General features: G+C 73.1%; 119 protein-coding genes and 2 pseudogenes (1 of these 121 running past the window's edge). 67 read left to right on the top strand and 54 right to left on the bottom strand.

The features are described 5' to 3' along the window. The first annotated feature begins 76 nt into the window (after window positions 1-76). The 3 genes from ASG36_RS20190 (at window position 77) to ASG36_RS20180 (ending at window position 1,887) form a co-directional block, all read left to right on the top strand. The gene (locus tag ASG36_RS20190; protein ID WP_235495353.1) at window positions 77-1,216 is read left to right on the top strand and encodes an aminotransferase class V-fold PLP-dependent enzyme; all 1,140 of its coding nucleotides are present in this window, start codon (window positions 77-79) and stop codon (window positions 1,214-1,216) included. Between the two features lie 150 nt (window positions 1,217-1,366). Further along, entirely contained in the window at window positions 1,367-1,630 is a 264-nt protein-coding gene (locus ASG36_RS20185; RefSeq protein ID WP_055768754.1) for a type II toxin-antitoxin system Phd/YefM family antitoxin, read from the top strand. Then, a complete protein-coding gene (locus ASG36_RS20180) occupies window positions 1,627-1,887 on the top strand; it encodes a type II toxin-antitoxin system RelE/ParE family toxin (protein WP_055768474.1) in 261 nt (86 codons plus the stop codon). The genes ASG36_RS20185 and ASG36_RS20180 overlap by 4 nt, the downstream gene beginning before the upstream one ends. Window positions 1,888-2,823: 936 nt before the next feature. Here ASG36_RS20180 and ASG36_RS20175 read toward each other — a convergent pair. The 13 genes from ASG36_RS20175 to ASG36_RS20125 form a co-directional block, all read right to left on the bottom strand. Then, a complete protein-coding gene (locus tag ASG36_RS20175) occupies window positions 2,824-3,651 on the bottom strand; it encodes a mycofactocin-coupled SDR family oxidoreductase (protein WP_055768471.1) in 828 nt (275 codons plus the stop codon). 5 nt (window positions 3,652-3,656) lie between these two features. Next, window positions 3,657-4,835 carry an LLM class flavin-dependent oxidoreductase gene (locus tag ASG36_RS20170; protein WP_082523362.1) on the bottom strand — a complete coding sequence of 393 codons (1,179 nt, stop codon included), beginning with the start codon at window positions 4,833-4,835 and terminating at the stop codon, window positions 3,657-3,659. 134 nt (window positions 4,836-4,969) lie between these two features. After that, window positions 4,970-5,512, bottom strand: coding sequence for a GTP cyclohydrolase II RibA (ribA, locus tag ASG36_RS22805; RefSeq protein ID WP_304437809.1), 543 nt, complete (start codon window positions 5,510-5,512; stop codon window positions 4,970-4,972). A gap of 50 nt (window positions 5,513-5,562) precedes the next feature. Then, a partial coding sequence (gene ribB, locus ASG36_RS22800) for a 3,4-dihydroxy-2-butanone-4-phosphate synthase (protein WP_235495352.1) occupies window positions 5,563-6,275 on the bottom strand: 713 nt, incomplete at its 3' end. Between the two features lie 59 nt (window positions 6,276-6,334). Beyond that, window positions 6,335-6,472 carry a hypothetical protein gene (locus ASG36_RS22795; protein ID WP_255354662.1) on the bottom strand — a complete coding sequence of 46 codons (138 nt, stop codon included), beginning with the start codon at window positions 6,470-6,472 and terminating at the stop codon, window positions 6,335-6,337. Between the two features lie 46 nt (window positions 6,473-6,518). After that, a partial coding sequence (locus ASG36_RS22790; protein WP_255354661.1) for a flavin reductase family protein occupies window positions 6,519-6,773 on the bottom strand: 255 nt, incomplete at its 3' end. A gap of 5 nt (window positions 6,774-6,778) precedes the next feature. Beyond that, window positions 6,779-6,990: flavin reductase family protein (locus tag ASG36_RS22785; RefSeq protein WP_162245195.1), on the bottom strand; the 212-nt coding region annotated here is incomplete at its 3' end. Between the two features lie 105 nt (window positions 6,991-7,095). Next, the gene (locus ASG36_RS20150) at window positions 7,096-8,055 is read right to left on the bottom strand and encodes an alpha/beta hydrolase (protein ID WP_055768462.1); all 960 of its coding nucleotides are present in this window, start codon (window positions 8,053-8,055) and stop codon (window positions 7,096-7,098) included. A gap of 31 nt (window positions 8,056-8,086) precedes the next feature. Then, complete coding sequence (locus ASG36_RS20145; RefSeq protein ID WP_055768459.1) at window positions 8,087-9,580, bottom strand: aldehyde dehydrogenase; 1,494 nt, start codon at window positions 9,578-9,580, stop codon at window positions 8,087-8,089. Beyond that, window positions 9,577-10,761 carry a CaiB/BaiF CoA-transferase family protein gene (locus ASG36_RS20140; RefSeq protein WP_055768455.1) on the bottom strand — a complete coding sequence of 395 codons (1,185 nt, stop codon included), beginning with the start codon at window positions 10,759-10,761 and terminating at the stop codon, window positions 9,577-9,579. The genes ASG36_RS20145 and ASG36_RS20140 overlap by 4 nt, the downstream gene beginning before the upstream one ends. Window position 10,762: 1 nt before the next feature. Continuing rightward, window positions 10,763-11,713, bottom strand: coding sequence for an amidohydrolase family protein (locus tag ASG36_RS20135; RefSeq protein WP_055768453.1), 951 nt, complete (start codon window positions 11,711-11,713; stop codon window positions 10,763-10,765). Next, the gene (locus ASG36_RS20130; RefSeq protein WP_055768449.1) at window positions 11,710-12,837 is read right to left on the bottom strand and encodes an NDMA-dependent alcohol dehydrogenase; all 1,128 of its coding nucleotides are present in this window, start codon (window positions 12,835-12,837) and stop codon (window positions 11,710-11,712) included. The genes ASG36_RS20135 and ASG36_RS20130 overlap by 4 nt, the downstream gene beginning before the upstream one ends. Before the next feature lie 44 nt (window positions 12,838-12,881). After that, the gene (locus tag ASG36_RS20125) at window positions 12,882-14,534 is read right to left on the bottom strand and encodes an NAD(P)/FAD-dependent oxidoreductase (protein WP_235495335.1); all 1,653 of its coding nucleotides are present in this window, start codon (window positions 14,532-14,534) and stop codon (window positions 12,882-12,884) included. A gap of 235 nt (window positions 14,535-14,769) precedes the next feature. Between ASG36_RS20125 and ASG36_RS20120 the strand changes: the two genes are divergently transcribed. The 9 genes from ASG36_RS20120 (at window position 14,770) to ASG36_RS20080 (ending at window position 22,445) form a co-directional block, all read left to right on the top strand. Then, window positions 14,770-15,981 carry an ABC transporter substrate-binding protein gene (locus ASG36_RS20120; RefSeq protein WP_055768445.1) on the top strand — a complete coding sequence of 404 codons (1,212 nt, stop codon included), beginning with the start codon at window positions 14,770-14,772 and terminating at the stop codon, window positions 15,979-15,981. 50 nt (window positions 15,982-16,031) lie between these two features. Beyond that, window positions 16,032-16,922 (top strand): branched-chain amino acid ABC transporter permease, encoded by an 891-nt coding sequence (locus ASG36_RS20115; protein WP_055768442.1) that lies wholly within the window; start codon window positions 16,032-16,034, stop codon window positions 16,920-16,922. After that, window positions 16,919-17,824 carry a branched-chain amino acid ABC transporter permease gene (locus ASG36_RS20110; RefSeq protein WP_055768439.1) on the top strand — a complete coding sequence of 302 codons (906 nt, stop codon included), beginning with the start codon at window positions 16,919-16,921 and terminating at the stop codon, window positions 17,822-17,824. The genes ASG36_RS20115 and ASG36_RS20110 overlap by 4 nt, the downstream gene beginning before the upstream one ends. After that, entirely contained in the window at window positions 17,821-18,564 is a 744-nt protein-coding gene (locus ASG36_RS20105) for an ABC transporter ATP-binding protein (protein WP_055768436.1), read from the top strand. Before ASG36_RS20110 ends, ASG36_RS20105 begins: the two co-directional genes overlap by 4 nt. Further along, entirely contained in the window at window positions 18,561-19,277 is a 717-nt protein-coding gene (locus ASG36_RS20100) for an ABC transporter ATP-binding protein (RefSeq protein ID WP_055768433.1), read from the top strand. The genes ASG36_RS20105 and ASG36_RS20100 overlap by 4 nt, the downstream gene beginning before the upstream one ends. A gap of 65 nt (window positions 19,278-19,342) precedes the next feature. Next, entirely contained in the window at window positions 19,343-20,050 is a 708-nt protein-coding gene (locus ASG36_RS20095; RefSeq protein WP_055768432.1) for a GntR family transcriptional regulator, read from the top strand. A gap of 80 nt (window positions 20,051-20,130) precedes the next feature. Continuing rightward, window positions 20,131-21,156, top strand: coding sequence for an LLM class flavin-dependent oxidoreductase (locus ASG36_RS20090; RefSeq protein ID WP_055768429.1), 1,026 nt, complete (start codon window positions 20,131-20,133; stop codon window positions 21,154-21,156). Window positions 21,157-21,163: 7 nt separating this feature from the next. Next, window positions 21,164-21,802, top strand: a complete 639-nt coding sequence (locus tag ASG36_RS20085) for an enoyl-CoA hydratase/isomerase family protein (RefSeq protein ID WP_055768426.1) — start codon at window positions 21,164-21,166, stop codon at window positions 21,800-21,802. A 52-nt stretch (window positions 21,803-21,854) separates the two neighbouring features. Continuing rightward, window positions 21,855-22,445 (top strand): TetR/AcrR family transcriptional regulator, encoded by a 591-nt coding sequence (locus ASG36_RS20080; protein ID WP_055768423.1) that lies wholly within the window; start codon window positions 21,855-21,857, stop codon window positions 22,443-22,445. Here ASG36_RS20080 and ASG36_RS20075 read toward each other — a convergent pair. Together ASG36_RS20075 and ASG36_RS20070 are read right to left on the bottom strand one after the other, a co-directional pair. After that, window positions 22,439-23,065, bottom strand: a complete 627-nt coding sequence (locus ASG36_RS20075) for a TetR/AcrR family transcriptional regulator (protein ID WP_055768421.1) — start codon at window positions 23,063-23,065, stop codon at window positions 22,439-22,441. The two genes, ASG36_RS20080 and ASG36_RS20075, sit on opposite strands and share 7 nt — an antisense overlap. A gap of 2 nt (window positions 23,066-23,067) precedes the next feature. Continuing rightward, window positions 23,068-23,832, bottom strand: a complete 765-nt coding sequence (locus ASG36_RS20070; RefSeq protein ID WP_162245217.1) for a citryl-CoA lyase — start codon at window positions 23,830-23,832, stop codon at window positions 23,068-23,070. 94 nt (window positions 23,833-23,926) lie between these two features. Between ASG36_RS20070 and ASG36_RS20065 the strand changes: the two genes are divergently transcribed. Together ASG36_RS20065 and ASG36_RS20060 are read left to right on the top strand one after the other, a co-directional pair. Next, complete coding sequence (locus tag ASG36_RS20065) at window positions 23,927-24,961, top strand: CoA ester lyase (RefSeq protein ID WP_055768415.1); 1,035 nt, start codon at window positions 23,927-23,929, stop codon at window positions 24,959-24,961. A 71-nt stretch (window positions 24,962-25,032) separates the two neighbouring features. Beyond that, the gene (locus tag ASG36_RS20060; RefSeq protein WP_200944594.1) at window positions 25,033-25,818 is read left to right on the top strand and encodes an enoyl-CoA hydratase/isomerase family protein; all 786 of its coding nucleotides are present in this window, start codon (window positions 25,033-25,035) and stop codon (window positions 25,816-25,818) included. Window positions 25,819-25,848: 30 nt separating this feature from the next. On the opposite strand, the gene ASG36_RS20055 is transcribed toward ASG36_RS20060, so the two are convergent. Further along, window positions 25,849-26,565, bottom strand: coding sequence for a FadR/GntR family transcriptional regulator (locus ASG36_RS20055; RefSeq protein WP_200944593.1), 717 nt, complete (start codon window positions 26,563-26,565; stop codon window positions 25,849-25,851). Window positions 26,566-26,809: 244 nt separating this feature from the next. Here ASG36_RS20055 and ASG36_RS20050 point away from each other — a divergent pair, with 244 nt between their 5' ends. Further along, window positions 26,810-27,976: an acyl-CoA dehydrogenase family protein gene (locus ASG36_RS20050; protein ID WP_055768409.1), complete on the top strand. Its 1,167-nt coding sequence runs from the start codon at window positions 26,810-26,812 to the stop codon at window positions 27,974-27,976. Between the two features lie 43 nt (window positions 27,977-28,019). Continuing rightward, the gene (locus ASG36_RS20045) at window positions 28,020-29,261 is read left to right on the top strand and encodes an acetyl-CoA hydrolase/transferase family protein (RefSeq protein ID WP_055768408.1); all 1,242 of its coding nucleotides are present in this window, start codon (window positions 28,020-28,022) and stop codon (window positions 29,259-29,261) included. Between the two features lie 30 nt (window positions 29,262-29,291). Here ASG36_RS20045 and ASG36_RS20040 read toward each other — a convergent pair whose 3' ends face one another. Next, the gene (locus ASG36_RS20040; protein WP_055768405.1) at window positions 29,292-31,118 is read right to left on the bottom strand and encodes an acyclic terpene utilization AtuA family protein; all 1,827 of its coding nucleotides are present in this window, start codon (window positions 31,116-31,118) and stop codon (window positions 29,292-29,294) included. A gap of 202 nt (window positions 31,119-31,320) precedes the next feature. On the opposite strand from ASG36_RS20040, the gene ASG36_RS20035 reads away from it, so the two are divergent. From ASG36_RS20035 to ASG36_RS20020, 4 genes are all read left to right on the top strand, one after another. Continuing rightward, window positions 31,321-32,511 carry a CaiB/BaiF CoA-transferase family protein gene (locus ASG36_RS20035; RefSeq protein WP_055768402.1) on the top strand — a complete coding sequence of 397 codons (1,191 nt, stop codon included), beginning with the start codon at window positions 31,321-31,323 and terminating at the stop codon, window positions 32,509-32,511. Then, window positions 32,426-33,625: an acyl-CoA dehydrogenase family protein gene (locus tag ASG36_RS20030; RefSeq protein WP_082523358.1), complete on the top strand. Its 1,200-nt coding sequence runs from the start codon at window positions 32,426-32,428 to the stop codon at window positions 33,623-33,625. Before ASG36_RS20035 ends, ASG36_RS20030 begins: the two co-directional genes overlap by 86 nt. Window positions 33,626-34,044: 419 nt before the next feature. Continuing rightward, complete coding sequence (locus tag ASG36_RS20025) at window positions 34,045-34,977, top strand: hypothetical protein (RefSeq protein WP_055768397.1); 933 nt, start codon at window positions 34,045-34,047, stop codon at window positions 34,975-34,977. Beyond that, a complete protein-coding gene (locus ASG36_RS20020) occupies window positions 34,964-35,725 on the top strand; it encodes an HIRAN domain-containing protein (protein WP_055768394.1) in 762 nt (253 codons plus the stop codon). The genes ASG36_RS20025 and ASG36_RS20020 overlap by 14 nt, the downstream gene beginning before the upstream one ends. A gap of 514 nt (window positions 35,726-36,239) precedes the next feature. Here ASG36_RS20020 and ASG36_RS20015 read toward each other — a convergent pair. After that, a complete protein-coding gene (locus tag ASG36_RS20015; RefSeq protein WP_162245216.1) occupies window positions 36,240-36,836 on the bottom strand; it encodes a TetR/AcrR family transcriptional regulator in 597 nt (198 codons plus the stop codon). A gap of 64 nt (window positions 36,837-36,900) precedes the next feature. Between ASG36_RS20015 and ASG36_RS20010 the strand changes: the two genes are divergently transcribed. Beyond that, window positions 36,901-37,791, top strand: a complete 891-nt coding sequence (locus tag ASG36_RS20010) for an SDR family NAD(P)-dependent oxidoreductase (protein ID WP_055768388.1) — start codon at window positions 36,901-36,903, stop codon at window positions 37,789-37,791. Window positions 37,792-37,918: 127 nt separating this feature from the next. After that, window positions 37,919-38,314 carry a VanZ family protein gene (locus ASG36_RS20005; RefSeq protein WP_055768385.1) on the top strand — a complete coding sequence of 132 codons (396 nt, stop codon included), beginning with the start codon at window positions 37,919-37,921 and terminating at the stop codon, window positions 38,312-38,314. A 244-nt stretch (window positions 38,315-38,558) separates the two neighbouring features. Here ASG36_RS20005 and ASG36_RS20000 read toward each other — a convergent pair whose 3' ends face one another. The 5 genes from ASG36_RS20000 to ASG36_RS19980 all read right to left on the bottom strand — a co-directional run bounded on the left by ASG36_RS20000 (window position 38,559) and on the right by ASG36_RS19980 (window position 43,121). Further along, on the bottom strand, window positions 38,559-40,031 hold the full coding sequence (locus ASG36_RS20000) for a response regulator (RefSeq protein WP_055768384.1): 1,473 nt from the start codon (window positions 40,029-40,031) through the stop codon (window positions 38,559-38,561). Window positions 40,032-40,182: 151 nt separating this feature from the next. Continuing rightward, window positions 40,183-40,608, bottom strand: coding sequence for a response regulator transcription factor (locus tag ASG36_RS19995; protein ID WP_055768381.1), 426 nt, complete (start codon window positions 40,606-40,608; stop codon window positions 40,183-40,185). A 229-nt stretch (window positions 40,609-40,837) separates the two neighbouring features. Continuing rightward, a complete protein-coding gene (locus ASG36_RS19990) occupies window positions 40,838-41,248 on the bottom strand; it encodes a cupin domain-containing protein (protein ID WP_055768378.1) in 411 nt (136 codons plus the stop codon). Window positions 41,249-41,296: 48 nt separating this feature from the next. Further along, window positions 41,297-42,067, bottom strand: coding sequence for a glucose 1-dehydrogenase (locus tag ASG36_RS19985; protein WP_055768375.1), 771 nt, complete (start codon window positions 42,065-42,067; stop codon window positions 41,297-41,299). 31 nt (window positions 42,068-42,098) lie between these two features. After that, window positions 42,099-43,121 carry a zinc-dependent alcohol dehydrogenase family protein gene (locus ASG36_RS19980; protein ID WP_055768373.1) on the bottom strand — a complete coding sequence of 341 codons (1,023 nt, stop codon included), beginning with the start codon at window positions 43,119-43,121 and terminating at the stop codon, window positions 42,099-42,101. A gap of 161 nt (window positions 43,122-43,282) precedes the next feature. Between ASG36_RS19980 and ASG36_RS19975 the strand changes: the two genes are divergently transcribed. Continuing rightward, window positions 43,283-44,170: a helix-turn-helix transcriptional regulator gene (locus ASG36_RS19975; protein ID WP_055768371.1), complete on the top strand. Its 888-nt coding sequence runs from the start codon at window positions 43,283-43,285 to the stop codon at window positions 44,168-44,170. Window positions 44,171-44,219: 49 nt separating this feature from the next. On the opposite strand, the pseudogene ASG36_RS19970 reads toward ASG36_RS19975, so the two are convergent. Continuing rightward, window positions 44,220-45,281 (bottom strand): annotated as a pseudogene (locus ASG36_RS19970) (RNA polymerase sigma factor); the annotation flags it as partial. A 13-nt stretch (window positions 45,282-45,294) separates the two neighbouring features. On the opposite strand from ASG36_RS19970, the gene ASG36_RS19965 reads away from it, so the two are divergent. Then, window positions 45,295-46,986: an acyl-CoA carboxylase subunit beta gene (locus ASG36_RS19965; RefSeq protein ID WP_235495332.1), complete on the top strand. Its 1,692-nt coding sequence runs from the start codon at window positions 45,295-45,297 to the stop codon at window positions 46,984-46,986. Window positions 46,987-47,028: 42 nt separating this feature from the next. Here the strand turns inward: ASG36_RS19965 and ASG36_RS19960 are convergent, their stop codons facing one another. The 7 genes from ASG36_RS19960 to ASG36_RS19930 all read right to left on the bottom strand — a co-directional run bounded on the left by ASG36_RS19960 (window position 47,029) and on the right by ASG36_RS19930 (window position 53,530). Next, complete coding sequence (locus ASG36_RS19960) at window positions 47,029-47,676, bottom strand: nuclear transport factor 2 family protein (protein WP_055768369.1); 648 nt, start codon at window positions 47,674-47,676, stop codon at window positions 47,029-47,031. Between the two features lie 33 nt (window positions 47,677-47,709). Continuing rightward, a complete protein-coding gene (locus ASG36_RS19955) occupies window positions 47,710-48,450 on the bottom strand; it encodes an IclR family transcriptional regulator (protein WP_055768364.1) in 741 nt (246 codons plus the stop codon). Window positions 48,451-48,510: 60 nt separating this feature from the next. Beyond that, window positions 48,511-49,542: an extracellular solute-binding protein gene (locus tag ASG36_RS19950; RefSeq protein WP_055768361.1), complete on the bottom strand. Its 1,032-nt coding sequence runs from the start codon at window positions 49,540-49,542 to the stop codon at window positions 48,511-48,513. A gap of 235 nt (window positions 49,543-49,777) precedes the next feature. After that, window positions 49,778-50,911, bottom strand: a complete 1,134-nt coding sequence (locus tag ASG36_RS19945) for an ABC transporter ATP-binding protein (RefSeq protein ID WP_055768358.1) — start codon at window positions 50,909-50,911, stop codon at window positions 49,778-49,780. After that, the gene (locus ASG36_RS19940; RefSeq protein WP_082523350.1) at window positions 50,908-51,801 is read right to left on the bottom strand and encodes an ABC transporter permease; all 894 of its coding nucleotides are present in this window, start codon (window positions 51,799-51,801) and stop codon (window positions 50,908-50,910) included. Before ASG36_RS19940 ends, ASG36_RS19945 begins: the two co-directional genes overlap by 4 nt. Continuing rightward, complete coding sequence (locus ASG36_RS19935; protein WP_055768355.1) at window positions 51,798-52,625, bottom strand: ABC transporter permease; 828 nt, start codon at window positions 52,623-52,625, stop codon at window positions 51,798-51,800. The genes ASG36_RS19940 and ASG36_RS19935 overlap by 4 nt, the downstream gene beginning before the upstream one ends. 110 nt (window positions 52,626-52,735) lie before the next feature. Continuing rightward, complete coding sequence (locus tag ASG36_RS19930) at window positions 52,736-53,530, bottom strand: helix-turn-helix domain-containing protein (RefSeq protein WP_055768352.1); 795 nt, start codon at window positions 53,528-53,530, stop codon at window positions 52,736-52,738. A gap of 179 nt (window positions 53,531-53,709) precedes the next feature. Here ASG36_RS19930 and ASG36_RS19925 point away from each other — a divergent pair, with 179 nt between their 5' ends. From ASG36_RS19925 to ASG36_RS22945, 10 genes are all read left to right on the top strand, one after another. Next, window positions 53,710-54,633: a DUF6282 family protein gene (locus ASG36_RS19925; protein ID WP_055768349.1), complete on the top strand. Its 924-nt coding sequence runs from the start codon at window positions 53,710-53,712 to the stop codon at window positions 54,631-54,633. Next, window positions 54,630-55,577: a 3-keto-5-aminohexanoate cleavage protein gene (locus tag ASG36_RS19920; RefSeq protein ID WP_055768346.1), complete on the top strand. Its 948-nt coding sequence runs from the start codon at window positions 54,630-54,632 to the stop codon at window positions 55,575-55,577. Before ASG36_RS19925 ends, ASG36_RS19920 begins: the two co-directional genes overlap by 4 nt. Further along, window positions 55,574-56,491: a hypothetical protein gene (locus tag ASG36_RS22440; RefSeq protein ID WP_055768344.1), complete on the top strand. Its 918-nt coding sequence runs from the start codon at window positions 55,574-55,576 to the stop codon at window positions 56,489-56,491. The genes ASG36_RS19920 and ASG36_RS22440 overlap by 4 nt, the downstream gene beginning before the upstream one ends. Beyond that, window positions 56,488-57,306: an HpcH/HpaI aldolase/citrate lyase family protein gene (locus ASG36_RS22435; protein ID WP_200944592.1), complete on the top strand. Its 819-nt coding sequence runs from the start codon at window positions 56,488-56,490 to the stop codon at window positions 57,304-57,306. Before ASG36_RS22440 ends, ASG36_RS22435 begins: the two co-directional genes overlap by 4 nt. Further along, a complete protein-coding gene (locus ASG36_RS19905) occupies window positions 57,303-58,073 on the top strand; it encodes an SDR family NAD(P)-dependent oxidoreductase (protein ID WP_055768342.1) in 771 nt (256 codons plus the stop codon). The genes ASG36_RS22435 and ASG36_RS19905 overlap by 4 nt, the downstream gene beginning before the upstream one ends. Beyond that, window positions 58,066-59,280, top strand: coding sequence for an iron-containing alcohol dehydrogenase (locus ASG36_RS19900; RefSeq protein ID WP_200944591.1), 1,215 nt, complete (start codon window positions 58,066-58,068; stop codon window positions 59,278-59,280). The genes ASG36_RS19905 and ASG36_RS19900 overlap by 8 nt, the downstream gene beginning before the upstream one ends. After that, complete coding sequence (locus ASG36_RS19895) at window positions 59,277-60,713, top strand: NAD-dependent succinate-semialdehyde dehydrogenase (protein WP_235495329.1); 1,437 nt, start codon at window positions 59,277-59,279, stop codon at window positions 60,711-60,713. The genes ASG36_RS19900 and ASG36_RS19895 overlap by 4 nt, the downstream gene beginning before the upstream one ends. 35 nt (window positions 60,714-60,748) lie before the next feature. Continuing rightward, entirely contained in the window at window positions 60,749-61,522 is a 774-nt protein-coding gene (locus ASG36_RS19890) for a CoA transferase subunit A (RefSeq protein WP_055768335.1), read from the top strand. A gap of 3 nt (window positions 61,523-61,525) precedes the next feature. Next, window positions 61,526-62,194, top strand: a complete 669-nt coding sequence (locus ASG36_RS19885) for a CoA transferase subunit B (protein ID WP_055768333.1) — start codon at window positions 61,526-61,528, stop codon at window positions 62,192-62,194. A gap of 155 nt (window positions 62,195-62,349) precedes the next feature. Then, a complete protein-coding gene (locus tag ASG36_RS22945; protein ID WP_255354657.1) occupies window positions 62,350-62,484 on the top strand; it encodes a hypothetical protein in 135 nt (44 codons plus the stop codon). 40 nt (window positions 62,485-62,524) lie between these two features. Here ASG36_RS22945 and ASG36_RS19880 read toward each other — a convergent pair whose 3' ends face one another. Both ASG36_RS19880 and ASG36_RS19875 read right to left on the bottom strand, forming a co-directional pair. Next, window positions 62,525-63,295 carry a methyltransferase domain-containing protein gene (locus ASG36_RS19880; RefSeq protein ID WP_235495327.1) on the bottom strand — a complete coding sequence of 257 codons (771 nt, stop codon included), beginning with the start codon at window positions 63,293-63,295 and terminating at the stop codon, window positions 62,525-62,527. Then, window positions 63,292-64,320, bottom strand: a complete 1,029-nt coding sequence (locus ASG36_RS19875; RefSeq protein WP_235495326.1) for a methylenetetrahydrofolate reductase C-terminal domain-containing protein — start codon at window positions 64,318-64,320, stop codon at window positions 63,292-63,294. The genes ASG36_RS19880 and ASG36_RS19875 overlap by 4 nt, the downstream gene beginning before the upstream one ends. Window positions 64,321-64,548: 228 nt before the next feature. Here ASG36_RS19875 and ASG36_RS22430 point away from each other — a divergent pair, with 228 nt between their 5' ends. The 3 genes from ASG36_RS22430 to ASG36_RS22935 all read left to right on the top strand — a co-directional run bounded on the left by ASG36_RS22430 (window position 64,549) and on the right by ASG36_RS22935 (window position 65,632). Further along, window positions 64,549-64,767, top strand: a complete 219-nt coding sequence (locus ASG36_RS22430; RefSeq protein ID WP_235495324.1) for an SDR family oxidoreductase — start codon at window positions 64,549-64,551, stop codon at window positions 64,765-64,767. 27 nt (window positions 64,768-64,794) lie between these two features. Continuing rightward, entirely contained in the window at window positions 64,795-65,139 is a 345-nt protein-coding gene (locus tag ASG36_RS22940) for an SDR family NAD(P)-dependent oxidoreductase (protein ID WP_255354656.1), read from the top strand. A 79-nt stretch (window positions 65,140-65,218) separates the two neighbouring features. Further along, the gene (locus ASG36_RS22935; RefSeq protein ID WP_157498993.1) at window positions 65,219-65,632 is read left to right on the top strand and encodes an SDR family NAD(P)-dependent oxidoreductase; all 414 of its coding nucleotides are present in this window, start codon (window positions 65,219-65,221) and stop codon (window positions 65,630-65,632) included. 113 nt (window positions 65,633-65,745) lie between these two features. Here ASG36_RS22935 and ASG36_RS19860 read toward each other — a convergent pair whose 3' ends face one another. From ASG36_RS19860 to ASG36_RS19850, 3 genes are all read right to left on the bottom strand, one after another. Then, a complete protein-coding gene (locus tag ASG36_RS19860; protein WP_055768324.1) occupies window positions 65,746-67,701 on the bottom strand; it encodes a hypothetical protein in 1,956 nt (651 codons plus the stop codon). Window positions 67,702-67,822: 121 nt separating this feature from the next. After that, a complete protein-coding gene (locus ASG36_RS19855; RefSeq protein ID WP_055768320.1) occupies window positions 67,823-68,497 on the bottom strand; it encodes a response regulator in 675 nt (224 codons plus the stop codon). Continuing rightward, window positions 68,494-71,010 carry a DUF4118 domain-containing protein gene (locus ASG36_RS19850; protein ID WP_055768317.1) on the bottom strand — a complete coding sequence of 839 codons (2,517 nt, stop codon included), beginning with the start codon at window positions 71,008-71,010 and terminating at the stop codon, window positions 68,494-68,496. The genes ASG36_RS19855 and ASG36_RS19850 overlap by 4 nt, the downstream gene beginning before the upstream one ends. Window positions 71,011-71,193: 183 nt before the next feature. Here ASG36_RS19850 and kdpF point away from each other — a divergent pair, with 183 nt between their 5' ends. The 5 genes from kdpF to ASG36_RS19830 all read left to right on the top strand — a co-directional run bounded on the left by kdpF (window position 71,194) and on the right by ASG36_RS19830 (window position 76,348). After that, the gene (kdpF, locus tag ASG36_RS23120) at window positions 71,194-71,409 is read left to right on the top strand and encodes a K(+)-transporting ATPase subunit F (protein WP_200944590.1); all 216 of its coding nucleotides are present in this window, start codon (window positions 71,194-71,196) and stop codon (window positions 71,407-71,409) included. Then, the gene (gene kdpA, locus ASG36_RS19845) at window positions 71,409-73,070 is read left to right on the top strand and encodes a potassium-transporting ATPase subunit KdpA (RefSeq protein ID WP_055768314.1); all 1,662 of its coding nucleotides are present in this window, start codon (window positions 71,409-71,411) and stop codon (window positions 73,068-73,070) included. The genes kdpF and kdpA overlap by 1 nt, the downstream gene beginning before the upstream one ends. After that, a complete protein-coding gene (gene kdpB, locus ASG36_RS19840) occupies window positions 73,067-75,124 on the top strand; it encodes a potassium-transporting ATPase subunit KdpB (RefSeq protein ID WP_055768311.1) in 2,058 nt (685 codons plus the stop codon). The genes kdpA and kdpB overlap by 4 nt, the downstream gene beginning before the upstream one ends. Then, complete coding sequence (gene kdpC, locus ASG36_RS19835; protein WP_055768307.1) at window positions 75,124-75,726, top strand: potassium-transporting ATPase subunit KdpC; 603 nt, start codon at window positions 75,124-75,126, stop codon at window positions 75,724-75,726. The genes kdpB and kdpC overlap by 1 nt, the downstream gene beginning before the upstream one ends. A 412-nt stretch (window positions 75,727-76,138) precedes the next feature. After that, window positions 76,139-76,348: a molybdopterin-binding protein gene (locus ASG36_RS19830; protein WP_055768303.1), complete on the top strand. Its 210-nt coding sequence runs from the start codon at window positions 76,139-76,141 to the stop codon at window positions 76,346-76,348. 61 nt (window positions 76,349-76,409) lie between these two features. Here ASG36_RS19830 and ASG36_RS19825 read toward each other — a convergent pair whose 3' ends face one another. The 5 genes from ASG36_RS19825 to arsB all read right to left on the bottom strand — a co-directional run bounded on the left by ASG36_RS19825 (window position 76,410) and on the right by arsB (window position 79,965). Then, a complete protein-coding gene (locus ASG36_RS19825; protein WP_055768301.1) occupies window positions 76,410-76,868 on the bottom strand; it encodes a DUF6855 family protein in 459 nt (152 codons plus the stop codon). Between the two features lie 88 nt (window positions 76,869-76,956). Beyond that, on the bottom strand, window positions 76,957-78,000 hold the full coding sequence (locus tag ASG36_RS19820; RefSeq protein WP_055768298.1) for a cation diffusion facilitator family transporter: 1,044 nt from the start codon (window positions 77,998-78,000) through the stop codon (window positions 76,957-76,959). Further along, entirely contained in the window at window positions 77,997-78,344 is a 348-nt protein-coding gene (locus tag ASG36_RS19815) for a metalloregulator ArsR/SmtB family transcription factor (RefSeq protein WP_304437808.1), read from the bottom strand. Before ASG36_RS19815 ends, ASG36_RS19820 begins: the two co-directional genes overlap by 4 nt. A gap of 62 nt (window positions 78,345-78,406) precedes the next feature. Next, window positions 78,407-78,835 carry a low molecular weight phosphatase family protein gene (locus ASG36_RS19810; protein WP_235495321.1) on the bottom strand — a complete coding sequence of 143 codons (429 nt, stop codon included), beginning with the start codon at window positions 78,833-78,835 and terminating at the stop codon, window positions 78,407-78,409. Further along, window positions 78,832-79,965, bottom strand: a complete 1,134-nt coding sequence (gene arsB, locus ASG36_RS19805; RefSeq protein WP_055768292.1) for an ACR3 family arsenite efflux transporter — start codon at window positions 79,963-79,965, stop codon at window positions 78,832-78,834. Before arsB ends, ASG36_RS19810 begins: the two co-directional genes overlap by 4 nt. 98 nt (window positions 79,966-80,063) lie before the next feature. Here arsB and ASG36_RS19800 point away from each other — a divergent pair, with 98 nt between their 5' ends. After that, on the top strand, window positions 80,064-80,441 hold the full coding sequence (locus tag ASG36_RS19800; protein WP_235495319.1) for a helix-turn-helix transcriptional regulator: 378 nt from the start codon (window positions 80,064-80,066) through the stop codon (window positions 80,439-80,441). Window positions 80,442-80,451: 10 nt separating this feature from the next. On the opposite strand, the gene ASG36_RS19795 is transcribed toward ASG36_RS19800, so the two are convergent. From ASG36_RS19795 to ASG36_RS19790, 3 genes and pseudogenes are all read right to left on the bottom strand, one after another. Then, window positions 80,452-81,066 carry an ANTAR domain-containing protein gene (locus tag ASG36_RS19795; protein WP_055768290.1) on the bottom strand — a complete coding sequence of 205 codons (615 nt, stop codon included), beginning with the start codon at window positions 81,064-81,066 and terminating at the stop codon, window positions 80,452-80,454. A 48-nt stretch (window positions 81,067-81,114) separates the two neighbouring features. After that, window positions 81,115-81,315, bottom strand: a pseudogene (locus ASG36_RS23115) (hypothetical protein); the annotation flags it as partial. Window position 81,316: 1 nt separating this feature from the next. Then, on the bottom strand, window positions 81,317-82,347 hold a 1,031-nt coding region (locus tag ASG36_RS19790), incomplete at its 3' end, for an HNH endonuclease signature motif containing protein (protein WP_235495348.1). A gap of 334 nt (window positions 82,348-82,681) precedes the next feature. Between ASG36_RS19790 and ASG36_RS19785 the strand changes: the two genes are divergently transcribed. Continuing rightward, window positions 82,682-83,083 carry a VOC family protein gene (locus ASG36_RS19785; protein ID WP_055768285.1) on the top strand — a complete coding sequence of 134 codons (402 nt, stop codon included), beginning with the start codon at window positions 82,682-82,684 and terminating at the stop codon, window positions 83,081-83,083. Between the two features lie 13 nt (window positions 83,084-83,096). On the opposite strand, the gene ASG36_RS19780 is transcribed toward ASG36_RS19785, so the two are convergent. Then, complete coding sequence (locus ASG36_RS19780) at window positions 83,097-83,477, bottom strand: VOC family protein (protein ID WP_055768282.1); 381 nt, start codon at window positions 83,475-83,477, stop codon at window positions 83,097-83,099. Between the two features lie 61 nt (window positions 83,478-83,538). Here ASG36_RS19780 and ASG36_RS19775 point away from each other — a divergent pair, with 61 nt between their 5' ends. Further along, on the top strand, window positions 83,539-83,988 hold the full coding sequence (locus ASG36_RS19775) for a MarR family winged helix-turn-helix transcriptional regulator (RefSeq protein ID WP_055768279.1): 450 nt from the start codon (window positions 83,539-83,541) through the stop codon (window positions 83,986-83,988). A 47-nt stretch (window positions 83,989-84,035) separates the two neighbouring features. Here the strand turns inward: ASG36_RS19775 and ASG36_RS19770 are convergent, their stop codons facing one another. Beyond that, a complete protein-coding gene (locus tag ASG36_RS19770; RefSeq protein WP_055768276.1) occupies window positions 84,036-84,734 on the bottom strand; it encodes an alpha/beta fold hydrolase in 699 nt (232 codons plus the stop codon). 74 nt (window positions 84,735-84,808) lie between these two features. Between ASG36_RS19770 and ASG36_RS19765 the strand changes: the two genes are divergently transcribed. After that, window positions 84,809-85,369: a TetR/AcrR family transcriptional regulator gene (locus ASG36_RS19765; protein WP_055768273.1), complete on the top strand. Its 561-nt coding sequence runs from the start codon at window positions 84,809-84,811 to the stop codon at window positions 85,367-85,369. A gap of 141 nt (window positions 85,370-85,510) precedes the next feature. Further along, window positions 85,511-85,861, top strand: a complete 351-nt coding sequence (locus ASG36_RS21650; RefSeq protein ID WP_162245215.1) for a SpoIIE family protein phosphatase — start codon at window positions 85,511-85,513, stop codon at window positions 85,859-85,861. 91 nt (window positions 85,862-85,952) lie between these two features. Here ASG36_RS21650 and ASG36_RS19755 read toward each other — a convergent pair whose 3' ends face one another. Beyond that, window positions 85,953-86,150 (bottom strand): hypothetical protein, encoded by a 198-nt coding sequence (locus ASG36_RS19755; RefSeq protein ID WP_055768267.1) that lies wholly within the window; start codon window positions 86,148-86,150, stop codon window positions 85,953-85,955. Window positions 86,151-86,186: 36 nt separating this feature from the next. Between ASG36_RS19755 and ASG36_RS19750 the strand changes: the two genes are divergently transcribed. Beyond that, a complete protein-coding gene (locus ASG36_RS19750) occupies window positions 86,187-86,663 on the top strand; it encodes a universal stress protein (RefSeq protein WP_055768264.1) in 477 nt (158 codons plus the stop codon). 72 nt (window positions 86,664-86,735) lie between these two features. Beyond that, window positions 86,736-88,427 carry a GAF domain-containing sensor histidine kinase gene (locus ASG36_RS19745; protein ID WP_055768262.1) on the top strand — a complete coding sequence of 564 codons (1,692 nt, stop codon included), beginning with the start codon at window positions 86,736-86,738 and terminating at the stop codon, window positions 88,425-88,427. Here the strand turns inward: ASG36_RS19745 and ASG36_RS19740 are convergent. Then, window positions 88,413-89,087, bottom strand: a complete 675-nt coding sequence (locus ASG36_RS19740) for a response regulator transcription factor (RefSeq protein ID WP_055768258.1) — start codon at window positions 89,085-89,087, stop codon at window positions 88,413-88,415. The two genes, ASG36_RS19745 and ASG36_RS19740, sit on opposite strands and share 15 nt — an antisense overlap. A 222-nt stretch (window positions 89,088-89,309) precedes the next feature. Between ASG36_RS19740 and ASG36_RS19735 the strand changes: the two genes are divergently transcribed. Beyond that, window positions 89,310-89,981, top strand: coding sequence for a universal stress protein (locus tag ASG36_RS19735; RefSeq protein ID WP_055768255.1), 672 nt, complete (start codon window positions 89,310-89,312; stop codon window positions 89,979-89,981). A 32-nt stretch (window positions 89,982-90,013) separates the two neighbouring features. On the opposite strand, the gene ASG36_RS19730 is transcribed toward ASG36_RS19735, so the two are convergent. Next, window positions 90,014-91,171, bottom strand: a complete 1,158-nt coding sequence (locus tag ASG36_RS19730) for an acyl-CoA dehydrogenase family protein (RefSeq protein WP_235495318.1) — start codon at window positions 91,169-91,171, stop codon at window positions 90,014-90,016. Window positions 91,172-91,215: 44 nt separating this feature from the next. Further along, window positions 91,216-93,138 (bottom strand): heavy metal translocating P-type ATPase, encoded by a 1,923-nt coding sequence (locus tag ASG36_RS19725; protein WP_304437807.1) that lies wholly within the window; start codon window positions 93,136-93,138, stop codon window positions 91,216-91,218. 79 nt (window positions 93,139-93,217) lie between these two features. Between ASG36_RS19725 and ASG36_RS19720 the strand changes: the two genes are divergently transcribed. The 4 genes from ASG36_RS19720 (at window position 93,218) to ASG36_RS19705 (ending at window position 96,753) form a co-directional block, all read left to right on the top strand. Next, window positions 93,218-93,556: a metalloregulator ArsR/SmtB family transcription factor gene (locus tag ASG36_RS19720; protein ID WP_055768251.1), complete on the top strand. Its 339-nt coding sequence runs from the start codon at window positions 93,218-93,220 to the stop codon at window positions 93,554-93,556. 110 nt (window positions 93,557-93,666) lie between these two features. Beyond that, window positions 93,667-94,881, top strand: a complete 1,215-nt coding sequence (locus ASG36_RS19715; protein WP_082523342.1) for an iron-containing alcohol dehydrogenase — start codon at window positions 93,667-93,669, stop codon at window positions 94,879-94,881. After that, window positions 94,878-96,116, top strand: coding sequence for a GAF domain-containing sensor histidine kinase (locus ASG36_RS19710; protein WP_055768247.1), 1,239 nt, complete (start codon window positions 94,878-94,880; stop codon window positions 96,114-96,116). Before ASG36_RS19715 ends, ASG36_RS19710 begins: the two co-directional genes overlap by 4 nt. Then, window positions 96,109-96,753 carry a response regulator transcription factor gene (locus ASG36_RS19705; RefSeq protein ID WP_055768244.1) on the top strand — a complete coding sequence of 215 codons (645 nt, stop codon included), beginning with the start codon at window positions 96,109-96,111 and terminating at the stop codon, window positions 96,751-96,753. Before ASG36_RS19710 ends, ASG36_RS19705 begins: the two co-directional genes overlap by 8 nt. Here the strand turns inward: ASG36_RS19705 and ASG36_RS19700 are convergent. From ASG36_RS19700 to mdo, 3 genes are all read right to left on the bottom strand, one after another. Next, window positions 96,746-98,248 (bottom strand): VWA domain-containing protein, encoded by a 1,503-nt coding sequence (locus ASG36_RS19700; RefSeq protein ID WP_055768239.1) that lies wholly within the window; start codon window positions 98,246-98,248, stop codon window positions 96,746-96,748. The two genes, ASG36_RS19705 and ASG36_RS19700, sit on opposite strands and share 8 nt — an antisense overlap. Next, window positions 98,248-99,474 (bottom strand): MoxR family ATPase, encoded by a 1,227-nt coding sequence (locus ASG36_RS19695; RefSeq protein WP_055768237.1) that lies wholly within the window; start codon window positions 99,472-99,474, stop codon window positions 98,248-98,250. The genes ASG36_RS19700 and ASG36_RS19695 overlap by 1 nt, the downstream gene beginning before the upstream one ends. A gap of 125 nt (window positions 99,475-99,599) precedes the next feature. Beyond that, window positions 99,600-100,892, bottom strand: a complete 1,293-nt coding sequence (gene mdo / locus ASG36_RS19690) for an NDMA-dependent methanol dehydrogenase (RefSeq protein ID WP_055768234.1) — start codon at window positions 100,890-100,892, stop codon at window positions 99,600-99,602. A 228-nt stretch (window positions 100,893-101,120) separates the two neighbouring features. Here mdo and ASG36_RS19685 point away from each other — a divergent pair, with 228 nt between their 5' ends. The 13 genes from ASG36_RS19685 to gcvP all read left to right on the top strand — a co-directional run bounded on the left by ASG36_RS19685 (window position 101,121) and on the right by gcvP (window position 112,280). Further along, the gene (locus ASG36_RS19685) at window positions 101,121-101,744 is read left to right on the top strand and encodes a DUF6518 family protein (protein ID WP_055768232.1); all 624 of its coding nucleotides are present in this window, start codon (window positions 101,121-101,123) and stop codon (window positions 101,742-101,744) included. Window positions 101,745-101,902: 158 nt separating this feature from the next. After that, window positions 101,903-102,673, top strand: a complete 771-nt coding sequence (gene bla, locus ASG36_RS19680) for a class A beta-lactamase (RefSeq protein ID WP_200944589.1) — start codon at window positions 101,903-101,905, stop codon at window positions 102,671-102,673. Window positions 102,674-102,697: 24 nt separating this feature from the next. Then, the gene (locus ASG36_RS19675; RefSeq protein WP_055768230.1) at window positions 102,698-103,123 is read left to right on the top strand and encodes a DUF5313 family protein; all 426 of its coding nucleotides are present in this window, start codon (window positions 102,698-102,700) and stop codon (window positions 103,121-103,123) included. A gap of 71 nt (window positions 103,124-103,194) precedes the next feature. Next, entirely contained in the window at window positions 103,195-103,830 is a 636-nt protein-coding gene (locus tag ASG36_RS19670; protein ID WP_235495316.1) for a CDP-alcohol phosphatidyltransferase family protein, read from the top strand. Continuing rightward, on the top strand, window positions 103,827-104,807 hold the full coding sequence (locus ASG36_RS19665) for a DUF881 domain-containing protein (RefSeq protein WP_235495314.1): 981 nt from the start codon (window positions 103,827-103,829) through the stop codon (window positions 104,805-104,807). Before ASG36_RS19670 ends, ASG36_RS19665 begins: the two co-directional genes overlap by 4 nt. Window positions 104,808-104,812: 5 nt before the next feature. Beyond that, complete coding sequence (locus ASG36_RS19660) at window positions 104,813-105,145, top strand: small basic family protein (RefSeq protein WP_055768226.1); 333 nt, start codon at window positions 104,813-104,815, stop codon at window positions 105,143-105,145. Between the two features lie 10 nt (window positions 105,146-105,155). Beyond that, window positions 105,156-105,941 (top strand): DUF881 domain-containing protein, encoded by a 786-nt coding sequence (locus tag ASG36_RS19655; protein WP_055768223.1) that lies wholly within the window; start codon window positions 105,156-105,158, stop codon window positions 105,939-105,941. Between the two features lie 72 nt (window positions 105,942-106,013). Beyond that, window positions 106,014-106,418: a glycine cleavage system protein GcvH gene (gcvH, locus tag ASG36_RS19650; protein ID WP_055768220.1), complete on the top strand. Its 405-nt coding sequence runs from the start codon at window positions 106,014-106,016 to the stop codon at window positions 106,416-106,418. Between the two features lie 164 nt (window positions 106,419-106,582). Then, window positions 106,583-107,101 (top strand): FHA domain-containing protein, encoded by a 519-nt coding sequence (locus tag ASG36_RS19645; protein ID WP_082523341.1) that lies wholly within the window; start codon window positions 106,583-106,585, stop codon window positions 107,099-107,101. Then, complete coding sequence (locus ASG36_RS19640) at window positions 107,098-107,892, top strand: MerR family transcriptional regulator (RefSeq protein ID WP_200944588.1); 795 nt, start codon at window positions 107,098-107,100, stop codon at window positions 107,890-107,892. The genes ASG36_RS19645 and ASG36_RS19640 overlap by 4 nt, the downstream gene beginning before the upstream one ends. A 75-nt stretch (window positions 107,893-107,967) precedes the next feature. Beyond that, window positions 107,968-108,456, top strand: coding sequence for a bifunctional nuclease family protein (locus ASG36_RS19635; RefSeq protein WP_055768214.1), 489 nt, complete (start codon window positions 107,968-107,970; stop codon window positions 108,454-108,456). 249 nt (window positions 108,457-108,705) lie between these two features. After that, the gene (locus tag ASG36_RS19630; RefSeq protein WP_235495346.1) at window positions 108,706-109,242 is read left to right on the top strand and encodes a MerR family transcriptional regulator; all 537 of its coding nucleotides are present in this window, start codon (window positions 108,706-108,708) and stop codon (window positions 109,240-109,242) included. Between the two features lie 32 nt (window positions 109,243-109,274). Next, entirely contained in the window at window positions 109,275-112,280 is a 3,006-nt protein-coding gene (gcvP, locus tag ASG36_RS19625; protein WP_235495312.1) for an aminomethyl-transferring glycine dehydrogenase, read from the top strand. Window positions 112,281-112,338: 58 nt separating this feature from the next. On the opposite strand, the gene ASG36_RS19620 is transcribed toward gcvP, so the two are convergent. Next, a protein-coding gene (locus tag ASG36_RS19620) for an aminopeptidase P family protein (protein ID WP_082523340.1) crosses the window boundary here: on the bottom strand, window positions 112,339-113,079 show its 3' portion. Its footprint extends 702 nt past the window's final position; only the last 741 of its 1,443 coding nucleotides appear in the window; the start codon falls outside the window, past its right edge; its stop codon occupies window positions 112,339-112,341.

The raw sequence follows: 113,079 nt of genomic DNA, 5'->3' as shown, positions 1-113,079 counted from the left end.
GGCATCTGAAGACGCCCCTCGGTCGAGGGCGGCGAGGATGGTGAGGGGGGGGGGTGGCGCAGGAGATGCTGTGCCGATGCGGTCCGACGTTCTTGACTCCGTCCGTCAGCTGTACCCGGGCGCACGCTCGACGGTCTACCTGGATTCGGCGGCAGTCGGTCTGGTCTCGACCCGGGTGCGAACGGCGGTGGTCGAGCTGCTGAGCAGCCACATGGACGGGGGCATCGTGGCCGCCCCCTCCTGGCGCGTCCATCAGGAGTCAGTGCGGGCCGCAGCGGCGGAACTCGTAGGTGGGCGTCCGGACGGCATCTCCTTCACCCAGAACACGAGCACCGGGCTGGCCCTGGTCACCAATGGACTGCGGTGGGTGCCGGGGGACAACGTGGTGCTGCCCGCCCAGGAGTTCCCCAGCAACTCCTACCCGTGGCGTGGGCTGCGGGCCCTGGGGGTCGAGGTCCGCGAGGTCCCGATGCGCGACGGCGCTGCCGACCTGGACGCCCTCTCAGGGCTGGTCGACGACCGCACTCGGGTCGTGACGATCAGTGCCGTGCAGTACTCCTCCGGCCACCGGTACGACCTGGGGCGTGTCAGCGAGATCGCGCACCGACAGGGGGCGCTGCTGGTCGTGGACGGCACTCAGGCGGTCGGCGCGCTGGCTGTCGACGTCACGGGCCTCGACGTGCTGGCAGTCAGCGCCCACAAGTGGCTGTTGGGGCCTTTCGGCATTGGATTCGTTCACCTCTCGCAGCGCGCCCGCGACGTGCTGCGGCCCACGACCGTGGGATGGCTGTCTGTGGCCGATCCCTTCGCCTTCACCGTCGAGCCGGACCTCGCGACCGACGGCCGGCGCTTTGAGTCCGGCACCGAGAACGCTGCCGGTGTCGCCGGACTGGGAGCCACCCTGGACTTGCTGCACGAGCTGGGCCGGTCCGCGGTCGAGGAGACGGTGCTGGAGAACGCGGCGCTGCTGACCGAGCTGCTCCGGACCGCTGGGCTTGAGGTCCACCGGGCCATAGACCCGTCCGCCCACTCCGGCATCGTGATCGCCAGCCGCGCCGACATCAGTCCCGGGGCGCTGCACGAGGCGTTGCTCGTCGGCGGGGTCCGGTGCTCGCTGCGCGGGGCGGGCGTCCGCTTCGCCCCGCACTACTTCTCCAGCGAAGACGACCTGGCGCACGCCGCCCACGTCGCGGGGCAGGCGGTAACCAGTCCGTGAGCCAGGGGGGAGGCGACCGGATGGGCACAGGACTCCAGTCGGGCCGACCACCGTGAGCTGGCGAGACCACAAACCCGCCCCGCGGGCAACTGCGGCCGTGAGGGCCACGGACTGTGTACACAGTTACTAGTGCGGCGTACGGTGGGCAGCATGGACACCATCTCCGGTGAGGTAACCACTCGCGAGCTGCGCGTTCAGCTGTCTGACGTGTTGGGTCGCGCGATGTACGGCGGCGAGCGCATCGGGGTGACCCGCAACGGCAAGTTGGCTGCGGTGGTGGTCGGGGTGGCCGACCTGGAAGCCCTAGAAGCGCTGGAGATGGCCCAGGACGTGGCGGCCTATCGGGCGGCCAAGGCCGAGGACGACGGGGAGCGGGTGTCGTTGGCCGAGGTGCGTGACGAGCTCGCTGGGTGACGTACTCCGTCGAGTTCACCGCCGCGGCGGCCCGGCAGGTGCGCAAGCTGGACCGGCCGGTGCGTGTGCGGCTGGTCACTGCCATCGGTGGCCTGGCTGAGGAGCCCAGACCCGCGGGCGCGACCAAGCTGGTGGGGGAGCAGACCGCTTGCTGCATCAGGGTGGGGGACCACCGGGTCGTCTACGACGTCCTCGACGAGTTGCTGGTCGTCACCGTCTTCCGAACTAGACACCGCCGGGAGGTCCACGACCGCTGAGCCCTGGCTCCCGCAGCGGGCCGAGTACAGCAACCGGTACAGCAACGCGGTCTGGACGACCCCGCACAGCGAAAGACGACCTCGGACGCCGAACTCGTCTGACCTGCGGAAACAGGACGTGTGCTGACGACCGTGGACCCCCCCGCTGCTGGCTGGGGGTCAAGGGGTCGCAGGTTCACATCCTGTCAGCCCGACAGAGGAACAGCAGGTCAGAGGCGGGTCGCCCCATCGGGGCGGCCCGCTTCTCTGCGCACCTGACCCTGAGTCACGTGGTCGCCGCCGTCCAAGACATCCACGCGACCACATGAGCGCTGGTCACGAGGCTGTTCGACACCAGCCCGAGTCCTCGCCGGATCGACAGGTACAGCAACCGGTACAGCAACGCGCTCTCGATGACGTCGGCCGGACCGGTCAGGATGATGGCGGCAGCGCGGACGTCGGGCTCTCCTGGGCAGGTGGCGACGGGGTGGTCAGCTGCCGGTGGGCGTGGCGGTGAGACCGAGCATCGACCTGGACGAGCCCACGATCGACGTCGACGCCTCATGGACGTCAGCGCGTTCATCGCCCGGTGCCAGCTGCTGCGCAGGCAGTCGGACTGGCTCAGCGGCGAGCAGGCGCGGGTGGAAGCCTGCGCGGACCCGTGGTGCGGGTCCGGCCTGGACCGGCCGGGCGCGCAGGCGGTGTTCGCCGGCGCCCAGGCCCTGGCCGATCTCGGGGGTGTCCCGCGGTGCGGTCGGACCTGCCGGTCTGCGTCGTCGTCGGCGAGGTGGACCCGGTGGACGGCCAGTTCGCCCTCGAACGCGAGCTCGTGCGGCGAGACCAGGCGGGGATGCACCCCGGTGACGGCACGGGGCTGGGGCCCGGCCCAGGTTGGCAGGGGCGTCCCCCGAGAGGGGCGCCCCTGCACCCGGTGCTCCTCAGTTCACCAGCGGCCCGTCACAGTGACGCCCCCGCATCCACCACCAGCGTGGTGCCGGTGACGTAACGGCCGCTGTCGGCCACCAGGTAGACGATCGCCTCGGTGACGTCGTCGGACTCGATCGCGGCGACCGGCAGGGCGTTGAGCGTCACGCCGGCCTCCTCGAAGTCCTCCCGGGTCGGCTTCTCGAGGTCGGGTCGGAAGAGCTGGTAGAAGGCGTCGTTGAGGATCATGTCGGTCGCGACCGTGGTCGGGTGCACGCTGTTTACCCGGATCCGGTCGGCCGCCAGCTCCTTGGCCGCGACCTTCATCAGCCCCACGAGGCCGGCCTTGGCGGCCGAGTAGTGGGCCATGTTCTCGTTCGCGGTCAGCGCCGCCAGCGAGCTGGTGATCACGATCGAGCCGCCCCGCCCGCCGGCCACGACGTGCGGGGCCGCTGCCCGGATGGTGCGCCAGGCGCCGGACAGGTTGACGTCGATCATGGTCGACCAGGTGTCGTCCTCCATCTCCAGCAACCGGCTCGAGCTGAAGATGCCGGCGTTGACCAGCACGATGTCCAACCGGCCGAGCTCGGCCACCCCGGCGTCGACCGCCGACCGTAGGGCCGCGAGGTCCCGGATGTCGGCGGTCGAGGCGACGATGCGCCGGTCGAGGGCCTCGACCTGCCGCACCGTCTCGGCGAGGTCGGCCTCGGTGGCCGTGTCGTAGGCGACCGTCTCCACCGGGGCACAGACGTCCACGGCGATGATGTCGGCTCCCTCGGATGCCATCCGGACGGCGTGGTTCCTCCCCTGTCCGCGTGCGGCACCGGTGATGAACGCGACCTTGCCCTCGAGCAGGCCCATGCCGGTCAGGCCCGACCGGCGCGGTCGGCGGCGTACTTCTCGGTCATCGCGTCGACGGCCGCCTGGCTCTTGCTCACCAGGCCCTCCCGGCTGCGGCTGGCCCGCTCCTTGGCTGCTCGCAGCGACGCTGCCTGCCCCTGGAACTCGGGCATGACGAGTCGGGCCAGGAGCTGGTGGGAGCGGAGGGTGGCGTCCGGGTCGGCGAACTCGTGGTGCAGCAGCATGCAGGTGCCGAAGCCCCCGGACTGGTCCTGCCACTTCTGCATGAGCTCGACGAACATCTCCGGCGTGCCGATGACACCCAGGCCGTTGTCGTTGATGAAGTCGATCATCTCGTCGACGTTCTCGCCCTGGACGGCGAACTGCGGGAACGCGGCCACGTGCTGGAAGTAGCGGAAGAAGTCCGCGATGCCGAAGGCGACGTCCTTGCGGGCCTGTTCCTCGGTGGCGGCGAGGTGGACCATCGTCATGACCCGCCAGGTGGCGCGGTCGGCGACCTGGCCGTGCTCCTCCGCCTGCTCCTCCACGATGTTCCAGTGCTGGGCGAAGGTGTCGATGCCCTCGCCGGCTGCGGCGCCGATGGTCAGCAGGCCGATGCCGTGCTTGCCCGCCAGCTTGGCCCCGGTGGGGGAGACGACACCGGGCACGGCCATCTCGATCCGTGGCCGGGTGTACGGGCGCATCTGCAGCACGGCGTCCTTGAGCGTGAACCAGTCGGTCTCCATCGTCAGCGGCTCGTCGCTGCTGAGCAGGTGCAGCACGGCCTGGAGGCCCTCCTCCAGGCGCGGCCGGAGGACGGCGGGCTCGATGCCGATCATGGCCGAGTCGGTGGGCAGCGACCCCGGGCCGACCCCGAGCATGAAGCGACCTCGGGTGAGGTGGTCCAGCAGCATGGCGCGGTCGGCCACCCAGAGCGGGTGGTGGTAGGGCAGGGAGACCACCCCGGTGCCGAGCTTGATGTGCTTGGTGCGTTCGGCGGCGGCGGCGATGAAGACCTCCGGGGAGGCCACCAGCTCGGAACCGGCGGAGTGGTGCTCGCCGATCCACACCTCGTCGTAGCCGAGCTGGTCCAGCCGCTGGATGAGCTCCAGGTCGCGCTGGAGCGCCAGGGTCGGGTTCTGCACGGAGTTGTGCATCGGCGCCATGAACATCCCGAACTTCATGTGGCCTTCTGCGGTGTTCATCAAGTGGTCCCTTCGCTCGACTGCGCTGTCGTTGCCGGGTGACGTGCTGGGTGCGCCGAGGCGCGGACGACGGTCGTCGACGACCGTCCACCGGGCGACCGTGTCCTGCGTCACACCGGCTGTCAAGGGGGAGGTCAGGTGCCTCCGACGGGTCGCTCGACCACGAGGGCAGCCCGGTGCGCGGGGTCGATCGCGTGGCCCATCCGCTCCCGCTTGGTGCGCAGGTAGCGCACGTTGTGTGCGGTCTCCACGGTGGGGAGGGCGATGCGGCCGGTGATGGTGAGGCCGTAGCCGTCGAGGCCCCCGTACTTGGCGGGGTTGTTGGTGATGAGCCGGATGCGGGTGGCGCCGAGGTCGCCGAGGATCTGGGCGCCGACGCCGTAGGAGCGGCTGTCGACCGGGAGGCCCTGGGCGGTGTTGGCGTCGACGGTGTCCAGGCCCTGCTCCTGCAGGGCGTAGGCGCGGATCTTGTGCCCGAGGCCGATGCCGCGGCCCTCGTGGCCGCGCAGGTACACGACCGCCCCGGCGCCCTCGGCGGCGATCGCGGCCAGTGCCTGCTCGAGCTGCCCGCCACAGTCACACCGCAGCGACCCGAGGATGTCCCCGGTCAGGCACTCCGAGTGCACCCGCACCAGCGCGCCCTCGGTGGTCCGGGAGGCCGCGGCGAGGTCGCCCATCACCAGGGCCAGGTGCTCGGTGCCGTCGAGGGTGTTGCGGTAGGCCGTGNCGCACCAGCGCGCCCTCGGTGGTCCGGGAGGCCGCGGCGAGGTCGCCCATCACCAGGGCCAGGTGCTCGGTGCCGTCGAGGGTGTTGCGGTAGGCCGTCGCCCGGAAGTCCCCGAACTCCGTGGGCATCGCGGAGGTGCCGACGACCTCGACGAGGCGTTCGGTGGCCCGGCGGTGCCGCACGAGGTCGGCGATCGCCAGCACGGGCAGGCCGTGTTCGGCGGCGAACGCGGTCAGGGAGGCACCGGCCCGCATGGAGCCGTCCTCGTCGACGATCTCCCCGATCACCCCGACCCCGGTGAGGCCGGCCATGGTGGTCAGGTCGACGGCGGCCTCGGTGTGCCCGGCGCGCATCAGCACCCCGCCGGCGCGGGCGATGAGCGGGAACACGTGCCCGGGACGACGCAACTGCGCAGGCGTCGTCGAGGCCAAAGCCAGCGCCTGGACGGTGGTGGCACGGTCCACCGCGGAGACGCCGGTGGAGGTGTCCAGCGCGTCGACGGTGACGGTGAACGCCGTCCCGTGTGCGTCGGTGTTGTCGGTGACCATCAGCGGCAGCTGCAGCTCAGCGGCCCGGGCGGCGGGCATCGGGGCGCAGACGATCCCGGTGGTGTGCCGCACGACGAAGGCCATCTGGGCCGGGGTGCACAGCTCGGCGGCGACGATGAAGTCGCCCTCGTTCTCCCGGTCCTCGTCGTCGACGACGATCACCATGCCGCCGGCGGCGAGTGCGGCGACGGCGGTCTGCACGGCCTCGGTCGGGGTGCGACGGGTCATGACGAGGCCTCCAGTGCGGCGTGGGTGCCGAACACCCTCGAGTGGTAGGTCAGCGGCGCACCGTCGGCGGTGTCCGCGGCCAGCACGGTGCCCAGGGCGACGACGTGGTCCCCGCCCTCGACCAGGGAGGCCACCTCGCAGGCCAGCCAGCCCGGCGCCCCGGGCAACCGGGGCAGGCCNCAGCACGGTGCCCAGGGCGACGACGTGGTCCCCGCCCTCGACCAGGGAGGCCACCTCGCAGGCCAGCCAGCCCGGCGCCCCGGGCAACCGGGGCAGGCCGGAGGAGGGTTCCCAGTCGACGGTGGCGAACTTGTCGGTGCCCTTGCGGGCGAAGGACAGGGCCAGCGCCGACTGGGTGGAGCCCAGCACGTTGACCCCGAACCGGCCGGTGTCCCGGACCAGGGCCAGCAGGTCCGACCCCCGGTCCAGGGACACCAGCNGCCAGCGCCGACTGGGTGGAGCCCAGCACGTTGACCCCGAACCGGCCGGTGTCCCGGACCAGGGCCAGCAGGTCCGACCCCCGGTCCAGGGACACCAGCACCATCGGGGGGTCCATCGACAACGACGCGAAGGCCGAGACCGTCGTCCCGTGCGGGACGCCGTCGGCTGACACCGCGGTCACCACCGACACCGGGGTCGCCACCCCGGCCATCACCTCACGGAACTGGGCGGACAGATCGGGCTGATCGGACACCTCGGGACCTCCTCGTCCTCGCCGTGCGGGTGGTGCTGGTCAGGAGTGCGCTGGGCCGACCGGTCAGGTGTCGGCCGGCGGGGGAGTGCCGGAGTGGTCCGATCGCGGGACGACTTCGCCGACGGCCGCGGCGATGCGGACCACCGCACCGTGCGCGACGTCGAACAGGTTGTGCATCCGCAGGAAGCCGTGCGCGACCCCGGGGCTGCGTTCGACCTGGGTGGGCACCCCCGCTGCTGACAGGGCGGCCGCGTAGGCCTCGCCCTCCCCACGGAGCACGTCGTGCTCGGCGGTCAGCACCAGGGCGGGCGGCAGGCCCGCGAGGTCGGTCGCTCGCAGCGGTGCGACGTCGGGGGAGTGGCGGAGGTCGTCGTCCTGGCCCAGGTAGTGGTCCAAGAACCACCGCATGTCGGCCCGGGTGAGCGGCAGCCCGGTGCCGAACTCGGTGTACGTGGGCCCGTCGGTGTCGGTGTCGGTCACCGGGTAGACCAGGACCTGCAGTCGGCACTCCAGCTCCCGGTGCCTGCGGAGCGCGACGGTGAGCAGGTTCGCGCCGGCGCTGTCCCCGGCGGCGACCCACGGCAGGTCGGCCCCCACCAGGTCGACGCGGGCGGACTGCACGTGGGCGAGCACGTCCTCGACGTCCTCGAGGCCGGCCGGGAAGGGGTGCTCGGGGGCCAGCCGGTAGTCCGGCAGCAGCACTGCGCACCCGGTCCGCGAGGCCAGTTCGCGACCCAGGGTCTCGAAGTCCTCGGGCTCACCGACCACCCAGCCGCCGCCGTGCACGTAGACCAGCACGCCGGTGACACCACCGTGTGGCACGAGCAGCAGCGACCGCACCGATCCCGACCGGGTGGGGACGGCGACCTCCCGGCGCTCGAGCAGGTCCGGGCCCTCGCCCAGCCCGGCCCGCCCGGCTGCGACGAGTGCCCGGGCGTCCTCGGGTGAGCCGGCCGAGAGCCCGGGGGCACCGGCGGCGCGCTGGCGCTCGAGCAGGGCGGCGACGAACGGGTGCAGGGTCACGAGGTCCTCCGGTGGGTCGGTCGGGGCCGGGTCAGTCGAGCTTCAGCCAGACGGTCTTGGTGCCCAGGTACTCGTCCAGGTGCTCCACGCCGCCCTCCTTGCCGTAGCCGCTCATCTTGAAGCCGCCGAAGGGCACCGCCGGGTCGAGTGCGTGGTAGGTGTTCACCCAGACCGTCCCGGCGTCCAGCCGGTGCGCGAGGTGGTGGGCACGGCCGACGTCGCGGGTGAAGACGCCGGCGGCGAGGCCGTACGGCGTGGCGTTGGCCCGCTCGACGGCCTCGTCGAGGGTGTCGAAGGGCATCGCCGAGATGACCGGGCCGAAGATCTCCTCGCGGGCGATCGTCATGGAGTCCTCGACGTCGGCGAAGACCGTCGGTGCCACGAAGTTGCCCGCGGCCAGATCGCCGGTGGTGAGCCGCTCGCCGCCGGCGACCACGCGGGCGCCCTCCGAGCGGCCGGAGTCCAGGAACCCGCAGACCCGCTCCAGCTGGCGGGCCGACACCAGTGGGCCGATCTCGGTGGCCGGGTCCGAGCCGGCGCCGACGGTCAGCGCCCGGGCGTAGTCGCCGAGCCGCTCCACGAACTCGTCGTGGATCGAGCGCTCCACCAACAGGCGGGAGCCGGCGATGCAGATCTGCCCCGAGTTCGCGAACGCGGAGAGCCCGACGGTGGGCACCGTGGCGTCGAGGTCGGCGTCGGCGCAGACGATCAGCGGGGACTTGCCGCCCAGCTCCAGCGAGACCCGCTTCAGGTTGCCGGCCGAGGCCCGGATGATGCTCTGCCCGGTGGCGGTCGAGCCGGTGAAGACGACCTTGTCGACGCCGGGGTGCTCGGCCAGCGGCGCGCCGGCCTCGACCCCGGTGCCGGTGACGACGTTGACGACCCCGTCGGGCACACCGGCCTCGGCCATCAGGTCGGCGATGAGCAGCGGGGTGAGCGGGGCCTCCTCCGACGGCTTGAGCACGATCGTGCAGCCGGTGGCCAGCGCCGGGCCGATCTTCCAGACCGAGGCGGCGGTCGGGGCGTTCCACGGGATGATGGCGCCGACCACGCCGACCGGCTCGCGGCGGGTGTAGGAGAAGTACTCACCCGGCAGCGAGTTGTCGATCGTCTTGCCGTCCAGCGTGGTGGCCAGCCCCGCGTAGAAGCGCAGCATCCCGGTGACCCTGCCCTTGTCGGCGCGGCTGCGGGACAACGGCTTGCCCATGTCCAGGGTGTCCGAGCCCGACAGCTCGTCCCAGTGCGTCTCGAACAGGTCTGCGATCCGCAGGAGCAGCAGCTGGCGCTGGGCCGGGGTCCAGCGCCGCCACGGTCCGGTGAAGGCCCGGCGGGCGGCCGCGACCGCGAGGTCGACGTCCGCCGCGCCGGAGCGGGGCACCTGGGCGAGCTCCTGGCCGGTGGCCGGGTCCAGGGTCGGCATGGTCTGTCCGGACACGGCGTCGACCCACGCCCCGTCGATGAACATCTGCCGGGACCGGCCGTCGATGGGGAAGCGCGAGGTGGTCTGGTCCAGCGTGAGCGTCACGGTCGTGTCCCATCGGTCAGTGGGTGACCCTCGGCGTCCAGGCCGAGGTCGGTGAGGATCCGCGCGGAGTGCTCCCCGAGGTCCGGGGGCGGGTCCTGCCGGAAGGAGCGGACGCCGTTGTAGGAGATCGGGTGGTCGACCAGCCGGAAGTCGGGCACGTCGTCCTTGGGCCAGTCCCGGACCAGCCCGAGCGCCTGCACGTGCGGGTCGGCGACCACCTCGTCGACCGTGCGCACCTGGGAGCACGGCAACCCCGCCGCTCGCAGCAGGTCCTCCCACTCCTGGGCCTCGCGGGTCAGCAGCACGCCCTGCAGCACGTCGTGCAGGGCATCCCGGTGGGCGACCCGGTCGGCGTTGGTCGTGTAGTCGGGGTCATCCAGCAGCTCGGGGAGCTGGAGCGCCACGCACAGCCGGCGGAACAGGCTGTCGTTGAGCGCGGCGAGGAAGAAGTGCCCGGACTTCGTCAGGAAGCCCTCGTAGGGCGCCATCTGTCCGTGCTTGGACCCATGCGGGCGGGGGACGACGCCGCTGGCGAAGTAGTTGGAGGCCTGGTAGCCCATCCACGCGACCCCGGTCTCCAGCAGGCTGGTCTCCACCAGCTGGGCGGTGCCGTCGGCGTCCCGTGACCGCAGCGCCGCGAGCACCCCCAGGGCGGCCCACATGCCGGTGCCCTGGTCGACGATCGAGGGGCCGACCCGGGAGGGGATGCCGGCCGGGTCGCCGTTGATGCTCATGACGCCCGAAGCCGCCTGCACGATCGTGTCGTAGCCGGGGCGGTCGCGGTCGGGGCCGCGGCTGCCGAACCCGCTGATCGAGCAGTAGACGATCCGTGGGTTGACCGCCTTGAGCGCCTCGAACCCGAGGCCGCGCCGGTCCAGCGCGCCGCTGCGGTTGGACTCCACGACGACGTCCACGTGCTTGGCGAGCTCCAGCAGCACCCGGACACCGGCCTCGGTGTCGATGTCGGCGGTGAGGCTCTCCTTGTTCCGGTTGTTGGCCAGGAACAACGCGCTGTGCTCTCCCCAGGTGGGGGGCGTCCAATGCCGGGTGTCGTCACCGGTGCCGGGGCGTTCGACCTTGATGATCCGGGCGCCGAGGTCGCCCAGGACCATCGTGGCGTAGGGGCCCGCGAGGTTGCGGGTCAGGTCCAGCACGGTGATGCCCTCCATGGGAGCGGTCACCTCACACCTCCTGGTCCGGCCAGAACAGCTGCCGTGAGTTGTCGTGGAGCACCCGCCGGAGCTGGTCGGCCCCGACGTCGAGTGCACGGGCGTCGCGGGTGGCCCGCGCCATGTCCAGCAGCGGGTGGTCGGAGGCGTAGAGCACCTTGTCGGCGCCCGCCGTGCCGTGCCAGCCGCCGCGGATGAACTCCAGCAGCGGGGCGGGCCAGCGCTTGGGCGACCAGGCCGACGTGCAGATGTAGAAGTGGGGGTGCCGCGCTGCCAGCCGCACCGACGTCTCGGTCCACGGGTCGCCGATGTGGTGCGCCACGATGACCAGGTCGGGGAAGGCCAGGGCGATCTCGTCGAGGTGGGCGGGGTCGTGGTGGCTCATCGGCCACAGCGGGCCTGGTGCCCCGACGTGCACGAACACCGCCAGGCCCAGCTCGACGCAAGCCGCGAAGACCGGCCAGAACCACTTGTGGTTCGGCGGCATCCCCCACGGGGACGGCGTGAGGTGCACCCCGACGACCCCGTGCTCACGGTGCGCGTCCTGCACCAGCCGGACGTTGCGCATGACGTCCCAGTAGGTGCCGGGGCCCAGCTCCGGCGGGATGAGCGTCGCCACGCCCTTCAGCCGGCCACCCGACGCCGCGGTCAGGGCGCCGATCTCGGCGTGCACGGCGCGGACGCCGTCCTCGGAGGCCGCGTAGTAGACCTTGGCCGGCAGGATCGCCCTGGTGGTCCCGGCAGCGTCCATCGTGGCCAGCAGGTCCTCGAGGCCGACCCGCTCGACCGGTCGGCCGTCGGGGTCGGTGTGGGCGAAGGTGTGCATCACCCGGGCCAACCGGCGGTCCCCGTGCCAGTCCACGGTGTCCCCGCGCGGGTGCTCCGGGTCCTCTCCCCCCAGCCAGGGCGTGTGCAGGAAGGCGTCGACGACCGGGCCGTCGTACCCGGGTGCGGCTGTGGTCACGGGCGTGTCGCGGTGTAGTCGATCAGGCCGCGGATGTTCGAGCCGGCGTGCATGTCGCGGTAGCCCTGGGCGACGTCGTCCAGGGAGTAGCGGGTGGTGATGAGCTCGTCGAGCTGGAGCGCACCGGCCTGGTAGAGCCCCAGCAGCTTGGGGATGCTCACCCCGGGGGAGGAGGCACCGAACAGCGAGCCGACCAGCTTCTTCTGGAACAGCGTCAGCTCCGACAACGGGATCGGGACCCCGACGGCGCCGTGGTCGCCGAGGCCGGTCACCACCACGGTGCCGTCCTTGCGCACCCCGGCGAACGCAGCGGCGACGTGGTCCCCGGTGGTGACACCGACGGTGACGATCGCCGAGTCGGCGCCCTGCCCGTCGGTCATAGACCGGGCCAGGTCGGCTGCCTCCTCGATGCTCGACACGGCGTGCGTGGCGCCCATCGCCTGCGCCGTCTCCAGCTTGAACCCCACCGGGTCGACGGCGATGACGTTCATCGCCCCGGCGTGGGCGGCACCCTGCACCGCGTTGATGCCGATCCCGCCGATCCCCATCACGATCACCGTGTCGCCGGGGGAGACCCCGGCGGAGATGACCGCGGACCCCCACCCGGTGGCCACGCCGCAGCCGACCAGGCTGGCCACGTCCAGCGGGATGCTCGGGTCGATCTTCACCGCCGACATCACGTCGACGGTGGTGGTGGCGACGAAGGTGGAGATGCCGCACATCTGGCCCACCGGCTGCCCGTCCAGGCTGAGCCGGAAGCTGGACGGGTCGTCGAAGCGGTGCCCGGCCAACGTGTACTGCCCGTACTGGCAGAGGTTCTGACGGCCGCTCGCGCACCAGGTGCAGTGCCCGCAGCCGGGGACGGCGAGCACCACGTGGTCGCCCTCGCGGAAGCCGCGGGTGTTGAGCCCGACGGCGGTCACCACGCCGGCGCCCTCGTGCCCGCCGGCGAACGGGTAGATCCCGGCGGTGAGGTCGCCGGTGGCCATGTGGTCGTCGGAGTGGCACAGGCCGGAAGCGGCCAGCTCGACCTGGATCTCCCCGGGCCGGGGGTCCTCCAGCTCGAGGTCGACGACCTCGTACTCGCCGGGGGCCTGCCGGATGACTGCGCCGCGGGTCTGCATGGGGTGGGTGCTCCTCTGTCTCGGGTCTGCGGGTCTGGGGTCGGTCAGCGGGTGAGGCTGAAGCCGGTGTAGCCGTCGCGGGACACCTCGGCCAGCACCTGGCCGTAGGGGGCGTAACCGCCGACGTAGGGCATGAAGACGCGGGGCTTGCCGGGCACGTTCGCTCCGATCCACCACGAGTTGGCCTTGGGCAGCAGGGTGGCCTCGGCCCTGTCCAGGACGTGCTGCACCCAGCGCGCCTGGTCCGCCGGCTCGGCCTCGACCCGTCGCGCCCCGGTGGCGTGGGCGTGCTCGACGAGGTCGGAGATCCACTCCACGTGCTGCTCGATGGAGGCGACCATGTTCGTCAGCACGGAGGGGCTGCCCGGGCCCGTGACCGTGAAGAGGTTGGGGAAACCGGCCATCGCCACCCCGAGGTAGGCGGCGGGGCCGTCGGCCCACTCCTCGCGCAGCGACACCCCGTCCACTCCGCGGATGTCCATGGCCAGGAGGGCGCCGGTCATCGCGTCGTACCCGGTGGCGAACACGATCACGTCGAGCTCGTACTCGGCGTCCGTGGTGCGCACCCCGGCCGGGGTGATCTCGGTGATCGGAGCGGTGCGGACGTCGACCAGGGTCACGTCGTCCCGGTTGAAGATCGGGTAGTAGCCGGTGTCCAGCACGGGTCGGCGGGTGCCGAGCGGGTGGTCGTAGGGGCACAGCAGCTCGGCGGTCACCGGGTCGGTGACGATGTCGCGGATCTTCTGCCGGACGAACTCGGCGGCCGTCTCGTTGGCGGCCTCGTCCACGGTCAAGTCGGTGAAGACGCTGGTGAGCACCGGGCCGCCGTGCTCCCAGATGGCCTCGAAGACCTCCTGGCGCTCGTCGGCCGGGGTCGCCAACGCGGGCTTCTGGCCGGCGTAGGCGGGGACGGGGTAGCCGCGGGTGGTCTGCTTGGCCAGAGCCCGGTGCTCGGCGTACCGGGCCTTCAGCTCCCGTTCGAACTCCGGGTCCATCGGGCGGTTCTGGGCCGGCAGCACGTAGTTGGGGCTGCGCTGGAAGACCACCAGCTCCCCGGCGACCCCGGCGGTGGCGGTGGCGAACTGGACGCCGCTGGACCCGGTGCCGACGAGACCGACCCGCAGACCGGTCAGGTCCAGGCCCTCGCGCGGCCAGTCGGCGGTGTGCACCCACCGTCCGCGGAAGCTCTCCAGACCCGGGATGTCGGGGGGCCGCGGTACCGACAGGCACCCGGTGGCCATGACCACGAAGCGGCTGCGGTGGGTCTCGCCCCGGTCGGTGGTGAGCACCCACTCGTCGGCCAGCTGGTCGAAGACGGCGCTGAGCACCCGGGTCGAGCTCTCGATGTCGCGGGCCAGGTCGAAGCGGTCCACGACGTGCCGCAGGTAGTCCAGGATCTCGCCCTGGGCCGCGTACCGCTCGCTCCAGCTCCACTCCTGCTGCAGTGCCTCGTCGAAGGAGAAGGAGTAGTCGAAGCTCTGCACGTCGCAGCGGGCACCGGGGTACCGGTTGGCCGCCCACGTTCCTCCGGGGGCTTCCGGGGCGTCGAGGACCCGCACGGTGAGACCGGACCCGCGGAGTCGGTGCAGCGCGTAGAGACCGGCGAAGCCGGCGCCCACGACGAGCACGTCGACGGGTCCACGTGCTGTCTCCGTCGCGTCCTGGTCGAGGTCCTGCACGTCGTCCTGCACGTCCACGGTGCGCCTCCAGACAGCCCTCCTCGTCGAGGGACGTGGTGCACGTTACACACCGTCGACGTCGGTCGACCACGGTCGACACGGTGCCCACCGGGCTCGGATCTCGGATTGGATACGACGGTCGACCGTGGTCGACAGTGGCGCCGGTCACCTGTACGGTCCGCAGCCAGCACCTGCCCGAGGCACAGCCCGGGGTCAGGCGCCCTTCCCCCGCAACGACGCGAGAGGCACCGCCATGGACCGCACCACCACGAGATCTGCCCGGAGGTCACGGGCGGGCGCCGCCGTCGCCCTCGCCTCCACCGCTCTGCTGACCGTCTCCGCCTGCACGACCGGGGAGACCACGACCAGCGCCGAGGACGACGGCGGTGCGGTGCAGGTGCTCGTGCTCGCCGACATCACCGGCAAGGCGGCGTTCTTCGGTGAGGCCATCGAGCAGGCTGCGGACTTCGCCGAGTCCTACGTCAACGAGAACGGGGGCATCGACGGGCGCGACCTGGAGCTGACCGTCCAGGACACCACCTCGGACCCGGCCCGGGCCTCCACGTTGATGAACGACGCCGTGCGTGGCGACGTCGACGCCGTGGTGTTCGGCGTCCTGTCCGAGGAGGCGCTGACGATCGCGCCGCTGGCCCAGGACGCGGGGCTCCCGATGATCAACATCCAGGCCGCGGCGGACGGCGTCGTGGAGACCGGCGACGCGATCTGGCGGATCACCCCGCCGCAGCAGAACTTCTACCAGAACTACGCCGACTACTTGGCCGAGGAGAAGGACGTGCAGACGGCGTCGGTCTTCTACGTGACCGACAACGCCCCGTCGGTCACCCTGGCCACCGAGGTCGCCCCGGAGGCCTTCGGCAACGCCGGCATCGAGATCCTCGACTCGGTGTCCAGCACCTCCTCGGAGACCGACCTGACGACCGTCGCCTCACGCCTGCTGGCGGGCAACCCCGACCACATCCAGACCCAGGCGATCGGGGCACAGAACATCGCCCTGATCACCCAGCTCCGCCGCGCCGGCTTCACCGGCACCATCGGCGGTGGCACCAGCCTGGGTGCCGGTGCGCTCTCGGCGCTGGAGGGCGACGAGGCCGACGGCATCCTCTACTACTCCTCCTTCGTGGGGTCCGACGAGCTCGGGTACGAGTCGGGCCGGCAGTTCGTCAGCGACTACGAGGCCGCGGAGGACGTGCAGCCCAACACCTTCCACGCCGAGACCTTCGACGCGTTCCGGCTGATCCAGGAGGCGGTGGCCGCCTCCGGTGACGCCTCTCGCGCCGGCATCGTCGAGGGCCTGGCCCAGGTGGCCGCCGACGGCGGGCTGACCGGTGCCGCCCAGGCCGAGACCGTGACCTTCGAGAACCGTGACGCCCGCACCCCCGGCGTCGTCATCGAGTGGATGGACGGCCGCGAGACCCTGGCCCCCGGTCAGGACACCGGTGAGTGACCTCTCCGGCGTGACGTCGGACCACCCCGCGTTCGGCGGGGTGGTCTGACGTGGCCCAGAACCTGGTCAACGCCCTCTCGCTGGGTGCCATCTACGCCCTCTTCGCGATGGGCCTGAGCATCGCCTGGGCCGGTCTCAACGTGCTGAACCTGGCGCACGGGGCGATCTTCATGGTCGGCGCGCTCACCGCGTGGCTGATGACCGACTCCTTCCCCGGCGTCTCCTTCATCCTGGTCCTGCCGGCGGCGGTCGTGGTGTGTGGGCTGATCGCCCTGCTGATGGAGCTGCTCGTCTTCCGGCCCATCCGTCGGCGCGCCGTCGACGAGCACCAACGCACGCTCACCACCGTCATCGCGACGGTGGCCACGGCCGCCCTCCTGGTGGCCGCCGCCGAGCAGCTCACCGGCGGGCAGCCCCGCGGCCTGCCGGAAGGGCTGTTCAGCGTGCAGACCTTCCGCGTCGCCGGGGTCCAGGTCAGCGACATCCAGCTGGTGATCATCGCGGTCGCCGTGCTCGCCTCGGCCGGCATCGCCTGGTTCCTGACCCGCAGCCGACAGGGCCGCGCGCTGCGGGCGCTGTCCTTCGACCGGGACACCGCCAAGCTCACCGGCGTCTCGGTCGACCGGCTCTCCGCCCTCACCATCACCGCCACGGGAGCGGTGGCCGGTCTGGCCGGCGTGCTGCTCGCCGTCCAGGTCAACGCCGTCGACGCCACCATGGGGGAGTCGCTCTTGTTCAAGGCCTTCGCGGTGATCATCATCGCCGGGGTCGGCAGCATCGGGGCCACGGTCCTGGCCGCGGTCGCCCTCGCCGTCATCGAGACCGCCGTCGTCGCCTACTGGGTCTCCGACCTGCGCGACGTTGTCGTCTTCGGACTGATCATCGCCTTCCTGCTCGTCCGCCCGCAGGGCATCGCCGGGCGGGGGTGGCAGCGCGCATGACCGAGTTCCTGGCGGCCAACGCGCCGTTGCTGCGCAGCATCTCCGTGCTCACCCTGCTCGGGTACAGCGTCCACGTGGCGCTGCGGTCCGGGGTGTTCTCCTTCGCGACCGTCGGCTTCTACGCCGTCGGCGGCTACCTGACGGCGAACCTGCTGGAGGACGGTCTGCACCGCTACCTGGTGCTGCTGGCCGTCCTCGTGGCCACCGGGGTCGTCGCGGTGCTGGTCACCCCGGTGCTCACCCGGCTCCGCTACCTCTACCTGGCCATGGCCACCCTGGCGCTCACGCTCTTCGTGCAGTCCCTGGCCCAGTCCTGGCCGACCTACACCGGTGGCGCCCAGGGGCTGTTCGGCATCCCCCGGGTGCTGCTCCAGGGGGAGATGTTCACCCTGGTCATCGGGGTCGTGGTGCTGGTCTGGCTGACCCAGCGCTCAGCGGCCGGCCGGTCGATCGCCGCGCTCCGGCACGACGAGGTGCTCTCGGCCTCGGTCGGGGTCGACGTCCGGTCCACCCAGGCGCGGGCGTTCGTGGCCAGCGCGGTGATCGCCGGGACGGCCGGGTTCGTGCAGACCTCGAGCTTCGGGGTCTTCGGTCCCACCGACATCAGCTTCAGCGTCGTCGTCTCCTCCCTGACGGTGCTCGTCGTCGGCGGCGCCCTGCACTGGGTGGGTCCGCTGCTGGGCGGGGTCCTGGTGGCCGCACTGCCGATCTACCTGTCCGCGGCCGGCTCCTGGAACCTGATCCTGCAGGCGGTGGTCGTGCTCGTCGTCGTGGTCTACCGCCCCGACGGGCTCGCCGGGTTGTTCTCCTGGGCCTGGCGCCGGGTGCGCCGCCGGAAGCCACCGGCCGTCTCCACGTCACCTGCGCCCAGCCCTGCCGCGACCGAGGAGGTCACCCGATGAGCCGCCTGGAACTGGACGACGTCCGGGTGCACTTCGGCGGGGTCAAGGCCGTCGACGGGGTCAGCTTCGCGGTGGAGTCCGGCCAGCTGGTCGGCATGGTCGGGCCCAACGGCTCGGGCAAGAGCACCACCGTCAACGCCGTCACCCGCACCGCGGACCTCACGTCGGGCCGGATCACCTTCGACGGCGAGGACGTGTCCACGGTGCGCCCGCACGTGCTGCGACGGAAGGGCCTGGTGCGCACCTTCCAGGGCATCCGGCTGATCCCCGAGCTCAGCGTGCGGGACAACGTCCGGCTGGCCGCCGAACAGGACGGGAGCCGTCGCCGCTGGCGCGTCGGGCGCGGGGAGAAGCTGCCCTCCGACGCTGCGTGCGACGCGGCCCTGGAGCGCCTGGACCTGCTCGACGTCCGGGACGAGGCGCCGTCGGCACTGCCGTACGGGACCCAGCGACGGGTGGAGATCGCCCGCGCGCTGGCCACCGGACCGCGGCTGCTGCTGCTCGACGAACCGGTCGCGGGCATGAACCGCGCCGAACGGGAGGAGATCGCCGCCGTGCTCACCGACCTCAACTCCGACGGGCTGAGCATGCTCGTGATCGAGCACGACCTGCGGTTGCTGCTGGCCCTCAGCGACCACCTGGTGGTGCTGAACTTCGGGCGGCTGCTCGCCCAGGGGGAACCGGCCGCGACGGCGGCGCTGCCCGAGGTGCGCCAGGCCTACCTGGGGAGTGCGGCGTGACCGCCCTGGAGGTCGTCGGTGTCGACGTCCACCACGGGGCGGTGCACGCCGTCCGGGGCGTCGACCTGCGGGTGGAGGACGGCGAGGTGGTGGTCGTCGTCGGTCCCAACGGGGCGGGCAAGAGCTCCCTGCTCAACGCGGTGAGCGGCCTGGTCCCGCTGACCGCCGGGCGGGTGCTGGCCGGCGGGGTCGACGTCACCGGTCAGCAGGCGCACCGGATCGCCCGTTCCGGGCTGGTCCAGGTGCCCGAGGGGCGGCACGTCTTCGGTCCGCTCAGCGTCGAGGACAACCTCCTGCAGGGTGCCTACGGGGTGCGCTCCAAGGCGCGCACGGCCGAGCTGCTGGACCGGGTGTTGACGATGTTCCCGGTGCTGGCCGACCGGCGGAAGGGCGCGGCCGGCCTGCTCAGCGGCGGGGAGCAGCAGATGCTCGCCTTCGGTCGCGCGCTGATGGCCGACCCGACCACGCTCATGCTCGACGAGCCGTCCATGGGGTTGTCCCCGGCGCTGGTGGACCAGGTGGTCGAGGCCATCCGGGACATCGCCGCCCAGGGACTGTCGATCCTCATGGTCGAGCAGAACGCCGCGGCGGCGTTCGGGGTGGCCAGTCGGGCCTACGTGCTCGACCAGGGCTCGATCACGCTGACCGGTCCGGTCGAGCAGGTGGCCGACGACCCGAGGGTGGTCGAGGCGTTCCTGGGGATCGCACCGTGACGCCCCCGGCGGGCACGGCGGCGGTTCGCGGGTGGGATCCTCCTCCGACGGGGACGACGACGTCCGTGAGGTACGCCCAGGGGGAGGTCCCGGTGTCGGAGAAGAGCACGGTGGCCGAGGACGCCACCCTGTACGACCGGTTGCACGCCCAGATCGTGGACGGTCAGCTGGCCCCCGGGTCGGTACTGGTGGAGGGCACCCTCGCCCGTGAGTACGGCGTCAGCCGCACCCCGGTCCGGGAGGCGCTGAGCCGGCTCGGTCACGAGGGGCTCATCGAACGGCACGAGCGGGGCATGCGCGTCCGGGTGCTCCGGCCCGAGGACGTGCTGGAGATCTACGAGGTCCGGATCGCGCTCGAGGCAGCCGCCGCGCACGCTGCGGCCCTGCGTCGGACCGACCTGGACCTGGCCCGGCTGCGTCGGTCGGTCGGGGAGATGCAGGCCCTGGACGACGAGGACACCGACGGTCGACCCCGGCTGGCGCACGCCTTCCACTTCGGCATCTGGGCCGCCAGCCACAACCAGACGCTGCTGGAGACCCTGGAGGGGGTCCACCGGCGCGTGCTGGGCCTGGCCTCGACCACGCTGCACTACCCGGAGCGGTGGCGGGTGTTCCTGGCCGAGTCCGTGGAGCTGGTCGAGGCGGTCGAGGCCCGGGACGCCGACCGCGCCCGCGAGGCCTCGCAGCGCCAGATGACCAACGCCCGGGACTTCCGGGTGCAGCTCTACAGCTCGAGCACCGCCCTCGACGACGGCGGTCTGCCCTTCCTCTGAGCCGGCACGGTGGGGTGCGCCCCGCCGGGTCGCGTCGTAGCTCGTCAATGTGTTTGTCAGCCAACAACAAGGAGCCACCGATGTCTTCTCCCCGTCCCCTCGAGGTCTACAGCTACCTCACCCCGACCGAGCACGGCCCCACGTTGGCCGACGTCCAGCGCAGCGTCGACGAGGTGGCCGGGCTGGACCGGGTGCTGATCGGCTACCACAGCTTCGGTCCCGACGGCATCGTCCTGGGCTCCACCGCCCTGACCCACTCCGACCAGCTCAACGTGCTCATCGCGCACCGCCCGGGCGTCGTGCAGCCGACGGTGGCGGCACGTGAGCTGGCCACCATGAGCCTGGTGTCCGGCGGCCGGGTGGACGTGCACGTGATCAACGGCGGGGCGCCCGGGGACCAGTACCGAGAGGGCGACTACCTCGGCCACGACGACCGCTACCGCCGGGCCGACGAGTACGTCGACCTGCTGCGCCGCACCTGGACGGCCACCGAGCCCTGGTCGCACGAGGGCGAGTTCTACAAGGTCGAGGACGTCCGCCCCAACGAGATGCACGACCCGCAGATCCGGGTGCACATGGGCGGGGCGAGTGACGCGGCGCTGACCTTCGGTGCCGCGCGCGCGGACGTCTACATGCTGTGGGGCGAGCCGCTGGCCGAGGTCGGTCAGCGCATCCGGGCGATCGAGGAGAAGGCCGCGAGCTTCGGGCGCCCCCGCCCCCGGATCAGCCTGAGCCTGCGGCTCTACGTCGCCGACACCGACGAGCAGGCCTGGGCGACCGCCAAGGCCGACCCGGCCTACCAGAAGTACCTCGCCAAGGGCGCCGGTGTCACCGACCGGGACCACGCCCAGGACGCCGGCCGCAACCGCCAGCTCGCGGTCGCCCGCGCGGGGGAGGAGCACGACGACTGCCTCTGGATGGGCATCGTCGCCGCGCTGCACGGGCTCGGGAACGCCGCTGCGCTGGTCGGCACGGAGGACAGGGTCATGAAGACCCTGGCCGCCTACCGGGAGCTCGGGGTGGACACCTTCCTCGTCGCCGGGGACGGCGGGAACTGGCGTCCCGAGCTCGCGCCCACCGTCGAGCGCATGCGTCGCGAGCTCTGAACGCGCCGTGAGCCTGGTCGAGGTCGACGACCTGTCCGAGGGCGTCGCCCGGTTGACGCTGACGCGGGGGGCCAAGCGCAACGCGGTGAACTCCGAGCTGGCCGCGGACCTCCGGAGCGCCGTCGAGGCGATGGTCTCCTCCGGCGTCCGCTCCGCAGTGCTCGCCGCCGAGGGCCCGGCCTTCTGTGCCGGTGCCGACCTGAAGGAGCTGGAGACCAGCGGGCGCGCCGTGGACGACGTGGTGGACGTGCTCTTGAGCTCTCCAGTCCACTGGGCCGCCGTGGTCCGGCGGCCGGCCTTCGGGGCCGGTCTGGCCATCCTCGCCGCGTGCCCGCTGGTGATCGCCTCGGAGGGGGCGACGTTCGGTCTGCCGGAGCTGCGGGCGGGGTTCTTCCCGTCGGCTCTGATGGCCGGCCAGACGGCGCTGGTCGGGGCCCGGGCCGCCTACGACCTCGCCTTCAGCGCCGAGCCGGTGGACGCGGCCCGGGCCCGGGAGATCGGACTGGTCACCGAGCTGTGTGCCGACGCCGAGGCCGACGCCCGCGCAGTGGAGCGGGCGGAGAAGGTCGCGGCCCGTCCGGCCGAGGCGGTCCGTGAGGGCGTCGCGCAGTGGCAGGCGCTGCTGCGTCCGCAGCTGCTGGGGTGATCAGGTGAGTGGCCGGTCGTCGGGCCAGAACGGGCAGCAGGAGCGGTCGGACATGTCCACCCGCCGGCTCCTGCAGGCCGCGGTGGACCTGATCGCCGAGCGCGGGTACGAGCGCTCGACGCTGGTGGCCATCGGCGAGCGGGCCGGGTACAGCCGTGGCCTGGTGACCGGCCGGTTCGGATCGAAGGAGAACCTGCTCTGGCACCTGCTGGAGCGGCACTTCATCCAGTGGAGCGAGGACCGGCTGGACCCCGAGCTGGACCAGCTCGACGTCCCCGCCGCGCTCACGCTGGTGCTGGAGCGGACCCGGCAGAACGTGCACACGGTGCCCACCCACATGCGGGCGCTCTACTCGATCCTGTTCGAGTCGTTGGTGCTGGTGCCGGAGATCCGTGAGCGGGTCGCCGACATGCACCGCCAGCACCGGGCCACGATCGAGCGGCTGCTGCGGCGGGGGATCGCGGAGGGGTCGGTCGCGGCGTCGGTGGACACCGGGGCCCTGGCGGGCGTCTGGGTGGGTGCCTTCCGCGGCATCGCCTTCCAGTGGCTGCTCGACCCCGAGCACTTCGACCTGGACGGGGCGCTGACGAGCATGGCGCAGGTGGTGACCGGCGCCCTGTCAGGCCCCACCCCGGATCACTGACCCCCGGGGGGAGCGACGGCGCGGCCGGCCAGCCGCACGTGGTGGGCGACGACGGCGTGGTGGTCGGCGTCGCCGGCCCACAGGTGGGCGGCGTTGCACATCGCCAGCAACGACCGGGCGGTGAGCGAGGGGTCCAGGTCGGGCGCGACGCAACCGGCGGACTGCCCGCGGAGCAGGAGGTCGACGAGCAGGCCCTCGTAGTCCCGCCGGAGGGCGAGGATCTCGGACCGCAGCGCCGGTTGCCGTTCCAGGGTGGCGAAGCGCTGCGCGTACAGCGCGGACAGGGCGGCGTTGTCCAGCACGTGCCCGACGTGGGCGCCGACGAAGGCCGCGATCCCCGCCGCCGGGTCCGGCACCCTCCCGAGGGCGGCGGTCGTGTGCGCGCGCAGCTGCTCGTGGTTGCGCCGGAGCACCCAGAACAGCAGGTCCTCACGGCTGTCCATGTACTGGTAGAGGCTGCCCTTGCGCATGCCCACGGCCTCGCCGACGTCCTGCACCGAGGTGGCGTCGTACCCCCGCTCGGCGAAGAGCCGGGCGGCGGCGTCGGTGATCTCGGCGATCCGGACCTCGCTGCGGTCCTCCCCGGCGCGCGGGCGGCCCCGCGGGCGGGGGGCGACCACCCTCAGACCGCCGGGGCCGGCGGCCCGGTGTACTCGACGTCCTCGCTGGAGACGTGCCGCCACTTGTTGCCCTGCTCCAGCTCCTCCACCACGTGTGCGGTGAGCCCCAGGCTCCGGGCCGACATCACCACCCCGCGCACCGCCGTCCACGGGAAGCCCAGGTCCAGCAGGATGCCGGCGATCGCACCGGTGACGTTGGGCTGCCGCAGGGACTCCCGGCCGGTGGTGTCGGCCAGCACCGCGCCCAAGGTCGCCAGGGCGGTGCAGTACATGGCGGCGACGCCGTGCTCGGTCGCGATGCGCAGCAGCTGGCGGGCCCGGGGGTCGCCGTCGGTGTGTTGGGGGTGGCCGAAGCCGGGGACCTGCTCGCGGCGGCTCTTCCGTTCCCGGACGAGGGTCGAGCAGGCCTCGCCGAGGGCGGCCTCGTCGTCGGTGGCCAACGACGTCAGCAGCTGGGCGACCTCCTCGCCGGAGCCGCCGTGCCAGTCGGCGATGCTCAGCAGCGCCCCGGAGATGCTGGCCTGCACCGGGGTGCCGCAGGAGGCCAGGGTCCGGGCGACGATCGAGGACGGCGAGATCCCGTGGTCGGCCAGGCTGACCAGGATCGCCTCGAGCGTGGCGCGCTCGGGGTCGCTGGGCAGCGAGCCGCGGATGAGCAGGAACGCCATGTCGCTGTACGTCACCGACCCGACCAGCTCGCTGAGCCGGTGGCCGCGGACCACCACGTCGTCCACCTGCACCTCGGCGATGGCCGTCTTCCACGTCATGTCCGACACGAGGGGTCCTCCAGCTCGACAAGAAATACGAACAGCGTTTGGATACAACCACGACGAGCCCCCGACGACGTGGAGACCCGACCCCGTGCGCAGCCCCCGTGACTTCTTCCAGCCCCTGGCCGTCGGCGCCCCCGCGCCGCTGCGGACCATCCCCCCGGTCGCCTCCCGGATGCTCCACTTCTTCGACCCCTCGAACGAGAAGATGGTCGCCAAGCTGCCCGGCCTCGCCCCGCGGGTCGACGTGCTCCTGGGCAACCTCGAGGACGCCGTCCAGGCCTCCCGCAAGGAGGCGGCCCGCGAGGGCCTGGTGCAGTTCGCCCGCACCGCCGACCTCGGGACGACGGCCCTGTGGTCGCGGGTCAACGCCCTGAACTCACCCTGGTTCCTCGACGACGTCACCCGGCTGGTGACCGAGGTGGGCGACCGGATCGACGTGCTGATGATCCCCAAGGTGGAGGGGCCCGAGGACATCCAGTTCGTCGACCGGCTGGTCGCCCAGCTGGAGGCCAAGGCGGGCCTGACGCGCCCGGTGCTGGTGCACGCCATCCTGGAGACGGCGCGCGGCGTCGCCAACGTCGAGGAGATCTGCATCGCGAGCCCCCGGCTGCAGGGCGTCTCGCTGGGCCCGGCCGACCTGGCCGCCGACCGGCAGATGAAGACCACGGCGGTCGGTGGGGGACACCCCGGTTACCTGGTGCGCACCGACGCAGTCGACGGCGACGTGCACGGCCGCCGGGCGACCGCGCAGCAGGACCTGTGGCACTACACGATCGCCCGGATGGTCGACGCGTGCCGGATGGCCGGCATCCACCCCTACTACGGGCCCTTCGGCGACATCGCCGACGTGGTGGCCTGCGAGGACCAGTTCCGCAACGCCTACGTGATGGGCTGCATCGGTGCCTGGAGCCTGCACCCGGTCCAGATCGAGGTCGCTCGCACCGTCTTCACCCCCGACGCCGACCAGGTCGCCTGGGCCCGCCGGGTCGTGGAGACCCTGGCCGACGGGACCGGTGCGTCGATGGTCGACGGGAAGATGCAGGACGACGCGTCCTACAAGCAGTGCCAGGCCATCCTGGCCTTCGCCGACCTGGTGGCGGAACGGGACGCGGCGAGCGCGTGACACCGCCCCCCGGGGGCACGTGCTCAGGCCCCCCCGAGAGTCCTGACCAGAGAACCGAGCTGAGGAGCACCGTGTCCGACGTCCTGGTCCAGTACGCCGTCGACCACCGTGGGGTCGCTCGGATGGTGCTCGACGACCCCGCCACCCGCAACGCACTGACCGACGCCCTGCTCGACCAGCTGCTGGCCCGGCTCGAGCAGGCCCGGCGCGACGAGGCCGTCCGGGTGGTCGTGCTGGCGTCGACCGGGACCCGGGTCTTCTCCAGCGGGGGAGACCTCAAGACGTTCTCCGGCACCCGCACGCCGATCGACAAGTACACCGGGCTGGACCGCTTCCCCCGACTGTTCCGGCTGCTCCGCGACCTGGGCAAGCCGGTGGTCTGCGCCGCGGACGGCGACCTGCTGGCCGGCGCCTTCGGTCTCGCGCTGGCCTGCGACCTGCTGGTGGCCAGGGCCGGCGTCCGGATGGGCTGCCCGGAGATCGACGTCGGGGTCTTCCCGTTCATGATCTCGGCGCTGATCTACCGCAGCGTGCCGCGGGCCAAGGCCAACGAGCTGATGATGACCGGTCGGCTGATGACCGCCGAGGAGGCCCGCGACCTGCACGTGGTGAACGCGGTCTGGACCGCGGAGGACTTCGACGCCGAGCTGGACGCCTGGGTCGGTCACATCGCGTCCCGATCGCCGCTGCTGATGCGGCTGGGCAAGGAGGCGCTGGCGGCCACCCAGGACCTCCCGTTGGACGGCGCGCTGGCGCTCCTGCAGGGTCAGCTGGCCCTGGCACTGACGACCGAGGACGTCGTCGAGGGGGTCACCGCCCTCCGGGAGAAGCGCCCACCGGAGTGGCGCGGCCGCTGACCGGTCGGTCACGGGCAGGGGACGAGCAGGTCAGGGGACGTCGATCTCGGTCCGGTCCTCCACCTCGAGCACGGCCTCGGCATAGGCGTGCACGTGCCGGTTCATCCGGCGGACGGCGGCCTCGGGGTCGCGGTCCCGGATGGCCTGGGTGATCGTGCGGTGCGCGTGCACGGTGTGTCCGCGCACCTCGGCGTCGATGAAGCCCTTGTTGTCGGTGGAGGCGTAGATCGCCCGGGACAGCGCGAGCATGAAGCCGGTCAGCAGCTCGTTGTGGCTGGCCTGCGCGACCGCGACGTGCCAGTCGACGTTGGCCTGCAGGAAGTCCTCCAGCGACCCGGTGTCGACCGAGATCGCGGCGTTGGCCGCCTCGAGGCGGTCCAAGTCCTCCTCGGTGCGGTACTTGGCGGCGAGCTGCGCGCAGACCGGCTCGATGCCCTCGCGGGTCTCCAGCAGGGCGACCATCCGGATGTGCCGGCCGCGGATCAGCAGGTCCACGGTGTTGGCCACCGACTCCTGGCCGGGGCGCCGCACGAAGGCACCACCGCTCCGGCCGGTCTTGATCCGCACCAGCCCCTGCACCTCGAGGATGCGGAGCGCCTCCCGGACCGTGGTGCGGCTCATGTGCGTCTGGGTGACCAGCTCGCGCTCGGGCGGGAGGGCGGTGCCCTCCGGGTACTCCGAGCGCAGGATGCGCTCCCGCAGGTCGTCGGCCAGCACGTCCGAGGCCTTGGGCACCTGGATCGGCATCAGCCGGATGGGGGTCCGGGCCGCGGGCCCCGGGTCCGTCGTCGGCTCCGGCATGGGACCCGCCTCTCCGCCAATGGTCAGACCGAGAGCATACGAGCCGTCGCCGCCCATCTCCCCGCCCACCGACCGGATCGAGGGAGGCAACAGGCCGTCCCGCTGTCCGTCGGCTTGCAGCTTGCCTGTCTATTCGGTCTGACCAATGTTAACTTGCGGTGGTTCGACCGTCGATCGCAGGAGGCGCACCGTGGACTTCGACCTCACCGAGGACCAGACGACGATCCGGAAGGCCGTGGCCGAGCTGGCCGCACAGTTCGACGACACGTACTGGATGGAGAAGGACCAGGCGCACGAGTTCCCCACCGAGTTCTACGAGGCCTTCGCCTCCGGTGGCTGGCTGGGCATGACGACGCCCGAGGCCTACGGCGGGCACGGCCTGGGGATCACCGAGGCCACCCTGCTGCTGGAGGGCGTCTCCGCGTCCGGTGGTGGCATGAACGCCGCCAGCGCTATCCACATGTCGATCTTCGGCATGCACCCCGTGATCGTGCACGGGTCGGAGGAGATGAAGCAGGAGAACCTGCCGCGCATCGTCAACGGCGACCTGCACGTCTGCTTCGGCGTCACCGAGCCGGGGGCCGGCCTGGACACCACGAAGATCACCACCTTTGCCAAGCGCGACGGTTCGGACTACGTGGTCAACGGGCGCAAGGTCTGGATCTCCAAGGCGATGGAGTCCGAGAAGATCCTGCTGCTCACCCGTACGGCGAAGTTCGAGGACTCCCCGCGGAAGACCGACGGGCTCACCCTGTTCTTCACCGACCTGGACCGCGCGCACGTCGACGTCCGGCCGATCAAGAAGATCGGCCGCAACGCCGTCAGCTCCAACGAGCTCTTCATCGACGACCTGCGGATCCCCGAGGAGCACCGCATCGGCGAGGAGGGCAAGGGCTTCTCCTACATCCTCGACGGGCTGAACCCCGAGCGGATGCTGGTCGCTGCCGAGGCCCTGGGGCTCGGCCGGGTCGCCCTGGACCGGGCGGTCCGCTACGGCAACGAGCGCGAGGTGTTCGGCCGCCCGATCGGGATGAACCAGGGGATCCAGTTCCCGCTGGCGGACTCCTTGGCCCGCCTGGACGCAGCCGAGCTGGTGCTGCGCAAGGCCTCCTGGCTCTACGACCATGGCCTGCCGTGCGCCCGGGAGGCCAACACCGCCAAGTACCTGTGCGCCGACGCCGGCTTCGAGGCCGCCGACCGCGCGGTGCAGACCCACGGCGGGATGGGCTACTCCGAGGAGTACCACGTGGGCCGCTACTTCCGGGAGGCCCGGCTGCTCAAGATCGCCCCGCTGAGCCAGGAGATGGTGCTCAACTTCCTGGGCTCGCACGTGCTCGGCCTGCCCCGGAGCTACTGATGTCCCCGCTCGCGGGGCTCGTCCCGGCCCTCCGGGTCGACGGTTGATCGACTTCGCCCGGCTGCTCCGACCCGGGGACGGCGTCTGGTGGGGCCAAGGCCCGGCTGAGCCCGAACCGCTGGTCGATGCGCTGCTGGACCAGATGGACGGGATCGGGCCGCTGCGCGCCTTCATCGGGCTGACCTGGAACCCGCGGCTGGCCGACCCGCCGCCCGAGCTCACCGTGCTGTCCTACGGCGGGCTCGGGGAGCTGCGCCGGCTGGCCGTCGCGGGCCGGCTCGAGGTCGTGCCCTGCCACTACTCCGCGCTGCCCCGGCTCTTCGCCCGCGGCGCGCTGCCGCACGACCTCGGGCTGCTGCAGGTCTCCCCGCCGGATGTCGACGGCACAGTGTCGTTGGGCATCGGGGTCGAGTACGTCGCCGACGCGATCCCGCACACCCGCACTCTTGTCGCCGAGGTCAACGCGCAGATGCCGGCCACCGCAGGCACTGCCCGGCTGCCGCTGAGCGCCTTCGCCGCCGTCGTGTACACCGACCGACCACTGCGCGAGGCGCCGGTCCGGGCCCCCGACGACGTCGAACGGCAGATCGCCGCGCACGTCGCCGAACTGGTCGATGACGGCGACACCCTGCAGCTGGGCGTCGGCTCGCTCCCGGGCGCCGTGTTCGAGGCGCTGGCCGGGCATCGCGACCTCGGCGTGCACAGCGGGATGATCACTGACGGCGTGCTGGACTTGGTCGAGCGCGGCGTGGTCACCGGCGCCCGCAAGGAGATCGACCCCGGCCTCGTGGTCACCGGCGCTGCGCTCGGGTCCTCCTCGCTCTACCGAGGGCTGGCCGACCACCCGGTGCGCTTCCGGGCCGCCAGCTACACCCACGATCCGGCTGTGCTGTCGCGGCTGCGCTCCCTGGTCGCGGTCAACTCCGCGATCGAGGTCGACCTGCTCGGCCAGGTCGGTGCCGAGGTCCGTCGCGGCGTGCACGTCGGGGCTGTAGGCGGGCAGGTCGATTTCAGCCGGGCCGCCAGCCTCACCGGCGCCCGCTCGGTGATCGCGCTGCGCTCCACGTCCGGCGGCGCTTCCACCATCCGCGCGCAACTCGGCTCCCCGGTGGTCAGCACCGGCCGCGTGGACGTCGACGCGGTGGTCACCGAGCACGGCACCGCCCACCTGACCGGCGCCACCGAGACGCAGCGGGCCCGGCGGCTGGTCGCCGTCGCAGCCCCGGAGCACCGCGACGAGCTGACCCGCAGCCTGGTCTCGCGACGCCGCGACCCCGCGGGCTGAGCCGACGCGGGGTCCACGGGTGGCCTGGGGTCAGCCCATGGCGCGGCCGGGTGCCGGGCGCGTGGCCGCGGCCAGCACGGAGGGGGGCACGTGGACGGTGCGCGAGCGCAGGAACTCGCCCAGCCCCTTGGCCTGCGGGTCGGGTCGGGTGGTCGCCGCGACACCGTCGTCGAGCAGGTCGTGGACGACGAAGTTCAGCGCCCGGAGCCGGGGCAGCGGGTACCGGTCGACGGTCAGGTCGGCGGCCTCGGGCAGCAGCTCGCGCAGCAGGCCGGTGGTCAGGTGAGCCGACAACCAGTCGTGGATGACGTCGGACCAGGTCCAGACCCCGATGTTGGCGTTGCCGCCCTTGTCCCCGGAGCGGGCCCCGACGAGCGCACCGAGCGGGGTCTCGACCAGGTCCCCGTCGACGGCGGGGGAGGGCGGGTCCACGGGCGGGGTGCTGCTCAGCGGGGCGGTGCTGGCCGGCTCTGGCGGTGTGGTCGGACCCTCGTCGTCGACATACACCGACACCGGCACCCGCGTGCGGTCGACCACGGTGGGGACGTAGACGCCGAAGGCCCGGGCGGAGCGGCCGGCGTTCTCCAGGTACGTGCCGGGGTAGCTGGCCAGGGCCAGCCGGTTCGCGGCGTCGAACACCGGACGGCCGACGACGGCGGGGTCGGCGTCCTTGCAGGTGATCACGAGCTGGGAGACGGCGTCGGCGTTGGTGACGGCGTCCTCGGGCCGGCCGTGCACGACGCGGGAGTCGATCACCGCCGGGCGGGTGGGGCCGCCATCGAAGTGTGCCAGGAAGCCGCGCAGCGCCAGGTCGGCCTTGGCCTCGACGTCCAGACCGGTGAGGCCGAAGGCCACCGTGTTGCGGTGGCCGCCCTCCTGGTTGACGCAGACCTTCAGAGTCGGCGGCGGGGGCGACCCGACGACGCCGGTGATCGCGACCCGGTCCGGGCCCTGCTGAGAGACCTCGGCGGTGTCGAAGTGGGTGACCACGTCGGGGTTGGCGTAGGCGGGGGAGGCGATCTCGTAGAGCAGTTGGGCGGTGACGGTCTCCACGGTCACCGCGCCGCCAGTGCCCGGGTGCTTGGTGATGACGCTGGAGCCGTCGGGGGCGATCTCGGCGATCGGGAAGCCGGGGTGCAGCAGGTCGGGGACCTCCTGGAAGAAGGAGAAGTTGCCCCCGGTGGCCTGGGTGCCGCACTCCAGCACGTGCCCGGCGACGACCGCGCCGGCGAGCCGGTCCCAGTCGTCGGTGGCCCAGTCGAAAGCCCAGGCCGCCGGGCCGACCACCAGGGCGGCGTCGGTGACCCGGCCGGTGACGACGACGTCGGCGCCCCGGCGCAGCGCCTCGGCGATGCCCCAGCCGCCCAGGTAGGCGTTCGCGGTGACGGCGGGCGCCCCGGTCTCGGCGAGCGGGCGGCCGTCCTCCAGGTGCGGGAACGTCTCGCCGGCCGCGGTCAGCTCGGGCAGCCGGGTCAGCAGGTCGTCGCCCTCGACCCAGCCGATCCGCGCGCCGATGCCCACCCGGGCTGCGAGCTCGGTCAGCTTCTCGGCCAGCCCGCGCGGGTCCAGCCCGCCGGCGTTGACCACGACCTTGGTGCCGCGGTCCAGGCACAGCCCGAGGGTGTCCTCCATCTGGGCCAGGAAGGTCGGTGCGTACCCGACCCCGCCCGGACGGCGACCGGTCTTCCACAGGATCAGCATCGTCAGCTCGGCCAGGTAGTCCCCGGTCAGCACGTCCAGCGGGCCGCCCTCGAGCATCTCCCGCAGCGCCTGCGGGCGGTCGCCGAAGTAGCCCGAGCAGTTGCCGACCCGGAGCACCGACCGGGGGGCCTGCGGGGTGGCGGTGGGGTGCGTCATCGGCTGGTCCTCCGGATCGCGCGGGGGTCGGCGACCCGCCGGGACCCACCGCTGGTGCAGATGGGCCGGAGTCTGGCACGCTTCGTCTGTCATTCGAAAGGTCAGGCCGTTCTGCGAGGTGGGGGACCGTGACAGTCACCGGTGTGTACGTGCACGACTGCCCCGTCGGCGACGGCCGAGACGTGCTGCGGGGGGCCACGGGATGAGCGCACCCGCGCTGGACGGGATCGTCGTGCTCGACCTCGGTCAGGTGTATGCCGGTCCGTACTGCACGCACCTGCTGCGTTCCCTCGGGGCGACGGTGCTGAAGATCGAGCCGCCCGGCGGGGAATCGTTGCGCTGGCGCGGCGACGGCGCCTCCTCCGGCGCTGCGTTCCTGCTGCTCAACGCCGGCAAGCAGGGCGTGCGGCTGGACCTCAAGACCCCCCGCGGGCACGAGCTGTTCCTCGACCTGGTCGACCGCGCCGACGTCGTGGTCGAGAACTTCGCCCCCGGCGTGCTCGACCGGCTCGGGTTGGGCTGGGACGTGCTGCACGCCCGTCGTCCCGAGCTGGTGCTGGCCTCCGGTCGCGCCTACGGCCGGCACCCCGCGGCCGAGGGGCTGCGCGGCATGGACATCACCGTGCAGGCGGTGTCCGGGGTGCTGTCCTCCACCGGCTTCCCGGAGGGCCCGCCGGTCAAGGCCGGTGCCGCCGTCGTCGACTTCGCGGCCGGCAGCCACCTCGCCGCCGCGGTGCTCGCCGCGCTGTTCCAGCGCACCCGGACCGGCCGCGGCCAGCACGTCGAGGTCGCCATGCAGGACGCCGTGCTGCCCAGCCTGGCCTCGAACATCGCCGGCCTGCTGGAGGCCGACGGCGAGTTCCCCGAGCGCACCGGCAACCGGCACGGCGGCCTGTCGGTGTGCCCGTACAACGTCTACCCGGTGGCCGACGGCTGGCTGGCGGTGCTCTGCCTGCGGCCGGTGCACTGGTCGGCGCTGTGCGCGCTGATGGGCCGCGACGACCTCGCCGCCGACCCCGTGCTGGCCACCCCGGCCGGGCGGGTCGCTCGGATGGACGACGTCGACGCCGCGGTGGCCGCCTGGACCGCTGGCCTGGACGCCGACACCGCCCTGGGGCTCCTGCAGCAGGCCAGCATCCCGGCGGCCCCGGTGCGCACGTTGCGCCAGGTGCTCACCGACCCGGTGCTCCGCGACCGCGGGATGCTCGCCGAGACCGGTGAGGGCGACCGCCGGTCGACGGTCTTCGGCAGCCCGCTGCAGCTCTCGGACTCACCCGTGACCCTGCCCGGACCCGCCCCCGAGCTCGGTGAGGACACCGACGCCGTGCTGCGCGACCTGCTGCACCTGGCCGAGGACGACATCGCCCGGCTGCACCACGACGGCGTCGTCTGACCGCCGTCCCCACCGACCGACCCCTGGGAGACACCGTGCGACGCACCGTCCTGCCGGCCGGGTGCCGCGCCCCGTGTTCGACCGACTCGGGGAGCTGGGGTTCCTGGGCCTTGCCGTCCCCGAGGCCCGCGGCGGTAGGGGCACCGAGGACTTCCGATTCAACGCGGTGCTCAACGAGGAGTCCTCCCGGCGCGGGCTGAATGCGTTCTCGTTGAGCTTCACCATGCAGAACGACGTCGCACTGCCCTACCTGCTGGACCTGTGCACCGAGGAGCAGCGGGCGCGGTGGCTGCCCGGGGTGGCCTCGGGCGCACTCGTGCTGGGGATCGCGATGAGCGAGCCGCGGGCCGGCTCGGACCTGGCCGGGGTGGGCACCCGGGCGACCCGCGACGGCGACGTCTACCGGGTGTCGGGGTCCAAGACGTTCATCACCAACGGCCTGAACGCCGACCTGGTCATCACCGTCGTCCGCACCGGGACCGCCGGCACGCACGGCGACCTCAGCCTGCTGGTCGTGGAGAACGGGGCCGAGGGATACACCCGGGGCCGCACGCTGCACAAGATGGGCATGAAGGCCCAGGACACCTGCGAGCTCTTCTTCGACGACGCAGTCGTGCCGGTGGCGAACCGGCTGGGGGAGGAGGGCCAGGGCTTCCGGTACCTGACCCGCAACCTGGCGCAGGAGCGGCTGTCGATCGCGATCGGCAACGTGGCCAGCGCCCGTGGCGTGGTCGACCGGACGCTGGCCTACGTCACCCAGCGGGAGGCGTTCGGGCAGGCCGTCGGGACCTTCCAGAACAGCCGATTCTCCCTGGCCGACTGCGCCACCGAGGTCGAGGTCACCCAGGCCTTCGTCGACGGGTGCCTGGCTGCGCACGTGCGCAGCGAGCTGTGGCCGCAGGACGCGGCCATGGTCAAGCTGTGGGCCTCGGAGTCGCTGGGGCGGGTGGTCGACGCCTGCCTGCAGCTGCACGGGGGCTACGGCTACGTGCACGACTTCCCGATCGCCCGGGACTACGCCGACGCCCGGATCGCGCGGATCTACGGCGGGACCAGCGAGATCATGCGGGAGATCATCGGCCGGGGCCTCGGGCTCGGCGAGAAGCGCAGCTGAGGTCATTCGTGCCGCACGAGGCGCACCTGCGGTGTGGACACCGGCTGGACTACGAGGCCGGCTGGCTGGTCCCCGAAGCGGGGACCTCGTGCCGTGTCGGCGGGACGGACACTGCACCGTCGAAACCACCGCCAGCAGCGGCGGGGACCCCGCGTGGCGCCCCCGCGGTCGCCGGTCGCCGTCGCGGGAGGCCGTGCACCACGACCTGCAGGTGGCTCTCCGATAGACCCGTCCACCACCGTGCACGCACTGCGCAGACGCCGGTTCACCCTGCGGGTGCTCGTGGCTGCCGAGGCCGACGGGCTGCTCACGCTGGACCTGGAGAGCGGGCGGGTGTCGGCTCGTTCGTGATCGGGGAACGTCATCGGGTGTGGCCGCGGCGGCCGCTACCGGCCCCGGCGGATGGTTACGTTCTCCCCGTGGCCAGGGCGCTGGAAGTCGACGTCACGGAGTGGACGACCCTCCAGCTCGAAGCACGGGGGAGCGGTGCCAACCGGTGGTTGGAGGACGGCGGTGGGGCCAGCTGGCTCTACAAGGCGACTCGGATCCCCACAAGATCCTCTGAACCCCAGGGAGAGGACTGGGCCGAGAAGGTCGCCCAAGGCCTGGCCGAACTGATCGGGCTGCCGTGCGCCGACGTCGAGCTCGCGTTCCGGAACACGGGCGAGGGTCGAGAGCCTGGAGTCATCTGCAGGGACCTGGCCGGACCGGGCCTCGACCTCCAGAACGGGGCCATCCTGCTCCAGGACGTCCCCGGGTACCGGTATCGCGAGGTGCACGAAGGCCGTCTGCGGCCACCGCGCAACCACGTCGGTCACTCCGTGTCCACCGTGGTCCGGAAGCTGCGGTCCCTCGATGTGATGCCGCCGGCCGGATGGGACGTCCCCGGCGTGACGGCAGTCGGCCTCTTCGCGGGCTACCTCGTCTTCGACGCGTGGATCTCGAACCTGGACCGCCACGAGGAGAACTGGGCGCTGCTGGTCCGTGCGGACGGGAGCGTGTCCCTGGCGCCGTCCTACGACCACGGCGCATCTCTGGGCTCAGCGCTGACGGAGGCACGACGCCAGGAGATCTTGGCTGAACCCGTACGCCTCGTCCGCTTCGCCGACAAGGCGTACGGCAGGAAGTTCCAGGACGGCCACAAGACCCCTCTGACGGCCTTCGCCACAGCGGCGTTGGACGAGGCAGGAGAAGAGGCCCGCCGTCACTGGTCGGGTCGCCTGGCGCGTGTCTCGACTGCCGATGTGGACGATGTGCTGTCCGGCGTTCCGCGAATGTCAGACCCTGCTCGTACCTTCTGTAGGCAACTGCTCCACCTCAACAGGGAAAGGGTGCTCGATGTCTGTCGATGACCTCACTGCTCAGTTGCACCCAGTCCAGACGGGCCGCCGACGGCTGCTGGTCACCGAGAAGGACGTCGACGGCTTCTACCGACCGGTCGGCTTCCTCGCGGCATCTGCCCGGGCGGACAGCGTCGAGTACTCGTTCGACTACCTGCGGACTGCAGTGGGGCGCGAGGGGTTCCGCCCTTTCCTGGGATTCGCCGACGTGTCCCGTTCGTACCGCTCCGAGGGGCTCTTCCCGTTGTTCGCCGAACGGATCATGGACCCTCGCCGTCCGGAGCACCCCCTCTTCTTGGCGGCGCTCGATCTCAGCGGTGCTCCCTCACCCCTCGAGGTCCTGGCCCGATCGGGTGGTCAGCGCGCGGGTGACGGCATCATGCTGCTGCCCGAGCCGGAGGTCGATGCGGACGGCGCGTCCCGCTGCTTCTTCCTGGTGCACGGGATCCGGTACGTCGACGGGGCTGAGTCCGTCCTGGGCATGCTGCGCCCAGGTGACCGGCTGACTCTCGTCCCAGAACCATCGAACCCCGCCAACCCGCGAGCCCTCGTCGTCGTCGAGTCGAGCGGACAACGGCTGGGCTGGGTGCCCGATGTCCTCCTCGACCACGCGCACTCCGTCGCGGACCCGACCATCACCGTCGTCCGGGTCAACGGTCCCGAGGTCGGTGTCCGCCTCCGCCTGCTCGTGCGTCTCGACGGTCACGTGGCGGGCGGTCTGGCCCCGTTCTCGGGCGCAGGGTGGGAGACGGTCGTCTGAGGCCCGAGGGGGATCCCGCCAGATCCCCGTCGAGGGTGGCTTGAGACCGGTGGCTCGAGCCCCCAGAAGTACAGCAACCAGTACAGCAACGCGGTCTGGACGAGCCCGCACAGCGACAGACGTCCTCGCACGCGGGACTCGCTTGACCTGCGGAAACGGGACGTGTGCGGACGACGACGGACCCCCCGCTGCTGGCTGGGGGTCATGGGGTCGCAGCTCCACATCCTGTCTGCCCGACAGAGGAGCAGAGGCGGGTCGTCCCGCTGGGGCGGCCCGCCTCGTGCGTCGGTCCAGCCGTCGGTGACAGATGCCGTCGGGCACTCGGGCCGCGCGGGGAGGCAGCCTGCGTCGCCCCTGTGGGGGTGGGTCACCGGGTGCGTCCTGGGCTGCACGGCTGCAGCGGAGGCCCGGGCGTGGGCCCGGGCCGCGTGGTCGACCCGCAGGTGGTGGCCGTGTGCGGTGACCCCGTGCACGCCGCACGCGACGTCGATGTGCGGTGGACGGTCCGGGGGCCTCAGTCGGCCGTGGGGGTGGCGCGGTCGAGCTGGTCGCGGATCGCGGGCAGCATGAACTCCACCGCCGCGGCCGTGACCTCCTCGACCCGCTGCTCGGGCAGCCGGCCATGCGCCACGAGCGAGCTGATCCCCTCGAGGGTGGCTGCCAGCAGGTAGGGCAGGGGCCCGAGCTCTCGGGGGTCCGGCTCTCCCAGCATGTGCGCGCCCAGGGCGAAGAACCGGGCAGCGGCTCGGGCTGCGTCACCGCCGGACGCCTCGGGACGAAGGTCCCGGGAGAACATCAACTCCATCAGCGCCCCGTTCGCCACGGCGAAGCCGACGTGGGTGTGGGCGTAGACGGTCAGCCGCGACGGGAGATCGCCGGCCAGGTCTGCGGCGACCAGCGCATCGACGAGCTCGTCGAAGCCCTGTGCGGCCAGCGCGTCCAACAGCGACTCGCGGTCGGGGAAGTGGCGCAGTGGCGCGCCGTGGCTGACCCCGGTCCGCCGGGCCAGTTCGCGCAGCGTCACCGCCGCCAGACCCTGCTCCGCCAGCACCTGGCGGCCCTGCTCGAGCAGGGCCTGTCGCAGTGACCCGTGGTGGTAGGGCGTGGGCACGCACCCACCGTAACGGCGGATGTAGCTGTTGACAACAATGTATGCGGCGTCCACATTGACGGACATGACCCCTCCCCTGCACCCCTCCGCCGTCTCCGGCACGACCGTCGTCCTCACCGGTGCCACCAGCGGCATCGGGCGGGCCACCGCCGTCGCCCTCGCAGCGACCGGCGCACACCTCGTGCTGGGTGTCCGGGACACCGACAAGGGCGCCGCTCTGGCCGCCGAACTGCCCGGCGCGCACGAGGTCCGGGCACTGGACCTCGCCGACCTGGCGTCGGTGCGGCGCTTCGCAGAGCGGACCATCGGGCCGGTCGACGTCCTGGTCAACAACGCGGGGGTGTCGTCCTCCACGTTGCAGAGCACCCGTGACGGGTTCGAGCTGCAGTTCGGGACCAACCACCTCGGGCACTTCCTGCTGACGACGTTGCTCCTGCCGCATATCACGGGCCGGGTGGTCACGGTGGCCTCCCAGGCCGAGCGCGCGAGCCGGCTGGACCTGGCGGACCTGAACTGGCACCGTCGGGAGTTCCGTGGGCAGCGCGCCTATGCCGACTCGAAGCTGGCCAACGTGCTGTTCACCGCCGAGCTGGACCGGCGGCTGCGTGCCGCGGGCTCGCCGGTGCGGGCGATGGCCGCCCATCCCGGGCTCGTCGTCACCGCGATCTACGACGACCCCCAGCGCACCCGCCGTGGCCTGTGGGACCGCCTGCTCCCCGTCCTCGGCCAGCAGCCTGACCAGGGAGCACTGCCCGTGTTGCTCGCCATCACCGGAGCCCTGCCCTCCGGTGCGTTCACCGGACCCCGCCACCTCGCGCACATGCGCGGGGGTGCCCAGGTCATCGGGCGCTCGGCGCGGGCGAAGGACCCCGAGCTGGCGCACGGGCTGTGGGTGGCCTCCGAGCAGCTGACCCAGCTCGACGACGCATCGGCATCGATCTCGGCGCGGTCGTGAACGGCGTCGGGCGCACCGCCGCACGGCGACCCACGTCCGCGGCGCCGGTGCCGCGAGGTGAGGTCGTCCGACGGCATGACCCGTCCGCGGTGGTGCCGCGGCAGGGTCCGGCGATCAGGAGGTGCGCGTGATCAGCACTGTGCTCGTCGAGCACCCGTGGCTCGAGCCGACGGCGTTCCTCGTCCTGCTCGTCGTCGCGCCGGCGGCCGCCTCCTTCTGCGAGGTGGCCTGGGACGTACCCACGTTGTTCCACGGCGACCTCGCCAACGTCATCCTCTTCCTGGCCCCGGTCGCGCTCCTCACCACCGTGTGGCGGCAACCCGTCCTGGTCGCCGGCGCTGCCATCGCTGCATCGGCTGGTGTCGAGCTGCTCCAGGCCCTGGCTCCGTCCCTCGGGCGGTCCTGCTCCACCAGCGACTGGCTCGCCAACAGCATCGGTGCCGTCCTCGGCGCGGCCCTGGCTCGGGCCGGACTGCGCCTCGCCGGACGGACGTCCACGCCTGCGCCCCGGTTTTCGCACTGACCGGCGACCCCCGTGTGCGAGCCGCTGGACCGACGTCGGATCCGTCGCGCGAACCCGCAGGCCGAGACCGGGAGGGGTGACCGAGACCCGGTCCGAGGACCACGGGACGAGCCCGCACGTCGCGGGTCGTGGTTCGACAGGTGCCCCACCGGCCGGCCGACCGACCGGGTCGGGACGCCGCATCCGACTCCGGGTCACACGGTGCCGCAGTGCCCTCGGAGGGGGGCACCGCGGCAGCGTGCGCTCAGGCGTTGGCCAGCGTCACCGGGCTGACCACCCCACCACCGGAGGACGTGACCGCGACTGCGGCCGGTCGGGTGGTGACGGCGGCGGTGCGCAGCCGGAAACTCCAGGTGCCCGACGCCGCTCCTGCGGCCGGAGTGCCGACCACCGCCGTCCCCAGCACCGTGCCGCCCGGGCCCCCGGTGCGGATGGTGATCGTGGCACCGGGGACGGAACCGGTGCCCTCGATGCGCAGGTCACCGGTCTTCCAGCTCGCCCTGGTGACGGTGACGGTGTCCACTGCGGGCCGGGCCGGGGTCACCGACGTCGCCGGTGACGCCGGCCCTGTCCCGACCGCGTTGGTGGCCCGGACCGACACCGAGTAGGCGGTGCCGTTGGTCAGGCCGCTCAGCACCAACTGGGTGGCGTTGGGCCCGGCCGTCGCGGTCACCGCGGCGCCCGTAGCGGGTGCGGCAGTGACCGCGTACCCGGTGACCGGTGACGTGCCGGGGGAGGTGGGTGCGGTCCAGTTCACCGTCGCCCGCCCGTCACCGGCCACGACCGCACCGAGGGTGGGGGCCCCGGGCACGGACGGGGCGTCGAGGCGGTACGTCTCGTTCTTCACCAGGGAGCTGTTCCCGGCGGCGTCCACGGCGACGTAGCGCAGCACCACCGGTGCGCCGGCGACGGGGGAGACGGTGATCGGTCCGGTGTAGCGGGTCGCAGCGGGTCGGGTGGTGTCCGGTCCGTCCAGGGGGCTGCTGCCGTCGAGGGTGTAGTAGACGTCGGTCAGGCGTGACGAGCGCGGGTCCGGTGCGTCCGATCGTGCCGGGTCGTCGAGCAGGCCCAGGCGCTGTGCGTTGATGACGACCTCCAGCTGGGAGGTGGCATCGAGCTTCACGTGCAGGGACTTCACGTAACCCCGGCAGGTCTGCAGGCTGATCCCCAGGGCCCGCGCCACGGACTTCACCGGCAGGCCCCGGCCCAAGCAGCCGAGCACGTCCTTCTCCCGCTCGGTCAGGTGCGGCAGCTCCCGACGGCTGCGGTGGGGCGGGACCGCTGCTGCCGGTCGGCTGAACGTGGTGGGCGCCACCAGCATCTGCCCCACCCGGCAGCGGTCCAGCACGTCGAGCATCTCGGTGAGCGAGCCGTCCTTGGGGATGAACGCCGAGGCGCCGGCTCGTCCGGCCCGGACCACCCACTCGGGGTCGGTGTGCGCACTGACCACGGCGATCACGGTGTCCGGCGCGAGGTCGCGGATCCGGCGGGTCGCGGTCAGCCCGTCCTGGCGGGGCATCTGGATGTCCATCACGACCACGTGGGGGCGTACCCGGAGGACGTGCTCGACCGCTTCCTCGGCGCTGGAGGCGATGCCGACCGGGGTCATGCCGGCCTGCGCGAGCGCACCGGAGAGCAGCTCGGCGAAGCTGCGGTGGTCGTCCACCACGAGCACGGTGCGGGCCGGGGCGACGGGGAGTCCCAGGGAGGTGCTCACAGGCGTTGCCTTCATGGTCCTGGAGGGGCAGCAGGTTGCTGGACCCGAGGACAACGCAGAGGGCGAGTCCGGTCAAGGAGGTGGGCCGCGGGAGATCCGATCACGTCTCGATCCGTATGCGCATCGCGTCGTGTCGTGACTGTCAGGTGTCTCAGGTGCTGGGATCAGGGAGGAACTGGTCGGCTCGACCACGACGAGCCGGGCCCCAGAACGTGCCGCCGGCGGCGACCCGCCGCACGGCGTGAGGCAGCAACAAGGGGTCCTCGCCCTTCAGGACCAGCCCCGACACCCCCGCCTCCTCCGCCGACGCCCGTAGGTCGGCCGTCCAGCTGCCGGTGACGAGGAGGACGCGGGTGTCGCTTGCCGCGCGCACCTCGCGGGCCGCCTCCAGGCCGGACACCCGGAGCATCCGGAGGTCGAGCAGAGCCACGTGCGGCCGGTGTCGCAGGACGGCGTCGAGGACCTGGTCGCCGTCCTCGCACTGCGCGACCACGCTCAGGCCGGCGCTGTCCTCCAGCAGCTCCCCGATGCTCCGGCGGACCAGAGGGTGGTCGTCGGCGATGAGGACGTCGATCACGGCGGCCCTCCCTCGTCGTCGGTGCACCGATCCTGGCCCCAGGGCCCTGGTGGCGGCAGCCCACTGCGGGGTCCGTGGACACCCACAGGAAGGGGCGGCCACGCCGTTGCCGTGTCAGTCTGCAACGCCGAGGGCGGTGTGCGGTGAGAGAACCCGAGGACCTGGTCCCACGAGCTCCGGCCCGGGACGTGGACCGTGGCCGCGGGCCGGGTCGAGCGAGCTGAGCGGATCAGCCGTGCTCCGGGGCGGTTCTGTACTCCTCGTCGGTGACCGGGCTGAGCCAGTGGACGACGGCGTGGTCGGTGTCGGCCTCGTTGATCGCGAGGTGGGCCATCAGCCGGTTGGGGGCGGCGCCGTGCCAGTGCTCCTCGTCGGCCTCGAACAGCACGCGGTCCCCGGGGCGGATGACCTCGACGGGGCCACCGCGGCGCTGGCAGAGCCCGACTCCTTCGGTGACGAACACGGTCTGGGACAGCGGGTGGCGGTGCCAGTGGGTGCGGGCGCCGGGCATGAAGTGCACCAGGTTGGCGGTCAGGCGGGACGGCGCCGGAGCCGCGGCGACGGCGTCGATGTAGACGTCGCCGGTGAACCAGTCGGCCGGGCCCTGGGTGGTGTCGATGGAGCTGCGGGTGATCTGCACGTGTCTCGTACCTCCTGCTGGCGTGGGCGTGGTCGCTCGGTGGGTTGGTCAGCCGACCGTCTGTCCGCCGTCGACGACGAGCGCGGTGCCCACGGTGAAGCCGCCGGCGTCGGAGCTGAGCCAGAGCACCGCCGAGGCGATCTCCTCCGGGTGGCCGGGGCGGTTCAGCGGGGACTGTGCTGCGGCTGCTTCGTGACCGTCGTCGCCGGGGCCGAAGGCGCGGCCCATCATCGGGGTGTCGATGACGCCGGGGCACACGGCGTTGACGCGGATGCCGTCGCCGGCGACCTCCAGGGCGACGGACTTGGTCAGCCCGATGACGCCCCACTTGGCGGCGGCGTAGGCGGCCTGTCCGGCGATGCCGATGACGCCGGCGCCGGAGGAGGTGTTGACGATCGCCCCGCCACCGGCGGCGCGCAGCAGGGGCACCTGGTGCTTGATGCAGTGGTAGACCCCGGTGAGGTCGACGGCGACGATCCGGGCCCACTCCTCGCTGGTCAGGTCCTCGAGTGTGGTGCGGGACTGGTCGACGCCGGCGTTGTTGAAGGCGACGTCGAGCCGGCCGAAGGCGTCGATCGTGGCGGCCAGGGTGGTGCAAACCTGGGCCTCGTCGGTGACGTCGCAGGTCAGGGCGAGCGCCTGGCCGCCGGCCTCGGTGACGAGCCGGGCGGTCTCGGTCGCAGCCGAGGCGTCTCGGTCGACGACGGCGACCCGGGCCCCTTCGGCGGCGAAGGCCAGGGCGGTGGTGCGGCCGATGCCGCCGCCGGCGCCGGTGACGTAGGCGACCTTGCCGGTGAAGCGCTGCTGGGGCTGGGACACGGGTGTGCTCCTGTCGGTCGAGGGGGAGAGGTCAGGGACGGAGCAGGGCCTTGATCGCGCGGCGTTCGTCCATCGCGCGGTAGCCCTGGGCGGCGTCCTCGAGGGGGAGGGTGAGGTCGAAGACCCGGCCGGGGTCGATCTGCCGGGTCCAGATCAGGTCGATGAGCTGGGGCAGGAACCGGCGCACGGGGGCGGGTCCGCCGTGCAGGTGGACACCGGAGAAGAACAGCTGCTCCCCGGGCAGGGTGACGTCGTGGTTGACGCCCACGTAGCCGACGTGTCCGCCGGCCCGGGCCGAGCCGATGGCCTGCAACATGGACTCCTGGGTGCCCACGGCCTCGATGACCGAGTGCGCGCCCAGGCCGCCGGTGAGTGCCTTGACCGCGGCCACGCCGTCCTCGCCCCGCTCGGTGACGACGTCGGTGGCGCCGAACTCCCGGGCCAGGGCCTGGCGGTCGGCGTGCCGGCTGACGGCGATGACGCGTTCGGCGCCCAGCCGGCGGGCGGCGAGCACCCCGAGCAGCCCGACGGCGCCGTCCCCGACGACGGCGACGGTCTTGCCCGGCCCGGCGGCGGCGGCGACGGCGGCGAACCAGCCGGTGCCGAGGACGTCGGAGGCGGTGAGCAGGCTGGGGACGAGGTCGTCGTCGGGCATGCCGGGGGTGGCTACGAGGGTGCCGTCGGCCAGCGGGATGCGGGCGTAGTCGGCCTGGGCGCCGGTGGGGGCGCCGGGCTGACGCTGGACGCAGTGGGTCTGGTAGCCGGCGCGGCAGATCTCGCAGGTGTTGTCGGAGGCGAAGAAGGACCCGACGACGAACTGGCCCGGCCGCACGGTGGTTACCGCGCTGCCGACCTCCTCGACGACCCCGACGTACTCGTGGCCCATCGGGGTGGGCTGGTCGACGGACTCGATCCCGCGGTAGGGCCACAGGTCCGACCCGCAGACGCAGGCGGCGACCACGCGGATGACCGCGTCGGTGGGCTGCTCGAGGCCGGGCCGGGCACGGTCGTCGACCCGGACGTCGCCGGGGGCGTGCAGGACTGCTCCGCGCATGACGTGCTCCTGAGATGAGACGAGGCTGGCGGACTTCGATCCGCCCAGGAGCCATGGAAGACCGGCTGAGGGGTGCGAGGCAGGGCGAGTTCATGGGGGGAGGAGCTCTCCCTCCCTCGGAGCTACCGGCGGGTGCGCGCCGCGGTCTAGCGTCGGGACCCGTGGACAACCGGGCCGAGATCACCGACTTCCTGGCCACCCGCCGCGCCCGGCTCACCCCCGAGCAGGTCGGCCTGCCCGCCTCGGGGCGACGGCGCGTTCCCGGCCTGCGTCGGGAGGAGGTCGCCGTCCTGGCCGGGGTGAGCACCGACTGGTACACCCGGCTGGAGCGCGGGCACATCGCCGAGGTCTCCGACGACGTCCTGGCCGCGGTCTGTCGGGCGCTGCGCCTGGACGAGGCCGAGCGGTCACACCTGGACGACCTCGCGCGGGCCGCACGGCCCAGCCGGGCACCCCGGCGCCGGGCCAGCCAGCGGGTGCGGCCCAGCGTCCAGTGGATGCTCGATGCGATGACCGGTGCTGCGGCGATCGTGCCCAACGGCAGCATGGACCTGGTCGCGGCCAACGCCCTGGGGCGCGCGCTCTACTCCCCGGTCTACGAGTTCGCTGCGGGCGGGCAGGCCAACATCGCCCGCTTCCAGTTCCTCGATCCCCGGGCGCGGGACTTCCACCAGGACTGGCCGGCAGCGCTGAGCACCACGGTGGCGATCATGCGCACAGCGGCTGGGCGCGACCCGCACAACCGGGCGCTCACCGACCTGGTGGGCGAGCTGGCCACCCGCAGCGAGGAGTTCCGCAGCCGGTGGGCCGGCCACGACGTGCGGCTGCACCACACCGGCGCCAAGACGTTCGTGCACCCCGTCGTCGGTCGGTTGGACCTGGCCTTCGAGTCCATCCCGCTGCCCACCGACGAGCTCTGGGGCCTCACCCTCACCGTCTACACCGGCGAACCGGGCTCGCCCACCGCCGACGGTCTGTCGATGCTGGCCAGCTGGGCTGCCTCCCAGGACGCCGCCCCGCCAACGCCGTGGGACGAGCCAGCGACCTGACCGTCGGTCCGAGACGGCTGTCCCAGCGCGTACCTGACCGGGGCGGCCCTCAGAGCTCGCGCTGGTGGGCGGGCAGGGCGACCACTCCGTCGGGTCCGTCGGCACGGTGTGGGGCGAGGCGGTCTCGGATGAAGGCGGCTTCGGGTGGGGACGGATCGCAGGCCAGGGCGGCCTCCCACGCCTGGACGGCGAGGGCGCGGCGGCCCAGCCGGAGCAGCTGCTCGGCGCGGCAGGCGTGCCACAGGTGCAGACGCTCCAGGCCGGGGACGGCGTCCAGGGCCGCCAGCCCGGCGGCCGGGCCGGTGAGCTCGCCGACCGCAACGGCCCGGTTGAGCCGGACGACGGCGGTGTCCTCCACCCGCAGCAGCGCGTCGTAGAGCGCGACGACGTCGGCCCAGTCGGTCTGCTCCAGGCTGGGTGCCTGGGCGTGGCAGGCGGCGATGGCCGCCTGCAGCTCGAACCGGCCGGCGGCCAGCCGGGCGTCGGTGAGCAGCATGGGCGCCAGCAGCCCCTGCAGCTGGGCCTCGTCGGGCATGAGGTCGACGAGCAGCCGTCCGAGCCGGATGGCCTCGTCGCACAGCTGCGGGCGGACCACGGTCTCGCCGCCGCTGTGCCCGGCCGTGAAGAGCAGGTGCACGACGGTCGCCACGGTGCCGACCCGGTCGGGCAGGTCCTCGGCCTCGGGCAACCGGTAGGGGATCGCCGCGACGGCGATCTTCTGCTTGGCCCGGGTCAGCCGTTTGGCGGCGGTCGCCTCGGGGACGAGGAGCAGCCGTGCGACGTCGGCGGTGGCCAGGCCGCACAGCGTCCGCAGGGCCAGTGCCACCTGCGCCTCGGGGCGCAGGGCGGGGTGGCAGCAGGTGAAGACCAGCCGGAGGAGGTCGTCGCGCACCACGGAGGGCTCCGGGGGCTCGTCGGGTGCGGTCGACGCGGCCAGGTCTGCGGCGTCGGCCTCCTTCCCGGTGCGGGCGGTCTCCCGGCGCAGCGCGTCCAGGGCCTTGTTGCGCTCCACAGTGGTCAGCCAGGCGCGGGGCTCGTCCGGGACGCCGGTCTCGGGCCACCGGCGGAGGGCGACCTCCACGGCGTCGGCGACCGCGTCCTCGGCGACGGTGAGGCTGCCGGTGGTGCGCGGCCAGGGTCACTGCGGCGTCCAGGTCGGCGGCCTCGAGCAGCAAGAACCCGGAGAAGACCTCCTGGCCTCGGCGAACGGTCCGTCGCTGGTCAGCGCCGGTGAGGTCGTGGGCGCCGCCGCACTGGTCGCGGTCGTCGAGCAGGACGACCAGACCACCGCGACCACCGAGGACGTCGTGCCGACCGATCTCGACCACCGCCGACCCGACCTGGCCGAGGTCGACCGCCGCCACCAGATCGGCCTCGACGAAGCCCGCCCCCGAGCGGTGGAGAAGCGACATGGCGCCGGCCGCTGGACGGCGCGGGAGAGCATCGCTGCCCTGGTGGACGCCGACACCCTCACCGAGTACGGCGCCCTCACGATCGCCGCCCAACGTCGCCGGCGGACGCTCGAGGACCTCGTCGAACGCACCCCCGCCGACGGTCTGGTCACGGCGACCGCCCGGGTCGCCGACCGGCCCGTGGCGGTCATGTCCTACGACTACACCGTGCTCGCCGGCACCCAGGGGATCCAGAACCACCGCAAGACCGACCGGCTCCTCGAGCTGGTGCACCGCCGACGACTCCCCCTGGTGCTCTTCGCCGAGGGCGGCGGCGGCCGTCCCGGGGAGACCGACACCACGGCCGTCGCGCAACTCGACGTCCCCACGTTCCGCATGGCTGCAGCGCTGTCCGGACGGGTCCCGATGGTGGCGGTGGTCTCGGGCTGGTGCTTCGCCGGAAACGCGGCCCTGGCCGGGGCGTGCGACGTCATCATCGCCACCCGGGGCAGCAGCTTGGGCATGGGCGGCCCGGCGATGATCGAGGGAGGGGGGCTGGGCGCCGTGGCCCCCGCCGACGTCGGACCGATGGACGTCCAGGTCGCCAACGGCGTGGTCGACGTGCTGGTCGAGGACGACGCGGCCGCCGTCGAGACCGCCCGCCGCTACCTGCACTACTTCACCCACCCCCGTACCGGCTGGGAGTGCAGCGACCAACGGTCCCTCCGGTCGGCCGTCCCGGAGAACAGGCTCCGCACCTACGACGTGCGGCCGGTCCTGGAGACCATCGCGGACACCGGGAGCCTCCTGGAGCTCCGTTCCGGGTTCGGGACCGGGATCCTCACCGCCTTGGCCCGGATCGAAGGTCGTGCCGTCGGGATCGTCGCCAACAACTCCCTGCACCTGGGGGGCGCCATCGACGCCGACGCCTCGGACAAGGCCACCCGGTTCCTCCAGCTGTGCCAGACCCACGGCCTCCCGGTCGTGTCCCTGTGCGACACCCCCGGGTTCATGGTCGGCCCCGACGCGGAACGAGGCGGCACCGTCCGTCGGTTCAGCGCGATGTTCACCGCCGGCGCCCGGCTCACCGTGCCGTTGTGCGTCGTCGTGCTGCGCAAGGGCTACGGGCTGGGCGCGATGGCCATGGCCGGGGGGGACCTCAAGGCGCCGGTCCTGACCGTCAGCTGGCCCACCGGTGAGTTCGGCGGCATGGGCCTGGAGGGTGGGGTCCGCCTGGGCTTCCGGACCGAGCTCGAGGCCATCGACGACCTCGACGCGCGACGGGCCCGGTACGACGAGCTGGTCGCCGAGGCCTACGAACGGGGCAAGGGCCTCAGCGCGGCCGCGGCCTTCGAGATCGACGACGTCATCGACCCCGCGGACACGCGGGCGACCCTGGCCCGGGCACTCGCCACCGACACCTGACCCACGAGGCCAGGCGCGCGTCGGCACAGGTCGACGTGTCGGTCACGTGGGGTCGTCGAGGGCACCGTTCCCGGACAGCCACGCGTCCTCCCTGGCGTGGAAGGCCGTCACGCCTTCCCACCGGTCGTCTCCGAGCAGGTCCGGGTCCAGCCGGACACCGCGGTCGATCTGCAGGTAGCCGAGGAAGCGGTAAGAGGGTCGCAGCGACGCCAGCAGGTCGCGGTCGAGCACCGGGGTGTCACCGGCCGTGGCGGGCCGCAGCTCGTCCCACTCGAAGAGGACGTGGAAGGTCAGCAGCCGCCACCGCCCTTGCTCCCGGACGGCCCGGGAGAAGAAGCGGCAGTGCGCGTGGACGTCCACGTGGACGCCGTGCAGTTCGCGTCGCTCGAAGATGGTGGCGGGGCTCTCCACGGTGGCCCGGTCCCCGCGCACCCGGGCGAGGGCCGGGAAGACCCAGTGCCTGCCGGAGGTGTCCCCGGCCGGGGAGTCTCCGAGGAGCGCGCGGGTGGAGGCGACGTAGGCGTCCCCGCCGACGCCGTCGTACCAGGTGGTGCGAACCCAGGCGTTCTCGTGGAAGCAGTCGGCCATCACGTCGAACAAGCGCTGGTCCCGGGCGAAGCGCTCACGCCGGACGAGGTCGAAGAGGTCCTCCCGATCGCGGGGGTCAGCGAGGTCTGCGGGCGTGGCCACGGGGTGTCCTCTCGAGACGGTGGTGGGGTCGGTTCAGTCAGCCTCACCCCCGAGCTCGGCGGTGAGGGCTGCGGCGGTCGACGTCAAGGGCGCGAGCAGCAGAGCCAGGTCCAGTTCGCCGGCGCCCAGGAGTGCCACGGTCGCAACGAGCCCGCGGCTGCCGAACACCGGGGCGGCGACGGCGAAGGTGCTCTCCTGCCACGCGACGCTGTGGCCGTTCTTCCGGGCCTCGTAGACCTCCTGCTGGTGTCGGGCCCGGTCGGCCGGTGAGGAGTCCGGTGAGTCGGTGTCCGTCAGCGGATCGCCGAAGGCCTCCATCAGCAGCGACTGGGCGGCGTTGCGGTCCAACTTGGTGCCCGGGCGCACGGTCACCACCACCGACCGGCTGGTGTCCTCCTCGACCAGGGCGACGACGGCGCCCTGGGTGCCCCGGATGCTCAGCACGGCCGTCGACCGGGTCGCGGTCCGCAGCCGTTCCAGGTGTGGTCGGGCGAGGTCCACGACGCCGTCGCGGCCCAGCGCCAGGACGCCGAGCTCGAGCATCAGTCGCCCGAGGGAGAACGTCCCCCGGCGGCTGCCCTTGTCGAGGATCCCGGCGCTGGCCATCGAGGTGCAGTACCGGTAGGCGGTGGTGCGGTTGAGTCCGGTGCTCTCGGCGACCTCTGCTGCGGTGAGCTCAGGGGCGTCGGGACCGAAGAGCGCGCAGATCTGACCGACCCTGGCGACCGACCGGATGTCAGCGGTCGATACCTGGGCGTCGTCTGCGTTCGGCATGGCCGCACGGTAGTCGGCGACCGACCCCGCACCGGCGCAGCGGTGCGGGGCCGGTCCGGGTCAGCCGGCCAGCCAGATGGTCAGGCGTTGCACGGCGTCGTTGTAGTTCTCGCCGTACCAGTCGAGGTCCTGCGAGACCGTCTCGCCGGTGTTGGCCGGACCGTTGTACTGGACGAGCTCGGCGTTGGGTGACAGGTCCAGCGGGGCCGAGGTGTTGACCGGGCTGACACCCAGGTCCCGGGCGATGCCGGCGGCAGGCTCGGGGCTGGTGACCGAGGAGGCGAAGGCCTGGGCGGCGGCGAGGTTGGGTGTCCCCTTGGGGATGGCGAGAGCGTTCAGCGACGTCACGGTCGTGTCCCACACGATGGTGATGTCCACCCCCTGGTCCAGCAGCGGGACGAGGCGGGAGTCGGGCAGGAAGAACATGTCGACCTGGCCACTGCCGACTGCCTGCTGCAACGCACCGACGTTGGGAGCGAACGTCGTGACGTCCCGGATGGTGTCCAGCCGCTCCAGTGCACGGTCCACGTCGAGGGGGTACAGGTCGTCGGGTGCGACACCGTCGGCGAGCAGCGGGTACTCCAGGATGCCGTTCTGGACGTTGGTGACCAGCCCGCGCTGACCGGGGAAGGCCTCGGTGTCGAAGAAGTCCTCGACCGAGGTCGGTGCCGTCGCCGGGTCCGGGAAGGAGTCCGTGCGGTAGGCGAAGGGAGTGGACAGCACGAAGTTCCCGACGTAGCAGTCACCAACCGCGCCCTCGACCAGGTCGTCCTCGCTCACCCCGGTGTACTCGATCTCCTCGAAGAGGGTGCCGCAGTTCTGCTGCGCGGCAGCTGGTGCGGCCGCGATGACGTCCCACGTCACGGCATCGGCCTCGACCTGGGCCTGCACCTGGGCGAAGTCCGGCGGTGAGGTGTTGACGAACGTGATGCCGGGGTTGGCCTCGGTGTAGGGCTCCTGCCAGTTGGCGATCATCGCGTCCTGACCGTCGCCGCCGTAGCCGACGAAGGTCAGCGTCGCCTCGTCCGCCGAGGCGTTCGGGGTGCCGCTGTCACCTCCGCAGGCCGCCATCGTGGTCAGGAGCAGGACCACACCGAGGGTCCCGAGCGCACGGGTTGTTCGTGGCACCGTTGTCACTGTCCTTCGTGTCGGGGGCGGTCTGCCCCAGGATGTTCGCGATGTGAAGATCTGGATCGCTGAGTGAACGTAAGGGTGAGCCGACTCACCCGACAAGGCGCCGCCGCCCTTTCTCGCCGCCTTTCTCCGTCATGCGACACGGCGGTCCGCATCGTGACCAGGCGGCCGCGCAGGGTCCGCCGACGGCGGGTCAGCCGGCCACGACGCGCTGCCTGGCGACGGGCCACCAGGCCACCACGGACTGGCCCACGGACAGCTCGGACTCCATGGCGTCGACCCGGGCGCGGCCGACGACGGCGGGCTCGTCGCCGCCGGGTACGGACAGCACGGCCGTGCGGTAGGAGCCCAGGTACTGGACGTCGGTCAGGGTCGCGGCGACGTGGTTGGCGCCGGCCGGGACGTCGCCCTCGGTGGGCACGACGCGGACGTCCTCGGGTCGCACCACCAGTGCGGTGGTGGGCGCCGTCCGGGCTCGGGCGGCGACCGACCCCGGGGCCAGGGACCACGTCGAACGACCCCACCCGAGGGACCGCTCGTCCATCCCGCGGAGCGGGAAGAACGTCGAGTCGCCGAGGAAGCGAGCGGTGAAGAGGGTCTCGGGGGCCGCGTAGAGCTCCTGCGGGGTCCCGACCTGCTCGATGCGCCCGGCGTTGAACAACGCGATCCGGTCCGAGAGGCTCATCGCCTCTTCCTGGTCGTGGGTGACGAAGACGAACGTCGAGCCCACCTCGCGGTGGATGCGTTGGATCTCGGCCTGCAGGGCGCCGCGCAGATTGCGGTCCAGGGCTCCCAGTGGCTCGTCGAGCAGCAGCGCCTTGGGGTCGAAGACGATGGCCCGCGCGAGGGCGACGCGCTGCTGCTGCCCCCCGGACAACTGCGTGGGGACGGCGTCGTCCCGCCCGGTCAGCTGCACCAGCTCGAGGACCGCCGCCACGCGACGGGCGATCTCGGCCTTGGGCACGCGTCGTTCCCGGAGGGGGTAGGCCACGTTCTGGGCCACCGTCATGTGCGGGAAGAGCGCGTAGTTCTGGAAGAGCATCCCCAGGTCGCGCTTGTGTGGGGGCAGGTCGCTGACGTCGCGGTCGTCGAGGGAGACGTGCCCCGACGTCAGGGACTCGAAGCCGGCGATGAGGTTGAGCGTGGTCGTCTTGCCCGACCCGCTGGGCCCCAGCAGCGTCATGAACTCCCCGGGCTCGATGGTCAGGGAGACCGCGTCGACCGCGGGGGCTGCCTGGCCGTAGTCCTTGGTCACCTCGGTGAGCTGGATCTGGGTTCCCGACCGGGTGGCGGTGGGCGGGGCGACGTGGCTGGACGTGGTGGTCACGGTTTCTCCTGACGGGAGGGACGTGTGCGGCTCAGCAGCAGCGGGACCAGGCAGATGACGGTGACGACGGTGACCACGAGGCTCGAGGACGCCGCGATGGTCGGGTCGACCTCGAAGGTGACGCTGTTGAACATCTGGACGGGGAGCGTCTGGAACGTGGGGGAGCGCAGGAAGAGGGCGATGACGACCTCGTCGAAGGAGGTCACGAAGGCGAACACCGCCCCGGTGACGACGCCGCGGCTGATGAGCGGGAGCGTCACGCTCCGGAACGCCCGCCACGGGGAGGCCCCCAGGGAGGCTGCTGCGCGCAGCAGCTTGGCGTCGAAGCCCCCGAGTGCGCTGGTCACCGAGACGACGACGAACGGGACGCCGATCGCGGCGTGCGCCAGCGTGTACCCCCAGAAGCTGCCGACGAGGTGCCAGCGCAGGAAGGACACGTAGACCGCTACGGCGACGACGATGCCGGGGGTGACGATGGAGATCATCAGCACCGTGCGGGCGAGGCCCGCGACCCGGCCGGTGAGCGCGTGCAGACCGACGGCGGCGGCGGTGCCGACCACCGTGGCGAGCACGGCCGCGGCCGTGGCGACGAACACCGAGTTGCGCAGGGACGTCAGCCAGACCGGGTCGGTGAAGAAGTTCCGGTAAAGGTCCAGGGAGAAGCCCTGCGGCGGGAAGGAGAAGGTCGTCGAGGAGCTGAAGCTCATCGGGATGACGAAGAGCGTCGGCAGGACGAAGAACAGCGCGACCGCGGCGGCCAGCAGCCGCAGCCACCACGGCACGGCGTCCAGGCCCGGGCGTCGCCCGGCCCGTCGCACCCGGGGGGTCTGGGCCCGGCGCGGGGCAGGCCCGTGCGTCCCGACGGTCGGACGCTCGGTGGTCGCGGTCATCGCTTGCCCTCCGGGGTGCTGGTGGCGACGACCCCGATGGCCGACACGGTCCCGCCGAGCCGGTTGGCCCAGGCGACGAGTCCGAGGGTGGCCACGAGGACGACCATGCCGAGGGCGCCGGCGCCCTCGAAGTCCAGGAGCTGGGTGGTGCGGGCGGCCAGCAGCTGGGCCACCAGGGACTCCTGTGGTGTGCCCAGCAGCGCCGGGGTGACGTAGAAGCCGAGGCTGAGGGTGAAGACGAGGATGAGTCCGGCGGTCACACCGCCTCGGGACAGCGGCCAGTAGACCTTCCAGAACGCGACGAGAGGACGCGATCCCAGGCTCTGTGCTGCCAGCAGCAGCCGACGGTCGATGCCGCTCAAGGCGCTGAACAGCGGGAGCACCATGAACGGCAGGAGCACCTGGCTCATGGCGATGACCACGCCGGCCTGCTTGCCGTAGAGCACGACGTCCAGGCCGAAGAGGCCGAAGAAGGAGTCGACGGGCCCCCCGCGCTGGAGGATGAGGATCCAGGCGAAGTTGCGGGCCATCACCGAGGTCCAGAACGGCACGAGGACGACGACCAGCAGGAGTGCCCGCATGCGGGGCCCGACGCGGGTCATCACGTAGGCGTAGGGGTAGCCCAGCGCGAACGCGATGACGGTGACCAGCACCGCCGTCTGCACGGTGCGCCAGAGGACCCGGAGGGTCACCCCGTCGGTGAACAGCTCGGTGTAGTGCTCCCCGGTCAAGGTGGCCGGGGCGCCGATGCTGCGGAGCAGGCTCTGGCCGAGTGGCAGCACCAGCACGGCGATGACCAGCGCCAGCGCCGGCAGCAGGAGCAACCAGTGCGGCCGTGGTCGGCGACGTCCTGCTGGGGCCGGCGACTGCTCCGATGACGTGCCCTGTGCGGTGCCTGGTTCGAGAACGGTCTGTGTCACGGGTTCCTCTCCTCTCAGCCCGACACGGTCGAGCTGAGCGTGGCGGCGGCGCCGCGCAGGGCGCGCACCTGGTTGGTCGCCCCGGATGCCCGGTCGACCATCGTGGTGGTGCCGATCAGCGCCATCGCAGCCTGGACGTCGTAGGTGGCCAGCACGGGGACGGCGACAGAGGCCAGGCCGGCCCTGCCCAGGTCGGCCCAGGCGACGCGCTGCTGGCGGACCTCGTGGAGCACCTGTCGCTCGACCGCGGCCTCTGCGTCGGTGAGGCGGGCGTGCGCGCGGGTGACGGCCGTGGGGTCGGACTGGAAGGCCAGCAGGGCCCGGGTCTGGGCGGCCCGCACCTCGAGCACCGTGCCGATGCGGACGGTGATGAGGATGGTGCCCTGCAGTGGCTCCTCGACGAGGGTGACGACGGCCCCCGTGCGTCCCAGGAAGCTCAGCACCGTGGTCAGACCGGTCGTGTCCGACAACTGACGCATGATCGCCGGCGCCGTGGTGAGGATCTGCTGGCGGACCGAGGTGAGCGCGGACAGCTGGTCGAGCAGTGGCCCGGGTCCACCGGTCGCACTGAGGAAGCCCGAGCGCCGCAGGGACTGCAGGTAACGGTGCGCCGTCGTCCTGTTGAGTCCCAGCCGCTCCGCGACGAGGGGCGCGCTGAGGGTGCCGGTGTCCTGGTCCAACAGCGCCAGGATGTTCGCGGCCCGGTCGATCGCCTGGATCAGCCCGCCCTCGGACTCGCTCGTGTTCGCGGCCGCGGCGTGACCAGGACCCCGCGACGGTCCGCCTGCCGGGTGACGCAGCGTCTCCACGGTGCCTCCTCTCGTGACGTCGGTGCGGTCCACGTCACGGAGTGAAGCAGCAGTTTGTTCATCATGCAATCACTGGTTTCACATGACGAACAAAGTTGCTGGCGCCCCTAGACGCGGCCCGCTCATTGTGCATAGCGTGAACTCCAAGCTCACGATACGAACAACGGAGGCACCAGGTCATGACCACCACGGAGGCCGGTACGTCACCGTCGCCGGCACTGCTGCAGGTCCTCGACGGCACCGTCGACCTGCACTGCCACTCGGGTCCCAGCCCGTTCCCCCGCCGACTCGACCACGTCGAGGCGTCCCACGACGGGGCTCGCATCGGGATGCGCGCGATCCTCGTGAAGTCCCACCACCACAACACCGCCATGGACGTGTTGGCGATGGGGCCGCAGCTGGCGCAGGCGCCCACCCCGGTCTACGGCGGGGTCGCGATGAACTCCGAGGTGGGCGGGATGAACCCGTCGGCCGTGGCCGTGGCCGTGCTGATGGGCGGGCGTTGCGTCTGGGGCCCGACCGTCTCAGCCGGTCAGCACCTGCTCGCCCACCAGCACGACGACGGTTTCCCCAACAACACCGGCAACCTCTACGAGGAGGAGGTGTCGGTCTTCGACTCGACCGGCGCGGTCTCCCAGCAGGCCGACCTGGTGACCAGGCTCGTCTCCGACGCCGGGATCCTGCTGACGGGCGGTCACCTGGACGGTGAGTCCATGTCCGCCTTCTTCGCCACCGCGGCCCGCAACGGGGTGAAGCGGCTGCTGGTGCACCACCCGGACTACATCATCAACGCCTCGGAGACCGCGATCGAGGAGATGCTGGGGCACGGTGCGTTCATCGAGCACGAGCTGTCGATGTACCACCCCGACGTCGCCGCCCCGCACTGGCCGATCGAGCAGCTCGTGGACTGGATCCACAAGATCGGCCCGGAGCGCACGGTGCTGGACTCCGACCTCGGCCAGGTCGGCAACCCACTGCCGGTGGACGCCTACCTGCTGATCGTCCAGCAGCTGCTCGACCACGGCATCAAGGCCGAGGACATCCGGCAGATGACCTGTCGCAACACCGCGTTCCTGCTGGGCCTCGAGGAGACCAACCGGTGAAGCGGGCGGAGAAGGTCGTCATCACGACCGCGGTGACCGGCTCGGTCAACGTGCCCTCGCAGAGCCCGCACCTGCCGCTCTCGGCCGATCAGGTGGTCGCCTCCGCGCTGGAGGCGATCGAGGCGGGGTCGGCCGTGGTGCACCTGCACGCCCGGCACCCCGACGGCCGGCCGGCGTTCGAGGCCGAGGTCTTCGAGCAGATCGTCCCGCGCATCACCGAGGCCACCGACGTCGTCGTCAACATCACCACCGGCGGTTCCTCGGCGATGACCATGGATGAGCGGCTGGCCGGCGCACTGCGCTTCGAGCCCGAGCTCGCCTCGATGAACATGGGCTCGATGAACTTCGTGTACTCGGGGATCGCGGACAAGGTCACCGCGTGGCAGCACGACTGGGAAGAGCCCTACGTGCGCAACACCTGGTCGCACCCCTTCATCAACACCTTCGACCGGATCGAGCACACCCTGCGCGTGCTCGGGGACCGCGGGACCAAGTTCGAGTTCGAGTGCTACGACATCGGCCACCTCTACTCCCTGGCGCACTTCGTGGACAAGGGCCTGGCTGAGCCGCCGTTCCTGGTCCAGGGCGTGTTCGGGATCCTCGGCGGCATCGGGGCCGACCACGAGAACCTCGCGCACATGGTCCGCATCGCCGACAAGCTCTTCGGCGACGACTACGCCTTCTCCGCCTTCGCCGCCGGCCGCAGCCAGTTCGAGTTCGGCACCCACAGCGCCTGGCTCGGCGGGCACGTCCGGGTCGGCCTGGAGGACAGCCTCTGGATCGGCAAGGGCCGCCTCGCCGAGAGCAATGCCCAGCAGGTCACCAAGATCCGCGCCGTCCTCGAGGACATGGGCAAGCAGATCGCCACCCCCGACGACGCCCGCGCCCAGCTCGGGCTGCGCGGTCGCACCACCCCCACCACCGACAGGAGCGCCCGCGCATGACCACCTACGCAGCCGACGACATCCGCTCGACACTGGCCCCCGTGGCGCCGACCCGCACCGTGGACGCCGGCACCCCCATCCGGCCCTCGCAGTGGGTGGAGTTCCTGGCCCTGCCGCCCACCGAGACCACCCGCGCCGGCAGCCGGACCTGGATCGCCCGGGCCGCCAACATGGTGGTCGCCTACACCGACGCCCGCGCCGGGGACGTGTTCAGCCGGACCGGCCAGCCCGACGAGTACCTGGTGCTCGTGCACTCCGACAGCAGCGCCATCCAGGTGCAGGCCGGCGGTGCCACCCGCGTTGTCGACGACGAGGCGCTGGTGGTCGTCCCTCCCGGGGACAGCGAGATCCGGGTACAGACCGACGGCCCGCTCATCCGGGTCTTCTCCGTCGTCGCCGAGGACCTCGCCGCAGCCGCACTCAACGCCGAGGTCTACGCCGAGCCCGACCCCCGGGCGACGCCGATGGTGCCCGGGCCGGACCCCGTCGGCGGTTTCGCGCTGCGGGTCTACCCGCTGGCCGAGCACCCCGTCGTGGAGGGACGGTTCGGGCGGGTCTTCCGGACGACCAACCTGATGGTGAACTTCCTCGCCGAGGAGCCCACCCCGCGCCCGCCGCACAAGCTGTCCCCGCACCACCACGACGACTTCGAACAGGTGTCGATGGCGGTCAAGGGCCGCTTCGTGCACCACATCCGCTACCCGTGGGGCCCGGACTCCGCGCAGTGGCGACCCGACGAGAGCCGGGAGATCGCCACACCGTCGATCTGCGTCATCCCCCCGCCCACCGTGCACACCACCCAGGGTGTCGGCCCGTACCAGCAGCTCATCGACCTGTTCTCCCCGCCCCGGGCGGACTTCGCCGCCTCCGGCTGGGTGGTCAACGCCGAGGACTACCCCCGCCCCGCCTCGTGAGCCCCCGGCGCAGCCTGCTGCGTGCGGCCCTCGCCGACACGTCCCGGCCGGCTCTGGGCACCTGGCTGAAGATCGCCTCGACCGAGCTGCTGGAGCTCGTCGCGATCGCCGGGTTCGACTTCGTCGTCCTGGACCTGGAGCACTCCCCGATGGACCTGGAGTCCGCGTCCGGGCTCATCGGCCTCGCCCGGCACGCGGGACTGCCCGCGGTGGTCCGGGTGCCCGACCTGCACCCCGGTCTCGTCCAGCGGGTCCTCGACGCCGGCGCCGAGGGCGTGATGGTGCCGCACGTGGACACCGTCGAGCAGGCGCAGGCTGCGGCCGCCGCGGTGCGCTTCCCGCCACGAGGCACCCGCGGCGTCGGCGCCACCAGCCGCGCGGGGGACTGGGGGGCGCTGCCACTGGAGGAGTACCTCCGCTACGGACAGGAGGAGGTCGTGCTCATCGCCCAGGTGGAGAGCGCCGACGCCGCCCGGCAGGCCGCCGCGATCGGCGGGGTGGACGGCATCGACGCCCTCCTCGTCGGGGCCGCCGACCTCGCAGTCAGCCAGGGCGCCGCCGTCTCCGACCCCGTCGTCCAGGACCTCATCGCCGAGGCGGTCCGCGGCGCCCGGGCTGCCGGGGTGCCGGTCGGCAACGCCGGCGGGGCCACCGCCGAGGCCGTTCGAGCGGCTCTGGAGGCCGGGTTCGGGTTCACGATGCTCAGCAACGACGCGAGCCTGTTCGGCGCCGCCGCCACGGCCGCGGTGCAGGCCGCCCGGAGCGTGCCACTCCCCACGCTCGACCCCCACCCCACAGCAGGAAGGACGTCATGACCCACTCCACGCCCCACCGCCCCCTGGAGGGGCGGGTGGTCCTCGTCGTCGGCGCCAGCAGTGGCATCGGCGCCGAGGCCGCCCGACTGCTCGCCGAGGACGGCGCCCGCCTCATGCTCGTCGCCCGCTCCGCCGGCCCCCTGGCCGCGATCACCGACGAGCTCACCGCCGCCGGCCACGACGTCGCCTCCAGCACCGGCGACGTCTCCCGGGCCTGGGACGTCGCCCGGTTCGTCGACGCGACCGTCGAGCGGTTCGGGCGGCTGGACGGCGCGCTGAACAACGCCGCTGCGACCCAGGCCGGCCGGCTGGACCAGGTCTCCGAGGCCGACTTCGACCAGCTGATGGCCGTCAACGTCAAGGGCACCTGGCTGTGCCTGCGCGAGGAGGCCAGGGTCATGGTCGCCCAGGGGCAGGGCTCCATCGTCAACGTCAGCAGCATCGGCGGACTGCGCGGCAGCTCCGGCATGGGCGCCTACCAGGCCTCCAAGCACGCCGTCATCGGCTTGACCAAGACCGCCGCGCACGACCTGGGACCGCTAGGCGTCCGGGTCAACGCCGTCGCCCCCGGCCCCACCGAGTCCCCGATGCTGGACGCCACGCGGCGGGCGATCCCCGGCGGCGTCGAGGCCCGCGTCGCAGCGACGCCGCTGCGCAAGACCGGGACCGGTCGGGACGTCGCGGCCGCGGTGTCCTTCCTGCTCGGCGACCGGGCGGGGCACCTGTCCGGCGTCGTCCTCCCCGTGGACGGTGGGTTCCTTGCCTGACTCCCTCAGCCCCGTCGGCACGCTGCGGCTGCCGGCCCGGGTGCACGTCGGGTACGGCGCCCGCCACCAGCTGCCCGAGGTCCTCGCCCTGCACGGCCGCCGGGTGCTCGCGGTCGTCGACCCCTTCCTGCTGGGCACACCGGTGCTCACCGAGACGGTGGACCGGTTGACCGCGGTCGGCCTCGAGCTGCACGTGCACGCCGACGTCACCCCGGAGCTGCCCGTCGACAGCCTGGTCGCCGGGGCCGAGGTGGCCCGCGGGTTCGGCGCAGACGTGGTGCTGGCCATCGGCGGCGGCAGCGCACTGGACGCGGCGAAGGTCCTCGCCCTGCTGTGCACCCACGAGGGCCCACTGAGCCGGTACTACGGCGAGAACCAGGTGCCCGGTCCGGTGTTGCCGGTCGTCGCGGTCCCCACCACCGCGGGGACCGGTTCCGAGGTCACCCCCGTCGCCGTCGTCTCCGACCCCGACCGGGAGCTCAAGGTCGGGATCTCCAGCCCGTTCCTGGTGCCCGTCGCCGCCGTCGTCGATCCCGAGCTGACCCTCGGCGCCCCCGCCCCGGTGACCGCGTTCTCCGGGATCGACGCCCTGGTGCACGCCGTCGAGTCCTACACGGCACGGTTCCTGGAGGTGGACTGGACGTCGCCGCTGCCGGTGTTCACCGGCCGCAACGCCCTGGCCGAGCCGCTGTCCCTGCAGGCCGCGGCCCACCTGGGCCCCTGGCTGCCGGTGGCCGTGGCCCAGCCGGGCAACAGGGTGGCCCGGGAGGAGGTGGCTCGCGGGGCGCTGCTGGCCGGCGTCGCGTTCGGGTCCACCGGCACCCACCTGTGCCACGCCCTGCAGTACCCGATCGGGGCGATGACCAAGACCCCGCACGGCCTGGGGACCGGACTGCTGCTGCCCTACGTGATGGACGCCGTCCGTCCGGTGGCCGCAGACCGGCTCGCTGCCCTGGGTGCGGCTCTGGAGGGCATCGCCCCGGCCGAGTCCTCCGCCGAACGCACCCGGGCCCGGGTCGCGGAGATGAACGCCGCGATCGGCGTCCCCGCCGACCTCGCCGCCATCGGGATCACCCGGGACCAGCTGCCCCGCATCGTCGAACTGGGCCTGCGTTCGGCCCGACTCCTGGCCATCGCACCGGTGGACCCCACGCCCGAGCTCCTGCTCGACGTCCTCGAACACGCCTACGCAGGGAGCGCCTCGTGACCGACACCCCGCTGCACACCGACCTCTACATCGACGGCAGGTGGCGCCCGGGATCCGGTGGCGAGCGTCTGGACGTCCTGGACCCCGCCGACCTCTCCGTCATCGCCGACGTAGCGGTGGCCACCGAGCAGGACTGCATGGACGCCGTCGACGCCGCGGCTGCGGCCGCCGAGGGCTGGGCGGCGACCGCCCCACGCGTGCGCAGCGAGCTGCTGCGCACCGTCTTCGACATCCTCACCGCCGAGGCCGAACAGCTCGCGGAGCTGATGGTCCGGGAGAACGGCAAGTCCTGGGGTGACGCCATCGGCGAAGCCGCGTACGCCACCGAGTTCTTCCGCTGGTTCGCCGAGGAGGCCGTCCGCGTGCCCGGGGACTACCGGCTCTCGCCGGCGGGGGACAAGCGGATGGTCGTGGACCGCCAGCCGATCGGGGTGTCGCTGCTCATCACCCCGTGGAACTTCCCGGCCGCGATGGCCACCCGCAAGCTCGCCCCGGCGCTGGCCGCCGGCTGCACCACGATCCTCAAGCCCGCGCCGGAGACCCCGCTGACCGCCGGCTACGTCGTGGACGTGCTGCACCGGGCCGGGGTGCCCCGCGGGGTGGTCAACCTGGTCATGCCGACCCCGCCGGACGTCCCGGTGCGTGCCATGCTCGACAGGCCGGAGGTCCGCAAGCTGTCCTTCACCGGCTCCACCGAGGTCGGTCGTGCGCTCCTGCACGCCTGCGCGGACTCGGTGGTCAGCGCCTCCATGGAACTGGGTGGCAACGCGCCCCTCGTCGTCCTCCCCGGCGCCGACCTCGAGGAGGCCGTGGCCGGTGCGCTGCTGGCCAAGATGCGCAACGGCGGCGCCGCCTGCACGGCAGCCAACCGGTTCTACGTGCACGACTCCGTGCACGACGAGTTCGTGGCACGGATGGACAGCGCCCTGGCGCAGGTCACGGTCGGACCAGGGCTCGACCGCCGCAACACCCTGGGCGCGCTGGTCTCCACCGGCGAGCGGGACAAGGTGGCCTCGCTGGTCGAGGAGGCGGTGGCCGAGGGCGCGACCGTCGTCCGCGGCGGGACGTCGCACGAGGTCGGTGCCTTCTACGACGCGACGCTGCTGAGCGGGGTCCGGCACGGGTCGGCGATCACCCGCACCGAGGTCTTCGGTCCGGTGACCCCCGTCGTCCGCTACAGCGACGTGGACGAGGCCGTGGCGATGGCCAACGACACCGAGTTCGGGCTCATGGCCTACGTGTTCGGCGAGGAGCGGGAGGCCATGGCGGTCGCCCGGCGACTGGAGTCCGGGATGGTCGCGGTCAACCGCGGGGTCGTCAGTGATCCGGCCGCACCCTTCGGCGGGGTGAAGCAGAGCGGGCTGGGCCGGGAGGGGAGCTCCGAGGGGATCTTGGAGTTCCTCGAGGAGAAGTACATCGCGCTGACCGCATGATCGCCGACCCCTCAGCACCCCGGAGGAGGGCGGACATGGACAAGGTCGTTGCCAGCACAGCCGAGGCGGTCGCCGACATCGGTGCCGGCTCGTCGTTGGCGGTGGGTGGTTTCGGGCTCTGCGGGGTGCCGATCAAGCTGATCGACGCGCTCCTCGCCCAGGGCGCGGACCGGCTGACCACGATCAGCAACAACTGCGGGGTCGACGACGCAGCACTCGGGGTGCTGCTCTACGCCGGGCGGATCGCCAAGACGATCTCCTCCTTCGTCGGTGGCAACAAGGAGCTGGCCCGGCTCTACCTGTCCGGTCAGCTCGACGTGGAGCTCACCCCCCAGGGCACCCTGGCCGAGCGGCTGCGCGCCGGCGGCTGCGGCATCCCGGCGTTCTTCACCCCCACCGGGGTGGGCACGATGGTCGCCGACGGCGGGATCCCGGTCCGCTACGACGTCGAGGGGAACGTCGTGCTCACCAGCGAACCGAAGGAGACCCGCGACTTCGACGGCCAGGACTTCGTGTTGGAGACCGCGCTCACCGCCGACTTCGCCCTCGTCCGGGCCGCGGTCGGTGACCGGCACGGCAACCTCGTCTTCCACGAGTCCGCGCGCAACTTCAACCCGCTGTGCGCGATGGCCGGGACCGTGACCATCGCCGAGGTCGAGCGGCTGGTCGAGCCCGGGGAGATCCTCCCGGAGTCCATCCACCTGCCCGGGGTCTTCGTGCAGCGCGTCGTGGAGGTCGGTGTCGAGGGCAAGGACATCGAGAAGCGCACCACCCGGCCCCGCCCCGCCAGCACCCCCCAGGAGGCCTGACCGATGGCTCTGACCCGTGACCAACTCGCCGCCCGCGTCGCCCTGGACCTGCAGGACGGCCAGTACGTCAACCTCGGGATCGGCATGCCGACCCTGGTCCCGAACTTCATCCCCGACGGCGTGCACGTGGTGCTGCAGTCGGAGAACGGCGTCCTGGGCGTGGGCCCCTACCCCTTCGAGGGCGAGGAGGACCCGGACCTGATCAACGCCGGCAAGGAGACCATCACCCTGCAGCCCGGCGCCAGCTTCTTCGACTCCGCGCTGTCGTTCGGGATGATCCGCGGCAAGCACATCGACGTCGCCGTCCTGGGCGCCATGCAGGTCAACCCCCGCGGGGACCTCGCCAACTGGCTGATCCCCGGCAAGATGGTCAACGGCATGGGCGGGGCGATGGACCTCGTCCACGGAGCCCGCGCGGTGATCATCATGATGGAACACGTCGCCCGCGACGGATCCCCCAAGCTCGTCGAGGAGTGCACCCTCCCGCTCACAGGCAAGGCCTGCGTCGACCGCGTCATCACCGACCTCGCCGTCATCGACGTCACCCCCATCGGATTCCTCCTGCGCGAGACCGCCCCAGGCGTGTCAGTCGAGGACGTCGTGACAGCCACCGGCGCACCGCTCGCGGTCGTCGACGACGTCCGCGAGATGGCCGTGGGCGCACCTGCGTGACTCGGGTGGGCCCGGGCCGTGCTGTCAGCGGTCGAGTCCGACCGTCCGGGTCGCCCGGACCGCTGGGCCGCCTGCGGACCCTGCTGGCTCGCCGGCCAGGCAGTCGGACTCCCGGGACGTCCTCGAGCACTGCGGGTCGCGCGGACTCGAGCTGGGTGTTCGTCGGAGCTGCCGAGGGGACGATCGTCTTCCGCTCCCGCTGCGGGTCGGACCTGATGGTCAACGGGGTGGTCATCCCGGGGTCCGACGGCCGGCCCGGGGCCGGACTGCCCACCGGTCCGTCGTCCTGACACTGGCCTTCGTACTGGCGCGACCGCGACGACGCCCAGGTCAGGCCCGGCGGACGGCCACCACCAGCGTCGGCCGCACCGCTCCCGCGGACAGCAGCGCTCCCATCCGCCCGGACTGCTGGGTGGAGCGGCGGAAGCGGGGGTCCGCGCCGTGCCTGCGCTCCATCTCGGCGTCCACCGCGTCGGCTGCGTCGTCCCAGCCGGGTGGGTTGTCGTCCAGGTCGGCGACCGCTCGGTCGATCACGTCGAAGCCCGCAGCCCCGAGCAGGTCGTCCAGGTCGTCGTCGGTGGGGAACGAGTTCCCCACCGGCGCGGGAGTGGGCAGCGGGTCGACCGCCTGCACGAAGACGAGCAGTCCCAACCGGCCTCCGGGGCGCAGGACCCGGTGCAGCTCGGTCAGCGCGCCGGCCTTGTCGTCGGTGGTGCAGAGGACCCCCAGGCTCCAGGCGGCCGCGGTGATGCCGTCGAGCAAGGGGAGCGACTGCCCCATCGCGACGGCCGACGGCAGCCCGAACAGGTGGCGGGAGGCGTGCACCGCACCGGCCATGGGCTCCAGGCAGACCGGGCGCACCTGCCGGTCACCGGCCGCCCACGCGGCCGGGCCGCCGACCCCCGCCCCGGCATCGACGAGCAGGTCACCCGGGTGCAGGGCCAGGCGGTCGGCGAGCCAGCGCAGTGATCCGACGCTGCCCGAGCCCCGGCAGCCCGCAGGGACGGCGTGCCCCGGCCCGAGCACCCGCGCGGCCTCCTCGGTCCACGCCGCGGTGACGTCGAACTCGTCCTCCATCGCGGCGCTGTCCAGTTCGCTCATGCCTGTTCCTCTCGGATCCGTCGTGCCACCTCGGCCTTGACCCGTGCTCCGTCCAGACCCCCGCGGTCGGCGGCCCGTCCGGACAGATTGACCCCGACCACCCCGGGCACCGCGAGCAGTGCCCGGGCCTCGGCGACGGCTGCGGCGATACCGGCCTCGACCGGGTCCGGGGCGGCGAGCACCCGTTCGACAGCGGTGCCGTCCAGGTGCAGGCCGGGGAAGCGCTGCAGCGTCCGTGCCGACGGCTCGTCGCTGTAGACCGCGACCGAGGCCAGGAACGGCAGCGTGGCCCCGGCTGCCCGGGCAGCCGCCACGAACGCCGCCACCCGGGCCGCACCGGACACGTGGTTGAGCACGCAGAGGGCGGCGCCGGCCTGCTGCTTGAGCGCCACGCGCGCCGGTCGGCCGGCGGTCGGCGGGGTCTGCGGCGACTCGGGGACGGCGGCGCTCAGCCCGGCCCGGGCGGCCAGTGCGGTGAGCCGGGGCCCGTCGAGGTCGAAGACCTGGGTCACCCCCGGACGCACCCCCGGTCCTCGGCCGTCGCCGGTCACGCAGAGCACGCCGTCCACCCCGACAGCCGCGAGACCGGCCAACTCCTGCTCCAGGACGAGCTGGTTGCGGTCCCGGCAGGCCAGGGTGACCCAGGGCCGGCCGCCGGCGGCGACCACCTCGGCGGCGACCAGGGTCGGGGGCAGGTCGGGCTGGTCCTGGTGCTCGGCGGTGAGCAGGCCGTCGCTCACCCCGGCCAGCACCGCCACCACCGACCGCACCGAGGCCAGGTCGCCCGGCGCAGCAGTGAGGTCGGTGAGGACGACGGGCCCGTGCTCGGCGCGGGCCAGCAGACCGCCCGGCCGCGGTGCGGGCCTGACGACCGGCGTGGACCAGCCGGGGGCCGGCTCGGTGAGGAAGGGGCACGGGTGGTCGGCGAGCTCGCACCGGCCGTCGTCGCGCACGCCCCCGCAGGGCCCGAAGACCATCCTCTTGGGACAGCCGATCCGGGCGGCGTCCACGGCGGTCGTCGTCACCCCCAGGCGCTGCCCACGGACCGGGGGTGCGAACCGCCCGACGCCGCCGGCCTCGCGAGGGAGGTGGGCCTCGGCGAGGTGTCAGCGGTCCTCGGCGCCGGCCACGAGCGGGGCCGGTGCCGCTCAGGCAGTGCCGGGCAGCGACCAGGTGCGCAGGGCCTCGAGGCAGTGGACGAGGTGGTCCCGGGCGTCGCCACCCGTGGCCGTCCGGGTCAACACCGTGCACCCGTGGGCGTGGCCACCGCCATGGGCGAGCTGGGCGCCGACGGCGCCCGGGTGTTCGGCGACAACCCCTCCTACGCGGCGTCGATGGGCCAGGCCTGGTTCACCCCACCGGTCTCCCAGCCCGAGGACATCGCCGCCGCCGTGCTGTTCCTGGCCAGCGACGACAGCCGCACCATGACCGGCGTCCAGCTGCCGGTCGACCACGGCGCCACCAAGGTCTGACACCCCCCCCAACGACAGGAGCACGACATGGGCACGCTTGAGGGCAAGGTCGCCTTCATCACCGGTGCCGCACGCGGCCAGGGCCGGGCACACGCGATCCGGCTGGCCGAGGAGGGCGCGGACATGATGGCCCTGGACATCTGTGGACCGATCGTCGGCCGCCCGCTGATCCCGGCGTCGACCGAGGCCGACCTGGCCGAGACCGTCGCGGCGGTGGAGGCCCTGGACCGACGCATCGTCGCCCGGCCGGCCGACACCCGGGACATGGCCGCCGTGCAGGCCGTGGTCGACGAGGGCCTCGCCGAGTTCGGCCGCATCGACATCGCGGTCGCCAACGCCGGGACGTCAGGGGCAGCACCAAGGCCCACCTGATCACCGAGGAGGACTGGCAGACCACCCTGGACGTCAACCTGACCGGCGTCTGGCACACCGCCAAGGCGGTGCTGCCTCGATGATCGAGGCCGGCCGTGGCGGGTCGATCGTGATCACCAGCTCCGGGGCGGGCATCAAGCCGATGCTGCACCTGGGCGACTACGGGGCCACCAAGGCCGCGGTCATCTACCTGACCAAGGTCCTCGCCCTGGAGAACGGCGAGCACGGCATCCGGGTCAACAGCATCGCCCCGGGCAACGTGGACACCCCCCTGGTCATGAACGACGCGGTCTTCTCCCTGTTCCGCCCCGATCTGGAGCACCCCACCCGCGAGGACGTCGAGCCGGTGTTCGCCGGGATGAACGTGCTGAAGACCAAGCCGTGGCTCACCGGGCGCGACATGGCCAACGCGGTGGCCTGGCTGGCGTCCGACGACGCTGCCTTCATCACCGGCGTCGTGCTCCCGGTGGACATGGGCGTCACGGCCGGCTAGGTCCAGGGACGACGGGGCACCGAGACCGGCAAGGACGACCACGACCGCGAACGCGGCGAGGGCGCCGACGCCGGAGAACAGGTGCAGCACGGACGGCGCCGTGCCGCAGGCCCTCAGCCGACGTGCACGTGCGGACGGCGGGCCCGGTCGGGCTCGGCCTCCCGCAGCACCTCGCGGGTGACCGGGGCGACCTCGCCGGATCCCAGCAGCAGGAAGCGCAGCAGCTGGGTGAGCGGGTTGCCCTCGGTCCACTCGAAGTAGACGTGCGGGATCGTGCCGCTGCGGTCGCGGACCTGCAGCAGCAGGGCGGCGATGGCGTTGGGCACCGAGGAGCCGGTGACCGCGAGCACCCGGTACCGGTCGTGCAGGATCTCCCCGCGCACGTCCAGCCGGCTCTCGAAGTCGGAGGGGTCGCGGACGGTGACCTCGACGAAGACGACCTCCTCGTCGGGGATGTCGTGGTCGCGGCGGATCTGCTCGAGCTTGGCGCGGTACTCCTCCGGGTCCCTCCGGTCGGGCTCGTTGGCGACCAGCCGGATCCGGCGGTGGCGGCAGTCGCGCAGGAACACCTCGGCCGTGGGGTCGAAGGAGACCTCGGTCGTGCGCAGCTCCAGGGACCGCCGGGACCGGGAGACGAAGGAGACCGCGACGATCGCGGCGATGAAGAGCAGCCCGATCTTCAGCCCGTCGGGACGCTCGACGATGTTGGCGACGGTCGTGTAGATGAACACCGCGGCGACGACGCCGAAGCCGACCGTCGCCCTGCGCTGACCGGCGGCCCGGGCGGAGAGGGTGACGGCGACCGAGGCGGAGGTGATGAGCACCAGGACGCCGGTGGCGTAGGCACCGCCCTGGGCGTCGACGTCGGCGTCGAAGAGCCAGGTGACCACGAACGCGATGGCGGTGAGCACCAGGACCATCGGCCGGACGGCGCGGGCCCACTCCGGTGCCATCCCGTAGCGGGGCAGGTAGCGGGGCACGATGTTGAGCAGGCCGGCCATCGCCGAGGCCCCGGCGAACCACAGGATCGCGATCGTCGAGACGTCGTAGACCGTGCCGAAGACCGGGCCGAGGTACTCGTGGGCCAGGTAGGCCAGGGCGCGCCCGTTGGCCTCGCCGCCGGGCTGGAACGCCGCCTGCGGGATGAGCAGGGTCGTGATCAGGCTGGAGGTGAGCAGGAACCCGCTCATGATCAACGCGGCGGTGGTGAGCAGCTTCTTCGTGCCGGCGATGCGGCCGGCCGGGTGCGCCTCGGTGTCCGTCGGCGCGCCCTGCACCAGCGGCATGACGGCGACGCCGGTCTCGAACCCGGACAGGCCCAGGGCCAACCGGGGGAAGACGATCAGGGCGATCGCGATGACCATGAACGGGTTGCCGTGCTGGGTGGTGAGCGCCTGCGACCAGTCGGTGACCAGGCCCGACGTCGTCGCCACCTGGTAGAGCCCGACGAGGACGACGACGAGGTTCAGCGCCAGGTAGACCCCGACGAGGGCGACGGCGACCCCGACCGCCTCGCCCAGGCCCTTGAGGAAGACCGCACCGAGCAGGGCGAGCAGCACCAGGGTGATGACCACCCGGTGGTCGCCCAGGCCCTCGGGCAGCAGCGGGTTCTCCACCAGGTGCGCTGTGGCGTCGGCGGCCGACAGGGTCATGGTGATGAGGAAGTCGGTGGCGGCGAACCCGAGCAGCACCAGCACGAAGAGCTTCCCGCGCCAGAAGGGCAGCAGCTTCTCCAGCATCGCGATCGACCCCTCCCCGTGGGGGCTCTCGCGGGCCACGCGGCGGTAGACGGGCAGTGCGCCCAGCAGGGTCAGCGCGACCAACACCAGGGTGGCGATGGGGGAGATGACGCCGGCGGCCAGCGCGGCGATGCCGGGCTGGTAGCCCAGGGTGGAGAAGTAGTCGACGCCGGTGAGGCACATGACCTTCCACCAGGGACGCCGGTGCTCCTCGTGCTGGGGCTCCACGTGCGGGCCGGGGTGGGCCGCGACGCGGTGCGCCTGGTCCTGGAGCAGCCAGTCACGGACCGGCTGCCGGGCCTCCTGTGCACCCGTCGTCGCTGTCGCCACCACTGCTCCCCGTCTCGGTCGGCCACCGGTGTGGCCCGTCGGCGACGGTAGGAGCAGTCCGGACCCCCGGACCGACGGCGGGCGTCAAGATGCCGTCAAGATCGGGCTGCGGCCCCGGGACTCACGGGGTGAACCGGTAGCCGGCCCCCGGTTCGGTGTGCAGGTAGCGGGGGTGGGAGGGGTCGGGCTCCAGCTTGCGGCGCAGCTGGGCCAGGTAGACCCGCAGGTAGTTGGTCTCCCGCTCGTAGGCCGGGCCCCACACCGACTGCAGCAGCTGGCGCTGGGAGACCAGCCGGCCGGTGTTGTGCACGAGCTCGGCCAGCAGCGCCCACTCGGTCGGGGTCAGGCGCACCGGCACGCCGTCGGCGAGGACCTGCCGGGCCGCGAGGTCGACGGTGAAGTGCTCGGTGACCACCACCGGGTCCGACCCCTCGGACACCCGCCGGCGCAGGGCCGCGCGCAGCCGGGCGAGCAGCTCGGCCATGTCGAAGGGCTTGGTGACGTAGTCGTCGGCACCGGCGTCCAGGGCACCGATCTTGTCGTTGCTGCCGACCCGGGCCGACAGCACGATCACCGGCCCGGCGAACCAGGGCCGCAGCCCCGCCAGCACCTCGGTGCCGTCCATGTCGGGCAGGCCCAGGTCCAGCACGATCACGTCGGGGTGGGCCGAGGCGGCCTCGCGCAGGGCGGTGGTGCCGTCGGGTGCGGTGACGACCTCGTGGCCGGCCGCGGACAGCGTGATCCGCAGGGCGCGCAGCAGCTGGCGGTCGTCGTCGACGACCAGCACCCGGCTCACCGGGCCACCGCCGTCGACACGCGGGGACCGTGCACCGGTGCCACCTGCAGCCCGAGCACCATCGTCAACCCGCCCCCGGGGGTGTCCTCGGCCTCCAAGGTCCCGCCCATCGCCTCGGTGAGCCCGCGGGCCACGGCCAGCCCGAGGCCGACGCCCTGCCCGGCGGGGGCGTCCCCGAGCCGCTGGAAGGGGGCGAACACCCGGGCGCGGTCGGCGGCGGCGACCCCGCGGCCGCGGTCCACGACGCGCAGCTCGACCCGGTCGGCGACCGCGCCGGCGGACACCGTGATCGGCCCGTCGGGGGCGTGCCGGGCGGCGTTGTCGGCCAGGTTGGCCACCACCCGCTCCAGCAGCCCGGGGTCGGCGAGGACGACGGGCAGGTCGTCGGGGGCGGTGACGGTGATCCGGCTGGGGTCGCTGACCCAGGTCAGGGCCCGGTGGACGACGCTCACCAGGTCGGCCGGGGCGGTGACCGGGGTGACCGCACCGGCCTGCAGCCGGCTCATGTCCAGCAGGTTGTCGACCAGTCCGGTGAGCCGGTCGGCGGACTCGTCCACGGTCTCGACCAGCTCGGCCCGGTCGGCCTCGGTGAGGTCCAGGTCGGTCGACCGCAGCGCCGAGGAGGCGATCTTGATGCCGGCGAGCGGGGTGCGCAGGTCGTGGCTCACCGCGGCGAGCAGTGCCGTGCGCATGCTGTTGCCGGCGGCGAGCTCGGCTGCCTCCGCCGCCTGGGTGGTCAACCGGCCCTGCTGCAGGGCCACCGCGGCCTGCTCGGCGAAGGCGACCAGCACCCGCCGGTCGCTGGGGGTCAGCGACCGTCCGCACAGCCGCAGCCGCAGCGTGTCGGTGACGACGACGTCCTCGGTCGGGCCGTGCTCGTGGCCGCAGGAGGCCACGACGGCGGCCGCACCGGTCTCGGAGCCGGCCTCGACCATGCTCACCGCCTGCAACCCGAACGCCTCTCGCACCTGCTCCAGCAGGCTGGGCAGACCGCGGTTGCCGGCCAGCACGGCCCGGGACAGCGACGCCAGCAGCGCGGTCTCGGCGCGGGACCGGGCGGCGGCCGTGGCCCGGCGGGCGGAGCGGTCGACCACGGTGGCCACGGCCACCGCGACCACGAGGTAGCCGACCAGGGCGATGACGTCGTCCAGCTCGGCGATGGTCAGCCGGCCGGTGGGCTGGGTGAAGAACCAGTTCTCGGCCAGTCCGCCGACGACCGCCGCGACCAGCGCCGGGTACAGGCCGCCGACCAGGGCGACGGCGACCACGAAGAGCAGGAAGACCAGCAGGATGCTGGCCAGCGAGATGGCCGACCCCGCCGCCAGGCAGAGCGCGGTGACAGCCGGCACCCCCAGGAGGGCGACGGCCAGGCCGATCCACCGCCGGCGGGCGGTCAAGGACCCGGTAAGCGGGGGCAGGGCGAGGCCCCGGGGGCCGGCGGCGTCGTGGGTGACGATGTGCACGTCGATCTCCCCGGACGCGGCGATCACGTCCCCGCCGATGCCCCCGCGCAGGGCGCGGGCCCAGCGGGACCGGCGGGAGGTGCCCAGCACCAGCTGGGTGGCGTCGACACTGCGGGCGAACTCCAGCAGGGCCGCCGACGTGTCGTCCCCGACGACCTGGTGGTACGTGCCGCCGAGGGACTCCACCAGCGTCCGCTGGGCGCGCAGCGCGGTGGGGGAGGCCCCGGTCAGGCCGTCGGAGGACAGCACGTGCACGGCCAGCAGCACCCCGTCGCCCTGCCGGCGGGCGACCCGGGCGGCCCGTCGCACGAGCGTCTCGCCCTCGGGGCCGCCGGTGAGGGCGACGACGACCCGCTCGCGGGTCTCCCAGACGTGGTCGATGTCGTGCTCGGCGCGGTAGCGGCGCAGACCCTCGTCCACGCGGTCGGCCAGCCACAGCAGGGCCAGCTCGCGCAGCGCGGTCAGGTTGCCGACCCGGAACCAGTTGCCCATGGCGGCGTCGACCCGCTCGGCCGGGTAGACGTTGCCGTGCGCCAGTCGGCGGCGCAGCGCCTCGGGGCTCATGTCGACCAGCTCGACCTGGTCGGCCCGGCGGACCACCTCGTCGGGCACCGTCTCGCCCTGGGTGATGCCGGTGATCTGGGCGACGACGTCGGTGAGGCTGGCCAGGTGCTGCACGTTGACGGTGCTGATCACGCTGATGCCGGCCGCGACGAGCTCCTCGACGTCCTCCCAGCGGTGGGCGTTGCGGGACCCCGGGGCGTTGGTGTGCGCGAGCTCGTCGACGACCAGCCACTCCGGGTGGCGCTGCAGGGCCCCGTCGACGTCGAACTCCGACAGCGTCACCCCGCGGTGGGTGACCTCGGCGCGGGGCAGGACCTCCAGGCCCTCCAGCTGCCCGCGGGTGCGGTCCCGACCGTGCGTCTCGACCAGCCCGACGACGACGTCGGCGCCCCGGTCGGCGCGGCGGTGGGCCTCGCCGAGCGCGGCGAAGGTCTTCCCGACCCCCGGTGCCGCGCCCAGGTAGATCCGCAGGGTCCCTCGTGCCATGCCCCCATGATCACCGTTCTCCCGAGCTGGCGGCGCGCCTGAGGCGTCAAGGTCTCGTCAGGATCCCGGCCGGCCCCGGGCCTGCGGCGTCAGCAGAGCGTCAAGGACCGGGGTGGTCGGTGTCAGGAAGACGTCAAGACGGCCCGAGGGAGTGTCCCGGGCTCCTAGCGTCCCCGGCTGCAGGTGATCGGCATCGGGCCGGTCACGGCGCGAGAACGAGGATGCAACTGTCGTGACCGACGTGGTCTACGTGCTGCTGACGCTGGTGGTCTTCGGACTGCTGGCACTGGCCGTGCGCGGGGTGGAGAAGCTGTGATCGAGACCTGGATCGGGTTGGCGGTCGCGATCGGACTGGTCGGCTACCTGCTGGCGTCCCTGCTGTTCCCGGACCGGTTCTGATGTCCTCGACGGCAGCCGGGTGGCTGCAGCTGGCGCTGCTGGTCGTCGCCCTCGTGGCGGTGCACAAGCCGCTGGGTGACTGGATGGCGCGGGTCTACACCAGCCCGCGGCACTGGCGGGTGGAGAAGCTGGTCTACCGGGCGGTCGGCGTGGACGCCGAGTCCGACCAGCGCTGGCCCACCTACCTGCGGGCGGTGCTCGCCTTCTCCCTGGTCGGCGTGCTCGTGCTCTACCTGCTCCAGCGCATCCAGGGGCTGCTGCCGCTGGGCAACGGGATGGCCGCGGTCGAGCCGGGGTCGGCCTGGAACACCGCGATCAGCTTCGTGACGAACACGAACTGGCAGGGCTACGCCGGTGAGTCGACGATGGGCCACCTGGTCCAGATGGCCGGCCTCGCGGTGCAGAACTTCCTCTCCGCCGCGGTCGGGCTGGCCGTGCTGGCCGCCGTGGTCCGCGGGTTCGCCCGCCGCGACACCGACCGGCTGGGCAACGCCTGGGTCGACGTCACGCGGTCGATCACCCGCCTGCTCCTGCCGCTGGCGGTCGTGGCCACCGTGGTGATGGTGCTCGGCGGCGTCGTCCAGAACCTGTCCGCCGGCACCGACGTCTCCACGCTGGCCGGGGGGTCGCAGTTCGTCCCCGGCGGGCCGGTGGCCTCGCAGGAGGCGATCAAGGAGCTGGGCACCAACGGCGGCGGGTTCTTCAACGCCAACTCCGCACACCCCTTCGAGGGCCCGACGGCCTGGGTGTCGCTGTTCCAGGTGTTCCTGATCCTGCTGATCCCGTTCTCGCTGCCCCGCACCTTCGGGAAGATGGTCGGCGACCGCCGCCAGGGGCTGGCGATCCTCGGCGTCATGGCCACGCTGGCCACGGTCTCCCTGACCCTCATCACCGTCTTCCAGTCCCGCGCCGGCGGCGCCGCCACGCAGCTGGCCGGGGGAGCCCTCGAGGGTCAGGAGGTGCGCTTCGGCGGACCGCTGTCCTCGCTGTTCGCCGCGTCCACCACCCTGACCTCGACCGGCGCCATCAACGCCCAGCACGACAGCCTCACCCCGCTGGGCGGGATGGTGACGCTGTTCAACATGATGCTGGGCGAGGTCGCGCCCGGCGGTGTGGGCTCGGGCCTCTACGGGATGCTCGTGCTCGCCGTCGTCGCCGTCTTCGTCTCCGGCCTGATGGTCGGGCGGACGCCGGAGTACCTGGGCAAGAAGCTGGGCCGCCGGGAGATGACCCTGGCCAGCCTCTACATCCTCACCACCCCGGCGATCGTGCTCGTCGGCGCCGCCGTCGCGATCGCGGTGCCCGCCGGGCAGGCCGGGATGCTCAACGACGGTCCGCACGGGTTGAGCGAGGTGCTCTACGCCTTCACCTCCGCCGGCAACAACAACGGCTCCGCGTTCGCCGGGCTCAGCGCCAACACGCCGTTCTACAACACGGCGCTGGGGCTGGCGATGGTCTTCGGACGCTTCCTGCCGATCGTCCTGGTCCTCGCCCTGGCCGGCAGCCTCGCAAGGCAAGGCCGCGCCCCGGTCACCGAGGGCACCTTCCCCACCCACCGGCCGCTGTTCGCCGGTCTCCTGACCGCCGTCGTGCTCGTCGTCGTCGGCCTCACCTACTTCCCGGTGCTCGCACTCGGGCCTCTCGCAGAAGGACTGTCATGACCGCCTCACCCGTCACCGAACGGCCCGACGCGCCGACGGAGACACCCACCGCGCGTCGGCCCACGATCCAGTGGGGCCCCGCCCTGGTCGGCGCCGTCCGCAAGCTGGACCCGCGCGGCCTGGTCCGCCAGCCCGTCGTCTTCACCGTCTGGGTGGGCTCGGTGTTCTCCACCGTGCTGGCCGTCACCGACCCCACGGTCTTCGGCTGGCTGATCGCGGTCTGGCTGTGGTTGACCGTGCTGTTCGCCAACGTCGCCGAGGCCGTCGCCGAGGGCCGCGGCAAGGCCCAGGCCGCATCGCTGCGCAAGGCCCGGACGACGACGGTCGCCCACCGCACCGACGGCACCGAGGTGGCCTCGGCCGACCTGCGCCCCGGCGACGAGGTCGTCGTGGTCGCCGGCCAGTCGATCCCCGGGGACGGCGACGTCGTCGAGGGCATCGCGAGCGTCGACGAGTCCGCGGTGACCGGGGAGTCCGCGCCGGTGATCAGGGAGTCCGGCGGTGACCGCTCGGCGGTCACCGGCGGCACCACGGTGCTGTCGGACCGGATCGTCGTGCGGATCACCAGCAAGCCCGGGGAGACCTTCGTCGACCGGATGATCGCCCTGGTCGAGGGCGCCTCCCGGCAGAAGACCCCCAACGAGACGGCGCTGAACATCCTGCTGTCCTCGCTGACGATTGTCTTCGTCCTCGCCGTGGTGACCCTGCAGCCCTTCGCGGTCTACTCCGGCGCCGAGCAGTCGATCACCGTGCTGATCGCGCTGATCGTCTGCCTGATCCCGACGACCATCGGGGCGCTGCTCTCGGCCATCGGCATCGCCGGGATGGACCGGCTCGTGCAGCGCAACGTGCTGGCGATGAGCGGGCGCGCCGTGGAGGCCGCCGGCGACGTGGGCACGCTGCTGCTGGACAAGACCGGCACCATCACGCTGGGCAACCGGCAGGCGGCGTCCTTCCAGCCGGTCGGCGGGTGCTCGGACGCCGAGGTCGCCGACGCCGCGCAGCTCGCCTCGCTGGCCGACGAGACTCCCGAGGGGCGCTCCATCGTCGTGCTGGCCAAGACCGGCTACGGCCTGCGCGAGCGCAGCGACCTGCCCGGCGCCGAGTTCGTGCCCTTCACCGCGCAGACCCGGATGAGCGGGGTCGACCTGCCCGACGGCCGGCAGCTGCGCAAGGGCGCGGCCGGGGCCGTGCAGGCCTGGGTCCGCTCCCTGGACGGGCCGATCCCCCCGGAGGTCGGCGACGTCGTCGACGGCATCTCCGCTGCCGGTGGCACCCCGTTGCTGCTGGCCGAGTCGGTGGGGGAGCGGGCCCGCGTCCTGGGCGTCATCGAGCTCAAGGACGTCGTCAAGGAGGGCATGCGCGAGCGCTTCGACGAGCTCCGCCGGATGGGCATCCGCACCGTGATGATCACCGGGGACAACGAGCGCACCGCCCGCGCCATCGCCGCCGAGGCCGGCGTCGACGACGTGCTCGCCGAGGCCACGCCGGAGGACAAGCTCGCCCTCATCGCCAAGGAGCAGGAGGGCGGCCGGCTGGTCGCCATGACCGGCGACGGCACCAACGACGCCCCGGCGCTGGCCCAGGCCGACGTCGGCGTGGCGATGAACACCGGCACGTCGGCCGCGAAGGAGGCCGGCAACATGGTCGACCTCGACTCGAACCCGACGAAGCTCATCGAGATCGTGGCCATCGGCAAGCAGCTGCTCATCACCCGCGGCTCGCTGACCACGTTCTCCATCGCCAACGACCTCGCGAAGTACTTCGCGATCCTGCCCGCGATGTTCGCCCCGGTCTTCCCCGGCCTGGACACCCTCAACGTGATGCGGCTGAGCTCGCCGGAGTCGGCGATCCTCTCCGCCGTCGTCTTCAACGCCCTGATCATCGTGGCGCTGGTGCCGCTGGCCCTGCGCGGCGTGAAGTACACCCCCGGCTCGGCCTCGGCGATGCTGCAGCGCAACCTGCTGGTCTACGGACTCGGCGGGGTCGTGTTGCCCTTCATCGGGATCAAGCTCATCGACCTGCTCGTCTCCCTCATCCCCGGGATCGCGTGATGCCTGCACCTCGTCAGGGCCGCCAGCTGCTGGCCGCCGTCCGCGCCGTCGTCCTCGCCACCGTGGCGCTCGGACTCGTCTACCCGCTGCTGATGACCGGGATCGCCCAGGTCATCGCGCCCTCGAAGGCCGACGGGTCGCTGGTCACCAGCGCCGACGGCACCGTCGTCGGGTCCTCCCTCCTCGGGCAGGGGTTCCTCGACGGGTCCGGTGACCCGCTGCCGGAGTACTTCCAGTCCCGGCCCTCGGCCGGTGACTGGGACGGCGCGGCGTCCGGGGGCTCCAACCTGGGCCCGAACTCCACCGAGCTCGCCGACACGATCGCCGAGCGCCGCACCGAGGTGGCCGCCTTCAACGGCGTCCCCGAGGCCGACGTGCCCGCCGACGCCGTGACCGCCTCGGCCTCGGGCCTGGACCCCGACATCTCCCCGGAGTACGCCGCGATCCAGGTCCAGCGGGTCGCCACCGCGCGGGGTGTGTCCGCCGACGAGGTGGCCGCCCTGGTCGACACGGCGACCGCGGGCCGGGACCTGGGCGTCATCGGGGCGCCCTCGGTGGACGTGCTGGAGCTGAACCTGGCCCTGGACGAACAGCTGGGCTGAGCCACCGCACCCACGGCGCCGCCGACCCCCACAGGGGTCGGCGGCGCTCCCACACCTCGCGGAGCTGAGCGAGCTGCTCGACGAGGGCTGTCTGCACGCCGGGCACCTGCTCACCGCCCGTGCCGTGGCCGCCGGCCGCCTGCTACAGCTCCAGCGGCTCTCCGACGCGGGCTGCGACCGGGCCGGCCCCGAGCTGGACCGGTTGCTCGGCGGCGGGCCCCGCGCCTGAGCCGACGTCTCGTCCTGCGTCGGTCGAACGGCAGACGTGGTGTCGGTCTCACCGCCTCCGGATGTGCGGCGGCCGTGCCAGAGGGGGACCGCAGGTGCGCGGTGCCCCCGAGCGGAGGGCATCGGCCCTGCTCAGCGGCCCCTACCGTCGGCAGCACCCATCCCCGAGCACGAGGAGCACGCCATGCGTCTGTCCACCCGCAACCAGCTCGCCGGCACCGTCACCGAGATCACCGTCGGCTCGGTCATGACCACCGTGAAGATCGACGTGTCCGGTCAGACCGTCACCGCCGCCGTCACCAAGGAGGCCGTCGAGGAGCTGGGGCTGTCGGTCGGCTCCCCGGTCGTCGCGCTCGTGAAGTCCACCGAGGTCATGCTCGGCGTCGAGGACTGACCTCCGTCCGACCCCACCTCGACCCCGCTCGGAACCGCCGCGCGCTGCCCCACCAGCGGGATCACCGGCGGGGCAGCGCCCGGACCTCGTTGCCGCGGGAGCGGTGGCTCAGTTCCGCCAGGCCGAGCGCCTCGAGCAGGGGTGGCAGGTAGGCACCGACGCGTCCGCGGTACCCCGTGCGCAGTCCGTACCAGCCGCCCACGGGGTTCGTCGTGGACCTGCCCCACGCCTCGACGGTCCCGGGGACGGGTGTCTTCCCCTCGTCGGCCGCCCCGAGCGGGACCCACCCCTGCTGATCCAGCAACCAGGCGTGGAGGTCCTCGACGATCCGGGCCCGGTACCGCAGCGTCGTGGAGCCCACCCGGCAGGGGAGTTCGGCCGGGTCGGGCTCCACGTCCAGGAACGCCGTGTAGGACGACGTCCCCGCCGCGGTGGCGAGCACCCAGGGGCTCCCTGGTGTCCCGGACCCCTCCGCCGTCGCGCGGGGGAGGGTGTCCTCGGTGCGTGTCTCGTGCTCCATGCCCGGACCTTCCGGGGGGACCGGCCCCGTGCCCAGGGTCGGAGGTCCTGCCCGATGGGACCGTGTCGAGGCGGGGGAGGCCCGGGTCTCAGCCGGGGTGCCCGGGCGCGTGGTGCGCCAGGCGGTGGTGCGGGTCCCTCTCGTGCCCGGCGGGGCCGACGTGGACCGTCGCGTCGACGAGCTGGGGGACGTCGTGGAGCAGCCGGTGGTGGACCTCGACGGCGATGTCGTGGCCGGCGACGACGCTCAGGGCCGGGTCCACGGTGACGGCGGCCTCGGCTCGCAGGCGGTGCCCGGTCCAGCGCAGCCGCAGCCGTTCGACGTCCAGGACGCCGGGGGTCGCCCGGATGCCGGCCTCGGCGGCGTCGACGACCTCCGGGTCGACGGCGTCCATCAGCCGGCGCCAGACGTCGGTGGCGGCGCCCCTGAGGACGACGAGGATCGCGACGGTGATGGCCAGGCCCACGAGCGGGTCGGCCAGGGGGAACCCGGCGAGGACCCCGAGGGCACCGACGACGACGGCCAGCGAGGTGAGCCCGTCGGTGCGGGCGTGCAGGCCGTCGGCGACGAGTGCGGCCGAGCCGATCCTGCGCCCGATCCGGATGCGGTAGACCGCGACCACCTCGTTGCCCACGGCCCCGATGAGGCCGGCGGCGATGACGAGACCGACGTGGCTGAGCGGCTGGGGGTCCAGGAGCCGCCGGACGGACTCGTACCCGGCCAGGACCGCGGACAGAGCGATCATCAGGACGATGAACACGCCCGCGAGGTCTTCGGCCCGGTCGTAGCCGTAGGTGTACCGGCGGGAGGCGGCGCGGCGGCCGAGCAGGAACGCGATCCACAGCGGGACGGCGGTCAGTGCGTCGGAGACGTTGTGCACGGTGTCGGCCAACAGCGCGGTCGACCCGCTGGTCCAGACGACCGCCGCCTGGGCGAGCGCGGTGGCCAGCAGCACGAGCAGGCTGACCTTGAGTGCGCGGATGCCTGCGGCGCTGGACTCCAGCGCTGCGTCGATCGAGTCGGCGGAGTCGTGGCTGTGCGGGCGGAGCAGCCCCAGCACGAGCCCCTTCAGGCCGGTCGGGTGGTCGTGCGGGTGCTCGTGGCCGTGGTGGCGCTCGCTCGGCCTGGTCACCGTCCGGTGCTCTCGTCGCGGGCGGTGAGGAGTGTGACGTCGGTGTCGGCGCGGTGGTGGTCGGGGACGGCGGCGGTGGCGTGGTCGGCGTTGTAGACGGCGTCGGTGACCAGCTGGGCGATGTGGTCGTTCTCCAGCCGGTAGAACACCGACGTCCCCTCCCGCCGGGTGTGCACGAGCCGGGTCATCCGCAGCTTGGCCAGGTGCTGGGAGACCGAGGCGGGGGTCTTGCCCACCTGCGCGGCGAGCTCGTTGACCGACAGCTCTCGGTCGATGAGGGCCCACAGCAGCTGGATCCGGGTGGCGTCGGACAGCATCCGGAACACCTCGACCGCGAGGTCCACCTGCTCCTCGGGCAGGGGACCCGTGTCTCTCTGGTTCTCCGCACGCATACGCAGACACTAGCTCAGCCAGACGTGCGGACACCGAGACGTGCGGCGAGGTCGGCGACCCGGGCGGCGATGTCGTCGCGGACCAGGCGCATCCGGTCCATGCCCTCGATGCCCCGGGCGGACGGTTCGTCGGTCACCCACGTCTCGAACCTGGTGCCGGCCGCGCCCCGGACGAGCTCCAGGTCGATCCGGGCCTCACGGCCCAGGGTGACGACGACGTCGGCAGCCGCGAGGAGCTCGGCGGTGACCGGCTTGGGCACGCCGTCGGAGACGTCCACCCCGACCTCGGCGAGCGAGGCGACCGACTGGGCGTTGAGCGTCGTGCCCGGGTCGGTGCCGGCGGACTCCACGGCAACCCCGGGAGCAGCGGCGCGCATCAGCCCGGCGGCCATCTGGGACTTGCCGCCGTTGCGGGCGCAGACGAACAGCACGCCCGGGGTCACGACCGGGTCTCCCCGGTCTGCGCCGGCACCGGGGCCGTGGGGTCCCCGGGGAACCACCGCCGGGCCGCCCACAGCGACACGTAGACCAGCGCGACCAGGACGGGCACCTCGATCAGCGGGCCCACGACCCCGGCCAGCGCCTGTCCGGAGGTGACCCCGAAGGTGCCGATCGCCACGGCGATGGCCAGCTCGAAGTTGTTGCCGGCGGCGGTGAAGGCCAGCGTCGCCGTCTTGGCGTAGCCCAGCCGCAGGCGCATGCCCAGCAGGAACGACCCGCCGAACATCAGCGCGAAGTAGGCCAGCAGCGGCAGCGCGATCCGGACGACGTCCCACGGCTGGGAGGTGATCGCGTCACCCTGCAGCGCGAAGAGCATCACGATGGTGAACAGCAGCCCGTAGAGCGCGATGGGCCCGATCTTGGGGAGGAAGCGGCCCTCGTACCAGTCGCGGCCCTTCGTGCGCTCCCCGATCGTGCGGGTCAGGAACCCGGCGACCAGGGGGATGCCGAGGAACACCAGCACCGAGACCACGATCGCCCCGACGCTGAACTCCGCCGAGGTGGTCGACAGGCCCAGCCAGTTGGGCAGGAGCTGCAGGTAGAACCAGCCCAGCGCCGCGAAGGCGACGATCTGGAACACCGAGTTGATCGCGACCAGCACCGCGGCGGCCTCCCGGTCACCGCACGACAGGTCGTTCCAGATGAGCACCATCGCGATGCAGCGGGCCAGGCCGACGATGATCAGGCCGGTCCGGTACTCCGGCAGGTCGGGCAGCAGGACCCAGGCCAGAAGGAACATCAGCGCCGGCCCGAGGACCCAGTTGAGACCGAGCGAGGCCAGGAGCAGCCTGCGGTCCCCGGTGACCCGGTCCAGCTGGTCGTAGCGCACCTTGGCGAGCACCGGGTACATCATCAGCAACAGCCCGATGGCGATCGGCAGGCTCACGTCCCCGACCTCCACCGCCCCGAGTGCGGTGACCAGTCCGGGGACGAACCGGCCCAGCAGCAGGCCCAGGGCCATCGCGGCGACGATCCACACCGGCAGGAACCGGTCCAGCGTGGACAGCCGGGCCAGCACCGGGGTCTTCATGTCGGTGCCCGGACGGGCGGTCTCGCGGACGGGGTCGCTCATGCGGGGGCCTCTCGACAGGAGGGATCGACGCCTGTCGATCCGACGGCGACTGTGCCCGAGGCATCGACAGACGTCAATCCGTCCGTCACGATGGCGGCGTGGACAGCAACGGGACGAGGCCGGAGCTCCCCCTGCTGGTCGACGGCAGCTGCTCCGCCGGTCCGCTGAGCGGTGGCATGCCCGCCGAGGAGGCCGTCGAGCTGGCCCGGGTGCTCAAGGCCCTGGCCGATCCGGCCCGGTTGCGGCTCCTGTCGCTGGTCGCCGACAGCCCCACCGCGGCGGCCTGCGCCTGCGACCTCACCGAGCCCCTCGGGTTGTCCCAGCCCACCGTGTCCCACCACCTCAAGGTGCTGGTCGAGGCGGGTTTCCTGGACGGGGAGAAGCGCGGGGTGTGGACCTGGTACTCCCTGGTGCCCGACGCCGTCGAGCGTGCGGTGGCCGCACTGCCCGGCCTGGGGCGGCTGGCACGGGCCTAGACCGTCGCCCTCAGTGCCGGTCGGTGGGCAGGGTGCCGGTGGAGGCGAGGTCGTCGGCGATGTCGCGCAGCTTGCGGTTGGTGACCGAGGAGGAGCGCACCAGCAGCCCGAACGCCTCGTCGGCGGTCACCTTGTAGCGCTCCATCAGGATGCCCTTGGCCTGCCCGATCGCGTCGCGGTGGGTCATCCGGCCGTACAGCCCCTCCTCGCGCTGCGCGCCGGCCAGTGCGATCGCGGCGTGACTGGCGAGCATGCTGCCGACCCCGGCGGCGGCCGCGGCCACGGTGAAGGCCGGCCAGCGCGGGTCGCCGGCCACGTCGTCCACCCGGACGACCAGTTCGTCCCAGACCGCGTCCAGGCACGGACCCTGCTGGAGGCGGTTCTGCAGGGCGTCGACCTCTCGGGGGAGGTCGCTGCTCCAGGCGCGGGCCTCGACGGTCGTGCGGCCGATGACGAAGCTGATGCCGCAGTCCTGGACGTGCGGCACCACCGACACCGCCGCGGTGGTGATGGCCTGCAGGGTGGCGTCGGTGTCGCCGTGCTCCTCCTGCAGCTGGCGGGCCACCCGGCTCATCACCGAGCCGAGGTCGTTGTCGCTGGCCGCGCCCTGCTCGTCCGGCGTCATCTGTCGAACGTACGGCCACCCGGTGGACGACGGGTCGTCGTCGGGGGCTCAGTGGTCGAGCATCGGCCGGTCGAGGACGATCTCCGTGCCGTCGGGTCGGTACGTGCGCCAGCGTCTCCCGGGTGGTGCTCCGTCGTCGCGTTCGACGCGGAACCCGTGGTGGACCTTCGTGTGGTGGCGTTCGCAGAGCAGCGCCGAGTTCTCCACGCTCGTGTCTCCACCGTCGCGGAGCCACTCGGCCAGGTGGTGNCGGAACCCGTGGTGGACCTTCGTGTGGTGGCGTTCGCAGAGCAGCGCCGAGTTCTCCACGCTCGTGTCTCCACCGTCGCGGAGCCACTCGGCCAGGTGGTGCACGTCGCACCAGTGGGTGGGGGCGTGGCAGCCGGCGAACACGCAGTGCCCGTCCCGGGCCTCCACGGCCTTGCGGATGTGGGGTGGGACGACCCGTTTGGTGCGGCCGACGTCGAGGGGGAGCCCGTCGGGGCCCATCACGATGCGGGTGACCGCGGAGTCGCAGGCGATCCACCGGGCCCTCGCCGCGGAGATGGTCGCGCCGAAGCCGGTGGTCGCCGTGTCGTGACCAGTCGCGGGGTCGACCAGATCCTCCAGGTCGATGGTGACCACCACCTGCGGCTTGACCGTGCGCAGGAACGGCAGGTCGCCGGCGGCCAGGGTGTTGTCAGCCCACTGGACCAGCGCATCGGCCTGCTGTTGGGCCCGGTTCCGCAGGTCTCCGAGGGGACGGTCGGCCTGCACGATCGACTCGATGACGGCCTGGACCTTCTCGAAGCCCACGGCGTCGAGGTCGAAGCGGCCGGACCCGGAGCCGTTGGCGTGCCGGGTCATGGTGAAGCGGCGCTCCTCGGTCGGGTCGGGCTCCGGGCCGTCGGGGTCCAGGGCGTTGCGGAACGCGTTCACCGCAGTGGCGAGCTTCGCGTGCGGAAGGGTCCGCGCGATCTCGGTCCAGGCCCCGTCGAAGGCATCGAGATCGATGTCCTGCTCGGCAGCCGCCGCGATGTCACACGGCCGCAGCGCGTCAGCCACGACACCGACCTGCGCAGCAGTGACCATCCCGTCGGCGAACGCCGCCTCCAACCGTGGCAGGTGCTCCAACACCCGACCGGCCTTCACCACTGCAGCAGCTGACCCGGTCGAGAAGTGGTGGTGCCCGCGCAGCAACGACTGCAACGTCCTCAGCCCGTCGTGCTCGGCAGCCCCGACCACGTCAGCGTGCCGGACAGTGCGGGTCAACTCCGCGCTCAGCCGGTTGATCGACTGCACCAGATCCGCCGTCCGGTCCAGCAGCTGACCGTCCACCAACCCGTGCAGGTCGTCGGCCGCGAGGGCGTCGACGGCGGACCGCAGCTCGCTCACGACACCTCCCAGGCGTTCGATCAGGCGTTCGAAGTCTACCGCGGGCGGACGGACAGAGCGAGGGGAATGGCCAGCTCAGAGGGGGTGTGGATGGGTTGCTGTCGCGTCGTCACCCATCGTGTCGCTGCGGCGGCACCGGGTCCTCGCGGTCACCGGCCCTGCCCGGTCGGGCAGTTGTGGCCGGGCCCAGGAGGGAGTCCAGTGGGGGCCGTCCCGAACACCGTCGTCCGGAGGTCCTCCCGTGCCGTCCTTCCCCCCGATCGCCCACGTCGCGGTGACCGTCACCGACCTGGCCCGCTCCACCGACTGGTACTCCCGGCTCTTCGGCGCGGGCGCGGTGCTGGACGAGGACGAGACCACCGGCGGTTTCCACCACACGGTCTTCGCCCTCGACGGCGGCTCGCTGTTCGGCCTGCACACCCACGGTGCCGAGCAGACCACCGACGCCTTCGACGCCCGGCGCACCGGCATGGACCACGTCGCGTTCGCCTGTGCGGACCGGGCCGCCCTCGAGCAGCAGGCCGCCCGGCTGGACGAGCTCGGCATCCCGCACGGCGGCATCGTCGACGCCCACTACGGCTCGGGCGTCTCGTTCACCGACCCCGACGGCATCGCCCTGGAGTTCTTCGCGCCCCCGGCCTGATCCCCGCGGCCGGTCAGGCCGGGGCCGCCTGGTGCACGGTGATCGCGTAGCCGTCGGGGTCGCTGAAGGTGAAGGTGCGGCCGAACGGCGAGTCGAACGGGGCGACCAGGACCGGGACCTGCTGGGCGGCGAGGTGGTCGTGCAGGCCCTGGGCGTCGTCGGCGGCCAGCCAGAGGGCGACCCCGGCCCCGGGTCGGGGGCTGACCGCGTCCAGGTCGAGGCCGGGGAGGGGCTCCCGGACGGCGAAGGCGATCGGGCTGGTGGTGAACACGACCGCCCCGGGAGGGCCGGCCGGGGCCCGGGTCAGGCCGAGGTGGGTCTCGTAGAACTCCGCGGCGCGCTGCACGTCGCGCACCTGGAGTGCGATGAAGTCGGGTCCGGTCACAGTGGGCACGTCGTCTCCTCGGTCGAGTGTCAGGTTCCTGACACGGCTGACGCTATGTCAGACTCCTGACATGGCGCAAGAGGTGGACCTGGAGAACTCCGTCGGCTACGCCCTCAAGCAGGCCTCCTCGGCGCTGAGGGGTGCGATGGACACCGCCCTGGACCCCCTGGGGCTGACCGTCTCCCAGTACTCCTGCCTCGAGCTCCTCGGTCAACGACCCGGGTTGTCCGGGTCGGAGCTGGCCCGTGGGGTCTTCGTGACACGGCAGTCGATGCAGACCCTGCTGCAGGGCCTGCAGGACCGGGGCCTGGTGGAGCGCCCGGAGTCCGCACCCCACGGTCGGGCGCTGCCCGCCGGCCTCACCCGGCGGGGGGCGGCGGTGCTCGCCGAGGCCAGCCGGGCCGTCGCCGCCGTCGAGACCCGGATGGTCCAGGCGCTGCCGGACCGCGACCGGAGGCGGCTGCTGGCCGACCTGCGCACCTGCGTCACGGCACTCGCCGGCCCCGTCGAGGGCGACTGACCCGACCGCCGTCGGTCGGTGCCCCGGCGGCGGCGCGCGGACGCGGGTCAGTCCCGGCGGTCCAGCAGCAGGTCGGCGACCGCCTGCGGGCGGGACAGGAAGGGGTGGTGCCCGGCGTCCAGCTCGACGACCTCGTCGGCGCGACGGGCGAACTCCCGCTGCGCCGAGGCCGGGGTGCCCCGGTCTCCCGTGCACACCAGGTACGTGGTGGGCACGTCGTGCCAGGCCGCGGCCCGGACCGGCGCGCCCACCACGCCCAGGCTCTGCCGGGCCAACCGCTCCAGGGCGGCGGGGACGACGTCGGGACAGTCCTGCAGGAAGGTGTCGGCCAGGGAGTCCGGTCGGACGCCCAGGGTGCCGGACCCGCCGTCGGGGTCGAGGAAGGGCGCGGGGTCGGGGCCGCCGAACGTCGCGAGGCTCTCCCCGACCTCGGGCAGGTAGCTGGACACCAGCAGCAGTCGGCGTACCGAGGTCACCCCGGCGGCGGCCTCGGCGGTCACGATCCCGCCGTAGCTGTGGGCGACCACGACCGTGGGCTCGTCGCTGCCCTGGAGCACCGCCCGGACGGCCGCGACGTCCTCGGCCAGTCCGGGGCCGTCCGGTCCGGCCGCCCGGCCGGTCTCGCCACAGCTGGGCAGGGCGGGCGCGAGGCTGACCACCCCGTGGCGCTGCAGCAGCTCGTCGGTGCGGTGCCACCACCAGGCCCCGTCGCGCACACAGGCGCCGTGCACGAACACGATGCGCATCGGGTCTCCTCCACCGTCGGGCCGTCTTCTGGGGAACGCTAGACGTACCGACCGTTACGTGAAAACGTGCCGGCGTGGGACGACGCAGGCAGCCCGAGATCCGACAGCGGTTGCTCGAGGCCCTCACCGACCACGTGCTCGACCACGGGGTGCCCGACCGGCTGCAGCCGCTGGCCGACGCCGCGGGCACGTCGCCCCGGATGCTGCTGTACCATTTCGGCACGCAGCAGGAGCTCCTGCGTGCGGTGCTGCGGCAGGCGCGGCTGCGCCAGCGGGAGGACTGGGGGAACCTGCTCCGGGCCCGCGCGGGGGAGGACTACCGGACGACGCTGGCCCGCGCCTGGACCGGGATCACCGGCAGCTCCGGTCAGCGCTACCTGGCCGTGTTCGACCGGCTCCGCGAGGACCCGGCGCAGCAGCTGTGGCCCGGCTTCCGCCGGGAGGCCACCACGGACTGGTTCGCCCCCCTGGAGGAGGGTCTGGCCGCTCTGGGTCGACCTGAGCTCGCCACGCTGGTCCTCGCCGTCATCCGTGGGCTGGTGATGGACCTGACCACCACCGGTGACCGCAGCCGGGTGGACGCCGCGTTCGAGGACTTCCTGGGCTCGCTGCCGACAGGACCGACCAGGGGATGAGGGCCGGCCGGCCGCGTTCGGCGACGTGGCCGCTGTCCCGGGTGTGTCGGGTCTGCTCTACTGATCGACAGCGGCTCCAAGAGCGAGGGTCGTGGTCGTGTCCGGACCCGTCGACACGACTGCGCGTGCCCTCGTGAGTCCGTGCACCTCTCGCCCGAGAGAGGCGCGCTGCCCCCTTGTCCGTCCGCATGTGCGCCCGACGGCGCCGTCCGGCAGCTAGACCAGGTGCGCGGGCTGATGCTCGGCGTCACCACCGAACGGACCCGGTCCTCCACGGTGGTCGACGTCCCCCGGGGGACCCTGGTGCTGGCCTACACCGACGGGCTGGTCGAGCACCGCGGGGCCGACCTGGACGAGGGCACCGCCGACCTCCTCGCGCTGCTGGCGGCCCCGGGCCCGCGGCCGGACCCCTCGGCCGTCACCCGCGCGGCGATGACGCTGGCCGACAACCGGCTAGACGACGTGGCCTGCATCAGCCTCACGCTGCACTGAGCGGGCGAGCGAGCCGCCGTCCGGTGCACCGACCGACAGGCGCCAGGTGGGTCTGCAGCTCCCGCCCGCACCCCGAGGTGTGGGCCGAGGATCAGAACCGGACGACGACCTGGGGCCTGGTGACCGCGTCGGCCCGGGCGACGGTCACCCCGCCGTCCTCGAGCACCACCAGCACCGGGAGGCGCCGAGGGGCCCGGGGGGTCCGGAGGCTCCCGTCCCAGGTCGAGCCGGGGTCCCGGGACCTCCGACCCTGGCCCGGGTGGTCGCCGCCGGACAGCGTGGTCAGCATGCTCCACCGCTGGGGTGGACGACCGTGAGGAGAACCGTGAGCGATGTCCGCGAACACGCCGAGGTGCCCGGTGGGATGGTGGTCGGCCACGACGGCTCGCGGTGCGCGCAGGAGGCGCTGGCCTGGGCGCTCACCGTGGCCGCCCGTGGGCACTGGCCCGTGCACGTGGTGCGCGCCTGGTCGATGACCAGCTGCCCCCGGCCGGCGTCGGCGACGCCCGGGTTCGTGCCGCCGTTGGCCGACTGGGAGGCGTCCGTGGCGGCCGAGCTGCGCGGACACGTCGCCGAGGTGCAGGCCGGCCGGGACGTCGAGGTGACCTGCCAGGTGGTCCACGCGGCCCCGGCCCGGGCGATGGTCGAGGCCTCGTCCGCGGCCGACCTCGTGGTGGTGGGGGCCCGCGGCCGGGGTGGGTTCCGGGGCCTGCTCCTGGGCTCGGTGAGCAACCAGGTGGTCGAGCACGCGCACTGCCCGGTGACCGTCGTCCGGTCGGGCACGGCCCGCCCGTCGGGATGACGGGTCCCCGCCACCCGGCGGGACCTGGCAGGCTCGACCGGGTCGGCCGGCCCGGTCGTGAGGAGGTGCGCGGTGGTCCACCTCCCCGTCCGGCACGGTGACCGACCCGGCGCCCTGGACGACGCCGGCGACCGGATCGACGAACTGGGCCGCGCCCAGCACCGACTGCGCGGGCTCCTCTCGGCGTTCCTGCAGGTGCAGTCCGGGGTGGACCTCGACGACACGCTGCGCCGGATCGTCGAGGTCGCCGTGGAACTGGTCGACGCCCGGTACGGCGCGCTGGGGGTGGTCGGCCGCGACGGGGGGCTCTCCCGGTTCATCCACCAGGGCATCGACGACGCGACCGTGGCCCGCATCGGCAGCCTGCCCCAGGGCCTCGGCGTCCTCGGGCAGCTCGTCACCCGTCCCGAACCGCTGCGGGCCGACGACCTCAGCGCCCACCCGTCCTCCGTCGGGGTGCCACCGGGTCACCCGCCGATGCAGTCGTTCCTCGGGGTGCCCGTCCAGGTGCGCGGCGAGGTCTACGGCAACCTCTACCTCACCGACAAGCGCACCGGGTCCTTCACCGCCGAGGACGAGGAGCTGGTCCTCGCCCTCGCCGGCGCCGCCGGGATCGCCGTCGACAACGCCCGGCGGCTGGCCGACGAGCAGGAGCGACGTCGCTGGGCCGACGCCGTGGCCACCGTCCGCGAGCAGCTGTTGGGCGGCACGGCACCCGGTGACGTGCTGAACCAGATCACCGACGCCGTCCGGCGGTTGACCGGCAGCGACGCGGCCCGGCTGATGGCACCGGTGGGGGAGCCCGGGACCTGGACCTCCCGGGCCCAGAGCGGACCCGGGCTGCCGGACTCGACCGGGGTGCCGCTGACCGCGGCCACCTCCTCGCTGGTCGAGGCGCTCGTCCGCGCCGACGGCGGGACCGTCCTGGACCTGGACTTCTCCGGTGTGCCCTCGGACCGGATGGCCGACCAGGAACGGTGGGGCCCGGTCCTCGGGGCGTCCCTGCGCACCGCGGACGGCAGCGAGGCGGTCCTGGTGGTGGGGCGGCGGCGGGACGCCGATCCCTACGACCCGTCGGTCGCCCCGCTGCTGCAGACGTTCACCGACCAGACCGCGCTGGCCCTGGACATGGCCGCCCGGCAACGACTGGCCCGCAGTCTGGACGTCTACGCCGACCGCGACCGGATCGCCCGGGACCTGCACGACCACGTCATCCAGCGGATCTTCGCCGCCGGTCTCACGCTCCAGGCGGTGCTGCCCCAGCTGCTCGCCGACGGCGTCCCCCGCGACCGGGTGCTCGACGTCGTCGGTCAGCTCGACACGGTGATCCGGGACATCCGCTCCACCGTGTTCGACCTGCACAGCACCGCCGACGACGCCCGCGACCCCAGCCTGCGCCGCCGCGTGCTGGACGCCCTCACCGGGTCCGCGGGCACGTTGGCCACCAGCCTGCGCACACGGGGACCGGTCGACGCGCTGGTCACCGGGGCGCTGGCGGCCGACGTGGAGGCCGTCGTCCGGGAGGCGGTGAGCAACGTGACCCGGCACGCCGCCGCCCGGTCGGTCACCGTCACGGTCACCGTGGAGGGATCCGAGGCCGTGGTGGTCGAGGTCGTCGACGACGGCGTGGGCATCGTGCCGACCGCACACCGCAGCGGGCTGGACAACCTGGCCACCCGGGCGCACGCCCGCGATGGGGGCTTCGACGTCGCCGCACGACCCGAGGGCGGGACGTGCCTGCGCTGGAGCTCACCGCTGCGGTGAGTCCGCCCTCAGTTCGGTCGCCAGGATGGCCACCTGGGTGCGGCGTTCCATCCCGAGCTTGGCCAGGAGGTGGGAGACGTAGTTCTTGACCGTCTTCTCCGCCAGGAACATCCGGGCGCCGATCTGCCGGTTGGTCAGCCCCTCCCCGATGAGCTCGAGCACCGTGCGCTCCTGCTCGGACAGCCGGCTCACCGGTCCTGCGGGCAGCTCGCTGCGGCGCATCCGCTCCAGCACCGCCGCCGTCGCCGCGGGGTCCAGCAGGGAGCCCCCGGCGGCCACCGTGCGCACCGCGGCGACCAGGTCCTGGCCGAGGATCTGCTTGAGCAGGTAGCCCGAGGCCCCGGCCAGGATCGCGCTGAAGAGCGCCTCGTCGTCGCTGAAGCTGGTCAGCATCAGCACCCGCAGGTCCGGCATCCTCGACATCAGGTCGCGGCAGACGGTGACGCCGTCCCCGTCGGGCAGCCGGACGTCGAGGACCGCCACGTCCGGTCGCAGTGCCGGGATGCGGACCATCGCCTCGTGCGCGGTGCTGCCCTCCCCGACCACCTCGATCGCCGGGTCGGTGCCCAGCACGGCGGCGATGCCGCGCCGCACCACCTCGTGGTCGTCGAGCAGGAAGACCCGGACGGTGGCCGGGGCACCGTCCTCGACGGTGCTCACCGGTGGAACGGGGTGCCGACGTGGGAGTCCATCCGGTGACCGTAGGTCGTCGGCACGTCTCGCGTCAGGGACCAACGTCCCGTCCGCCGGCACGGCGGGACCTGCGACCCCGCCGGAGGGGACCGGTGACCCCCCGGCCCTGGAGGGTCCCGACCGCAGGGTCGGGGGGTGACGCCAGACCCCGACACGGCGCCCCCGCGACCTGGTCCGGTGGTCTGCGGGGTGGACGGCTCGCCCTCGGCCACCGACGCGGCGTGGGCGGCCGCCCGGGCGGCCGCGTGGCTCGGGGTGGGGTTGCACCTGGTCCGGGCCCTGGAGTGGCCGGCCGCCGGGGTCCCGGGACTGCCGCCGGGCGACGCGGGCCGGGTCGCGGCCCGCCGGTCCGCCCTCACCGAGCTCTCCCGGCTGGCCGACGCGGTGCAGGTCTCCCACCCCGGGGTCCCGGTCACCGGGGGCCTGACGGACGGGACGGCCGCCGACGTCCTCACGTCGGCCGCCGTCGGTGCGTCGCTGCTGGTGGTCGGGGTGCGTGGACACAGCGCGCGGGAGGGCCCCCGCGCCGGGTCCGTCGCGGTGGCCCTGGCCCGCTCGACACCCGGGCCCCTGCTGGTCCACCGGCAGGCCGCTCCGGGCGCCGACGGGGTGGTCGTCGCCGACGACGGTGCACCCGGCAGCGCCGCCCTGCTGGACACCGCGCTGGGCACCACCCGTCCCGGCCTCCAGGCGTGTCGGCGGGTGTCCCGGGTGCCCTCCGGCGCGTTGCTCCTCGAGCTGTCGGCGACGTCGTCCCTGGCGGTGGTCGGACGCCCCCCGGGAGCCGGCCCGCTGGCAGAGACCACCAGCACGCTGCTGCGCCGGGGGCCGTGCGCGGTGCTCGTCGTGCCCGTGCGCTGACCCCCGTCGCCACCGGTGCCCGCCCGGCGACCTCAGTAGGAGCGCGGGAGCCGGAGGTCGTGCTGGGCCACGAAGTTCAGGATCATCTCCCGGCTCACCGGGGCGATCCGGGAGAACCGGGACGACGTGATCAGCGCACCGATGCCGGTCTCCTGGCTCAGCCCGGACCCGCCGTGGGTCTGCACCGCGGCGTCCACGGCGTGCACCACGGCCTCGGCGGCGGCGTACTTGGCGCTGTTCGCGGCCGACCCGGCGTCCTGCCCGGTGTCGATCAGCCAGGCGGCCTTGAGCGTCATCAGGCGTGCCAGCTCGACCTCCACCTGCGCGGCGGCCAGCGGGTGCGAGATGCCCTGGTGCGCCCCGATGGGCGTCCCCCAGACCCGACGCTCCCGGGCGTGGTCGGCGGCCTTGGCCAGGGCCAGCCGGGCGGTGCCCAGCGAGTAGGCCGCGCCCATGACCCGCTCGGGGTTGAGCCCGGCGAACAACTGGGCGATCCCGGCCTCCGGTGAGCCGACCAGGGCGTCGGCGGGCAGCCGGACGTCGTCCAGGAAGAGCTGGAACTGGTGGTCCGGGCTGACCAGTTCCATCGGGATCACCGTGCGGCTCAGACCCGGCGCGTCGGTGGGGACGACGAACAGCGCCGGTCGCAGCGTGCCCGTGCCCGCGTCGGCCAGCTTGGCGACGACGAGGACCGCGTCGGCGACGTCGACCCCGCTGATCCACACCTTCTGGCCGCTGAGCACCCACCCGTCGCCGTCCCGGCGGGCCACCGTGGTGATCGCGTGGCTGTTGGACCCGGCGTCGGGCTCGGTGATGGCGAAGGCCATGGTCAGCTGCCCGTCGGCCATGCCCGGCAGCCAGTGGTCGCGCTGCTCGGGGGTGCCGTACCGGGCGATGACCGTGCCGCAGATCGCCGGGCTGACCACCATCATCAGCAGCGGACAACCGGCCGCGCCGAGCTCCTCCAGCACGACCGACAGCTCGACCAGGCCGCCGCCCCCGCCGCCGTGCTCCTCGGGCAGCGCGACCCCGAGGAACCCGGCCCTGCCGGCCTCGTCCCACAGCGCCTGGACGGTGCCCCCGGTGCGGGCCTGATCCAGGTACCAGGCGTGGCCGTACCGGCCGGCCAGGTCCGCCACGGCCGCCCGCAGGTCGCGCAGCTCGTCGCCCTCGTCGAAGTCCAGACCCACCGCGATCTCCGCTCTCCCCGACGCCCCGTCCTCGGGGCAGCCTCTCAGGCCGCCGGGGCCCAGGCCCGGCGGCGCAGCAGCCGCAGCCCGTTCAGCGCCACCAGGACGGTGGAACCCTCGTGGCCGGCGACGCCCAGCGGGAGCGGCAGGTGGCCGACCAGGTCCCAGGTCACGAGGGCGACGACCACCAGCCCGGCGATCGTCAGGTTCTGCACCACGAGGCGACGGGCCCGGCGGGACAGCTCGACCAGGGCCGGCAGCGTGGCCAGGTCGTCGCGCACGACGACGACGTCGGCGCTGGAGACCGCCAGGTCCGAGCCGATCCCGCCCATCGCGACACCGACGTCGGCGGCGGCGAGGGCCGGGGCGTCGTTGACGCCGTCCCCCACGACCATGACCCGGTGCCCCCGGGCCTGGAGCTCGCGGACGGCGGCCACCTTGTCCTCGGGCAGGAGGCCGGCCCGCACGTCGGTGATGCCGACGCCCGCGGCCAGGGACCGCGCGGCCTGCGGGGAGTCGCCGGTGAGCAGCACGGGGGAGTGGCCCAGCGCACCGCCCAGGGCCGCGACGGTGTCGGCCGCGGCGGGGCGGAGCCGGTCGGCCAGCGCGAGGTGCCCCGCCGGCGCCCCGTCCACCCGCACCTCGACCACGGTGCGGCCCCGGTCCTGCTCCGCCCGGACCGCACCGGACCGGACGGTGTCCTGGGGGGCCGAGACGGTGACCGACCGGCCGGCGACCGTGGCCGAGACACCGCGCCCCACGGCGGCCCGGAAGTCGGTGCAGGCCGGGACGGCGAGACCGCGGTCCCGGGCCGCGGTCACCACGGCGCGACCGATCGGGTGCTCGCTGGGGCCCTCGGCGGCCGCGGCCAGCGCGAGGAGCTCGTCGGGGGAGCGGTCCCCGGCCGGGAGCACCGCCACGACCGTCGGCGTGCCGTCGGTGAGCGTGCCGGTCTTGTCCACGACGACCGCGGTGACGGTGCCCAGGCCCTCCATGGCGACGGCCGAGGTGGCCAGCACGCCGTGGCGCCCGGCGGTGGCGATCGCCGACAGCAGCGGGGGCATGGTCGCCAGCACCAGGGCACACGGCGAGGCGACGATCATGAACGTCATCGCCCGCAGCAGTGCGCTCTGCAGGTCCGCGCCCAGCAGCAGGGGGACGGCGAACAGCGCCAGCGTGGCCACCACCACACCGACGGAGTACCGCTGCTCCACCCGCTCGATGAACAGCTGGGTGCCGGCCTTGGTCTCCGAGGCCTGCTCGACCAGCGCGCCGATCCGGGCCACGACGCTGTCGTGTGCGGGGACGTCGACCCGGACGGTGAGGGTGCCCGTGCCGTTCACCGTCCCGGCGAACACCGTGTCCCCGACCCGCGCGTCCACCGGCATCGGCTCGCCGGTGACCGAGGCCCGGTCGACCTCGGAGGCACCGGCCAGCACCGTGCCGTCGGCGGGCAGCCGGTCCCCGGGGCGCACGAGCACCCGGTCGCCGACGACCAGCTCCAGCGCGGGCAGCACCGTCCCCGTGCCGTCGTCGTCCAGCCGGCAGGCCTGCTCGGGGGCGAGCTCGGTCAGCGACCGGACCGCGTCGCGGGTGCGCCGGGTGGCGAAGGCCTCCAGCGCGCCGGACGTCGCGAACACCACGATCAGCAGCGCCCCGTCGAACACCTGCCCGATGGCCGCGGCTCCGATCGCGGCGACCACCATCAGCAGGTCGACGTCCAGCGTCCGCTCCCGCAGCGCCCGCCACCCGGCGACCGCGGGCTCCCACCCGCCGGCGACGTAGCAGGTCAGGTAGACCGCCCAGGAGAGCAGCGGGGGCGCGCCGGTGAGCTGCAGCAGCCCGCCGAGCAGGAACAGGACCAGCGCGGTGGCGGCCCAGCGGACCTCGGACAGCGTCCAGGCCACCGACAGCCGGGAGGGTGCGGGCTGCGGGTCGGTGGTCCGGGTCAGCGTGGCGGTGGGCACCGGGGCAACGTACCTGCGCATGCGTGAAGGTGCGCAGGTGGTCCGACCCGGTCCTCGACGGCCTCGGTAGTCTCCGGGGGTGCACCAGGGCATCGACGACTTCGACATGCCCGCCCCCGACGACGTCCGTCGGGCGGCGGACGCGCTGCGCATGCTCGCCGACCCCACCCGGCTGAACATCCTGTGGGCCCTGATGCAGGGCGAGACGTCGGTCGCCTGCCTGGCCGAGCTCGCCGGCACCAGCCCCACCGCGGTCAGCCAGCACCTGTCCAAGCTGCGGCTGGCCGGCCTGGTCGCCAACCGCCGCGAGGGCACGTTCGTCTTCTACGCCCTGGCCGACTCGCACATCGGCGAGCTCGTCCGGCAGGCCCTGTCGCACGCCGACCACCGCACCCGGGACGGCGCGCCCGTCGTCTGAGCGGCAGCCGCTGCGCAGCGCACGTTGCGGTGATGTGGCACGGGTCACCGTCGAGGGCCCCGGAACGGCTACGGTCGACGGACTGACCGCTCCCCGGTCCGGAGGTCGCCGTGCCCCTCGTGTCGTCCCTGGTGTCACCCGTCCGGTCCGTCGCTGACCCCGCCGGGTCGGCCCGCAGCGCGTTCAGCAAGTACCTGGTGCCCGAGGTCGTCTTCGGGTGGGGCGCGCTGTCCGAGGCCGGGTACGCGGCCCGCCGGCTGGGCGCGCGGCGGCCCTTCGTGGTCACCGACGAGGGCGTGGCCCGGGCCGGGTGGGCCCGCGAGCTGGCCCGGCACCTGGCCGACGTCGGGCTGGTGGCCACCAGCTGGCAGGAGATGACGCCCAACCCCAAGGACCACGAGGTGGCTGCCGGGGCGGCGGTCTACCGGGCCAGCGGGTGCGACGTCATCATCGGACTGGGCGGCGGGTCGGTGATCGACGCCGCGAAGGCCATCGCCGTCGTCGCCTCCAACGGCGGCGAGATCCTGGACTACGAGGGCGTGGACCGGGTCACCGCCGCGATCCCGCCGACCGTCATGTGCCCCACCACGGCGGGCACCGGCGCCGACGTCTCCCAGTTCGCGGTGATCACCGACACCGCCCGCCGGGTCAAGGCCACCCTCATCGGCCGGGCCCTGGTGCCCGACATCTCCCTCACCGACCCCCGGCTGCTCACCACCATGCCCGCCGACCTCGCCGCCGCGACCGGCCTGGACGCGCTGACCCACGGGGTGGAGGCCTACGTGTCCCGGGCCGCGGGCCCGCTCACCGACGTGCACGCCCTGCACGCGATCGGGCTGATCGCCGGCTCGCTGCGCCGCACGCTCACCCACCCCGAGGACGTCGACGCCCGGACGGCGATGGCCCAGGCCAGTCTCGAGGCCGGGCTGGCGTTCACCAACGCCATCCTGGGCGCGACGCACGCCATGAGCCACCAGGTCGGCGGGCTGCTGGACCTGCCGCACGGGGTGGTCAACGGCGTGCTGCTGCCGCACGTCATCCGGTTCAACGCCCGCACGGCACCGACCCGGTTCGGCGCGGTCGCGCGGGCACTGGGCGTGGACACCACCGGGATGGCCGCCGGCACCGCGGCCGAGGCCGCCGCCGACGCGGTCGCCGCCCTGGCCGCCGACCTGGGCTGCCCGGCCGGGCTCGCCGAGCTCGGGGTGACGGCCGCGGACGTGGAGACGCTGTCGGTGACCACGCTGGCCGACGCCTGCCTGTCCACCAACCCCCGCGACGCCAGCCAGGCCGACGTCGCCGAGCTGTTCCGGACGGCGATGTGACCGTCGGCGTGCCCGGGATCAGCGAGCTCACCGGGCTGCGCTCGTCCAAGCCCACCTGGTACGCCGAGTACCGGCACTCCGCCGACAGCCTGACCCGGGCGCTGGGCTCGCTGGACCGCATCGCGCAGGTGCTGTCGGCCACCGGCCGGGGGGCCGACGCGCTCTGCCGGGCCGTCGTGGACGCCACCGCCAATCACCTGGGCGCGGCCTGGGTGGTGCTCGCGGTGGCCGAGGACGCGTTGCCGCTGGCGGCCCCCCGGCTGGTCGCCCGGGGTCCCTCCGGTCAACCGGTGCGGGACCTGGACGACCTGCCCGGCGGGGTCCGGCGTTCGGTCGTGGCCGCACTGGCGACGCCCCGGGGCGAGCCGGGTCAGGACGCGGACGGCGCCGTCGTCGTGCCGCTGGTGGTCGACGGCGAGCAGGCCGGCGCGCTGGTCGCCTGGGCCGGGCCCCAGGCCGACGTGACCGCCGCGGACCTGTCGATCCTGCGGATCGTGGCCAACCAGTCGGCGGTGGCGCTGCTCAGCGACTCGCTGCTGGCCCAGTCCGAGGCGCTGCGCCGGCAGATCGACGTCGCGGCCCAGCGCGAGGCCGTCGACGTCGAACGGCACCGGATCGCCCGCGAGCTGCACGACAGCGTCGCCCAGCACGTGCTCTCGGCCGGGATGACGATCGAGTGGTGCCGGCCCGAGGTGGCCCACCACAGCGAGGTGCACGCCCGGCTCGGGCACGCCAAGGCGCTGACCCGGGAGGCGGTGGAACGGCTGCGGGCGGTCATCCACACGCTGTCCAGCGACCACCTGGACGGCGGGTCGCCCGGGCTGCCCGAGCTGCTGGGGAGGTTGCCCGAGCTGCACCCGGTGCCCGGGCTGGAGGTCGCCGTGCGGGTGGAGGGCCGACCGGTGCCCCTGACGGCGGGGTGCGTGGAGGCACTGGTCAAGATCGCGACCGAGTGCCTGTTCAACGTGGCCCGGCACGCGGTGGCGACCCGGTGCACGGTCCGGTTGGCCTACCGCCCCGGGGAGGTGCGGCTCTCGGTCGCCGACGACGGGAGCGGCGACCCGGAGACCCTGCGCCGGTCCCTGCGCGCCGGGAGCCGGGAGGGGGCGCACCGCGGGCTGCCGAACGCGGTGTCCCGGGCCGCCGAGATCGGGGGCACGCTGCGGTTCGCCCGGGCACGGATGGGCGGGGTCCGGGTCGAGGTCCGGGTGCCGGTCGAGGTGTCCGGTGGCTGAGGTCATCCGGCTGGTCGTCGTCGACGACCACGCCATCGTCCGGCAGGGGCTGCGCTCGATCCTGGAGCGCGAGGACGACGTGCGGGTGGTCGGGGAGGCGGCCACCGCCGACGAGGCGCTGGACCTGGTCGCCCGGGAGCGTCCGGACATCGTGCTGCTGGACCTCAAGCTGTCCGCCGACTCCGACACCGCCGGGCTGGCGCTGTGCGGGCGGCTCACGGGTCGCGCACCGGCCCCCGGCGTCCTGGTGGTGACCACCTTCCTGGACCAGCAGCTGGTGCTCAGCGCGATCCAGGCCGGGGCCCGCGGCTACGTGCTCAAGGACGTCGACGCCGTCTCGCTGGTCGCCGCGATCCGGGCCGTCCGGCGGGGCGAGTCGGCCTTCGACAGCCACAGCGCGGCCATGGTCGTGCGTTCCCTGGCCGGTGGCCCGCCGGCGGCCGGACCGGAGCTGACCGCCCGGGAGCAGTCGGTGCTGGCCCTGCTGGCCCGCGGGCTGTCCAACGAGGCGATCGGCCGGGAGCTCTACATCTCGGCGACGACGGCGAAGTTCCACGTGCGCAACCTGATGCGCAAGCTGTCGGTGTCCCGGCGGGCCGAGGCGGTCTACGCGGGGTCCAAGCTCGGGCTCATCTGACCCGGGTGACCACGTCGGTGGCCAGTCCCTCCAGCGCCGAGAGGTCACGGATCACCTCGACCCGGTCGCAGCTGTCGGCGTAGGCCGGCAGGTCGCAGCCGCCCAGCGACCAGGAGTACCGCGGCTCCGGGGTCAGCCAGATCGTCTCCCGCACCCGGCGGGCCAGGTCGGCGAAGACGTCGACCCGCGGGGAGTTGCCGTTGCCCCGACCGTCGCCGAGCACCATCAGCGTCGTCCGGCGGGTGAACGCCCCGGCGTGCTCGCGGGCCAGCTTCGCGAACACCGTGCCGTAGTCGCTGGTGGCGTCCACGTCGATCACGTCCCCGCCGAACACCAGGCCCAGCGCGTGCTCCAGCGGGTGCTCGTCGAACAGGTCGGTGATCTCCACGACGTCGTCGACGAAGGCGAAGGTGCGCACCTGGGCGAAGAGGTCCTGCAGGGCGTGCACCACGTGCAGGGTGAACCGCGCCGTCGTCCGCACCGAGAGCGACACGTCGGCGACGACGACCAGCCGCGGCTTGTCCTCGGCCAGCCGGGTGGTCACCGGCCGGAACGGGACGCCGTCGTACTTCATGTTCGACCGCATCGTGCGGCTGACGTTGATCCGCCCTCGGTTCGAGCGCTGCTTCTTGTGCGTCAGCCCCCCGTGCAGGGAGCTCGCCAGCCGGCGCAGCGACTCCTCGATCCGGGCCCGCTCGGCCTCGGTCACCCGTTGCACCGGGGCACTGCGCAGCTCGCGTTCCTCGATGGCCAGGTCGGTCATCTCGGCCAGCTTCTGCAGGTGGGCCTGCAGGAGCTCGGGCAGGTCGTCGATCACCCCGGCGAGCTGCCGGCGCAGCGCTTCGGCCAGCTCGGGGTCCAGGTCGTCGACCGGGTCGGCCAGCCAGTCGCGCAGCGCCTGCTGCTGGGCCACCGACAGCTCGACGTCCAGCTGGGTGCCCCCGGCCCGCACCAGGTCACCGGGCAGCCCCGGGTCGTGCAGCCGGCCCACCTCGACCTGCACGTTCTCCTGCCCGTCGGCGTTGCCCACCGGCTCGCTGCTGAGCACGATCTGCTGGGTCAGCGAGGCCAGGTCGACCTTGTTGGCCTCCTGGTGCAGGTTGTACTGCTGGGTGAGGTCCTCGGGCTTGAAGAAGTCCCGGATGTCGACCGGCTTGCCGTGGCTGTGCCCCTGCTCGGGCTCGGCTCCGGGCTCCTGCGACCAGGTCATCTTCGTCAGGTCGCCGTCGTCGACCAGGTCGTCGTGGGCGTGCCCGTGCTCCTCGTCGTCCTCGGCCACCCTGGTCAGGCTGAAGAACTTCGCGAACGTGTCGGCGAAGACCTCGGTGTCCCGGCGGTCCTTGAGCAGTGCCGCCCCCAGTGCGGCCTCGAGGGCGGCCCGGTCGCTGACCCGGACCGCGGTCGCCGCCGCGAAGGCGTCCACCGCCTCGGCGGTGGAGATCCGCATGCCGCGCAGCCGCAGCAGCCGGATGAACCGGTGCAGCGCGCCCTCCATCAGACCGGACGGCGGCGGGCGGCGTTCTTCGCACCCCCGCGGTTGGCGAAGGACCGGGCACCCTGGGACGCCGTCACCCCGCGGGTGGTCGGCGGGATCTCCCGGGCGCCGCCGGACGTCTCGTTGCCCGACCCGCTGCTCTTCTGGCCGTAGTACTCCTCGTCGTGCCGGCCGGGCCGGTCCTTGGCGGCGCGGACCTGCCTGCCGGCGTCGTCGGCGGCGTGGTCGTGGGAGTGCCCGCCGTGCGGGTGGTCGTGGTGCCCGTGCTCGTGCTTCTCGGGGACCGTCGCGTTGGGGTCGACCAGGCGGGGGAGGGCGGCGCGGGAGCGTTCGACGTCCCGCTCGTACTTGGCGACGACGGACACGGTGTCGGCCAGGATGCCGGCCTCGAGCTCGGTGACCCCCAGGACGGCCAGCGTGCGGGCCCAGTCGATGGTCTCGGAGATGCTCGGCGACTTGCGCAGGTCCAGCCCGCGCAGTCCGCGGACGACGTCGACCAGCTGGGTGGCCGCGGCGTCGTCCAGGCCGGTCTTCTTGCTGCGCAGGATCTCCAGCTCGCGCTCGGCGTCGGGGTACTCCAGGAACAGGTGCAGGCAGCGGCGCTTGAGCGCCGCGGACAGGTCGCGGGTGTTGTTGCTGGTCAGGATCACGTACGGGGCGTGCTCGGCGACGAACGTGCCGATCTCGGGCACCGACACCTGGTACTCGGCCAGCATCTCCAGCAGCACCGCCTCCAGGGCCTCGTCGGCGCGGTCGACCTCGTCGATGAGCAGCACCACCGGCTCGGGGGAGCGCACGGCCTCCAGCAGGGGACGGGAGGCCAGGAACCGCTCGGAGAAGAAGGCGCTGTCCTGCTCGGCGACCCGGTCCACCGCCTCGGCCATCGACGTGGTGTCGGTGAGCAGCTCGGCGGCCTTGTCGCGCAGGATCTGGGTGTAGAGCAGCTGCTTGCCGTAGTCCCACTCGTAGAGCGCCTTGGTCTCGTCCTGGCCCTCGTAGCACTGCAGCCGCAGCAGCCGCCGGCCCGTGGCCAGGGCGAGGGTCTTGGCCAGCTCGGTCTTGCCGACCCCGGCCGGGCCCTCCAGCAGCAGCGGCTTGCCCAGTCGGCTCATCACGAACGTCGTCGTGGCCAGCCGGCGGTCGGTGACGTACCCGTGCTCGGCGAAGGCCGCGGCGACGGCGTCCACGTCGGCGAAGTCGTCGGGTCGGGTGGGTGCCTCGGTCATGCGGCGCAGCTCCCGGGTGGGGTTGTGCAAAGAGCGCCCTCTTTGCACGGATGGGGCTCGTGCAAAAAGGGCGCTTTTTGCAGGAGGGGGGTGGGGCGGCCGCGGGGGCCGCCCCACCCGACGGCTCAAGAGAGGAGGTCGTCCAGGTCGCCGTTCATGCAGTGGTCGACCACCGGGCGGACGGTCTCGAACGTGCACTCCTTGGGGTTGCCGGGGGTGCAGGCGTCGCCGAGCACGTGCCGGGTGATCCGGTCGACGTCGGCGTCGTCCCCGGTGATGACCTTGGCGTTCTCGTAGAACGCGGTCGGGCCGGTGCCCAGCCGGTTCTTGGAGTAGCTGTCCTTCGTGACGTCGGTGAACCTCTCGGTGATGCCGACGTCGCGCAGCAGCCTGATCGCCGCGGCCAGGGCGGCGTCGGCAGCCTGGACGTCGGTCATCCCGTACGTGTCCACGCCCATCGCGGCGCCCATCTCGGCGAAGCGCTTGTAGTGGGTGGGCATGTTGAACGCCCAGACCCGGGGCAGCGCGATCGCGTTGTTCAGCCCGTGGTGGGTGTCGTAGAAGGCGCTCACCGCGTGGCTGATCGAGTGGATGATCCCGAGCCCACCGGAGTTGAAGGCCTGGGCGGCGATGTACTGGGCGTGCATCATGCCCTCGCGGCCCTTGAGGTCCTGGCCGTTCCACACCGCCTGGCGCAGGTTCTCCGCGGTCAGCTTGATGGCGTAGAGGGCGTTGCCCAGTGACGGCGGGAAGTCCAGCCGGCTGACGTAGGGCTCCGAGGCGTGCGCCAGGACGTCGAAGCCGCACTGCGCGGTGTAGTCGACCGGGCAGTCGTAGTAGAGGACCGGGTCGTCGATGGCCAGCGTGGTCACCGAGGTGTCGTCGAAGGCCACGTACTTGTGCGGGTTGTCCGGGTCGGTCGTGGTGTCGGTGATGACGTAGGCCCAGGAGGTCTCCGAGCCGGTGCCGGCGGTGGTGGAGACGGCGATGTGCGGCGGGTTCTTGGGGTTCTCGCTCTGGTTGAAGCCCTCGAACTCGTTGACGCTGCGGCCGTCGTGGGCGACCGAGATGCGGGCGCCCTTGCAGGCGTCGTGCGAGGAGCCGCCGCCGATGGAGACGAAGCTGTCGCAGTCGTTCTCCTGGTACAGCTTCACGGCGTCCATGACGTTGTAGTCCTTGGGGTTGGACTCCACCTGGTCGTAGACGACGACGTCGAGGCCGTGCCACTTCATCGACTCGGAGATCTTCTCCACGATGTTCGTGCCGCGCAGGCCCGAGGTCATGACCAGGGTCTTCTTGAACCCCAGCTTGAGCGCCTCGGGGCCGATCAGCTCGTGCGCGCCCGGGCCGAGCATGGCCCGGGGGAACGGGTGGAACTCCTTGATCGGGAACGGCTTGAGCAGTTCTTCGACCTGCATGGGTGGGTCCTTCCTCGTCGGGCGGCGGTGCCTGAGTCGGGGCCGAACGTAGGGCGGGGGTCACACCCCGGACAGGGTCCCGGCGCAGGTGCGACCGACCGGGGCGGCAGGTCGGCCCGGTCGGGCAGGGCGACCTGTCCGGTCGGGCAGGGACCCCTCCCGGGGGTGGAGACGGTGTCCGCCCCCTGGTGGATGTGCCCAGCTCGGGCCCTGGGTGACGATCACGGGGTGCTCCTGGAGACCAGCCCCACCGACCGCCCTCCCGTGGCCCGGCTCGCGACCTGGCCGGCCGCGGTGCTCGTGGGCACCGCCGTCGGGGCCCTGACCTCACCGGCCCAGACCTTGCTGGGCGACACGGTGCTGTCCGGTCTGACCAACGCGGTCGGGCCCTGGCTGCTGGCCCCCTTCGCCCTCGGCGCCCGCGCCCGGTCGACGCGGGCCGCCGTGGCGGTGGGCGTGCTGTCCTGCGTCGCCCAGGTCGCCGGCTACTACGCCGTGTCGGCCGCCCGCGGGTTCGCCGTGTACGCCCCCACCGTGGCCGAGTGGGTCGTGGCCGGGGTCGTCGGCGGTGCCGTCCTGGGCGTCGCGGGCCGCTCGTGGTGGACCGCCACCGGACGGTGGCGGGGCCTGGGCGCCGCGCTGCTGGTCGCGGCCTGGCTGGCCGAGGGGATCGGGGTGTTCGGTCTGCTGCTCGGCTACGCGGGGTCGGCGGTGGTGTCCTGCTTCGTCGGGGTCGCCCTCGCCGTCGGACTGGGGCGGCACGGGCGTCAGCACCGTGCGCTGCTGGGCTGGCTGCTGCCGGCCCTCGCCGCCGGTGCCCTGGGCTTCGGCGTCCTCCTGGCCGTGCTGTGAGCCGGCTGCGACCGCTCGTCCTCGCCGCCGGGGTCCTGCTCGCGGCCGGGTGCGGCGGTACCGGTCCGGCACCGGACCCGACCGCCTCGGCACCGACCTCCCCGGCCACGACCTCCTCGGCGGCTCCGTCGGCCCCGGCGCCGGCTGCGCTCGCCGGCGTGGCCGATCTGGAGGCGGCCCACGGCGCCCGGGTCGGCGCGTGGGTGCTGGACACCGGCACCGGGCAGGTGCTCGAGCACCGCGCCGAAGAGCGGTTCGCGCACGCCTCGGTGCTCAAGCTGCTGCTCGTGGGGCTGGTGCTCGACCGGGTCACCGACGCCGAGCTGGACGCCGTCGTCCCGATCGAGGCCGACGACGTCCTGGAGTACGCGCCGGTGACCTCTGAGCACGTGGGCACCGGTCTGCCGCTCCGGGAGGTCATGGAGGCCGCCATCGTGGTCAGTGACAACACCGCCGCCAACCTGCTGATCGAGCGGCTCGGCGGCCCGGCCGCGGTGCAGGCCGCCGTCCGGGAGCTGGGCAACGAGGTCACGGACGTCGACCGCACCGAACCCGACCTCAACGAGGCCACCCCGGGCGACCCGCGGGACACCAGCACCCCGGCGGCCCTGGGCGCCTCGATCGAGCAGCTGGTGCTCGGCGACGTGCTCCCCGCCGACCGCCGGGCCCTCCTCGAGCAGGGGCTGCGGGACAACACCACCGGCGACGCGGCGATCCGGGCCGGGGTGCCGGCCGACTGGACGGTGGGGGACAAGACGGGCAGCGGCGGCTACGGCACGCGCAACGACGCCGGGGTCGTCTGGCCCGCCGACGGGGGAGCACCGCTGGTCGTCGTCCTGCTCACCGACCGGGGCACGGCCGGGGCCACCTCCGACGACGGTCTGCTGGCCGACGTCACGCGCCTGGTGGTGGCGCAGTCGGGGAGGTGAGCCGGCCCTGGCACAGTCACGGGGGTGAGCGACGTCGTCCGCCCCGGACCGCTCCGGTGGTTCTGGTACGCCCTGGGCGGTGGGCTGCCCGCACGGCACCGGACGTGGGTGCTGCACGACACGACCACCCGGACCTGGGCGGTGCGGCACGTGGTCCGCGCCCTGGTGCAGATGGCGGTGCCCGTCCTGGTGCTGCTCCTCCTGGTCCCCGGCCCGTTCTGGATCCGCGGCATGGCCGCCCTGGGCGGCGTCGTCCTCGGGTTGATCTTCTCGCTGGCCTACATGCCGGAGACCACCGAGCACCGGCTGGTCAAGGCCGGCTACCCCGGGGGGACCGGGGTGCGGGCCCACGAGGTGGCCCAGCGCGAACGCCAGGAGGCCGAGTCGGTCCGCCGCCGGAGCGCAGCGGCGAAGCGCGCCCGGCGGTACCGCGAGCGCCACGGGGGCTGACCCGCGCGCACGCGGCGTCGCTGTCAGACCCGCGCACTAGGTTGGGCGCCGTGGCAGGGGGTGGGGACGACGTGACGCACACCGACGGCCGGCCGGGGGGTGCCCCGGCGCCGTCCCGGGACGAGCTCGGCGATGCGGTCTGGACCATCCCCAACGCGCTGTCGGCGCTGCGGCTGCTCGGCGTCCCGCTGTTCCTGTGGCTCCTGCTGGGCCCGCAGGCAGACGGCTGGGCCGTCGTCGTCCTCATGGTCTCCGGCGCCACCGACTGGTTGGACGGCAAGCTCGCCCGCGCCCTGGGCCAGTCGAGCAAGCTCGGGGCGCTGCTGGACCCCGCGGCCGACCGGCTCTACATCGTGGCCACCCTGGTCGCCTTCGTGATCCGCGACGTCGTGCCGTTCTGGGTGGTCGCGTTGCTGGTGGGCCGCGAGGTGGTGCTGGCCGTGGTCCTGCTGGTGCTGCGCGCGTACGGCTGGCCGCCCCTGCAGGTGCACTACCTGGGCAAGGCCGCCACCTTCCTCCTGCTGTACGCCTTCCCCCTGCTGCTGCTGGCCGACGGGGTGGGGCCGCTCGCCGCGGTGGTGGCGCCGGTCGGGTACGCCCTGACCGTCTGGGGGACGGCGCTCTACCTGCTCGCTGCCGTGCTCTACGTCGTGCAGGCCGCCGGCCTGGTGCGGCAGAGCCGGGCCGAGGCCCGGGTGCAGCGGTGAGCGCGCCGCCCCGCCAGCCCCGCTCGATCCCGCGGTCGCTGGGCGCCTCGCTGCTGGACCAGGTGCTCGCCGAGACCGTCGACCCGGCCTACGCCCAGGCCGCCCAAGCGAAGGAGGCGCGCCGCAAGGCGGCGCTGGCCGCACACGCCAGCCGGGTCCGGGTCGCCGAGGCGCAGGGCGAGCCGGTGCCGGCCCGGCCCCGGGAACCAGGACGCCGCCGCGGACAGGTGCTGGTGGCGGTGACCATGGTGCTGGCCGGTCTGCTCGCCGCGCTCACGTACACCGAGGCCTCCACCGGCGCCGAGGGCCGCGAGCAGATCCGGGAACGCCTCGTCGCCGACATCGACACCGAGTCCCAGGCCACCGACGACCTGGTCGAGCAGCTGGGCGCCCTGCAGACCAGTGTCGCCGCGGCCCGGGACGAGACCCTGGCCGCCTCCACGGTGGGCCAGCTCGCGCTCGAGGAGCTCCAGGTCGCCGAGACCGGCGCCGCGGCGCTCCCGGTGCGCGGCCCCGGTCTGGTGGTCACCCTCGGCAACCCGCTGCCCTCGGCCGACGACGACCCGGTCGGCGGCACCGCCACCACCGACCCGGTCGCCCAGGTGCTCGACCGGGACCTGCAGCAGCTGGTGAACGCCCTGTGGGCGGCCGGTGCCGAGGCGGTCTCGATCAACGGCCAGCGGCTGGGCCCCACGACGGCGATCCGGCAGGCCGGTGGGGCGATCCTGGTCGACTTCCGGCCTGTCACCAGCCCCTACGAGGTCTCCGCCATCGGCGACCCCGACCAGCTCAACAACGGGTTCCTCTCCTCCCCGGAGGCGGCCGCGCTGGCCCAGCTCGAGGTCACCTACGACCTGGTCTTCACGTTCAACCGCTCCGACGACCTCGAGCTGCCCGCCGCCAGCAGCGCCGAGCTGCGCGCCGCCACCCCGCTCGACCCCGCCGACCCGCCCCCGACCAGCGACGACGGAGACTGACCCCCGTGATCCCGATCCTCGGCCTCGCGGTCGGCGTGGTGCTCGGCCTGCTGCTGGACCCCAGCGTCCCGGTGTGGCTGCAGCCCTACCTGCCGATCGCCGTCGTCGCCGCGCTGGACGCGGTGTTCGGCGGCATCCGGGCCCGTTTCGACGGCATCTTCGACGCCAAGGTGTTCGTGGTGTCCTTCGTGTCCAACGTCGTGGTCGCCGCGCTCATCGTCTTCCTCGGCGACCAGCTCGGGGTCGGCGCCCAGCTGTCCACGGCCGTCGTCGTCGTCCTGGGCATCCGGATCTTCGGCAACGCGGCCGCCATCCGACGGCACCTGTTCCGGGCGTGAGGAGGCTGCGATGACCGACCGACCCGTCGACGACGAGGCCCTCGAGGAGCCCCCGACCGAGGACCCGCCCGTCGAGGACGACCGCTCGACCTGGCAACGGCTGCGCGAGGGACGACGCGACCGGCTCGCCGCGGCGCTCATCGGCGTCCTCACCCTGCTGCTGGGCTTCGCCTTCGCCGTCCAGGTGCGCAGCACCGGCACCCCGGAGGCACTGGCCGGCGCCCGGGAGGAGGACCTGGTCAGCATCCTGGACGACGTCAACGCCCGCGAGGAACGGCTGCGCGAGCAGATCTCCGAGCAGCGCACCGCCCTGGAGCAGCTCACCGACTCCGACAGCCAGGGCGCCACGGCGCTGGCCGAGGCGCAGCAGCGGGCCACCGCGCTGGGCATCCTGAACGGCACCATCGCCGCCGAGGGCCCCGGGATCACCCTCACCGTGCTCGACCCCGACGGCACCGTCCCCCCGTCGGCGCTGCTCAACGCCATCCAGGAACTGCGCGGCGCCGGAGCGGAGACCATGCAGGTCGACGACGTGCGCATCGGGGTCAGCAGCGCCGTCACCGGCACCGCCGGCGACCTGCGCATCGACGGGCAGGCGGTCCAGGCGCCCTACACCGTGGTCGCCATCGGGTCGGCCCAGGACCTCGCCACCGCGATGGGCATCCCCGGCGGGGTGAGCGCCCTGGTGCGCCGCGAGGGTGGAGAGGTGAGGATCGAGCAGTCCGACGAGGTCGTGGTCGACGCCCTCCGGGTGCTCGACGAGCCCCAGTACGCCGAGCCCGACGACGGCGGCTGACCGCAGGACCCCAGCAGGACCAGCACCACCCCCGTGCCCGCCGCGAGACCCCGAGATGATGGAGTTGCCGCCATGGCCACGCCCGACGACCGCCGATACACCGACCAGCACGAGTGGGCCCAGGTCCAGGGCACGGCCGGCGCCGCCACCGTCGTCCGCATCGGCATCACCGACCACGCCCAGGACGCCCTCGGGGACATCGTCTTCGTGCAGCTGCCCGACGTGGGGGAGGCCGTGACCGTCGGCAACCCCATCGGCGAGGTCGAGTCCACCAAGAGCGTCTCCGACGTCTACGCGCCGCTGGCAGGCACCGTGAGCGCCCGCAACGACGCGCTGGCCGACACCCCCGAGACGGTCAACTCCGACCCGTACGGCGAGGGCTGGCTGATCGAGATCGAGGTCACCGGCGACGACGGCGACCCCACCGAGGCGCTGCTGGACGCCGCCGCTTACCAGGCACTCGTCGAACAGGGTTGACGGCCCCGTCGCAGCACCTGCGGGAGCTGCGATCACTATGCTCGCCACGCCGGACCCGGACCCCCGGGCGAGGCCCGCGACGGGCCACCCGGCCCGTCGTCCGTCGGCCGGTCGCGGACTGCAACGTCCGCGGCGGTGCCGCCTGCTCACCGGAGGAGACACCCGTGCACTGCACTCGCTGTGGACACCAGAACCCCGAGGGCAGTCGCTTCTGCGCGCAGTGCGGCTCCGCCCTCTCCCCGGAGCGCGTCGGCGAGTCGACCAGCGTGATCCCCAAGATCGGCAGCGAGGACTCCGGCGAGGTGCCCGAGGTCGTCGAGTCCCCGGCCGACGCCCACGCCGGCGCGGTGGAGTCCCTCCCCGCGGGCTCCGCGCTCCTGGTCGTCAAGCGCGGCCCGAACGCCGGCAGCCGGTTCCTCCTCGACCAGGAGGTCACCACCGCCGGTCGGCACCCCGACAGCGACATCTTCCTCGACGACGTGACGGTGAGCCGTCGGCACGTGGAGTTCCACCGCGAGGGCGGCGGCTTCACGGTGCACGACGTCGGCAGCCTGAACGGCACCTACGTCAACCGCGAGCCGGTCGACGTCGCCTCCCTGGCCGGCGGCGACGAGGTGCAGATCGGCAAGTTCCGACTGGTCTACCTGACCGGGCCGCGCACCGGCGAGCCCGCCTCGTCGTGACCGCGGCGCCCCGGCCCGACCAGGGGGCGCCCGGGTCCGGTGCCGACACCCAGCCGCGGCTGACCATCGGCGAGGTCCTGGCGACCCTGCGCGGGGAGTTCCCCGACGTGACGATCTCCAAGATCCGCTACCTCGAGGCCGAGGACCTGGTCCACCCGCAGCGCACACCGTCCGGCTACCGGAAGTTCTCCTCCGCCGACGTCGCCCGGTTGCGCTACGTGCTGGCCTCCCAGCGGGACCACTACCTCCCGCTGCGGGTCATCAAGGACCAGCTCGACGCCCTCGACCGCGGCGAGCCCCCGGTCGACGGCACCACCCGGGTCACCGGCAGGCCACCGGTGCCCGACGCCGGACCCGGGCCGACCGAGGTCGACGAGCCCGAGCCGGCCGTGGACGACGTGGTCGGCAGCGAGCCGCTGGAGGCCGAGGCCTTCGGTGCCGCCGCCGGCCTCACGCCCGACCAGCTGGCCGACTGCGTGCAGTACGGCCTGCTGACCCCCGGGGCCGACGGCCGGCACCCGGTCGCCGACCTGCCGGTCGCCCGGGCCGCCGGTGGGCTGGCCCGGCACGGCATCGAGGCCCGGCACCTGCGGGTGTACCGGTCCGCCGCCGAGCGCGAGGCCGTGCTGCTGGAGCAGGTCGTGGCACCGGTGCTGCGCGGACGCACCGGTGAGGCGCGCACCGCCGCCGCCGACACCCTGCGCGAGCTGGCCGCCCTGTCGGCCCAGCTGCACACGGCGTTGCTGGACACCCGGCTGCGCGAGGTGCTCGGGCCCGACCTCGGCGACTGAGCCCGGGCGTACCGTCAGCAGCCGAGCCCGACGGATCTCCGACCGGGAGCCGACCACCACCGCGGAGGGAACACCGTGCAGGAACTGCGAGTCGTCGGCGTCCGGGTCGAACTGCCCGGCAACCAGCCCATCCTCCTGCTGAAGGAGACCCAGGGGGAGCGATACCTCCCCATCTGGATCGGTGCGGTCGAGGCCGCGGCCATCGCCTTCGAGCAGCAGGGCGTCCGGCCGGCCCGGCCGATGACCCACGACCTGCTCCGCGAGGTGGTCACCGCCCTGGGCGCCAGCCTGGAGGCCGTGCACATCACCGAGATGCGGGACGGGATCTACATCGCCGAGCTGGTCTTCGGGGACGAGCGCACCGTCAGCGCCCGCCCGTCGGACGCCGTGGCCCTCGCGGTCCGCACCGGTGCCCCGATCTACGGCGCCGAGCAGCTGCTCGACGAGGTGGGCATCGAGATCCCGGACGAGCAGGAGGACGAGGTCGAGAAGTTCCGCGAGTTCCTCGACCAGATCAGCCCCGAGGACTTCGAGGCCGGCTCGGGATCGGGCCCCACGTCCTGACTGCGGGTGGTCGGACGACCACCCGGTGCCACCTCAGGTCACGGTCAGGTCACCCTCTCGGGTGAGCTGGTCGACACGCCGTCGCCCTCGGTTGACCGCCCCCCGGGGCGGGCCTAGGTTCAGCGAACGACCCCGGTGTGACTCACACGGATGTGACTCACGGGCAGCACGGCGACCGACCCGCCTCCGGGTCGGCGCGACGAGGAGGACGCTGACGTGAGCGATCAGAGCAGCGGCGCACAGGGCCAGCTGTTCACCGACGCAGCAGTCGGCGCCCCCTCCTACGACGAGGCCGACAGCGAGGCCTTCGGGTACCGCGGTCCCACGGCGTGTGCCGCCGCTGGGATCACCTATCGGCAGTTGGACTACTGGGCGAGAACAGGTCTGCTGGCTCCGTCGGTGCGCACCGCCACCGGATCGGGAACCCAGCGCCTCTACAGCTTCCGCGACATCCTCGTGCTCAAGGTCGTCAAGCGTCTGCTGGACACCGGGGTCTCGCTGCAGAACATCCGCAAGGCCGTCGACCACCTGCGCACCCGCGGGGTCAAGGACCTGGCCAACATCACGCTGCTCTCCGACGGCGCGACCGTCTACGAGTGCACCTCCGCCGAGGAGGTCGTGGACCTGCTCGCCGGTGGCCAGGGCGTCTTCGGGATCGCCGTCTCCGGCGCGCTGCGGGAGCTCTCCGGTGAGCTCGCCGAGCTGCCCGCCGAGCGCCTGGACGGCGGGATCACCGATGCCGACGACGAGCTCTCCGCCCGTCGCCGACGCCGCGCCACGGCCTAGGCGGAGCCGCACGCGCTGGTAGCGTGCGAGCAGTGGCTGACCGCGCACAGAACGCCCTGGTTCCCCTGACCGGCTCGCTCCCCACGCTGGCCGACCTGCAGCCGCGGGGGGCGTTCGCCGCCCGGCACATCGGCCCCCGTCCGGCCGACACGCAGGCCATGCTGGCCGCCGTCGGACACGACTCGCTGGCCGCCCTCGTCGACGCCTGCGTGCCCGAGGTCGTCCGCGACCGGGCCGCGCTGGACCTGCCGGAGGCCCTCGGTGAGGCCGAGGTGCTGGCTGCGCTGCGCGAGCGGGCCGCCGAGAACGAGGTCTTCACCTCGATGATCGGCCTGGGCTACTCCGGCACGTCCACCCCGTCGGTCATCCAGCGCACCATCCTGGAGAACCCGGCCTGGTACACCGCGTACACGCCCTACCAGCCCGAGATCAGCCAGGGCCGGCTCGAGGCGCTGATCAACTTCCAGACGACGGTGGCCGACCTGACCGGGCTGCCCGTCGCCGGGGCCTCGATGCTCGACGAGGCCACCGCCGCCGCCGAGGCGATGACCCTGGTCCGCCGGGCCGGCCGAGCCAAGCCCGACGCCGTCTTCGTCGTCGACGCCGACACGCTGCCGCAGACCCTCGCGGTGCTGCAGACCCGGGCCGAGCCGCTGGGCATCGCACTGCACGTCGCCGACCTGACCGAGGGCTGGCCGACCGACCTGCCCGAGGCCGGCGCGTTCGGCGTGCTCATCGCCTACCCGGGCGCCTCCGGCGCGCTGCGCGACCACCGGGCACTGGCCACCGCCGCGCACGAGGCCGGGGCGGCCGTCGTCGTCGCAGCCGACCTGCTGGCCCTCACCCTGGTCGAGGCACCGGGGGAGTGGGGTGCTGACGTCGCCTGCGGCACCACCCAGCGCTTCGGCGTCCCGATGGCCTACGGCGGCCCGCACGCCGGCTACCTCTCGGTCCGCGAGGGCCTGGCCCGCCAGCTGCCCGGTCGCCTGGTCGGGGTGTCGGTCGACGCCGACGGCGACGTCGCCTACCGGCTGGCCCTGCAGACCCGCGAGCAGCACATCCGCCGGGAGAAGGCCACCAGCAACATCTGCACCGCCCAGGTGCTGCTCGCCGTCATCGCCGGGGCGTACGCGGTCTACCACGGTCCCGACGGGCTGGCCGCGATCGCAGCGCGCACGCACCGGTCGGCGACCACGCTGGCCGGCTGGCTGCGCACCGGCGGGGTGGACGTCGTCCACGAGCACTTCTTCGACACCGTGCTGGCCTCGGTGCCCGGCCGGGCGTCCGACGTCGTGGCCGCGGCCGCCCAGCGCCGGGTCAACCTGCGCCGGGTGGACGCCGACACCGTGGCCGTCGCCTGCGACGAGACCACCTCGGTGGACACCCTGCGCCTGGTCGCCGAGGCCTTCGGCGTCGAGGCCGGGTCGTTGGACGACGCCACCGACGCGCTGCCGGGGACCATCCGGCGGGAGAGCGCCTACCTCACCCACCCGGTCTTCCACACCCACCGCAGCGAGACCGCGATGCTGCGCTACCTGCGCTCGCTCAGCGACAAGGACCTCGCGCTGGACCGCACGATGATCCCGTTGGGCTCCTGCACGATGAAGCTCAACGCCGCCACCGAGATGGCCGCGATCACCTGGCCCGAGTTCGCCGGGCTGCACCCGTTCGCACCGGTCGAGCAGGCCCGCGGGTACGCCCGGATGATCGAGGAGCTGTGCACCGGGCTGGCCGAGATCACCGGCTACGCCGCGGTGAGCGTGCAGCCGAACGCCGGATCGCAGGGCGAGTTCGCCGGTCTGCTGGCCATCCGCGGCTACCACCAGTCCCGCGGGGACGACCAGCGCGACGTCTGCCTGATCCCGTCGTCCGCACACGGCACGAACGCGGCGTCGGCGGTCATGGCCGGCATGCGCGTCGTCGTGGTGGCCTGCGACGACCAGGGCAACGTCGACGTCGAGGACCTGCGCGCCAAGGTCGAGCAGCACGCCGATCGGCTGGCCGCGCTGATGATCACCTACCCGTCCACGCACGGGGTGTTCGAGACCGCGGTCGGCGACATCTGCGCCGCGGTGCACGACGCCGGTGGTCAGGTCTACGTCGACGGCGCGAACCTCAACGCGCTGGTCGGGCTGGCCCGCCCGGGCCGGTTCGGTGCCGACGTGAGCCACCTCAACCTGCACAAGACCTTCTGCATCCCGCACGGCGGCGGTGGCCCCGGCGTGGGCCCGATCGGCGTCGGTGCGCACCTGGTGCCGTTCCTGCCCGGCCACCCGCTGGTCGAGACCGGCGGCACCGGGCCGGCGGTCTCCGGGGCGCCCTTCGGGTCGGCCGGCATCCTGCCGATCTCCTGGGCCTACCTGCGGCTGATGGGTCCCGACGGGCTCACCCGGGCCACCGAGCACGCGATCCTCGCCGCCAACTACGTGGCCGCCCGACTGCGCGAGCACTTCCCGGTGCTCTACACCGGCGCGGACGGCCTGGTCGCCCACGAGTGCATCCTCGACATCCGGCCGATCACCAAGGCCACCGGCGTCACCAACGACGACATCGCCAAGCGGCTCGTCGACTACGGGTTCCACGCCCCGACCATGAGCTTCCCGGTGAACGGCACGCTGATGGTCGAGCCGACCGAGAGCGAGGACAAGGGCGAGCTCGACCGCTTCGTCGACGCCATGGTCGCCATCCGGGGCGAGATCGCGAAGGTGGAGTCCGGTGAGTTCGACGCCACCGACAACCCGCTGCGCAACGCCCCGCACACCCTGGCGATGCTGGCCCGCGACTGGGACAAGCCCTACTCGCGGGAGACCGCGGTCTACCCGGTGCCCGGTCTCGTCGGCCGGTCCTACCTGTCTCCCGTGCGCCGTATCGACGGTGCCTACGGCGACCGCAACCTGGTCTGCTCCTGCCCGTCCCCGGAGGCCTTCGAGGACGTCGAGCCCACTCCCAACGCCGTGCCCAAGGCCGACGCCGACCCCGAGGGCGTCGGCGAGACCGAGACCTCCGGGGTCGACCGGCCGGTGGCAGCGCAGGCCTGAGCCGCCGTCCGGTGGGGTGAGCCGCGGTCCACCGCGGCTCACCCCACCGCAGCGCGGCTCAACCCTGGGCGGAGGCCATCCACGCGACCAGGTCGTCGCCGTCGGTGGGCAGCGCGTCGGACAGCACCCGGGCGGCGCCGTCGGTGACCACGACGTCGTCCTCGATGCGGACGGCGAGCCCGCGCAGCTCGGCGGGCACGGTGCGGTCGTTGACCTGGAAGTACAGCCCCGGCTCGACGGTGAGGGCGTGCCCGGGCTGCAGCGTGGTGGCCAGGTACTCCGCCCCCTCGATCGCGGCGCAGTCGTGCACGTCGAGCCCGAGCAGGTGGCTGGTCGAGTGCAGGGTGTACCGCCGGTGGGCGCCGGCGCCGGGGCGGGTGAGGTCCTCGTGCAGGGCGTCGTCGGCCGACCAGTCGATCAGCCCCCAGCGATGCAGGTGGTCGGCCAGCACCCACTGCGCGGCGCGGTGGGCGGCGAGGAAGGCGTTCCCGGCCCGCACCTCGCCGATCCCGGCCAGGTGCGCCTCCCGGACGGCGTCGTAGACCCGACGCTGCACCGGGGTCCAGGTGCCCGACACCGGCATGGTGCGGGTGACGTCGGCGGTGTACATCGACGTCGTCTCCACGCCCATGTCGGCCAGCAGCAGCTGTCCCGGGCGGATGTCGCCGTCGACCGGCGCCCAGTGCAGCGAGGTCCCGTTGGCCCCGGCCGCGACGATCGAGGAGTACCCGACGTCGTTGCCCTCCAGCCGGGCCCGGCGCCAGAAGGTGCCCTCGAGCCAGCGTTCGCCCCGGCGGCC

It is taken from the genome of Geodermatophilus sp. Leaf369 (assembly GCF_001424455.1).
Lineage (GTDB): Bacteria > Actinomycetota > Actinomycetes > Mycobacteriales > Geodermatophilaceae > Klenkia.
This window is presented reverse-complemented; position numbering and strand designations above follow the sequence as displayed.

Bases quoted from the DNA above. Each gene is read 5' to 3' on its own strand.
- ASG36_RS20035 (WP_055768402.1), top strand. From the start codon at position 31,321: ATGAGCGCACCCGCGCTGGACGGGATCGTCGTGCTCGACCTCGGTCAG.
- ASG36_RS19825 (WP_055768301.1), bottom strand. From the start codon at position 76,868: ATGGAGCACGAGACACGCACCGAGGACACCCTCCCCCGCGCGACGGCG.
- ASG36_RS20185 (WP_055768754.1), top strand. From the start codon at position 1,367: ATGGACACCATCTCCGGTGAGGTAACCACTCGCGAGCTGCGCGTTCAG.
- ASG36_RS22935 (WP_157498993.1), top strand. From the start codon at position 65,219: ATGATCGAGGCCGGCCGTGGCGGGTCGATCGTGATCACCAGCTCCGGG.
- gcvH (WP_055768220.1), top strand. From the start codon at position 106,014: ATGGCCACGCCCGACGACCGCCGATACACCGACCAGCACGAGTGGGCC.
- kdpC (WP_055768307.1), top strand. From the start codon at position 75,124: ATGCCTGCACCTCGTCAGGGCCGCCAGCTGCTGGCCGCCGTCCGCGCC.
- ASG36_RS19755 (WP_055768267.1), bottom strand. From the start codon at position 86,150: ATGCTGACCACGCTGTCCGGCGGCGACCACCCGGGCCAGGGTCGGAGG.
- ASG36_RS20080 (WP_055768423.1), top strand. From the start codon at position 21,855: ATGTCCACCCGCCGGCTCCTGCAGGCCGCGGTGGACCTGATCGCCGAG.
- ASG36_RS20120 (WP_055768445.1), top strand. From the start codon at position 14,770: ATGGACCGCACCACCACGAGATCTGCCCGGAGGTCACGGGCGGGCGCC.
- ASG36_RS19980 (WP_055768373.1), bottom strand. From the start codon at position 43,121: ATGCGCGGAGCAGTCCTGCACGCCCCCGGCGACGTCCGGGTCGACGAC.
- ASG36_RS19880 (WP_235495327.1), bottom strand. From the start codon at position 63,295: ATGAGCGAACTGGACAGCGCCGCGATGGAGGACGAGTTCGACGTCACC.
- ribA (WP_304437809.1), bottom strand. From the start codon at position 5,512: ATGGGCGACCTCGCCGCGGCCTCCCGGACCACCGAGGGCGCGCTGGTG.
- ASG36_RS19775 (WP_055768279.1), top strand. From the start codon at position 83,539: ATGGCGCAAGAGGTGGACCTGGAGAACTCCGTCGGCTACGCCCTCAAG.
- ASG36_RS20040 (WP_055768405.1), bottom strand. From the start codon at position 31,118: ATGACGCACCCCACCGCCACCCCGCAGGCCCCCCGGTCGGTGCTCCGG.
- ASG36_RS22440 (WP_055768344.1), top strand. From the start codon at position 55,574: ATGACCACCTACGCAGCCGACGACATCCGCTCGACACTGGCCCCCGTG.
- ASG36_RS20070 (WP_162245217.1), bottom strand. From the start codon at position 23,832: ATGACGTGGAAGACGGCCATCGCCGAGGTGCAGGTGGACGACGTGGTG.
- ASG36_RS19890 (WP_055768335.1), top strand. From the start codon at position 60,749: ATGGACAAGGTCGTTGCCAGCACAGCCGAGGCGGTCGCCGACATCGGT.
- ASG36_RS20090 (WP_055768429.1), top strand. From the start codon at position 20,131: ATGTCTTCTCCCCGTCCCCTCGAGGTCTACAGCTACCTCACCCCGACC.
- ASG36_RS20110 (WP_055768439.1), top strand. From the start codon at position 16,919: ATGACCGAGTTCCTGGCGGCCAACGCGCCGTTGCTGCGCAGCATCTCC.
- ASG36_RS20020 (WP_055768394.1), top strand. From the start codon at position 34,964: ATGTCTGTCGATGACCTCACTGCTCAGTTGCACCCAGTCCAGACGGGC.
- ASG36_RS19830 (WP_055768303.1), top strand. From the start codon at position 76,139: ATGCGTCTGTCCACCCGCAACCAGCTCGCCGGCACCGTCACCGAGATC.
- ASG36_RS20010 (WP_055768388.1), top strand. From the start codon at position 36,901: ATGACCCCTCCCCTGCACCCCTCCGCCGTCTCCGGCACGACCGTCGTC.
- ASG36_RS19850 (WP_055768317.1), bottom strand. From the start codon at position 71,010: ATGGCACGAGGGACCCTGCGGATCTACCTGGGCGCGGCACCGGGGGTC.
- arsB (WP_055768292.1), bottom strand. From the start codon at position 79,965: ATGAGCGACCCCGTCCGCGAGACCGCCCGTCCGGGCACCGACATGAAG.
- ASG36_RS19770 (WP_055768276.1), bottom strand. From the start codon at position 84,734: ATGCGCATCGTGTTCGTGCACGGCGCCTGTGTGCGCGACGGGGCCTGG.
- ASG36_RS20175 (WP_055768471.1), bottom strand. From the start codon at position 3,651: ATGGGCCTGCTCGAGGGCAAGGTCGCGTTCATCACCGGTGCCGCACGC.
- ASG36_RS19925 (WP_055768349.1), top strand. From the start codon at position 53,710: ATGACCACCACGGAGGCCGGTACGTCACCGTCGCCGGCACTGCTGCAG.
- ASG36_RS20130 (WP_055768449.1), bottom strand. From the start codon at position 12,837: ATGCAGACCCGCGGCGCAGTCATCCGGCAGGCCCCCGGCGAGTACGAG.
- ASG36_RS20055 (WP_200944593.1), bottom strand. From the start codon at position 26,565: ATGCCGATCCAGGTGCCCAAGGCCTCGGACGTGCTGGCCGACGACCTG.
- ASG36_RS19695 (WP_055768237.1), bottom strand. From the start codon at position 99,474: ATGACCGAGGCACCCACCCGACCCGACGACTTCGCCGACGTGGACGCC.
- ASG36_RS19700 (WP_055768239.1), bottom strand. From the start codon at position 98,248: ATGGAGGGCGCGCTGCACCGGTTCATCCGGCTGCTGCGGCTGCGCGGC.
- kdpB (WP_055768311.1), top strand. From the start codon at position 73,067: ATGACCGCCTCACCCGTCACCGAACGGCCCGACGCGCCGACGGAGACA.
- ASG36_RS19905 (WP_055768342.1), top strand. From the start codon at position 57,303: ATGACCCACTCCACGCCCCACCGCCCCCTGGAGGGGCGGGTGGTCCTC.
- ASG36_RS19655 (WP_055768223.1), top strand. From the start codon at position 105,156: ATGACCGACCGACCCGTCGACGACGAGGCCCTCGAGGAGCCCCCGACC.
- mdo (WP_055768234.1), bottom strand. From the start codon at position 100,892: ATGCAGGTCGAAGAACTGCTCAAGCCGTTCCCGATCAAGGAGTTCCAC.
- ASG36_RS20190 (WP_235495353.1), top strand. From the start codon at position 77: ATGCGGTCCGACGTTCTTGACTCCGTCCGTCAGCTGTACCCGGGCGCA.
- ASG36_RS19795 (WP_055768290.1), bottom strand. From the start codon at position 81,066: ATGACGCCGGACGAGCAGGGCGCGGCCAGCGACAACGACCTCGGCTCG.
- ASG36_RS20170 (WP_082523362.1), bottom strand. From the start codon at position 4,835: ATGAACACCGCAGAAGGCCACATGAAGTTCGGGATGTTCATGGCGCCG.
- kdpA (WP_055768314.1), top strand. From the start codon at position 71,409: ATGTCCTCGACGGCAGCCGGGTGGCTGCAGCTGGCGCTGCTGGTCGTC.
- ASG36_RS19940 (WP_082523350.1), bottom strand. From the start codon at position 51,801: ATGACCGCGACCACCGAGCGTCCGACCGTCGGGACGCACGGGCCTGCC.
- ASG36_RS19955 (WP_055768364.1), bottom strand. From the start codon at position 48,450: ATGCCGAACGCAGACGACGCCCAGGTATCGACCGCTGACATCCGGTCG.
- ASG36_RS20105 (WP_055768436.1), top strand. From the start codon at position 17,821: ATGAGCCGCCTGGAACTGGACGACGTCCGGGTGCACTTCGGCGGGGTC.
- ASG36_RS22940 (WP_255354656.1), top strand. From the start codon at position 64,795: ATGGGCACGCTTGAGGGCAAGGTCGCCTTCATCACCGGTGCCGCACGC.
- ASG36_RS19885 (WP_055768333.1), top strand. From the start codon at position 61,526: ATGGCTCTGACCCGTGACCAACTCGCCGCCCGCGTCGCCCTGGACCTG.